101 protein-coding genes, 1 other RNA gene and 1 pseudogene are annotated in these 113,238 nt (G+C 63.2%); 36 read left to right on the plus strand and 67 right to left on the minus strand.

Annotated features, from left to right (window positions below):
- Positions 1-303: pseudogene (locus tag CTATCC11996_RS22880) on the plus strand (hypothetical protein); the annotation flags it as partial.
- 103 nt (positions 304-406) lie between these two features.
- Here CTATCC11996_RS22880 and CTATCC11996_RS22885 read toward each other — a convergent pair.
- The 8 genes from CTATCC11996_RS22885 to CTATCC11996_RS25650 form a co-directional block, all read right to left on the minus strand.
- Entirely contained in the window at positions 407-1,306 is a 900-nt protein-coding gene (locus tag CTATCC11996_RS22885) for a carbohydrate kinase family protein (protein WP_003081078.1), read from the minus strand.
- A 111-nt stretch (positions 1,307-1,417) separates the two neighbouring features.
- Positions 1,418-2,713 (minus strand): DUF3426 domain-containing protein, encoded by a 1,296-nt coding sequence (locus CTATCC11996_RS22890; protein ID WP_034350210.1) that lies wholly within the window; start codon positions 2,711-2,713, stop codon positions 1,418-1,420.
- Positions 2,714-2,774: 61 nt separating this feature from the next.
- Positions 2,775-3,665 (minus strand): 50S ribosomal protein L11 methyltransferase, encoded by an 891-nt coding sequence (prmA, locus tag CTATCC11996_RS22895; protein WP_003081081.1) that lies wholly within the window; start codon positions 3,663-3,665, stop codon positions 2,775-2,777.
- Positions 3,666-3,808: 143 nt separating this feature from the next.
- Positions 3,809-5,167: an acetyl-CoA carboxylase biotin carboxylase subunit gene (gene accC, locus CTATCC11996_RS22900; RefSeq protein ID WP_003081083.1), complete on the minus strand. Its 1,359-nt coding sequence runs from the start codon at positions 5,165-5,167 to the stop codon at positions 3,809-3,811.
- Between the two features lie 124 nt (positions 5,168-5,291).
- The gene (gene accB, locus CTATCC11996_RS22905) at positions 5,292-5,753 is read right to left on the minus strand and encodes an acetyl-CoA carboxylase biotin carboxyl carrier protein (RefSeq protein ID WP_003081085.1); all 462 of its coding nucleotides are present in this window, start codon (positions 5,751-5,753) and stop codon (positions 5,292-5,294) included.
- Positions 5,754-5,900: 147 nt separating this feature from the next.
- Positions 5,901-6,452, minus strand: a complete 552-nt coding sequence (locus CTATCC11996_RS22910; RefSeq protein WP_003081087.1) for a TlpA family protein disulfide reductase — start codon at positions 6,450-6,452, stop codon at positions 5,901-5,903.
- Position 6,453: 1 nt separating this feature from the next.
- Positions 6,454-7,047 (minus strand): hypothetical protein, encoded by a 594-nt coding sequence (locus CTATCC11996_RS22915; RefSeq protein WP_003081089.1) that lies wholly within the window; start codon positions 7,045-7,047, stop codon positions 6,454-6,456.
- Positions 7,044-7,277 (minus strand): hypothetical protein, encoded by a 234-nt coding sequence (locus CTATCC11996_RS25650; RefSeq protein ID WP_138983871.1) that lies wholly within the window; start codon positions 7,275-7,277, stop codon positions 7,044-7,046. The genes CTATCC11996_RS22915 and CTATCC11996_RS25650 overlap by 4 nt, the downstream gene beginning before the upstream one ends.
- Positions 7,278-7,320: 43 nt before the next feature.
- On the opposite strand from CTATCC11996_RS25650, the gene mpl reads away from it, so the two are divergent.
- On the plus strand, positions 7,321-8,739 hold the full coding sequence (gene mpl / locus CTATCC11996_RS22920; RefSeq protein ID WP_003081091.1) for a UDP-N-acetylmuramate:L-alanyl-gamma-D-glutamyl-meso-diaminopimelate ligase: 1,419 nt from the start codon (positions 7,321-7,323) through the stop codon (positions 8,737-8,739).
- A gap of 165 nt (positions 8,740-8,904) precedes the next feature.
- On the opposite strand, the gene CTATCC11996_RS22925 is transcribed toward mpl, so the two are convergent.
- Entirely contained in the window at positions 8,905-9,222 is a 318-nt protein-coding gene (locus CTATCC11996_RS22925) for a hypothetical protein (protein WP_034350152.1), read from the minus strand.
- 396 nt (positions 9,223-9,618) lie between these two features.
- Between CTATCC11996_RS22925 and CTATCC11996_RS22930 the strand changes: the two genes are divergently transcribed.
- Positions 9,619-9,990 (plus strand): YqcC family protein, encoded by a 372-nt coding sequence (locus CTATCC11996_RS22930; RefSeq protein ID WP_003081096.1) that lies wholly within the window; start codon positions 9,619-9,621, stop codon positions 9,988-9,990.
- Between the two features lie 89 nt (positions 9,991-10,079).
- On the opposite strand, the gene CTATCC11996_RS22935 is transcribed toward CTATCC11996_RS22930, so the two are convergent.
- From CTATCC11996_RS22935 to rodA, 3 genes are all read right to left on the minus strand, one after another.
- Positions 10,080-11,240: a 3-deoxy-7-phosphoheptulonate synthase gene (locus CTATCC11996_RS22935; RefSeq protein ID WP_003081098.1), complete on the minus strand. Its 1,161-nt coding sequence runs from the start codon at positions 11,238-11,240 to the stop codon at positions 10,080-10,082.
- Positions 11,241-11,772: 532 nt separating this feature from the next.
- Positions 11,773-13,233 (minus strand): metalloprotease TldD, encoded by a 1,461-nt coding sequence (tldD, locus tag CTATCC11996_RS22945; RefSeq protein WP_003051333.1) that lies wholly within the window; start codon positions 13,231-13,233, stop codon positions 11,773-11,775.
- A 384-nt stretch (positions 13,234-13,617) separates the two neighbouring features.
- Positions 13,618-14,799: a rod shape-determining protein RodA gene (gene rodA / locus CTATCC11996_RS22950; protein ID WP_003068946.1), complete on the minus strand. Its 1,182-nt coding sequence runs from the start codon at positions 14,797-14,799 to the stop codon at positions 13,618-13,620.
- A gap of 179 nt (positions 14,800-14,978) precedes the next feature.
- On the opposite strand from rodA, the gene CTATCC11996_RS22955 reads away from it, so the two are divergent.
- The 6 genes from CTATCC11996_RS22955 to ruvC all read left to right on the plus strand — a co-directional run bounded on the left by CTATCC11996_RS22955 (position 14,979) and on the right by ruvC (position 21,138).
- Positions 14,979-15,563, plus strand: coding sequence for a YqiA/YcfP family alpha/beta fold hydrolase (locus CTATCC11996_RS22955; RefSeq protein WP_003081105.1), 585 nt, complete (start codon positions 14,979-14,981; stop codon positions 15,561-15,563).
- Positions 15,564-15,736: 173 nt separating this feature from the next.
- Positions 15,737-17,806 (plus strand): ribonuclease catalytic domain-containing protein, encoded by a 2,070-nt coding sequence (locus tag CTATCC11996_RS22960; RefSeq protein ID WP_003081108.1) that lies wholly within the window; start codon positions 15,737-15,739, stop codon positions 17,804-17,806.
- A 29-nt stretch (positions 17,807-17,835) separates the two neighbouring features.
- Complete coding sequence (locus CTATCC11996_RS22965) at positions 17,836-18,696, plus strand: energy transducer TonB (protein ID WP_003081110.1); 861 nt, start codon at positions 17,836-17,838, stop codon at positions 18,694-18,696.
- Positions 18,697-18,877: 181 nt separating this feature from the next.
- Positions 18,878-19,744 (plus strand): shikimate dehydrogenase, encoded by an 867-nt coding sequence (aroE, locus tag CTATCC11996_RS22970; RefSeq protein ID WP_003081112.1) that lies wholly within the window; start codon positions 18,878-18,880, stop codon positions 19,742-19,744.
- Positions 19,745-19,756: 12 nt separating this feature from the next.
- On the plus strand, positions 19,757-20,485 hold the full coding sequence (mtgA, locus tag CTATCC11996_RS22975) for a monofunctional biosynthetic peptidoglycan transglycosylase (RefSeq protein WP_003081114.1): 729 nt from the start codon (positions 19,757-19,759) through the stop codon (positions 20,483-20,485).
- Between the two features lie 104 nt (positions 20,486-20,589).
- Entirely contained in the window at positions 20,590-21,138 is a 549-nt protein-coding gene (ruvC, locus tag CTATCC11996_RS22980; RefSeq protein ID WP_003081116.1) for a crossover junction endodeoxyribonuclease RuvC, read from the plus strand.
- On the opposite strand, the gene CTATCC11996_RS22985 is transcribed toward ruvC, so the two are convergent.
- From CTATCC11996_RS22985 to CTATCC11996_RS23150, 34 genes are all read right to left on the minus strand, one after another.
- Positions 21,132-21,968: an alpha/beta fold hydrolase gene (locus CTATCC11996_RS22985; protein ID WP_236597907.1), complete on the minus strand. Its 837-nt coding sequence runs from the start codon at positions 21,966-21,968 to the stop codon at positions 21,132-21,134. The two genes, ruvC and CTATCC11996_RS22985, sit on opposite strands and share 7 nt — an antisense overlap.
- Positions 21,969-22,157: 189 nt before the next feature.
- Positions 22,158-22,586, minus strand: a complete 429-nt coding sequence (locus tag CTATCC11996_RS22990; protein WP_003081120.1) for an RcnB family protein — start codon at positions 22,584-22,586, stop codon at positions 22,158-22,160.
- Positions 22,587-22,788: 202 nt separating this feature from the next.
- Complete coding sequence (locus CTATCC11996_RS25940) at positions 22,789-22,965, minus strand: hypothetical protein (RefSeq protein ID WP_169315354.1); 177 nt, start codon at positions 22,963-22,965, stop codon at positions 22,789-22,791.
- 11 nt (positions 22,966-22,976) lie between these two features.
- Positions 22,977-23,900 carry a UDP-3-O-acyl-N-acetylglucosamine deacetylase gene (lpxC, locus tag CTATCC11996_RS23000; protein ID WP_003081124.1) on the minus strand — a complete coding sequence of 308 codons (924 nt, stop codon included), beginning with the start codon at positions 23,898-23,900 and terminating at the stop codon, positions 22,977-22,979.
- A gap of 253 nt (positions 23,901-24,153) precedes the next feature.
- Entirely contained in the window at positions 24,154-25,347 is a 1,194-nt protein-coding gene (gene ftsZ / locus CTATCC11996_RS23005) for a cell division protein FtsZ (RefSeq protein WP_003051295.1), read from the minus strand.
- 146 nt (positions 25,348-25,493) lie between these two features.
- On the minus strand, positions 25,494-26,723 hold the full coding sequence (ftsA, locus tag CTATCC11996_RS23010; RefSeq protein ID WP_003051293.1) for a cell division protein FtsA: 1,230 nt from the start codon (positions 26,721-26,723) through the stop codon (positions 25,494-25,496).
- Between the two features lie 72 nt (positions 26,724-26,795).
- Complete coding sequence (locus tag CTATCC11996_RS23015; RefSeq protein ID WP_003081127.1) at positions 26,796-27,605, minus strand: cell division protein FtsQ/DivIB; 810 nt, start codon at positions 27,603-27,605, stop codon at positions 26,796-26,798.
- A complete protein-coding gene (locus CTATCC11996_RS23020; protein ID WP_003081128.1) occupies positions 27,602-28,573 on the minus strand; it encodes a D-alanine--D-alanine ligase in 972 nt (323 codons plus the stop codon). Before CTATCC11996_RS23020 ends, CTATCC11996_RS23015 begins: the two co-directional genes overlap by 4 nt.
- A complete protein-coding gene (murC, locus tag CTATCC11996_RS23025) occupies positions 28,570-30,003 on the minus strand; it encodes a UDP-N-acetylmuramate--L-alanine ligase (RefSeq protein WP_003081129.1) in 1,434 nt (477 codons plus the stop codon). The genes CTATCC11996_RS23020 and murC overlap by 4 nt, the downstream gene beginning before the upstream one ends.
- Positions 30,000-31,085 (minus strand): undecaprenyldiphospho-muramoylpentapeptide beta-N-acetylglucosaminyltransferase, encoded by a 1,086-nt coding sequence (murG, locus tag CTATCC11996_RS23030; protein ID WP_003081130.1) that lies wholly within the window; start codon positions 31,083-31,085, stop codon positions 30,000-30,002. Before murG ends, murC begins: the two co-directional genes overlap by 4 nt.
- Entirely contained in the window at positions 31,082-32,353 is a 1,272-nt protein-coding gene (gene ftsW / locus CTATCC11996_RS23035; RefSeq protein WP_003081131.1) for a putative lipid II flippase FtsW, read from the minus strand. Before ftsW ends, murG begins: the two co-directional genes overlap by 4 nt.
- On the minus strand, positions 32,350-34,254 hold the full coding sequence (gene murD, locus CTATCC11996_RS23040; RefSeq protein ID WP_003081133.1) for a UDP-N-acetylmuramoyl-L-alanine--D-glutamate ligase: 1,905 nt from the start codon (positions 34,252-34,254) through the stop codon (positions 32,350-32,352). The genes ftsW and murD overlap by 4 nt, the downstream gene beginning before the upstream one ends.
- Before the next feature lie 5 nt (positions 34,255-34,259).
- Positions 34,260-35,438: a phospho-N-acetylmuramoyl-pentapeptide-transferase gene (mraY, locus tag CTATCC11996_RS23045; protein ID WP_003081135.1), complete on the minus strand. Its 1,179-nt coding sequence runs from the start codon at positions 35,436-35,438 to the stop codon at positions 34,260-34,262.
- The gene (locus CTATCC11996_RS23050; protein WP_003081137.1) at positions 35,429-36,856 is read right to left on the minus strand and encodes a UDP-N-acetylmuramoyl-tripeptide--D-alanyl-D-alanine ligase; all 1,428 of its coding nucleotides are present in this window, start codon (positions 36,854-36,856) and stop codon (positions 35,429-35,431) included. The genes mraY and CTATCC11996_RS23050 overlap by 10 nt, the downstream gene beginning before the upstream one ends.
- Positions 36,853-38,358 carry a UDP-N-acetylmuramoyl-L-alanyl-D-glutamate--2,6-diaminopimelate ligase gene (locus CTATCC11996_RS23055; RefSeq protein WP_003081138.1) on the minus strand — a complete coding sequence of 502 codons (1,506 nt, stop codon included), beginning with the start codon at positions 38,356-38,358 and terminating at the stop codon, positions 36,853-36,855. The genes CTATCC11996_RS23050 and CTATCC11996_RS23055 overlap by 4 nt, the downstream gene beginning before the upstream one ends.
- Entirely contained in the window at positions 38,355-40,103 is a 1,749-nt protein-coding gene (locus tag CTATCC11996_RS23060) for a peptidoglycan D,D-transpeptidase FtsI family protein (protein WP_003081140.1), read from the minus strand. Before CTATCC11996_RS23060 ends, CTATCC11996_RS23055 begins: the two co-directional genes overlap by 4 nt.
- Entirely contained in the window at positions 40,100-40,381 is a 282-nt protein-coding gene (ftsL, locus tag CTATCC11996_RS23065) for a cell division protein FtsL (protein WP_003081142.1), read from the minus strand. The genes CTATCC11996_RS23060 and ftsL overlap by 4 nt, the downstream gene beginning before the upstream one ends.
- Positions 40,382-40,424: 43 nt before the next feature.
- The gene (gene rsmH / locus CTATCC11996_RS23070; RefSeq protein ID WP_003081144.1) at positions 40,425-41,354 is read right to left on the minus strand and encodes a 16S rRNA (cytosine(1402)-N(4))-methyltransferase RsmH; all 930 of its coding nucleotides are present in this window, start codon (positions 41,352-41,354) and stop codon (positions 40,425-40,427) included.
- Between the two features lie 9 nt (positions 41,355-41,363).
- Positions 41,364-41,792 carry a division/cell wall cluster transcriptional repressor MraZ gene (gene mraZ, locus CTATCC11996_RS23075; RefSeq protein ID WP_003051254.1) on the minus strand — a complete coding sequence of 143 codons (429 nt, stop codon included), beginning with the start codon at positions 41,790-41,792 and terminating at the stop codon, positions 41,364-41,366.
- A gap of 354 nt (positions 41,793-42,146) precedes the next feature.
- Complete coding sequence (hslU, locus tag CTATCC11996_RS23080) at positions 42,147-43,466, minus strand: ATP-dependent protease ATPase subunit HslU (protein ID WP_003051251.1); 1,320 nt, start codon at positions 43,464-43,466, stop codon at positions 42,147-42,149.
- Positions 43,467-43,542: 76 nt separating this feature from the next.
- Positions 43,543-44,088, minus strand: a complete 546-nt coding sequence (gene hslV, locus CTATCC11996_RS23085; RefSeq protein ID WP_003051248.1) for an ATP-dependent protease subunit HslV — start codon at positions 44,086-44,088, stop codon at positions 43,543-43,545.
- 147 nt (positions 44,089-44,235) lie between these two features.
- Positions 44,236-45,963 carry an STAS domain-containing protein gene (locus CTATCC11996_RS23090; protein ID WP_003081148.1) on the minus strand — a complete coding sequence of 576 codons (1,728 nt, stop codon included), beginning with the start codon at positions 45,961-45,963 and terminating at the stop codon, positions 44,236-44,238.
- A gap of 46 nt (positions 45,964-46,009) precedes the next feature.
- Positions 46,010-46,753: an RNA polymerase-binding protein DksA gene (dksA, locus tag CTATCC11996_RS25985; RefSeq protein ID WP_003081150.1), complete on the minus strand. Its 744-nt coding sequence runs from the start codon at positions 46,751-46,753 to the stop codon at positions 46,010-46,012.
- Positions 46,754-47,007: 254 nt separating this feature from the next.
- A complete protein-coding gene (locus CTATCC11996_RS23100; protein WP_003081152.1) occupies positions 47,008-48,129 on the minus strand; it encodes a CobW family GTP-binding protein in 1,122 nt (373 codons plus the stop codon).
- 202 nt (positions 48,130-48,331) lie between these two features.
- The gene (locus CTATCC11996_RS23105) at positions 48,332-49,387 is read right to left on the minus strand and encodes a tyrosine recombinase XerC (RefSeq protein ID WP_003081154.1); all 1,056 of its coding nucleotides are present in this window, start codon (positions 49,385-49,387) and stop codon (positions 48,332-48,334) included.
- Positions 49,388-49,411: 24 nt separating this feature from the next.
- On the minus strand, positions 49,412-50,125 hold the full coding sequence (locus tag CTATCC11996_RS23110) for a DUF484 family protein (protein WP_003069020.1): 714 nt from the start codon (positions 50,123-50,125) through the stop codon (positions 49,412-49,414).
- A complete protein-coding gene (gene dapF / locus CTATCC11996_RS23115) occupies positions 50,122-51,000 on the minus strand; it encodes a diaminopimelate epimerase (protein WP_034350215.1) in 879 nt (292 codons plus the stop codon). Before dapF ends, CTATCC11996_RS23110 begins: the two co-directional genes overlap by 4 nt.
- Before the next feature lie 50 nt (positions 51,001-51,050).
- Positions 51,051-51,611, minus strand: a complete 561-nt coding sequence (locus CTATCC11996_RS23120; RefSeq protein ID WP_034350160.1) for a MarR family winged helix-turn-helix transcriptional regulator — start codon at positions 51,609-51,611, stop codon at positions 51,051-51,053.
- 96 nt (positions 51,612-51,707) lie between these two features.
- Positions 51,708-53,471, minus strand: a complete 1,764-nt coding sequence (locus tag CTATCC11996_RS23125) for an acyl-CoA dehydrogenase family protein (protein WP_003081158.1) — start codon at positions 53,469-53,471, stop codon at positions 51,708-51,710.
- A 168-nt stretch (positions 53,472-53,639) separates the two neighbouring features.
- Positions 53,640-54,647 (minus strand): Bug family tripartite tricarboxylate transporter substrate binding protein, encoded by a 1,008-nt coding sequence (locus CTATCC11996_RS23130; protein ID WP_003081159.1) that lies wholly within the window; start codon positions 54,645-54,647, stop codon positions 53,640-53,642.
- 90 nt (positions 54,648-54,737) lie between these two features.
- The gene (locus CTATCC11996_RS23135; RefSeq protein ID WP_003081160.1) at positions 54,738-55,745 is read right to left on the minus strand and encodes a Bug family tripartite tricarboxylate transporter substrate binding protein; all 1,008 of its coding nucleotides are present in this window, start codon (positions 55,743-55,745) and stop codon (positions 54,738-54,740) included.
- 179 nt (positions 55,746-55,924) lie between these two features.
- Positions 55,925-56,692, minus strand: a complete 768-nt coding sequence (locus tag CTATCC11996_RS23140) for an SDR family NAD(P)-dependent oxidoreductase (RefSeq protein ID WP_003081161.1) — start codon at positions 56,690-56,692, stop codon at positions 55,925-55,927.
- A gap of 60 nt (positions 56,693-56,752) precedes the next feature.
- Positions 56,753-58,657, minus strand: a complete 1,905-nt coding sequence (locus CTATCC11996_RS23145; RefSeq protein WP_034350163.1) for a feruloyl-CoA synthase — start codon at positions 58,655-58,657, stop codon at positions 56,753-56,755.
- Between the two features lie 38 nt (positions 58,658-58,695).
- Positions 58,696-59,478: a crotonase/enoyl-CoA hydratase family protein gene (locus CTATCC11996_RS23150; protein WP_003081163.1), complete on the minus strand. Its 783-nt coding sequence runs from the start codon at positions 59,476-59,478 to the stop codon at positions 58,696-58,698.
- 159 nt (positions 59,479-59,637) lie between these two features.
- On the opposite strand from CTATCC11996_RS23150, the gene CTATCC11996_RS23155 reads away from it, so the two are divergent.
- Positions 59,638-61,332, plus strand: a complete 1,695-nt coding sequence (locus CTATCC11996_RS23155) for an MBL fold metallo-hydrolase (RefSeq protein ID WP_034350165.1) — start codon at positions 59,638-59,640, stop codon at positions 61,330-61,332.
- A gap of 66 nt (positions 61,333-61,398) precedes the next feature.
- Positions 61,399-62,166, plus strand: coding sequence for a pseudouridine synthase (locus CTATCC11996_RS23160; RefSeq protein ID WP_003081165.1), 768 nt, complete (start codon positions 61,399-61,401; stop codon positions 62,164-62,166).
- A 57-nt stretch (positions 62,167-62,223) separates the two neighbouring features.
- Here CTATCC11996_RS23160 and CTATCC11996_RS23165 read toward each other — a convergent pair whose 3' ends face one another.
- A complete protein-coding gene (locus tag CTATCC11996_RS23165) occupies positions 62,224-63,252 on the minus strand; it encodes a Bug family tripartite tricarboxylate transporter substrate binding protein (RefSeq protein WP_003081166.1) in 1,029 nt (342 codons plus the stop codon).
- A gap of 27 nt (positions 63,253-63,279) precedes the next feature.
- Complete coding sequence (locus tag CTATCC11996_RS23170; RefSeq protein ID WP_003081167.1) at positions 63,280-63,765, minus strand: DUF3237 domain-containing protein; 486 nt, start codon at positions 63,763-63,765, stop codon at positions 63,280-63,282.
- Positions 63,766-63,901: 136 nt separating this feature from the next.
- Between CTATCC11996_RS23170 and CTATCC11996_RS23175 the strand changes: the two genes are divergently transcribed.
- Positions 63,902-64,684: a helix-turn-helix transcriptional regulator gene (locus CTATCC11996_RS23175; RefSeq protein ID WP_034350167.1), complete on the plus strand. Its 783-nt coding sequence runs from the start codon at positions 63,902-63,904 to the stop codon at positions 64,682-64,684.
- A 41-nt stretch (positions 64,685-64,725) separates the two neighbouring features.
- On the opposite strand, the gene rnpB is transcribed toward CTATCC11996_RS23175, so the two are convergent.
- Both rnpB and CTATCC11996_RS23180 read right to left on the minus strand, forming a co-directional pair.
- Positions 64,726-65,086: RNase P RNA component class A (gene rnpB / locus CTATCC11996_RS24695), an RNA gene on the minus strand.
- A 21-nt stretch (positions 65,087-65,107) separates the two neighbouring features.
- Positions 65,108-65,932 (minus strand): AraC family transcriptional regulator, encoded by an 825-nt coding sequence (locus CTATCC11996_RS23180; protein WP_003081172.1) that lies wholly within the window; start codon positions 65,930-65,932, stop codon positions 65,108-65,110.
- A gap of 91 nt (positions 65,933-66,023) precedes the next feature.
- On the opposite strand from CTATCC11996_RS23180, the gene CTATCC11996_RS23185 reads away from it, so the two are divergent.
- Positions 66,024-66,938: a DMT family transporter gene (locus CTATCC11996_RS23185; RefSeq protein ID WP_003081174.1), complete on the plus strand. Its 915-nt coding sequence runs from the start codon at positions 66,024-66,026 to the stop codon at positions 66,936-66,938.
- Here CTATCC11996_RS23185 and CTATCC11996_RS23190 read toward each other — a convergent pair.
- Complete coding sequence (locus CTATCC11996_RS23190; RefSeq protein ID WP_230847704.1) at positions 66,922-67,086, minus strand: hypothetical protein; 165 nt, start codon at positions 67,084-67,086, stop codon at positions 66,922-66,924. The genes CTATCC11996_RS23185 and CTATCC11996_RS23190 overlap by 17 nt on opposite strands.
- Before the next feature lie 404 nt (positions 67,087-67,490).
- Here CTATCC11996_RS23190 and CTATCC11996_RS23195 point away from each other — a divergent pair, with 404 nt between their 5' ends.
- From CTATCC11996_RS23195 to CTATCC11996_RS23205, 3 genes are all read left to right on the plus strand, one after another.
- Entirely contained in the window at positions 67,491-68,810 is a 1,320-nt protein-coding gene (locus tag CTATCC11996_RS23195) for an MFS transporter (RefSeq protein ID WP_003081179.1), read from the plus strand.
- A gap of 74 nt (positions 68,811-68,884) precedes the next feature.
- Entirely contained in the window at positions 68,885-69,562 is a 678-nt protein-coding gene (locus CTATCC11996_RS23200; RefSeq protein WP_003081182.1) for a DUF2848 domain-containing protein, read from the plus strand.
- A gap of 14 nt (positions 69,563-69,576) precedes the next feature.
- Entirely contained in the window at positions 69,577-70,941 is a 1,365-nt protein-coding gene (locus tag CTATCC11996_RS23205) for an amidase (protein WP_003081184.1), read from the plus strand.
- Between the two features lie 176 nt (positions 70,942-71,117).
- Here the strand turns inward: CTATCC11996_RS23205 and CTATCC11996_RS23210 are convergent, their stop codons facing one another.
- On the minus strand, positions 71,118-72,059 hold the full coding sequence (locus CTATCC11996_RS23210) for a LysR family transcriptional regulator (protein WP_003081186.1): 942 nt from the start codon (positions 72,057-72,059) through the stop codon (positions 71,118-71,120).
- A gap of 156 nt (positions 72,060-72,215) precedes the next feature.
- Between CTATCC11996_RS23210 and cysK the strand changes: the two genes are divergently transcribed.
- The 3 genes from cysK to CTATCC11996_RS23225 all read left to right on the plus strand — a co-directional run bounded on the left by cysK (position 72,216) and on the right by CTATCC11996_RS23225 (position 76,734).
- Complete coding sequence (gene cysK, locus CTATCC11996_RS23215; protein ID WP_003081189.1) at positions 72,216-73,136, plus strand: cysteine synthase A; 921 nt, start codon at positions 72,216-72,218, stop codon at positions 73,134-73,136.
- Positions 73,137-73,352: 216 nt separating this feature from the next.
- Complete coding sequence (locus tag CTATCC11996_RS23220; RefSeq protein ID WP_003081192.1) at positions 73,353-75,197, plus strand: ABC transporter ATP-binding protein; 1,845 nt, start codon at positions 73,353-73,355, stop codon at positions 75,195-75,197.
- Between the two features lie 295 nt (positions 75,198-75,492).
- Complete coding sequence (locus CTATCC11996_RS23225; RefSeq protein WP_034350170.1) at positions 75,493-76,734, plus strand: helix-turn-helix transcriptional regulator; 1,242 nt, start codon at positions 75,493-75,495, stop codon at positions 76,732-76,734.
- Positions 76,735-76,812: 78 nt separating this feature from the next.
- Here CTATCC11996_RS23225 and CTATCC11996_RS23230 read toward each other — a convergent pair whose 3' ends face one another.
- Together CTATCC11996_RS23230 and CTATCC11996_RS23235 are read right to left on the minus strand one after the other, a co-directional pair.
- Positions 76,813-77,757 carry a LysR family transcriptional regulator gene (locus CTATCC11996_RS23230; protein WP_003081198.1) on the minus strand — a complete coding sequence of 315 codons (945 nt, stop codon included), beginning with the start codon at positions 77,755-77,757 and terminating at the stop codon, positions 76,813-76,815.
- Positions 77,758-77,772: 15 nt separating this feature from the next.
- Complete coding sequence (locus CTATCC11996_RS23235; protein ID WP_003081200.1) at positions 77,773-78,747, minus strand: quinone oxidoreductase family protein; 975 nt, start codon at positions 78,745-78,747, stop codon at positions 77,773-77,775.
- 242 nt (positions 78,748-78,989) lie between these two features.
- Between CTATCC11996_RS23235 and CTATCC11996_RS23240 the strand changes: the two genes are divergently transcribed.
- From CTATCC11996_RS23240 to CTATCC11996_RS23255, 4 genes are read left to right on the plus strand one after another with little or no spacing between them, the layout of a single operon-like run.
- The gene (locus tag CTATCC11996_RS23240) at positions 78,990-79,256 is read left to right on the plus strand and encodes a DUF2164 domain-containing protein (protein ID WP_003081203.1); all 267 of its coding nucleotides are present in this window, start codon (positions 78,990-78,992) and stop codon (positions 79,254-79,256) included.
- Position 79,257: 1 nt separating this feature from the next.
- Entirely contained in the window at positions 79,258-79,536 is a 279-nt protein-coding gene (locus CTATCC11996_RS23245) for a hypothetical protein (protein ID WP_003081207.1), read from the plus strand.
- A 48-nt stretch (positions 79,537-79,584) separates the two neighbouring features.
- Complete coding sequence (sbcD, locus tag CTATCC11996_RS23250; RefSeq protein ID WP_003081208.1) at positions 79,585-80,829, plus strand: exonuclease subunit SbcD; 1,245 nt, start codon at positions 79,585-79,587, stop codon at positions 80,827-80,829.
- Positions 80,826-84,257 carry an AAA family ATPase gene (locus CTATCC11996_RS23255; RefSeq protein ID WP_003081211.1) on the plus strand — a complete coding sequence of 1,144 codons (3,432 nt, stop codon included), beginning with the start codon at positions 80,826-80,828 and terminating at the stop codon, positions 84,255-84,257. Before sbcD ends, CTATCC11996_RS23255 begins: the two co-directional genes overlap by 4 nt.
- An 8-nt stretch (positions 84,258-84,265) precedes the next feature.
- On the opposite strand, the gene CTATCC11996_RS23260 is transcribed toward CTATCC11996_RS23255, so the two are convergent.
- Positions 84,266-85,267 (minus strand): dioxygenase family protein, encoded by a 1,002-nt coding sequence (locus tag CTATCC11996_RS23260; RefSeq protein ID WP_003081213.1) that lies wholly within the window; start codon positions 85,265-85,267, stop codon positions 84,266-84,268.
- A 241-nt stretch (positions 85,268-85,508) separates the two neighbouring features.
- On the opposite strand from CTATCC11996_RS23260, the gene CTATCC11996_RS23265 reads away from it, so the two are divergent.
- Both CTATCC11996_RS23265 and CTATCC11996_RS23270 read left to right on the plus strand, forming a co-directional pair.
- The gene (locus tag CTATCC11996_RS23265) at positions 85,509-87,293 is read left to right on the plus strand and encodes an NAD(P)/FAD-dependent oxidoreductase (protein WP_003081215.1); all 1,785 of its coding nucleotides are present in this window, start codon (positions 85,509-85,511) and stop codon (positions 87,291-87,293) included.
- A 174-nt stretch (positions 87,294-87,467) separates the two neighbouring features.
- Positions 87,468-88,043 carry a hypothetical protein gene (locus tag CTATCC11996_RS23270; protein WP_003081217.1) on the plus strand — a complete coding sequence of 192 codons (576 nt, stop codon included), beginning with the start codon at positions 87,468-87,470 and terminating at the stop codon, positions 88,041-88,043.
- Between the two features lie 18 nt (positions 88,044-88,061).
- Here CTATCC11996_RS23270 and CTATCC11996_RS23275 read toward each other — a convergent pair whose 3' ends face one another.
- The 6 genes from CTATCC11996_RS23275 to pyrC form a co-directional block, all read right to left on the minus strand.
- Complete coding sequence (locus CTATCC11996_RS23275) at positions 88,062-88,856, minus strand: oxepin-CoA hydrolase, alternative type (protein ID WP_003081219.1); 795 nt, start codon at positions 88,854-88,856, stop codon at positions 88,062-88,064.
- 86 nt (positions 88,857-88,942) lie between these two features.
- Entirely contained in the window at positions 88,943-89,311 is a 369-nt protein-coding gene (locus CTATCC11996_RS23280) for a YXWGXW repeat-containing protein (protein WP_003081221.1), read from the minus strand.
- Positions 89,312-89,436: 125 nt separating this feature from the next.
- Complete coding sequence (gene htpX / locus CTATCC11996_RS23285; protein WP_003068113.1) at positions 89,437-90,309, minus strand: protease HtpX; 873 nt, start codon at positions 90,307-90,309, stop codon at positions 89,437-89,439.
- A 73-nt stretch (positions 90,310-90,382) separates the two neighbouring features.
- The gene (locus CTATCC11996_RS23290; RefSeq protein ID WP_003081224.1) at positions 90,383-91,201 is read right to left on the minus strand and encodes a DUF3025 domain-containing protein; all 819 of its coding nucleotides are present in this window, start codon (positions 91,199-91,201) and stop codon (positions 90,383-90,385) included.
- A complete protein-coding gene (locus tag CTATCC11996_RS23295; protein ID WP_003081226.1) occupies positions 91,201-92,082 on the minus strand; it encodes an NYN domain-containing protein in 882 nt (293 codons plus the stop codon). Before CTATCC11996_RS23295 ends, CTATCC11996_RS23290 begins: the two co-directional genes overlap by 1 nt.
- A gap of 149 nt (positions 92,083-92,231) precedes the next feature.
- The gene (pyrC, locus tag CTATCC11996_RS23300) at positions 92,232-93,278 is read right to left on the minus strand and encodes a dihydroorotase (protein WP_034350178.1); all 1,047 of its coding nucleotides are present in this window, start codon (positions 93,276-93,278) and stop codon (positions 92,232-92,234) included.
- 162 nt (positions 93,279-93,440) lie between these two features.
- Between pyrC and CTATCC11996_RS23305 the strand changes: the two genes are divergently transcribed.
- On the plus strand, positions 93,441-94,547 hold the full coding sequence (locus CTATCC11996_RS23305; RefSeq protein WP_003081232.1) for an ornithine cyclodeaminase: 1,107 nt from the start codon (positions 93,441-93,443) through the stop codon (positions 94,545-94,547).
- A gap of 13 nt (positions 94,548-94,560) precedes the next feature.
- Positions 94,561-95,514: an arginase gene (gene rocF, locus CTATCC11996_RS23310; protein WP_003081233.1), complete on the plus strand. Its 954-nt coding sequence runs from the start codon at positions 94,561-94,563 to the stop codon at positions 95,512-95,514.
- A gap of 28 nt (positions 95,515-95,542) precedes the next feature.
- On the opposite strand, the gene CTATCC11996_RS23315 is transcribed toward rocF, so the two are convergent.
- Positions 95,543-96,262 (minus strand): Crp/Fnr family transcriptional regulator, encoded by a 720-nt coding sequence (locus CTATCC11996_RS23315; protein ID WP_034350181.1) that lies wholly within the window; start codon positions 96,260-96,262, stop codon positions 95,543-95,545.
- A 165-nt stretch (positions 96,263-96,427) separates the two neighbouring features.
- Here CTATCC11996_RS23315 and CTATCC11996_RS23320 point away from each other — a divergent pair, with 165 nt between their 5' ends.
- The 7 genes from CTATCC11996_RS23320 (at position 96,428) to CTATCC11996_RS23350 (ending at position 105,890) form a co-directional block, all read left to right on the plus strand.
- Positions 96,428-97,492 (plus strand): porin, encoded by a 1,065-nt coding sequence (locus CTATCC11996_RS23320; RefSeq protein WP_003081236.1) that lies wholly within the window; start codon positions 96,428-96,430, stop codon positions 97,490-97,492.
- Between the two features lie 12 nt (positions 97,493-97,504).
- Complete coding sequence (locus CTATCC11996_RS23325; protein ID WP_034350183.1) at positions 97,505-99,643, plus strand: acetate--CoA ligase family protein; 2,139 nt, start codon at positions 97,505-97,507, stop codon at positions 99,641-99,643.
- Positions 99,644-99,737: 94 nt separating this feature from the next.
- Positions 99,738-100,796, plus strand: a complete 1,059-nt coding sequence (locus tag CTATCC11996_RS23330; protein ID WP_115597223.1) for a Bug family tripartite tricarboxylate transporter substrate binding protein — start codon at positions 99,738-99,740, stop codon at positions 100,794-100,796.
- A gap of 55 nt (positions 100,797-100,851) precedes the next feature.
- On the plus strand, positions 100,852-102,243 hold the full coding sequence (locus CTATCC11996_RS23335) for a DUF1254 domain-containing protein (protein WP_003081243.1): 1,392 nt from the start codon (positions 100,852-100,854) through the stop codon (positions 102,241-102,243).
- Positions 102,240-103,604, plus strand: a complete 1,365-nt coding sequence (locus CTATCC11996_RS23340) for a DUF1254 domain-containing protein (RefSeq protein ID WP_003081245.1) — start codon at positions 102,240-102,242, stop codon at positions 103,602-103,604. Before CTATCC11996_RS23335 ends, CTATCC11996_RS23340 begins: the two co-directional genes overlap by 4 nt.
- Position 103,605: 1 nt before the next feature.
- Positions 103,606-104,859: an alkyl sulfatase dimerization domain-containing protein gene (locus CTATCC11996_RS23345; RefSeq protein ID WP_003081248.1), complete on the plus strand. Its 1,254-nt coding sequence runs from the start codon at positions 103,606-103,608 to the stop codon at positions 104,857-104,859.
- A gap of 35 nt (positions 104,860-104,894) precedes the next feature.
- Positions 104,895-105,890 (plus strand): Bug family tripartite tricarboxylate transporter substrate binding protein, encoded by a 996-nt coding sequence (locus CTATCC11996_RS23350; RefSeq protein WP_003081250.1) that lies wholly within the window; start codon positions 104,895-104,897, stop codon positions 105,888-105,890.
- A gap of 211 nt (positions 105,891-106,101) precedes the next feature.
- Here CTATCC11996_RS23350 and CTATCC11996_RS23355 read toward each other — a convergent pair whose 3' ends face one another.
- From CTATCC11996_RS23355 to CTATCC11996_RS23375, 5 genes are all read right to left on the minus strand, one after another.
- Positions 106,102-106,839: an amino acid ABC transporter ATP-binding protein gene (locus CTATCC11996_RS23355; protein ID WP_003068099.1), complete on the minus strand. Its 738-nt coding sequence runs from the start codon at positions 106,837-106,839 to the stop codon at positions 106,102-106,104.
- A 143-nt stretch (positions 106,840-106,982) separates the two neighbouring features.
- Positions 106,983-107,654, minus strand: coding sequence for an amino acid ABC transporter permease (locus tag CTATCC11996_RS23360; protein ID WP_003068096.1), 672 nt, complete (start codon positions 107,652-107,654; stop codon positions 106,983-106,985).
- A 1-nt stretch (position 107,655) separates the two neighbouring features.
- Positions 107,656-108,408, minus strand: a complete 753-nt coding sequence (locus tag CTATCC11996_RS23365; protein WP_003068095.1) for an amino acid ABC transporter permease — start codon at positions 108,406-108,408, stop codon at positions 107,656-107,658.
- Between the two features lie 113 nt (positions 108,409-108,521).
- Positions 108,522-109,421: a transporter substrate-binding domain-containing protein gene (locus CTATCC11996_RS23370; protein WP_003081253.1), complete on the minus strand. Its 900-nt coding sequence runs from the start codon at positions 109,419-109,421 to the stop codon at positions 108,522-108,524.
- A 430-nt stretch (positions 109,422-109,851) separates the two neighbouring features.
- Entirely contained in the window at positions 109,852-110,802 is a 951-nt protein-coding gene (locus CTATCC11996_RS23375; RefSeq protein WP_003081255.1) for a LysR family transcriptional regulator, read from the minus strand.
- A gap of 425 nt (positions 110,803-111,227) precedes the next feature.
- Between CTATCC11996_RS23375 and CTATCC11996_RS23380 the strand changes: the two genes are divergently transcribed.
- Both CTATCC11996_RS23380 and CTATCC11996_RS23385 read left to right on the plus strand, forming a co-directional pair.
- Positions 111,228-111,791, plus strand: coding sequence for a TRAP transporter small permease (locus CTATCC11996_RS23380; protein WP_003081257.1), 564 nt, complete (start codon positions 111,228-111,230; stop codon positions 111,789-111,791).
- Positions 111,788-113,086 (plus strand): TRAP transporter large permease, encoded by a 1,299-nt coding sequence (locus tag CTATCC11996_RS23385; protein ID WP_003081258.1) that lies wholly within the window; start codon positions 111,788-111,790, stop codon positions 113,084-113,086. Before CTATCC11996_RS23380 ends, CTATCC11996_RS23385 begins: the two co-directional genes overlap by 4 nt.
- The last annotated feature ends 152 nt before the right edge of the window (positions 113,087-113,238 follow it).

Consider the following 113,238-nt stretch of genomic DNA (forward strand, 5'->3'; position numbering starts at 1 on the left):
CAACTGCTGCCAAGGCCGCTGCCCCCCAAGAAGGCTGCAACTACTGCCAAGGCCGCTGCGCCCAAGAAGGCTGCAACTGCTGCCAAGGCCGCTGCCCCCAAGAAGGCTGCAACTGCTGCCAAGGCTGCCGCTCCTGCAAAGGCTGCACCCAAGAAGGCTGCAACCGCTGCCAAGGCCGCCGCTCCCAAGAAGGCTGCAGCAGCACCCGCTCCTGCCGCAGTGACCGAAACCGCTGCACCCGTGGCACAGACCCGCCTGGCACCTCAAGCCGCCTGGCCCTTCCCCACAGGTAACAAGCCCTGATCGGTTCGCTGACCTGCACGCCATAAAAAAGCCCGAGCTCTCCTGCGAGAGCCGGGCTTTTTACATGCACCGCGATCAGTACCCTCAGGGCACTGACATCGCATCAGGGCTGGAAGTCCAGCTGATAGTTCTGCGGGCCGCGTTGCGCAATCTTCAGCGCCCCCAAGCGGTTGCCCAGTTCGGCGCAACGCACCAGGTCCCAACCACGCTCCAGACCAAACAGGAAGGCACCGCGCCAGGCATCGCCGCAACCCGTGGGGTCGACCACGGCAGCGGGCTTGACCGGAGCAACCAGTGTCTTCTCACCCTGCTGCCAGACTTCGCAGCCTTCGGCACCCAGGGTCACGACCAGACCGCGCACCTTGCGCGAGATCTCGTCAAAGCTCAGGCCCGTGCGCTCGCTGAGCATCTTGCCTTCATAGTCATTCACCGCCACCCAGTCGGCCTGCTCGATAAAGGCCTTGAGTTCATCGCCGTTGAACATGGGCAGGCCCTGACCCGGATCGAACACAAAAGGAATGCCTGCAGCCTTGAACTGGGCGGCGTGCTCGATCATGGCCTGGCGGCCATCGGGAGCAATGATGCCGACCTTGACCTCGGCAGCCATGTCGGCAGTGATGCGGTTCTCATGCGCCTGCATCATGGCGCCTGGATGGAAGGCAGTGATCTGGTTGTTGTCATGATCGGTCATGATCATGCACTGCGCCGTATGCGTGCTCTGCAGCTGACCCACATGACGGGTCTCAATACCCAGCTCCTTGAAGCGCTGCACATAATCCGCACCATCGCTGCCCACCATGGCCATGGGCTGCGCATCGCCGCCGAGCAGCTTCAGGCTATAGGCAATATTGCCGGCACAGCCACCAAAGTCGCGGCGCAGCGTGGGCACCAGAAACGATACATTCAGTATGTGCAGCTGGTCGGGAAGAATCTGGTCTACGAAACGACCTTCAAAGGTCATGATGTTGTCGAATGCCAGCGACCCGCAGATCAAAGCGGCCATGGTGCGTTCTCTTTCAGAAATGAATGAAGGGGGGCTTGCGCCAACAAGGATGTACAACGGGCGTTTCTACTGACGAGACACCTTGCCTGATCCGCATTGGCACAAGCCGTATTAGGGGTAAAAAACCAGTGCCCGGTAACCCGCCACGGCAGCGCCAAGATCCTGCACTTGCACAGGCACGTTGACGCTCCACTCCTGACGGGCTTGCAGCTGCTGCGGGGCACCCAGAGGCTTCAGGTCGATGACCCGGCGCAGCAAAGGCCTGTCCTGTGCATCGGTCAGGGTCAGCTCGGCCATGGGCATGGCCACCGGCACATCGGAGCGATTCTCCAGGGTCAGGCTCCACTGGTACTGACGGGCATCGGCAAGCTGCTTGAAGCCCGAGCCACTGATCACCACATCGGCAATCGCGCGGCGGGCCTGCAGCTCGCAACCCGCCAGACTGCAGGCCTTGGCCAGCACGGGAGCCAGCGCCGGATATTGCGCAGCCAGCACATCACGCTGCTGCCAGGCATGCTGTCCGACGACACCGGCAACAGCCACCAGCGAGCCCAGCACCAGCGCCACACGCATTCCTGCCGAGTGCCAGAACGCCTGCCGGCGGGCCTCGCGCACAAAGCCCGGCTCATCGCCTGCAATGGCAACAGCCTCATCCTGATCCGAATCCGTGACAGCCTGCGCCCGGTCCCTGGCAGGTTGTATATCGCCGATATCGGCGTGCAGCAGCGCCTCTTTGGAGACGGCCTTGGCCTCATCCTCGAGGTCCTGCGCGGCCTCGGGCATCAGGGCCTCGCTTGGCGGCGGCGATACCAGCAGCTCCGGCTCCAGCGCCGGCTCGGCGGGCACGGGAATATCACTGGTTTCCAGCCTGTCTTCCGGCTCCCTCACCTCGGGATGAGGTTCATGCTGAGCAGGCTCTGCATCCTCTTCAGTCAGAGGACGCGCCTGATCGACAAACGAGGACTGTCCATCCGCCATCCCGGGCATGGCCCCGAAAGGCTCTGGCTCGGAAGCCACATCGGCAGGCTTTGCTGGCGGCGTGGCTGCTCCGGTCTGAGCAACAGTCGCTGCCGCGACTACCGAATCCGAAGCCGATTTCTGCGGTGCCTCAGCCTTCTGCGCATCGAAGGCGGGAGCGGCCAGCGCAGAATCTGCGGCCTCCTGCTGCGGCCAAGCCGGCGCCCGTTCGCCAGCCTGCGTCGGCTGCGCCTCCTGCACGGGCGGCTTCTGCGGCGCATCAGCAGCTTCCGGCTGCAGCAGCTCATCGGGCACGGACTGCAAATCCTGCGAGGCATCAAAGACGCTTTGGCACATCCCGCAGCGCACCCAGCCCTGCGAGATGCGCAGCTGGTCGGCAACCACTTTGAAGCGGGTTCCACAGGAGGGGCAACGGGTGACTTGGCTCATCAAGATGTCATTGTAGGCAGCAACCACCCGCACACCTGCTGGCGGCGGGTCTGTCTCGCAATCAGGCCGCGCGCTGGGCGGTCATGAGAATCCAGCCGTCCTCGCTATCGGCCACCTCAAGCTTGAGATAAGGCGCATAGGCCTCTTTCAGCTCATCGGCCTGGCGCTCCAGAATGCCGGCCAGCACCAGATTGCCGCCAGCTTGCACACGGCCGCACAGCAGCGGAGCCAGCACCTTGAGCGGCGTGGCCAGAATATTGGCCAGCACGGTCCGGTACTCGCCGCCAGCCGCATCGGGCAGACCGGCCTTGATCTCCACATGGTTGGCGCTGCTGTTGTAGTTGGTCGATTCCACGGCTGCGGGATCGATATCCACCGCATCCACATCGGTCGCGCCGAACTTGGCGGCACCAATGGCCAAAATGCCCGAGCCACAGCCATAGTCCAGCGTGCGCCCCAGGGAGCCCTCGGGCTGGCGTGCAATCCAGCGCAGACACATGCGAGTAGTGGGGTGGGTGCCGGTACCAAAAGCCAGACCAGGGTCCAGACGGATGCTGACCTTGGCCTGCTCGGGCAGTTCATGCCAGGTGGGCACGATCCAGAACTCGGGCGTGATATCCACGGGCTCGAACTGCGACTGCGTCAGGCGCACCCAGTCCTGCTCGGGAACGGGCTTGAGGGCGAGAATCTTGCAGCCTTCAAAAAAGTCCTGCGGCAGCAGCAGATCACGCGCTTCGGTGGCCGCAGCTTCGTCGGGATAGAGGGCGATCACGCGGCTGCGGTTCCAGCCTTCCTTCGGTGCGGGCATGCCGGGCTCGCCGAACAGCGCCTGCTCGGCCTCGGTCTGCGCATCGGCATCTTCTACGGACACGCTCAATGCATCGAGTGCATCCAGCGCTTCGCTAATGGTTTCGACCCGATCTTCGGGGCACAGCAGGCTCAGCTCGAACATGGCCATCCTTTCTAGCAACTGCGTCATCCATGCCAGCTCAGGCCTGATGGAGAGAACGCAGTTGTACTTTCCTGAAAAACGAAAATGCTGGCCTCCGTTGCCAGAGGCCAGCATGGGAACTCAGAGCAGCAAGGCTCCTGATCTCATCGCTTGTTGGGCGTGCGATGCGTCAGCCACTCTTCCAGATAGTGGATGTTGGTGCCGCCTTCCATGAACTTGGAGTCGACCATCAGATCCTGGTGCAGCGGAATATTGGTCTTGATGCCTTCCACCACGGTCTCCAGCAAGGCCGTGCGCATGCGGGCCATGGCCTGCTCGCGGGTATCGCCATAGGCAATGATCTTGCCGATCATGGAGTCATAGTTGGGCGGCACGAAGTAATTGTTGTACACATGGGTGTCAACACGTACGCCAGGACCTCCGGGAGCATGCCACATGGAGATGCGACCTGGCGAAGGGATGAACTTGTACGGATCTTCGGCGTTCACACGGCACTCGATGGCGTGCCCCTTGAACTCGACCTGGCGCTGGGTGAAAGGCAGCTTCTCGCCGGCAGCGATCATGATCTGGGTGCGCACGATGTCGATGCCCGTGATCAGCTCGGTGATGGGATGCTCCACCTGCACGCGGGTGTTCATCTCGATGAAGTAGAACTCGCCGTTCTCGTACAGGAACTCGAAGGTACCCGCACCGCGATAGCCGATCTTCTTGCAGGCCGCAGCGCAGCGCTCGCCGATCTTCTCGATCAGACGGCGGGGGATGCCGGGAGCCGGCGCTTCCTCGATCACCTTCTGGTGACGACGCTGCATGGAGCAGTCGCGCTCGCCCAGATACACGGCACTCTTGTGCGTATCGGCCAGCACCTGGATCTCCACGTGACGTGGGTTCTGCAGGTACTTTTCCATGTAGACGGCAGGATTGCCGAAAGCAGCGCCGGCTTCAGCCTTGGTCATCTGCACGGCATTGATCAGCGCAGCTTCGGTGTGCACCACACGCATGCCGCGACCGCCGCCACCGCCCGAGGCCTTGATGATCACGGGGTAGCCGATGGTCTTTGCAATGCGCTTGATGAGTGCGGGATCGTCGGGCAACTCGCCGTCCGAGCCGGGCACGCAAGGCACGCCGGCCTTGATCATGGCTTGCTTGGCCGAAACCTTGTCACCCATGGTGCGGATGTTCTCGGGCGTCGGGCCGATAAAGGTGAAGCCGCTCTTTTCCACGCGCTCGGCAAAGTCGGCGTTCTCCGACAGGAAGCCGTAGCCGGGGTGGATGGCTTCCGCATCGGTCACCTCGGCAGCCGAGATGATGGCCGGCATGTTGAGGTAGGACAGTGGGGAAGGAGCCGGACCGATACACACGGCCTCATCGGCCAGCTTGACGTACTTGGCATCACGGTCGGCTTCGGAGTACACCATCACCGCCTTGATACCCAGCTCACGGCAAGCGCGCTGGATGCGCAGGGCGATCTCGCCCCGGTTGGCAACCAAAATTTTCTTAAACATGAAGTTCCTCGCAGCTTGGTGCCTGTGCCGCAGCACAGACCACTGCCAATGACTCAGTCGCGCAGCCAGTGGCTAGCGCACCTCGGCGCTGCAATGCGAACTGCATGCAACGCCTCATGATCTATCACTCGATCACGAACAGAGGCTGGCCGTATTCCACAGCCTGGCCGTTTTCACCCAGAACGCGAACAATGGTGCCGGTCTTGTCGGCTTCGATCTCGTTGAGGATCTTCATGGCTTCGACGATGCAGATGGTGTCGCCTTCCTTGACCTGGCTGCCCACATCCACAAAGGCCTTGGCGCCAGGGCTGGAGGCACGGTAGAAGGTACCGACCATGGGCGACTTGACCACATGCCCTTCTACAGCAGCAGGGGCAGCGGCCGCCACGGGAGCAGCGGCAACGGGAGCGGCAGCCAAGGGGGCAGCCATCACAGGAGCCGCCTGCACGGGGGCAGCAACGTATTGGTGGACCACACCTTCGCTCTTGACGATACGGACCTTGCCCTCTGCTTCGGTGATCTCCAGTTCCGACACATTCGATTCGGACACCAGATCAATAAGGGTCTTGAGTTTTCGCAAATCCATGGGAGCTCCAGCGACGTAATTCTAAACAGGGCGCGAATTTACCTCAAATTCGGCCTTCTGCGTGCATTGGCAGATATTTTTCACTAACGTCGCCATGGAATTTAGTTACCTACACTTTTCTGACGACAAGAGCAATGTTCATTCGCTCTATTTACTCCAATCTGTCAGATCTTCGCTGGAAAGCTCGCCTATTTTACGTTGCCGCACTTGTCCCTTGGCATCAAAAAGAACCGTGAATGGCAAGCCCCCCTGCAAGTTGCCCAGGCTTCTGCTCAGCCCCAATCCCCCTTGCATGGCGATGGCTACCGGGAATTGCACGGGCTGGCGCTGCAAAAAACGCATCACTGCTTCGGATTTGTCGACCGCCAACCCCACGACCTGAATGCCTTTTGCGCCCTGCTGCACCGCAAATTCGCTGAGCATGGGCAGCTCCTTGACACAGGGCGGGCACCAGGTGGCCCAGAAGTTCACCAGCAGGGGACGGCCCTGTAAACCAGCCATGGCAAAAGGCATGCCATCGGGGGTTTCAAACGTCTGACTCCACAGCTGTGCCTCGACGCCAGGCCCCATGGCCTGTGGCTGGCTGCGCCACCAGGCCACACCGGCGCCGGCCCCGGCCGCCACTGCGGCCACCGCGCCGGTCAGCCACAGACGGCGCGAGCCATTGGTCGACTTGTTCTCAGGGGTGTTTTCACTCATCTCAGCTCTCCTGCAGCAGCTTGCGCAAGGCTTTGGCGTCGCCACGCGGGCTTTGGCCACGGCTGTCGGGCTTCATGGCACCGCGCATATCATCATGGTCGTAGACCAGCAGATGCACGCCCACGGTTTCATTGATCGGCTTGCACAGTGCATGAATGGAAAGCGCCTCGACCGGCTTGCCCTGAAAGCCCGTGACCGTGCTCGGCTCGTATTGCACATGATTGTTGATGAGCGCTATTTCGGCAGACTTGGGGTCATCACAGAACAGCTGCAGATAGATATCCGACAGCCGCGTGGCCGTACCGCGCCAGACCGCCCCAGCCAGATGCGGACGAAACTCCTGCAGCCTGTCCATCCAGAGCAGGGCCAGCTCGCGCAGTGCCTGCAACTCCTGCGGCTGGGTGTCGCCGCAGAACAGCTCTATATATTCACGCACCGCTTCTTCAAGCTGATCGTTGTCGGGCAGCGCCGTGCGGCCGGGCAGGCCAAGCTGACGCACGGCTCGCTGCTTGGCAGGACCCCATTCGAGGCCCTCCTCCACCACCAGGCGGGCCGCTGTCTGAGCGATTTCAGCAGTCACGTTATCCAAACTCATAGCGCTATTTCATCACGCCCGCAGCAGCAGGCGCGGCGGGTCATGCACGCATTGTGACCCAGATGAATGACCGCGCTTTGACCTGGACCGTACAGACCAAGCTTTTGATAGCTGCTAGCACCCGCTTCGTATCGAACCGAAAGTGAAAACACATTTAAATCCATATAAATCATGCGCAACCAGCTATCAATTTGATAAGAAAGGTTACCGCCAGCACCCAGGCGGGCCATGGCTTGCCTCCAGGTCATGCAGGCAAACGTAGAATCCCCGGCCATGCACATACATATTCTGGGCATTTGCGGCACCTTCATGGGGGGCCTGGCCGCCCTGGCACGAGAAGCCGGTCACAAGGTGACGGGCTGTGATTCCGGCGTTTACCCGCCGATGAGCGATCAGCTGCGCCAACTGGGCATCGAACTGATCGAGGGCTATGGCGCTGACCAGATTGCGCTCAAGCCCGATATGTATGTGGTCGGCAACGTCGTCAGCCGCAAACGTCTGCCCGACGGATCGCCCAAATTCCCGCTGATGGAAGCGATTCTGGACACCGGCGCCGCCTATACCAGCGGCCCGCAATGGCTGGCCGAACATGTGCTGCGCGGTCGCCATGTGCTGGCCGTGGCCGGCACCCACGGCAAGACCACCACCACATCCATGCTGACCTGGGTGCTGGAGTGCGCGGGTCTGCAACCCGGTTTCCTGGTCGGCGGCGTGCCGCTGGACTTTGGCGTCTCCGCCCGCCTCGGTGCGGCCCAGCGTCCCGTCGCGGGCCCTGGCCCCGTCGGTGACGAACCCGTGTTTGTGATCGAGGCCGATGAGTACGACACCGCCTTCTTCGACAAACGCAGCAAGTTTGTGCACTACCGCCCCCGCACGGCCGTGCTCAACAACCTGGAATTCGATCACGCCGACATCTTTGACGATCTGGCTGCCATCGAGCGCCAGTTCCACCACCTGATACGCACCGTGCCTTCAACCGGCCGCGTGGTGAGCAATGGCCTGGAAGAAAGCCTGACCCGCGTGCTGGCCCAGGGCTGCTGGAGCGAAGTGCGCAGCTTCGGCTCGGCTGTCAGCGATTTCAGCGCCGATGGCGATCCCAGCGACTTTGCCGTGCTGCACCGCGGAAAACAGGTAGCGCAACTGCGCTGGAGCCTGACTGGCGTGCACAACCAGCTCAATGCATTGGCCGCCATCGCTGCCGCCGACCATCTGGGCGTCAGTGCCGAGGCGGCTTGCGAAGCCCTGTCGCGCTTTCAGAATGTCAAGCGTCGCATGGAGCTGCGCGGCACCGTGAACGGCATCGAGGTCTATGACGACTTCGCCCACCACCCCACAGCCATCCGCACCACCCTGGACGGCCTGCGCCGCAAGCTCGGGGCAGAGGCCCGCATCCTGGCAGTGTTCGAGCCTCGCAGCAACACCATGAAGCTGGGCACCATGAAGAGCCAGTTACCCTGGTCGCTGGAAAGCGCCGATCTGGTCTTCTGCCACACTGCTGGCCTCGACTGGGATGCCGCCGAAGCACTGGAATCCATGGGCGTAGGCGCCGGCCAGCGCGCTCAGGTAGCGGGTGATATCGAGACCCTGATAGCGCAGATCAGTGCCGTCGTCCAACCTGGTGACCATATCGTCTGCATGAGCAACGGCGGCTTTGGCGGCATCCACGCCAAGCTGCTGCAAGCGCTGAAATAAGCCTCGAACACAAGCAAATGCCCGCTCAACGCGGGCATTTTCATCAGCGATCTTCAAAACTGGCATGCCTCCACATAGGGACAGCAAGCAAGAGCCGTCTCGCAGCTAGGCTGTCGCCCCCTCCTCGAAGCAGAGAGGGGGAAGCCGCAAAGCGGCTCAGGGGTGTCAATAACTAATCGACATCGCCGGCACATCCACCCGGATCAAGGGCTTGGACAGCACAGCATGCGCTGCCAGGGCATAGCTGTTGCGCCAGTCTTCGTTGTCAAACAGCTCGGGGCGATTGCGCGCCTCACGTGCAACCACCACCAGCTTGTCAGCCAGCAGCACCTTGCCCGTGGCCCGCAAAGGCTCGCATTCGAGCGAGACAAACTGCTGATCCAGCCAACGTCGGCCCTCATCCGAACTTATGGGGGGCAGCGACTGGGTATCGACCCGGTATTCACGGTCGCCATCCAAAACCACGATTACTTCACTACGCATAAATCTCCTCTGACCTGGTGACTCTTGCACCATTCGTTGTCGTGGCCACAGCTTAATGGTGACCGCGGTGCTGAAGATGCTGCAAGCTGACGGTTTGCAAACAGCTGCGGCAAACAATGCAGGCCTCAAGGGCTTGCATCAAGCATCACAGTGGTTACGGGAACATAGGCTGCAAAGCCATGCAAAATAATTAAATTTCATAGCATCATCTGCACGCTTTGCATGAATATAAGGTCAAAACAGTGTTTTTCAAGTGCCATTACGGTCTCGTAACCCGCCAGTTATCGACATGGTGCGCCCTATCTTGAAAACACGATGACAAGACTCACATAGTAGGCAGCTCTTTGACGAATGCCAGTTTGCAAGGCCGTTGCAATGCCTTCAGGAACCATCACCATGACCGCTGAAAACATCTACCAAGAAATACGCGAGCATCTGCTGCAGCTGGAGGCCGAACTGCAAGTCCAGAAGCTCTGGTCTGCTGTTGCCCCGGACCCCAAGGCACTGGAGTCCACCACGCCCTTCATGTACGACACGCTCAAGCTGCACGAGTGGCTGCAATGGGTGTTCATCCCGCGCCTGCGCGCCGTGATCGAGGCCAAGGGTAGCCTCCCCCACCAAAGCCACGTCTATCCGCTGGCCGATCACGAGTGGCAGCAGCGCACCGACTTTGACAAGCAACATCTGCTGCGCCTTCTCAATCGCATCGATGCCACGCTCAACGGCTGCGATATGACGCCGGAGCCTGCACCAGACACCAAGCACTGAGCCGGCAGACAACCCGCTCCATCTGGAAAAGCAAACAGGCCACAGGGAACACTCCCTGTGGCCTTCGTCGTTCATGCCCGCCCTGTCGATCAGGCCAGCACTTCAGCTTCCTGCTTGCTGGCGAGCGCAGCAGCGCGGCGCTGGCTCACGGCCTGCGACAGCTCTTGCAGCGTTGCCAGGGAATCATCCCAGCCCAGGCAGGCATCGGTAATGCTCTGGCCATAGGTCAGATCGCCCACTTCGTCCTTGCCGGGCGTGAACTTCTGTGCACCGCCGACCAGGTGGCCTTCGATCATCACGCCGAACACGCTGCTGGAGCCGCCGGCGATCTGAGCTGCAATATCACGGGCCACATCCTTCTGGCGCTCATGCTGCTTGTTGCTGTTGGCGTGACTGCAGTCCACCATCAGCGAAGGTGTGAGGCCTGCTGCCTCCAGATCCCGGCAGGCGGCCGCCACATGTGCGGAATCGTAGTTGGGGGTCTTGCCGCCGCGCAGAATCACGTGGCAGTCCTGGTTGCCTCCCGTGTGCACGATGGCGACCTGACCGTTCTTGTGCACCGACAGGAAGTGGTGACCGCGGCTGGCCGACTGAATCGCGTCTGTGGCAATGCGGATATTGCCGTCCGTGCCGTTCTTGAAGCCAATCGGCGCCGAAATGCCCGAGGCCAGTTCGCGGTGCACCTGGCTTTCCGTGGTGCGGGCACCGATGGCGCCCCAGCTGATCAGATCACCGATGTACTGGGGCGAGATCACATCCAGAAATTCGCTGGCCGCAGGCACACCCAGACGGTTGATGTCGATCAGGAGCTGGCGCGCAATTCGCAGGCCTTCGTCGATGCGATAGCTCTGATCCAGGTAGGGATCATTGATCAGTCCCTTCCAGCCCACGGTGGTGCGGGGCTTCTCGAAATAGACGCGCATCACCACTTCCAGCGTGTCCTTGTACTGCTCGCGCACGACCGCCAGGCGGCCGGCGTAGTCCAGGGCAGCGGCCGGATCGTGAATGGAACAAGGGCCGACGATGACCAGCAGGCGGTCATCTTGCGCACGCATGATGTTGTGGATGCTGCGGCGAGTGTCGCTGATCAGCGTCTCCACGGCAGTGCCGCGAATGGGGAAGAAGCGAATGAGGTGCTCTGGAGGGGGTAACACTGTGATTTCCTTGATGCGTGCGTCGTCGGTCTGGCCTGTCTTGGGAGAGCCGGCGCGATACCAGGAATCAGTGGCGGAAGTGTTCAGAGCAGTCATGGCAATCTTTCGTGAGGTGTTTGATCGTTGAAAACCGGGGGTGCTGAAACGTAGGGGTGAAAAAAAACCGCCGGGCTTTGCAGCTTCGGCGGTTCTTTGGGAGGTGTTTGCAGGGTGCGCGCGTTTACCTCTCAGCCGCCGGGGGCGAGAACCAAAAGTAAAAGAAATAGGCGCGTTGCGTTTGCATGTCTTTCAATGTAGCACAGCTCTTTTGCATTGCAACATCTGTGGCCGGCGCGGCAGTTCTGTCAAAAACAGGTTCTCCCTCTGACATGGCGTATTTTTCATAGTTTTCTTTCGCGCAAGTTTTTTGCATTTTTTCTATTTTTTTTGAATTTTATTGATGCAAATTTCTAAAAAACCAGATTGAATGCAATTTTTCAGCGAATCGACAATATTCGCGCTCAAACACAAAAACACCCTTGAAAGACCCTGCTGGCAGGCGATTGCCGCACTCGGAAACGACAAGACCCCGGTCTGCCATGCAGAGCGGGGTCTTGCTTTGGGTGGGAAAACCCGCCGGGGGTTTCCGTCAGGCCGTGCCGCCGACCGTCAGGCCGTCGATGCGCAGCGTGGGCTGGCCCACGCCCACGGGCACGCTCTGGCCTTCCTTGCCGCAGGTGCCTACGCCCGAGTCCAGGCGCATGTCGTTGCCTATCATGCTGATGTGCTTGAGCGACTCCGGGCCGCTGCCGATGATGGTCGCGCCCTTGACGGGGTACTGGATCTTGCCGTTTTCCACCCAGTAGGCTTCGCTGGCAGAGAACACGAACTTGCCGCTGGTGATGTCCACCTGGCCGCCACCGAAGTTGGTGGCGTACAGGCCCTTCTTGATGGAGCCGATGATCTCCTGCGGATCCTTGTCGCCGCCCAGCATATAAGTGTTGGTCATGCGCGGCATGGGAATGTGGGCATAGCTTTCGCGACGGCCATTACCTGTGGGCTTGACGCCCATCAGGCGCGCATTCATCGAGTCCTGGATATAGCCCTTGAGAATACCGTCCTCGATCAGCACATTGCTCTGGCTGACATGGCCTTCGTCGTCGACGTTCAGAGAGCCACGACGATCGGCAATCGTGCCGTCGTCCAGCACGGTCACGCCCTTGGCGGCCACGCGCTGACCGATGCGGCCGCTGAAGGCACTGGAGCCCTTGCGGTTGAAGTCACCTTCCAGTCCATGACCCACGGCCTCGTGGAACAGCACGCCGGGCCAGCCCGAGCCCAGCACCACGGTCATCACGCCGGCCGGAGCAGGGCGCGATTCGAGGTTGACCAGGGCTGCATGCACAGCCTCGTCCACGTACTGGCTGATCTGCTCGTCGCTGAAATAGGCCAGACCGAAGCGACCGCCACCGCCCGAAGAGCCGACTTCACGGCGGCCCTTTTGCTCGGCGATCACCGTCACAGACAGGCGCACCAGCGGGCGCACGTCGGCCGCCAGCGTGCCGTCCGCACGGGCTACCAGCACCACATCGTATTCACTGGCAAGGCCTGCCATGACCTGCACCACGCGCGGGTCCTTGGCGCGGGCCAGCTTTTCCACCTTGCCCAGCAGCTCGACCTTGGCCGTGCTGTCCAGCGTGCTGATGGGGTCCAGCTCGGGATAGAGCGAACGGCTTTGTGCAATCTTCTGCGCACCCGCCTTGACGCGGCGCGTCTGGGTGGCGCTGGAGATGGAGCGCACGGTACGTGCGGCATCCAGCAGCGAGGCTTCGGAAATGTCGTCGGAATAGGCAAAAGCCGTCTTCTCGCCGCTAACCGCCCGAACGCCTACTCCCTGATCGATGGAGAAGGAGCCGGTCTTGACGATGCCTTCTTCCAGACTCCAGCCCTCGGCGCGGGTGTACTGGAAGTAGAGATCGGCGTCATCCACCTGGTGCGAGCGAATTTCGGCAAGCGCACGCGCAAGATGGGTTTCGTCCAGGCCGAAGGGCTCAAGCAGCAACTGACGGGCCGTGGCCAAGCGTTCGATGGTGGGTTCGCGGGAAATCATGAGAGCATTGTAGAGATAGCTGCAAGCCCTGACTTGTCTCGGGCTGCGCATAAAAAAGAGCGGAATGCTGCCCCACCAGGCTGAACAACATTCCGCTCCATTCACTTAGCTTCGCACTTGCCGGGTTCCGCCCTGCCCGCTTTGCATGACAGAACCCCACCTGGGTCTTTGCCGCTCCCGCTTGATCGGTCTTCTGACCCCCCAGAACCGTTTGTAAACGCTGTTTACAGTCCAGGCAAGACCTTGGACGGAACTACTGACATTTTTCAACGATCTAAGCCCGCCGCCTCGGCACATAACTTCACATAAAACCATCACTCAAGGCTTGCAAGGTATAGGACTGAAGCTCTCCTTTTAAGAGCACTCAATCCCTATCACGGGTCTTCACGCATGGGGAATATGCCCATCACCGCCGGGGAGTTGCCGCTGGGCCCGCGACACCGACATCAGCACGCCCAGCGCCAGGCCCAGCGTGACCATGGCCGTGCCGCCATAGCTGATGAAAGGCAGAGGCACGCCCACCACCGGCAGAATGCCGCTGACCATGCCCATGTTCACGAACGCATAGGTGAAGAAGATCATGGCCACGGCCGCTGCCATCAGTCGGCCGAACAGCGAGTTGGCATTCATGGAAATGGCCAGCCCCCGCCAGACCAGCAGCAGAAAGCCGACGATGATGAAGAGATTGCCTATGAGGCCGAATTCCTCGGAATAGGCGGCAAAGATGAAGTCGGTGGTGCGCTCTGGAATGAATTCCAGGTGAGTCTGCGTGCCCGCCATGAACCCCTTGCCCCAGACACCGCCCGAACCGATGGCGATCATGCCCTGAATGATGTGAAAGCCCTTGCCCAGCGGGTCGCGCGTGGGGTCCAGCAAGGTGCAGACGCGTGTACGCTGATAGTCATGCAAAAAATACCAGCTCACGCCATCGGCGCAGAGCTGGGGTTCAAACCAGACGATGAGGAAAATGCCGACCAAGGCCAGCAGCACGGGCGGCACGATGAGCTTCCAGGGCAGGCCGGCAAAAAAGATCACGGACAGGCCCGCAGCCATCACCAGCAGCGAGGTGCCCAGATCGGGCTGCTTCATGATCAGGCCCACGGGCACCATCAGCAGCACAAAGGCGATGACAAAGTCCGATGCGCGCAGATTGCCCTCGCGGCGCTGGAACCACCAGGCCAGCATCAGCGGCGTGGCGATCTTCAAAAGCTCGGAGGGCTGAATCACCACTCCCACATTCACCCAGCGCGTGGCCCCCTTCTTGGTGATGCCGAACAGCGCCACCGCCACCAGCAACACCACGCCCAGGGTGTAGAGCGGCACGGCCACCTTCATCAGTTGCTGGGGGGATATCTGGGCCAGCACGAACAGCAGGCCCGCCGCAATCAGCATATTGCGACCGTGGTCCACAAAGCGCGTGCCGTGATCGAAACCTGCCGAGTACATGGCCAGCAGCCCCGCACCCGCCAACATGGCGATAAAGAGAAGCAGCAGGAAATCAAAGCCGCGAAACAGCGGAACAATGCGTTGCAGCAGCGAGGGCTTATCGAATTCGATGGCGGACATGGGCCGCAATTATCGTGGGAGCCGACCGCCGTGCAGCTTGCAGGGTTGAGCTTTGCTGACGACTCAAGTCGGCCCACGCTCATTCCTCCCCGCCATAGGCCTTCTCCCCTGATAGTCTTGGAGCAAACCGTCCACAATGGCCGAGACAGAAGTGTTTTTTACCAGAGGAGATTGCCGCTATGACGACCACCCACCTGCTGTATCTGCATGGCTTTCGCTCCTCCCCTCAGTCCAGCAAGGCACGCATCATGGCGGACTACGTGGGCGCCAGGCATTCCAAGGTACGCTGGTGGTGTCCTCAGCTGCCGCCCTCGCCGCGCGAAGCGGCGGCCGTGATCGCCGAGGGCATCGCCAACTGGCCACGCCAGAACATGGCCGTCATGGGCTCGTCGCTGGGCGGCTATTACGCCAGTTGGGTGGCCCAGCTGGCGCGCTGCAAGAGCGTGATGATCAACCCTGCCGTCAACCCGGCCCGCGACCTGGAAAAATACATTGGCGAGCAGTCCAGCTGGCATGACCCCGAGGAAAAGTTCTTCTTTCGCCCCGAATACATTGAGGAATTGCGCCAGCTCGACACCCGCACCATGACGCCGGCAGCACCCGAGATGGTGCTGATCGCCCAGGGCGACGAGGTGCTGGACTGGAACGAGATGAGCGAGCGCTATCCTCACGCCCTGCAATTGGTGCAAGAAGGCGGCGACCACGCCCTGAGCAACTTTGCCGAATATCTGGACCGGATCGACGAATTTCTGGCCTTGGCCTGATCCCCCTCGGCGGACTCCATGCGCCGACCCGGGGAACGGCTGTATTGCTGCAACGAGCCCCCTGTTCGCGGCCCTGACCGCGCGGGGGGCTGCGTCTGATGTTGACCGATCTCAAGCATGAACTGAATCACTTCTGAGCACCGAATGTTCGGCTCGTGGGAAAATGCGCGGTTATGCACGCACTGTTTGAAGAAGCCGGCAAATTTCTGGCCGGGCGCATCCTCTCCGAAGCCGAATCCTCTGCCCAAGTCGAGCTGGACTCGGGCAAGCGGGTCAAGGTCAAGGCCGCCAATATCCTGCTCAAGTTCGAGAAGCCGGCTCCTGCCGAGTTGGTCGCTCAGGGCCAGGCCCAGGCCGCCGAGATCGATCTGGATCTGGCCTGGGAATTTGCCCCCGAGGAAGAGTTCGGCTTTGCCGACCTGGCGCGTGACTATTTTTCCGAATCCGCGACGCTGGCCCAGCAGGCCGGTGCGCTGTTCTGCCTGTACGACGCACCGCACTATTTCCGTCGTGCGGGCAAGGGCCGCTTCAAGAAGGCCCCTGCGGAAATCCTGCAGCAAGCCCTTGCCGCCATCGAGAAGAAAAAACAGATTCAGGCACAGATCGACGCCTGGGCCGAGGAGCTGGGCCGCGGCGAGTGCCCGCAGGCGATCCGCGAGCAGCTCTACAAGATTCTGTTCAAGCCCGACAAGAACGCCCCCGAATACAAGGCCGTGGTCGATGCCAGCCGCACCACCAAGCTGGCCCCGCTGGAGCTGCTGCACCGCGCAGGCGCTATTGACTCGTCCTACCAGTTCCACTGGAAGCGCTTCCTGTTCGACAACTTCCCCAAAGGCACGGGCTTCCCCGCCGTGCAGGCGCCTCAGCCACCAGCCGACCTGCCCGTGGCCGATGTAAAGGCCTTCTCCATCGACGACTCGGCCACCACTGAAATCGACGATGCGCTATCCGTCACCGGCCTGGGTACGGGCACCGTCACCGTGGGCATACACATTGCCGCTCCCGGTCTGGCCATCACACCCGGCGGCGAGCTGGACAAGCTGGGCCGCGCCCGCCTGTCCACCGTCTACATGCCCGGCTACAAGATCACCATGCTGCCCGACGACGTGGTGCATATCTATACGCTGGACGAGGGCCGCTCCAACCCCGCCGTTTCGCTGTATGTGCAGATCAACGAAGAGACGCTGGAGACCATCTCCAGCGAAACCCGTCTCGAACGCGTGCCCGTGGAAGTCAACTTCCGCTACGACAAGCTCGATCACATCGTCACCGAGGAATGGCTGACCGACTCCTCAATCGAGGTTGAAAATACGCCTGATTCATTGCTGGGCAAGCGCAAGGAGCTCACCTTTTTGCAGCGCTGGTCCAAGTTCCTCAAGGCCAATCGCGAAGTGGTGCGCGGCAAGCCCGAGAACTTCAACCGTCCGGACTACAACTTCCGTCTCGTCGGCAACGACGGCGCCGAGCCCAACGGCAGCGAGCAGGTGCAGATCACCGTGCGCAAGCGCGGCGCGCCGCTGGACCTGATCGTGGCCGAGGCAGCCATCGTAGCCAACAGCACCTGGGGACTGATGCTGGCCGAGCACGGTGTGCCCGGCATCTACCGCAGCCAGGCCAGCCTGGCACCCGGCGTCAAGGTGCGCATGAGCACCAAGGCTTTGCCGCACGCCGGCATCGGCGTGAAAGCCTACTCCTGGGCCACCTCCCCGCTGCGCCGCTATGTGGATCTGGTCAATCAGTGGCAGATCATTGCCTGCGCCCGCCACGGCAAGACGGCCGCCCTGGCAGCGCCCTTCAAGCCCAAAGATGCCGAGCTGTTCGGCATCATCAGCAGCTTTGACGGTGCCTACAGCGCCTACAACGGCTATCAGGCCGGCATGGAGCGCTTCTGGACGCTCAAGTATCTGGAGCAGAACGGCATTACCGAGCTAACGGCCAGCGTCTTCAAGGAAGGCCCCAACGGATCCTTCCTGGTGCGAGCCGACAATCTGCCGCTGGTGCTGCCCGTGCTGGGTGCGCAGAACCTGCCGCGCGGCGCCCATGTGCGCGTCAAGCTGGGTGAAATCGACGAGATCTCGCTGGACATCTCGGGCACGCTGATCGAGCGCCTGGATGCAGGAGCCGAAGCCGGGAGCGACGGCGAGGACAGCGCCGAAGACGATGACGACACCGTGGCCGGCCCCATCTCCATTGCAGTGGACATGAACGACGCCGATCCCGCTGCAGACCAGCCAAAGTCCTGACCTCCAAACCTCATCGCCCTGACGCTGCCGTGAAACTGCCCACCTCTCTTCGACGACTGAGTACGCTGCAGCTGGCGCTGGGCGTGTCCATCGCCGTCCATGCCGTGTTGCTGACCATCCGTTTCGTGGACCCGGAACGCTTTGAGCGCGTTTTTCAGGACACTCCGCTGGAAGTGATTCTGGTCAACGCCCGCGCCAACGAGACGCCGGACAAGGCCCAGGCCATTGCCCAGACCTCGCTGGCCGGCGGCGGCGATGCCGACCAGGGCCGCTCCACCAGCCCCATGCCCTACTCGGCCCTGACGGCGGTGGGCGATGATTTCGAGGAAAAACAGCGTCAGCTCGATGCCATGCAGGAACAGCAGAACCAGTTGCTGACCCAGCTGCGCCAGCAAGTGGCCGCGCTGCCCCCCATAGACCCGCGCCTGAGTGCCGACAACAAGGCCCTGGAGGCCCAGGAAGAAAAGCGCTTGCAGCTCATCAAGCTGCTGGCCGAGATTGAAAAGCGCATCAACGCGGAAAACGCCCGCCCAAAGAAGCGCTATATCAGCCCCGCCACCAAGGAGGCCGTGTATGCGGTCTACTACGATGCGCTGCGCCGCAAGGTGGAGGACAAGGGCACGGAAAATTTCCCCGAGAACAAGGGCAAGAAGCTGTATGGCGAGTTGGTCATGATCCTGACTGTGAATCATGACGGCCGCGTACTTTCCACCGAAGTTGTGCAGGGTTCGGGTAACCGCATGCTCGATACCCGTGCCGAGGCCATCGCCCGGGCCGCCGGCCCCTACGGCCACTTCGGCCCGGCCATGCGTACCAAGGCCGATCAGATTGCCGTCGTCTCGCGCTTCAGGTTCACACGCGAGCAGACACTGGAAACAGACATAAGGTGACCCCCTGTGCTGCCTTCGGCGCCTTCCCCCGCTCTCGCATCGCTTCGCTTGAGGGCGGGGAACGCAGCCAGCGCAGCGGGACGGCCCTTGCGCGGCTGCCTTGGCTCAGGCTTGGCTGGTTTCGCAGGCTACTGCCCCAACGCATACCCAACTCTGCTCAGCGATTTCCTTCAGCCTTTTTATGACAAATACGCTTGATGCCTACTGCGTCATGGGCAACCCCGTTGCCCATAGCCGCTCCCCCTGGATTCATGCCCGCTTTGCCGAGCTGACCGGCCAGCCCCTCAGCTACGACCGCGCCCTGGTACCGCTCGATGGCTTTGCCGACTTTGTGCGCGACTTTGCCGCGCGCGGCGGCAAGGGCTGCAATGTGACCGTTCCCTTCAAGCTGCAGGCTGCCGAGCTAGCCACCAGCGCCAGCGAGCGCGTGCGCCTGGCCGGTGCCGCCAACACTCTGGTATTCAGCGCCGACGGCATTCATGCAGATAACACCGATGGCCTTGGCATCGTGGCCGACATCACCCGCAATGCCGGCGTGCCCATCACCGGGCGCGATGTGCTGCTGCTGGGTGCGGGTGGCGCTGCAGCCGGCTCACTTGGCTCGCTGATCGAGCAACAGCCGCACCGCATCGTCGTCACCAACCGCACACAGGCCAAGGCGGTGGCGCTGATTGAGCAGCACGCGGCCATTGCCGCACTACATAAAGTAGAACTGGTAACACTGGAAAGACAAGTGCTTGAGACCGATTTGGCCCAAAATTTCGATATCGTCATCAACGCCACGGCCAGCAGCCTGGCAGGTGCCGATGTACCAGCCCCCTCATCGGTGCTGCACGCACGCAGTCTGGCCTACGACATGATGTATGGACCCGCCGCCCAGAATTTTCTGAACTGGGCCAGCAGCCATGGCGCACTGGCGCGTGATGGCCTGGGCATGCTGGTGGAGCAGGCCGCCGAGTCCTTTGCGCTCTGGCGCGGCGTACGTCCGCCGTCGACACAGGTGCTGGCCGAGCTGCGTGCACTGCTGCTGACCGAAGCGGCCCACTGAGGCGGGCAGATCATGAAAGCTCTGGGCCGACTGTTGCTGCTGATACTCTGCTCGGCCTTGCTGCTGCAATTGTTTTTTGTGGCACGCATCGCAGTCATGGCCTGGCTGGACCCGGAGTCCACCAGCTATCAGCGCTCCGAAGCCTGGCAGCTTGTGCACAGCAGCGAGGGCCTGCGCTGGCGCCAGCAATGGGTGGACTACGACCAGATCTCCGGCAGCCTCAAGCGCGCGGTGATTGCCTCCGAGGACGCCGGCTTCATGGACCACCACGGCGTGGAATGGAATGCCGTTCAGAGGGCATGGCAGCGCAACGCACAAGCCGAGGCCAGGGCCATGCAGGCAGAAAAAGCCGGAAGCAACAGCAAGCCAGCCAAGGTCTATGGCGGCTCCACCATCACCCAGCAGCTGGCCAAGAACCTGCTGCTGTCGGGCGAACGCAATTTTCTGCGCAAGGGGCAGGAGCTGGTGCTGGCGCAATTGCTGGAGCTGATGCTGAGCAAGCAGCGCATTCTGGAGATCTACCTCAACAATGTGGAATGGGGCCAGGGCGTGTTCGGCGCCGAGGCCGCCGCCCGGCATTACTTCCACAAGAGTGCCGCCCAGCTCAATGCGGCTGAGGCAGCACGACTTGCCGCCATGCTTCCGGCGCCCAAGCGCTTCGAGAAAATGCCGCAATCGCGCTATCTGGCGCAGCGCAGCCGCACGATTGCGCGCTATATACCGATGGTGACGCCCCCCTGAGGCGCTTCGCCTGGGCGGCCCCGCGCCCTCCCCCGAGGAAGCGGCTCTTGCTTGCCGCCACCCGTATGGAGCGTGAAGGTTTTGTACGTGGATAATCGACAGCCATGCGAATTCTAGGAATCGACCCCGGCCTGCAGACCACGGGCTTTGGCGTCATCGACATGGAAGGCCAGCGCCTGTCCTATGTGGCCAGCGGCACCATACGCACCAACAAGATGGAGCTCGGCGACCTGCCGGGTCGCCTCAAGGTGCTGTTTGACGGCATCTCCGAGGTCGCTGCGCGCTACCAGCCTGAGGTAGCCTCCGTGGAAATCGTTTTCGTCAACGTCAACCCGCAGTCCACGCTGCTGCTGGGCCAGGCACGCGGTGCGGCGCTGACGGCCCTGGTCAACGCCAATCTCGCGGTTTCCGAATACACCGCCCTGCAGATGAAAAAAGCCGTGGTCGGTCATGGTCGCGCAGCCAAGAGCCAGATTCAGGAAATGGTCAAACGACTGCTGCAACTGCCTGGACTGCCTGGTACCGATGCCGCCGACGCGCTGGGACTGGCCATCACCCATGCCCATGCGGCTGCAGCCATGGGACTGATGGCCAAGTCCACCGATCTGCGCCGCAAGCAACATGCCATGTACCGGGGCGGACGGGTCTATTGAGCCAGTGCGGACCTGAGCCTGATCCACTGCGCGATCCAGGGAAACACATCGGATTGCGCATTGCCGGACATCAGCAACCGACTGTGGCTGTAGTCCTCCGCAAAGCCTGCGGCCTTGCTGCATAGCAGAAACTCCACATCAGGCCCTCCGAAGGCCCTGGCAAGGGCTTCACAGCCCCGCCAGGGAGCGATCACACGGTCCGCAGATCCTGCCAGTGCCAGAACGGGAATCCGAACCTGGGCCAGGCTGCTCGGATAATCCATGCCGTCCTTCCCGACAAAGCTGCGGCACAGGTTCCAATGGCACCACTGCCGCATCAGGCGAGCGCTTTCCCTCTCGGGACCCACCATTGAGCTTGCGGTCAGCCATTGCCTACGGCCTATCCAGGCCCTGTACCCGTGGATTGCGATCCGCGCTGAAAAGGTTGCAGCTGCATGGGTCGTCTGGGCGGCCAGCAACACGAGACCGGCCAGATGCGCCTGCGCACGCTCGGGCTGGCGCCCTGCCCAGATGGCTGCTGCAATGCCCCCACCACTATGCCCGATGAATACCATGGGCCGACCTTGCTCCTGGCGGAGAATCTCTTGAAGAGCGCTGTCAACGTCCTGCTCGGCCACAGTTTCCAGGTCGTAATCGTGGCTGACTGACTGATTCAGCCCATGTCCTCGCCAATCGAAAAGCCAGACGCCAAAACCCTGCGCAGCGAGGAATCGACCCAGCCTCTGGCATGAGGAGGCGCTGGAAAACGTGCCGTGCGTCACGACCACCACCGCCCCCCGCGCGGGGCCGATACGTGTCAGCACGATGGAATGCCCATCCCCGGTCGTCACATCGACTCTTCGCATATAAGGTCAACCCTCCGTGATCCACTCCCGGTCTGTATTGCAGTGCGTCCGGAGAATGTTCGGCCAGATTCTGGAGATGGTCAATTGCATGACCCAAAATGAGCCTGCTTTAAAGGACTCCTTCCCATACAAAAAAGCCGCGGCATGCCGCGGCTTTTCGAGAGGTGTCACGGTTTAGTAATTGCCCAGCACCATGGAGGCGATCACGCCTGTGGCAATGGCCACCAGCAGATAGTCGCCGCCGTTCTGAATCCAGTGATAGCCACGCGGCGGTGCCGACAGACGGTGACCACGCCAGTCATTCACCACATAGTGCTGGCTGCGGTATTGGGGCGGCACGCGACTGCCCTTGTACCAGTTATGGTCGGGACCACCGCCACGACGACCATTGTCGTGACGATCGGCATGTCGGTCGTCGCGCTTGTCATAGCGCTGCTCATGCCGGCCACGATCATCATGGCGACCGCCATGGCGCATGTCCTGCTGTCCATGACCATTGCCCCGGCCGGGGGGCGGTCCGGGCTGCGCCTGGACGGCCAGACTGCCCAGACCCAGGCATGCGGCAATGGAAGCAGAAAGAATGCGGGTAGTCAAACGGGACATGGGTACTCCTTTGTCGAATCGTTTCGGTCAACAAGGTGTGCGGCCAGTCATGGCGGTCGCAGCGACTCCATCTTTACCCAATTTCGGCACCGCAAGAAGTGAGCAACTGCCGATTTACCACTTTTTGCGCACTGTTTACAGAACAGAAACCCATGAAGCGCCGAGCCGGATTTGGCAAGCCGCTATCAATATTCACTAGCTCTCAGATGATGCGCCCGACAAACATCACGGCAAAAAAGGCCAGACCGGCGATCACCGTCCACTTGAACAGCAAGAAGCCCAGGCGCTTGTAGTGCGCCTTGCCGGTGCCCAGGTAGAAGGCAAAGCTCAGTGCCGAAGCCAGAATCAGCAAGGCGGCCAGCCAGCGAAAGATCAGCATGGAGGTCTCGCTCACCAGGCCTGGGCAGGCATGGCAAAGCCCTGAGGAGCCTGGCGCTCGCTCTCGAAGGTCACCATCTCCCAGGTCTCGGGCTGAGCGATCATGGCGCGCAGCAGCTTGTTGTTGAGGCCGTGCCCCGAGCGAAAGGCGCTGTAGGCACCGAGAATGGGCTTGCCGATCAGATACAGGTCGCCGATTGCATCGAGTATCTTGTGCTTGGCAAACTCGTCGTCATAGCGCAGGCCGTCGCTGTTCAGGACCTTGTAGTCGTCCATGACGATGGCGTTGTCCAGCCCGCCGCCCAGTGCCAGGCCATTGTTGCGCAGCATTTCCACGTCCTTGGTGAAGCCGAAGGTGCGTGCACGGGCGATATCGCGTGTGTAGTTGTCCAGGCCCATGTCGAACTCCACGCACTGCCCCGTAGAGTCCACTGCGGGGTGAGCGAAGTCGATCTCGAAGCGCAGCTTGAAGCCGTGGTAGGGATCGAAGCGTGCCCATTTGAGGTTCTGGCCTTCACCTTCGCGCACCTCGATCGGGCTCTTGATGCGGATGAAGCGCTTGGGAGCCCTCTGCAATTCGATTCCTGCGCTTTGCAGCAGAAAAACGAACGAGGACGAGGAACCATCGAGAATCGGCACTTCTTCGGCAGTGATGTCCACATAGAGGTTGTCGATTCCCAGACCGGCGATGGCCGACATCAGGTGCTCTACCGTATGCACCTTGGCGCCGCCGCTGCCAATGGTGGAGGCCATGCGCGTATCGGTCACTGCCTCGGCGGAAATGGGGATATCCACAGGCTCGGGCAAGTCCACGCGACGAAACACGATGCCGGTATCAGGCTGGGCAGGGCGCAGCGTCAACTCGACACGCTGGCCGCTGTGCAGGCCCACGCCTACGGCACGGGAAATGGTCTTGATGGTACGTTGCTGAAGCATGCTGGTATTTTAAATGGGACAACCCCGAGCCGGCTTACACCGACCCAGGGTTGTCTTAATCGCTGCGATACAGCGAACTGATGGGCCTTCAGTCCTTAACGAACCAAAGGCCTTTGCAGCTGACCTCTCAAATACTGGCGAGCACCAACTCAGAGATGCCGAGCAAGGGCCGCCCCCGCAGCGATGGCGTCGTCCCCCTCCTGCGAAGCGAGAGAGGGGGAAGCGGCGCAGCCGCTCAGGGGGTGTCGGGCTGTCAGTCCGCCTGCTTGCGCAGGAAGGCCGGGATCTCCACATCATCCATGCCGCCAGATGCCAGAGCGCTCACACGCTCCGAAGCCTGGGTGCGGTTGGTGCGCCAGACGCTGGGCACATTGGTGTTGGCCGTGCCGTATTCCATGCCGCCCAGGGGAGGCAGGCCCACGGCCACGTTGTCGGTACCAGTACGCAGACCGCCCTGCACCACCTGGATGTTCTGGCGACGCACATTGGGACGCGACAGGCCGGTGGCCACCACGGTCACGCGGATCTCGTCGCCCAGCGAGTCATCGTAGGCTGCGCCATAGATCACATGCGCATCGGGAGACGCGTAGGCGTTGATGGTGGACATGGCCAGACGCGACTCGGACAGCTTCAGGCTGCCCTTGGCGGCGGTCACCAGCACCAGCACGCCCTTGGCGCCGGACAGATCGATGCCTTCCAGCAGCGGGCAGGCCACGGCCTGCTCGGCGGCGATGCGGGCACGATCGGGACCAGCAGCCTTGGCCGTGCCCATCATGGCCTTGCCTGGCTCGCCCATCACGGTGCGCACGTCTTCGAAGTCGACGTTCACATGGCCGTACTCGTTGATGATTTCGGCAATGCCGCCCACGGCGTTCTTCAGAACGTCGTTGGCATGGGCAAAAGCCTCGTCCTGGGAGATATCGTCGCCCAGCACATCGAGCAGCTTTTCGTTGAGCACAACGATCAGCGAGTCCACATTCGCTTCCAGCTCGGCCAGGCCGGCGTCAGCGTTCTGCATGCGGCGACCACCTTCCCACTCGAAAGGCTTGGTCACCACACCCACCGTCAGAATGCCCATTTCCTTGGCCACTCGTGCGATCACAGGCGATGCACCGGTACCCGTACCACCACCCATGCCTGCCGTAATGAAGAGCATGTGCGCGCCTTCGATGGCAGCGCGAATATCTTCCACAGCAGCTTCCGCAGCATCGCGACCCTTGTCGGGCTTGCTGCCGGCACCCAGGCCGCTGCCACCCAGATGGATGGTGCGGTGAGCGCGGCTGCGCAACAGAGCTTGAGCATCGGTATTGGCCGTAATGAATTCGACGCCCTGGACGCTGCGTTCGATCATGTGGTCGACGGCATTGCCGCCGCCGCCGCCGACGCCGATCACCTTGATCTGCGTGCCTTGGTTGAATTCTTCGGTTTCAATCATGTCGATAGGCATGGTGGTGCTCCTGTTCTCTGTTGGTGGTTGGTCGCTGCTGTGGAAAAGAAATTTCGAACTCTTGAGGTCTTCGCGGTCTTCGTCGTCGATACCGCGAAAAATCCATCTGTGGTGGTCCGGTGATGAACATGCGATAAGTGCTCATATCAGAAGTTCCCCACGATGAAGTCTTTGAACCGGCCAAAAGCGGTCTTCATGGAACCGCTCTTCTGGGCCACCTTGTAGCCACGCAGACGTGCCAGGCGTGCTTCATCGAGCAGGCCCATCACCGTGGCGGCACGGGGCTGGGCGACCATGTCGGCCAGCGCACCGGAATATTTGGGAAGCCCGCGACGCACGGGCTTGAGGAAGATGTCTTCGCCCAACTCGATCATCCCGGGCATGACGGCGCTACCGCCCGTGAGCACGATGCCCGAGGACAGTACTTCTTCGTAGCCCGATTCTCGGATGACCTGCTGCACCAGCGAGAAGATCTCTTCCACGCGGGGCTCGATCACGCCGGCCAGGGCCTGCTTGCTGATCATGCGCGGGCTGCGGTCGCCCAGGCCCGGCACTTCGACCTGGGCATCGGGATCGGCCAGCAACTGCTTGGCATAGCCGCTCTCGACCTTGATGTCCTCGGCATCCTTGGTGGGGGTACGCAGGGCCATGGCGATGTCGCTGGTGATCAGGTCACCGGCAATCGGGATCACGGCCGTGTGGCGAATCGCACCGCCGGTGAAGATGGCCACATCGGTCGCGCCCGCGCCGATATCCACCACGGCCACTCCCAGCTCGCGCTCGTCGTCGGTCAGCACGGCCTGGGCCGATGCCAGCGGGTTGAGCAGCAACTGCTCGACTTCCAGGCCGCAGCGGCGCACGCATTTGATGATGTTCTCGGCCGCGCTCTGGGCGCCGGTCACGATATGGATCTTGGCTTCAAGGCGAATGCCGCTCATGCCGATGGGCTCGCGCACCTCGTGGCCGTCGATGACAAACTCCTGCGCCTCGACCAGCAGCAGACGCTGGTCGGACGAGATATTGATGGCCTTGGCGGTTTCCATCACGCGGGCCATATCGGTGGACGAGACTTCCTTGTCCTTGATGGCCACCATGCCGCTGGAATTCAGGCCGCGGATATGACTGCCCGTAATGCCGGTGCACACTCGCTGAATCTTGCAATCCGCCATCAGCTCGGCCTCTTTGAGCGCCTGCTGGATGCTTTGCACGGTCGCATCGATGTTCACGACCACGCCGCGCTTCAAGCCGTTGCTGGGGGCTACGCCCAACCCTGCCAGCTTGAGCTCGCCATTGGACATGACCTCGGCCACCACCGCCATGACCTTGGCCGTGCCGATATCCAGCCCAACAATCACATCCTTGTATTCTCTTGCCATATCAGCTTCCGCCCCCGGTAGGTTCTGTCTTGTCTTTGTGTGCGCCTTGCATGTCTGTTCCCCTGCTCCCGCTCATCGTCTGGCCCTGGCAGCAGTTGCCGGCGCGGAGGTTCCAGTGGTCACGCCCTTGAGTCGCAAGGCATAGCCGTCTTCGTAACGCAGGTCTGCAGACTCCAGTGCCGCAGCCGAGCGCTTGTATTGAGAGGTGATCTGAGGCAGCGTGCGCACAAAGCGCTGCACGCGCTGCAATATGTCTTCGGTGGTGCCGCCGCCCAGTTCCAGCAGCGCATCGTTGTCCAGCACCAGCGTCCAACTGCCACGCGCATCCAGAGTCAGGCTGTCCAGTGCCACATCGAGCGGCTTCAAGGCCGGCTCCAGCGCTCGATACATCTGCAGAACACGCGGGGCCGAGCCCTCGGGGCCTTGCAGACGGGGCAGACCTTCGCGGTCCAGTTCGCCCAGATTGGCTTCGAACACTTCACCGGCCTTGTTGACCAGACCGGTACCGGTCTCGGCCCCCCAGAAGGCCTCGGCCACATGCTCCTTGAGCGCAACGCGCAAGCCGTTCGGATACTCGCGGCGCACCTGCGCCTCCTGCACCCAGGGCACTTGCTCGAATGCGTGCTGAGCCGCCTTCAGGTCCACCGTGAAGAAGTTGCCTTTGAGCACTGGCGCCACATTGGCACGCAGCGTCACGGCGTTGTTATGCACCAGCTCGCCTTCCACCACGATGCGGCCGATATTGAAGGCCGGAGTTCGCATCAACCACCACCCCACAGCCATCACGCACGCCGTCAAGCAGCCCATGAACATCACCGTGGCAGTGATGTTCATGAGCTTGACGTCGAACGGGACGACGGCTGTGGGGTGGTTGCGGTTCATGGCAGCTCCGCTTCTCCATCCAGCGTGCTCATGGCCAGAATGCCAAGGCACAGGTTTTCGTAGCTCACGCCGGAGGCGCGCGCAGCCATGGGGACGAGAGAATGCCCCGTCATGCCTGGAGAGGTATTGATCTCCAGCAAGAAAGGCTTGCGGTCGCTGGCGCGAATCATGATGTCGGCACGCGCCCAGCCACGACAGCCCAGGGTGCGGAAGGCTTTTTCCACAATGCGCTGGATCTCGGCCTCCTCGGCAGCCGGCAGGCCGCTAGGGCAGTGGTACTGTGTGGTATCTGTGAAGTACTTGTTCTGGTAGTCGTAGTTGCCTTCGGGCGCAACGATTCGGATCACGGGCAGCGCAGCGGCCTTGGCTCCCGTGCCCAGCACGGGGCAGGTGGTCTCGTCACCGGCAATGAACTGCTCGCACAGCACTTCTGCGTCGTATTGGGCCGCCAGCTCGTAGGCCTTGGCGCATTCGTCGGCATTCATCACCTTGGTCAGGCCGATGCTGGATCCGTCGCGTGCGGGCTTGACGATCATGGGAGCGCCCAGGGCCTGCAATGCGTCACGGGTGGCTTCGGCCGAATCGACCATGCGCCAGTCCGGCGTTGGCAGGCCTTCAAAGCGCCAGATGCGCTTGGTCATGATCTTGTCCATGGCGATGCTGGAAGCCATCACGCCCGAACCCGTATAGGGGATGTCCAGCAACTCCAGCGCGCCCTGCACCGTGCCGTCCTCGCCGTAGCGGCCATGCAGCGCGATGAAGCAGCGATCAAAGCCTTGCACCTTGAGCTGGTCCAGGCCCTGCTCGGCAGGGTCGAACTTGTGGGCATCGACACCCTTGGACTGCAATGCGGCCAGCACGCCAGTGCCGGACATCAGCGAGACCTCGCGCTCGGACGAGCGACCGCCCATAAGCACGGCGACCTTGCCCAGTGACTTCACGTCGATATTTGTACCAAACATGCTCATTGCGCGCTCCCTGCGGGCGCAGCCAGCTCTTGTTTCTGAAGCATTTCAACCAATTTTCCAGGCACGGCGCCAATCGACCCGGCCCCCATGCACAGCAATACATCGCCCGCTTGCGCATTGGCAGCGATGGCTGCCGGCATATCGGCAATGTTTTCCACAAATACAGGCTCGACCTTGCCTGCCACACGCAAGGCGCGAGCCAGGGATCGACCGTCGGCAGCCACGATGGGGGCCTCACCCGCGGCATAGACCTCGGCCAGCAGCACGGAATCGGCGCTGCCGATGACCTTCACGAAGTCCTCGAAACAGTCGCGCGTGCGGCTGTAGCGGTGCGGCTGGAAGGCCAGCACCAGGCGCTGGCCCGGGAAGGCACCGCGTGCCGCAGCCAGCGTGGCAGCCATTTCCACGGGGTGATGACCATAGTCGTCGATGACGGTGAAGGTGCCGCCATTGGCAGCCGGCAGCTCGCCATAACGCTGGAAGCGCCGTCCCACACCCTTGAAGCCTTCCAAGGCGCGCAGCAGCGCCTCGTCGGAGATCTCGAGCTCCATGGCCACCGCCACGGCAGACAGGGCGTTGAGCACGTTGTGCTCGCCTGGCAGGCTCAGCACGACCTCCAGATCGGGGTAGCTCTGGCCGTTCTGGCGGCGCACGGTAAAGCGCATGCGGCCGGCTTCGGCACGCACGTTCACGGCGCGCACCTGGGCATCTTCGGCAAAGCCGTAGGTCGTGACAGGGCGCGCCAGCTTGGGCAGGATCTCGCGCACGGCAGGGCTGTCGACGCAGAGAATGGCACGCCCGTAAAACGGCATGCGATGCAAGAAGTCGACAAAAGCCTGCTTGAGACGGCCGAAGTCATGGCCGTAGGTTTCCATGTGATCGGCGTCGATATTGGTGACGACGGCCATCACAGGCAGCAGGTTCAGGAAGGAGGCGTCGGACTCGTCAGCCTCGACCACGATGTAGTCGCCCTGACCCAGCTTGGCATTCGCGCCTGCGCTGTTGAGCTTGCCGCCGATCACGAAGGTGGGGTCCAGACCGGCCTCGGCCAGCACACTGGTCACCAGGCTGGTGGTGGTGGTCTTGCCATGCGCGCCGGCAATGGCGATGCCCTGCTTGAAACGCATCAGCTCGGCGAGCATCAGTGCACGAGGAACCACAGGAATCTTTTTCTCGCGCGCAGCCAGGACCTCGGGGTTGTCGCCCTGCACGGCCGTGGATGTCACCACGGCATCGCTGCCAACAACGTTCTCGGCCGCGTGACCGACAAAGGTCTTGATGCCCAGGCCCGCCAGGCGGCGCAGCGTGGCGCTGTCAGCCAAATCCGAGCCTGAAATGGCGTAACCCAGGTTGTGCAGAACCTCTGCAATACCGCTCATGCCGGCGCCGCCAATACCGACAAAGTGAATGTGATGAATGGCGTGTTTCATGCTGCCAACTCCTCACAAGCGGCGACCACCTTCGCGGTGGCATCAGTCTTTTGCATTTTCTTCGCGAGTTCAGCGCGCTCCAACAGCGTCGCACGCTGCATATTTTGTAGCATTTCCGCCAACCCTTGGGCGCTCAAAGTACTTTGAGGCTGTAACCAACCGCCACCGGCATCCACCAGGAAGCGGGCATTGCTGGTCTGGTGGTCATCCACCGCAGCCGGGAAGGGCACATAGACCGCTGCCGCCCCTACAGCGGCGATCTCGGTCACGGTGCTGGCACCGGCACGGCAGACGACGAGATCGGCATCCGCAAAGGCCTTGGCCGTGTCGTCGATGAAAGGGGTCAGCTCGGCCTGTACGCCAGCAGCCTGATAGTTGGCGCGCAGCGCATCGATCTGGGCCGTGCCGCTTTGGTGCAGCACCACGGGGCGTTGCTCGGCGGGTATCAGGGCCAGAGCCTGGGGCACGATCTCATTGAGCGCCCTGGCTCCCAGACTGCCGCCCACCACCAGCAGCTTGAGCGGGCCGCTACGGCCAGCAAAGCGCTGGGCAGGCTCGGCCTGCTCCAGAAACGCTTGACGCAGCGGATTGCCCACCCACTCCCCCTTGGCAAATACCTTGGGAAAAGCCGTGAACACGCGCTTGGCCACCTTGGCCACAACCTTGTTGGCCATGCCAGCCACGGAGTTCTGCTCGTGCAGAACCACGGGCACACCCGAAGCGGCAGCCATCAGGCCACCGGGCACGGTGAGGTAACCGCCCAGACCGATGACCACATCGGGCTGCACGCGCTTCATCACGGCACGCGCCTGCGAGAAGGCCTTCGCCAGCCTGAACGGCAGTTGCACCAGGGTCTTGAGCCCCTTGCCGCGCACGCCGCCAAATTCGATGAGCTCCAGTGCGAAGCCCTGGGGCGGCACGATGCGCGACTCCATGGAGCCGGGCGCGCCCAACCAGTGCACATTCCAGCCGCGCGAGCGCAGCTCCTGTGCCACGGCCAGACCGGGGAAGATATGACCGCCGGTACCACCGGCCATCACCAGTGCCGTGCGCGGCTTGTTTGGCTTGATGAGCAGGCTCATGCGTGGCCTCCCTTCATCAGCAGCTTGTTTTCGTAGTCGACTCGGAGCACCACAGCTATCGCAATCAAATTCATCAAAATAGCCGAACCGCCAAAGCTCATTAACGGCAAAGTCAGGCCTTTGGTTGGCAAGGCGCCCAGATTCACACCCATGTTGATAAAGGCCTGGAAGCCCATCCAGATCGCCACGCCCTCGGCCACCAGCCCGGCAAAGACACGGTCCAGCGCGATGGCCTGACGGCCGATCAGCATGATGCGGCGGGTCAACCAGAAGAAGACGGCAGCAATCAGCAGCAGGCCGACCAGACCAAATTCTTCGCCGATCACGGCCAGCAGAAAGTCGGTATGCGCCTCAGGCAGCCAGTGCAGCTTTTCCACGCTGCGGCCCAGGCCCACGCCAAAGATCTCGCCCCGCCCGATGGCAATCAGCGCATGCGAGAGCTGGTAGCCCTTGCCCAGCGCATGCTTCTCATCCCAGGGATCGAGGTAGGCAAAAATACGTTCACGGCGCCACTCCGATGTGGCGATGATCATGCCGAAGGCCAGCACCACCAGCAGCGCGATGATGAAGAACATGCGCGCGTTCACGCCACCCAGGAACAGAATGCCCATGGAGATCACGACGATCACCATGAAGGCCCCCATGTCGGGCTCGGCCAGCAGCAGCACGCCCACCACGACCACGGCCAGGCCCATGGGCAGCACGGCGCGGAAGAAGCGCTCCTTGACCTCCATCTTGCGCACCATGTAGTCGGCCGCGTAGATCAGGATGGAGAACTTGGCCAGCTCGGAAGGCTGGAAGTTCATGATGCCCAGCGACAGCCAACGACGCGCGCCGTTGACCACCGTGCCCACATGCGGGATCAGCACCGCCACCAGCAACACGATGGAGATCAGAAACAGCTTGCGCGCCACCTTCTCCCAGACATTCATGGGCACCTGGAAGGCCAGCAGCGCAGCCACAAAGGCCATGCCTATCGACATGGTGTGGCGCAGCAGAAAGTGATAGGGCTCGATCTTGCCGAAGCGCGGGTTGTCGGGCATCGCAATCGATGCCGAATACACCATGACCAGACTCCAGGACAGCAAGGCGATGACCACCCAGATCAATGCCTGATCCAGCCCCAGTACGCTTGCCGGAGTACGAGTAGGACGGTCGTACAGCGGCCCGCCCACGCGCACTGGCAGCACGTCGATGGGCTTGTCCCCGACCGTGCGGAACCACGAGCGCATGCGACCGGAGAGGCTGGTCAGGAAGGCGGCTGTCATGCGCCGTCCTCCAGTTGCTGGCCGGCTTCAAGCGCCAGCTCGCGCACCGCTTCCACAAACTGGTGGGCGCGGTCCGCATAGTCCTTGAACATGTCCATGCTCGCGCAGGCGGGCGAGAGCAGCACCGCGTCATTGGCATGGGCCAGGCGTGCAGCCTGCTGCACGGCGTCCTGCATGCTTGCGGCATCGATCAGGCTCACGCCGGTGTCGCCCAGTGCCTCGCGAATCAGCGGCGCATCCTGGCCGATCAGCACGGCCGCGCGCACATAGCGCGAGACGGGCGCGGCCAGCGGGGCGAAGTCCTGGCCCTTGCCCAGCCCCCCCAGAATCACCACGATGCGGTGGTCCGGCCCCAGGCCCATGAGGGCGGCCACGGTGGCGCCCACATTCGTGCCCTTGCTGTCGTCAAAGTATTCGACATCGCCCACCCGACCCACGGGCTGCACGCGGTGCGGCTCGCCCCGGTATTCGCGCAGACCGTAGAGCAGCGGTGCCAGCGTGCATCCCGCGCCGGTCGCCAGCGCCAGGGCCGACAGCGCATTGATGGCGTTATGGCGGCCGCGGATGCGCAGCGCATCGGCGGGCATCAGGCGCACGATGTGCAGATCGTCGACGTTCTTGCCCTTGCTGGTTTCGTCGGCCTCATGGGCGCGCACCAGCCATGTCATGCCGTTGACCACCTCCAGACCGAAGTCGCCGGGGCGGCGCGGCATGTCGCCGCCAAAGGTGACATGGGCACGCTGGAACGTCTTGCCGCGCTTGCCGGGCACCGCCACGGGTGCGGGCAGCATGGCCATGACGACGGGGTCTTCGCGGTTGAGGACCATCAGAGCCTGCTCGCCGAAGACATGGGCCTTGGCATCGGCATAGGCCTGCATGCCGCCATGCCAGTCCAGATGGTCCTGGGTGATATTGAGCACCGTGGCTGCCGTGGGCTCGAAGCCGCGGCAGTCGTCGAGCTGAAAGCTGGACAGCTCCAGCACCCAGGCCTGGGGCAGAGTCTCGGCATCGATGCGCCCGGACAGGGTGTCGAGCAGCGTGGGACCGATATTGCCGGCCACGCCCACGCTCAATCCGCCATGCTCCAGCAGTTGACCGGTCAGCGAGGTGACCGTGGTCTTGCCATTGGTGCCGGTGATGCCCAGCACCTTGGGCGCATAGCCATGAGCCTCGCGCAGGCCCTTGAGCGCAAAGGCAAACAGGTCCAGCTCGCCCCCCGTGGGCAGGCCGATGCTGCGCGCAGCATTGAAGACCGGCGCCACGCTGGCCGGGCTCAGGCCCGGCGAACGATAGACGGAGCTCAGGCTCTGGCCGTCGACCAGAGCCGCCGTGAATTCGCCTGCGACAAAGCGCGCACCGGGCAGCTCGGTCTGCAGCGCGGACAGATAGGGAGGGGCTTCACGCGTGTCGGCCACCGTGACCTCGGCTCCGGCACGCACGCACCAGCGGGCCATGGCAATGCCCGAGATGCCCAGGCCCAGAATCAGCACGCGCTGCCCCTGCAAGTGCTGCGCCGCGCCTTGCGGCCAATGCACGGGGACGGGCGGCAGCTCCACCACCTCCTGCTGCTCGGCTTCGGGCTGCGGCTCGGCGGCAGTCACTTCGGCGTCGGCCGCGTCGGAGATGCTGGGGTCGGCAAAGATCTGTGCCACAAAGGCGGCCGCGTCCCTGGCTGCCGTCAAGGTGGAGATATCGGGCACCGGCTCGGCATCCAAGGTCTTGGCGATGATGACAGACGCTTCTATTTCAGGAGCGTCTTGCGCTTGCTCCTGAATCACTTCAGACATGTTTTCATCTGAAGCGCTTTGCAGATCAACGGAAGATGCTTGCGTTTGCATAGCACCCGATTCCACTTCCGGCAGCAGAACCTGATCATCGAGCTTGAGGTCTTCGTCTTGCATGGCGATTACCTCAGCTTCAGGGTGGACAGGCCCAGCAGGCACAGCAGCATGGTGATGATCCAGAAGCGGATCACGACCTGGGTCTCTTTCCAGCCGCTCTTTTCAAAGTGGTGGTGCAGCGGCGCCATCTTCAGCAGGCGGCGACCCTCTCCATAGCGCTTCTTGGTGTACTTGAAGTAAGTCACCTGCAGCATCACCGAAATGGCTTCCGCCACAAAGATGCCGCCCATCACGGCCAGCACGATTTCCTGGCGCACGATCACGGCAATCGTGCCCAGAGCGGCGCCCAGCGCCAGCGCGCCCACATCGCCCATGAAGACCTGGGCGGGGTGCGCGTTGAACCAGAGAAAGGCCAGACCGGCACCCGCCATGGCGCCGCAGAACACCATCAGCTCGCCCGTGCCGGGGATGCTGGGAAACAGCAGATAGCGCGCATAGGTGGCGTTGCCGGTCACATAGGCGAAGATGCCCAGCGCCGTGCCCACCATGATGACGGGCATGATGGCCAGACCGTCGAGGCCATCGGTCAGGTTCACGGCATTGCTGGCGCCCACGATGACCAGATAGGTCATGACGATGAAGCCCAGAACGCCCAGCGGGTAGCTGACTTCCTTGAAGAAGGGCACCATCAGGCCGGCCTTGGGCGGCAGGTCCATGGAAAAGCCCGACTGCACCCAGGAGACGAACAGCGCAAACACCTCGGCATTGCTGTTCTCGGAGATGCAGAACACCAGATACAGGGCGGCCAGCAGACCAATGACGGACTGCCAGAAATACTTCTCGCCCGAGCGCATGCCCTCGGGGTCCTTGTTGACGACCTTGCGCCAGTCGTCCACCCAGCCAATCGCACCGAAGCCCAGCGTGACCAGCAGCACGATCCAGACAAAGCGGTTGGACAGGTCAAACCACAGCAGGGTGGACACGGCAATCGAGAACAGAATCAGCACACCGCCCATGGTGGGCGTGCCGCTTTTGACCAGATGGGTCTCCATGCCGTAGCCACGCACGGGCTGACCGATCTTGAGTGCGGTCAGCATGCGAATCGCCCTGGGGCCGACGATCAGGCCGATCAGCAAGGCGGTGACGGCAGCCAGCACGGCGCGCAGCGTCAGGTACTGGAAGACGCGCAGGAAGCCGAACTCCGGCGAGATACCCTGCAGCCATTGAGCCAGCATCAGCAGCATGCGGCCTCCCCGCAGTTGCCCTGCTTCTTGTCTGCGCAGGCCTCAATGCTCTGCACCACTTGCTCCATCTTCATGAACCGCGAACCCTTGACCAAAACACTACCTACTTTGGGTAAAACTGCGCACACCGCCTGCTGAAGGGCGGCCATGCTATCAAAATACTGAGCACCACTGCCAAAGGCAGAGGCAGCAAACGCGCTCTGGTCACCCAGAGCAAAGAAATGGGCAATACCTGCCTGCTGCGCCAGCGCGCCGGCCTCGGCATGGAACTGCGGGCCGTTATCGCCCACCTCCCCCATATCGCCCAGCACCAGCAACTGCGGTGCGGGCAGCTCGGCCAGCACAGCAATGGCAGCAGCCACAGAATCGGGATTGGCGTTATAGGTGTCGTCGACCACCGTAACGCCTTGACCATTGATCTGCACGGCCAGCGCACGCGAGCGGCCGGTCACGGGCTCGAAGCCGGACAGCCCCTTCGCAATGGCCGCCAGAGACACACCAGCGGCATGGGCACAGGCAGCCGCGGCCAGTGCGTTGCGCACATTGTGGCGGCCGGCAATATGCAGCTGCACCGCAGCCACGCCCTGCGGCGTATTCAGTGCAAAGCTCCAGGCTCCATTGGCCCAGACCACATCGCCAGCAAAAACCTGGGCCCCATCAGCGGCCTCGCCGAACATCAGATTTGGGCGACCGGCGCTCAGCTCCGTCCACAGCGGTGTGTATTCATCTCCTGCAGGGAAGATGGCCACCCCGTCACGGGGCAGAAAGCTCAGCACCGAACCGTTTTCACGCGCAACGGCTTCCACCGTGCCCATGAACTCCTGGTGTTCGCGCTGGGCGTTGTTGACCAGGGCCACCGTGGGCTGGCCGATGGCAGCCAGCTCGGCAATCTCGCCGGGGTGGTTCATGCCCATCTCCAGCACCGCAATGCGATGTGCGCCGCTCATGCGCAGCAGGTTCAGCGGCATGCCGATGGAGTTGTTGAAATTGCCGCGCGTGGCCAGTGCTGCCTCGCCCTGCCCGCCCACGTGCGCACGCAGGATGGACGCGATCATCTGCGTGACCGTGGTCTTGCCATTGCTGCCGGTCACGGCAATCAAGGGTAGATCGAACTGTGCACGCCATGCTCGTGCCAACGCGCCCAATGCCAGCAGCGTATCTGGCACTTCGATTCCGGCCATGCCTGCGGCTTCCAGCCCATGGCTGGCAATGGCCGCCACAGCACCGGCGGCCTGCGCTTGCGGCAGAAAATCATGGGCGTCAAAACGCTCGCCCTTCAGGGCCACGAACAAGTCCCCGTGCTGCAACGTGCGCGTATCGGTGTGCACGCGTGCCAGCTCCAGCTGGCCGTTGCCGACCAGGCGGGCTTGGGGGATATGCGTCTGGATCAGCTCCAGCGCTTTTACCAGGGTCATCATGACCGAATCTTTCCTTCGCGGGCTGCGAGCGCCTTGTGCGCCTCAGCCATGTCGGAGAACGGATGGCGCACGCCCTTCGTCTCCTGATAGTCCTCATGTCCCTTGCCGGCAATCAGCACCACATCGCGCGCATCGGCACGGGCAATGGCTTGGGCAATGGCCGCCGCGCGGTCGGCCTGAACATGCAATGTCTCGCCCGCCTGCATGCCGGCCAGAATCTGGTCGATGATGCTTTCGGGCACCTCACTGCGCGGGTTGTCGCTGGTGACGAAAACGCCGTCAGCATTCGCCTGTGCGGCCTGCCCCATCAGCGGGCGCTTGCTGTTGTCCCTGTCACCACCGCAGCCAAACACGCACCACAGCTTGCCCTGGCGCTGGCGCGCTGCAGGCTGCAAGGCGCGCAGGGCTTTTTCCAGCGCATCGGGGGTATGGGCATAGTCCACGGCCACCAGAGGCAGGCCAGGCTTGACGATCTGCTGCATGCGACCGGGCACGGGCTCCAGATCTGCACAGGCCTGCACGGCCTGCTCCAGCGTCAGTCCCAGGCAGCGCAGCGTGGCCAGCACCCCCAGCAGATTGGAGACGTTGTACTGGCCGACCAGACGCGTATTCATGCGCAGGCTGTGACCGGCTTCCAGCACGGTAAAGCTCAGGCCTTCGTCGCCCAGTCCGATGTCCTTGGCCTGCAGTCGCGCAGGTCCTTGAATGGAAACACTCCAGACATCCATCGCACGGCCCTGCAGCCTGGCCCAGAGCCTGGCGCCGTGTGCGTCATCGATATTGACCACAGCCGCCGGCAGGCCGGGCCAGTCGAACAACTGGGCCTTGGCCTGCCAGTAGGCATCCATGCTGCCGTGGTAGTCCAGATGGTCCTGCGTGAAATTGGTGAACAGGGCCACGCGAATCTTGCTGCCGTCCAGGCGATGCTCGACGATGCCGATGGACGATGCCTCGATGGCGCAGGCCGCGAGGCCCTGGTCGGCGTAGCTGCGGAACACGCGCTGCAGCAGCACCGGGTCCGGGGTGGTCATGCCCGTCGACTCCAGCGCAGGCGGTACGCCCACACCCAGGGTGCCCACCAGCGCACAGCCGGTGCGCGCGTTCAGCGTCACTTTAGAGAGCGCATGCGCCAGCCACCAGGCGGTGGTGGTCTTGCCATTGGTGCCGGTCACGGCCAGCACGTCGAGCTCGCCGCTGGGATGTGCAAACCATTGGTCGGCAATCAGTCCCGTCGCGGCCTTCAGACCCTTGAGAGCTGCAATACGGCCACCGCTCAGATCGAAGGCCTGCAGGCCTTCGGCCTCCACCAGCACGGCAGCGGCGCCCTGCTCCAGTGCCTTGCCCACATAGGCTCGGCCATCAGTGGCAGCTCCGGGCCAGGCGACAAAGGCATCGCCTGCCTTGACCTTGCGACTATCGGTCTGCAGGTCACCCTGCACGCGGCTGCGCAGCCAGGCAACGGCCTCGGCTGCATTGTTCAGGATTTGAATGGGGGTGCTCATAGCACAGGCTCCTCAGCGGGTGCAGCCACGATCTGAGGCTTGACTTCCTTGTCGGGCTGAACGCCCATGAAACGCAATGTCTGCTGGACCACGTCCGCAAACACCGGGCCGGCCACCGTGCCGCCGTAGTAGGAACCTGTCGTAGGCTCGTCCACCATCACGGCAACGATGATGCGCGGCTTGTCGATGGGAGCAATGCCCGTGAACCAGGCGCGGTACTTGCCCGCGGCATAGCTCTTGCCCACCTGCTTGCGGGCAGTGCCCGACTTGCCGCCAATGGTGTAGCCCTCGGCCTGGGCCTTCTGGCCGGTACCGCCTGGGCCGGCAGCAAGACGCAGCATGTGCAGCACCGCCTCGGCGTTTTCCTTGGAGATCACACGCACGCCCACGGGAGGCTCGCTTGTTTTCAGAATCGTCGAGGGAATGACGTTGCCGTCGTTGGAGAACACGGTGTAGGAACGTGCCATCTGGAACAGGGAGGCCGACAGGCCATAGCCATAGGACATGGTGGCCTGCTCGATAGGCTTCCAGGTCTTCCAGGCACGCAGACGACCCGAGACCGCGCCCGGGAACTGGATCTGAGGCTTCTGGCCGAAGCCCAGCGCACTGAAGTACTCCCACATTTCCTGGGCTGAGAGCTTTTGCGCCACCTTGGTTGCGCCCACGTTGCTGGACTTCTGGATCACACCCTCCACCGTCAGCGCGCCGTAGTTGTGCGTGTCGGTGATGGTGGAGCCCGTCACCGTGTAGCGGCCCGGTGCGGTATCGATGATGGTGCTCGGCTTGACACGCTTGAGCTCCAGGGCGGCGGCCACCGTGATGGGCTTCATGGTCGAACCCGGCTCGAAGGTGTCGGTCAGCGCGCGATTGCGCAGCTGCTCGCCCGTCAGGTTCTTGCGGTGGCCGGGGTCATAGCTGGGATAGTTCGCCAGGGCCAGCAACTCGCCGGTGTGCGCATCCATGACCACCACGCTGCCTGCCTTGGCCTTGAAGGTCTCGACCTGCTGCTTGAGTTTCTGGTAGGCGTAGTACTGGACCTTGCTGTCAATGGACAGCTGAATATCCTGACCGTCCTGAGGCGGCACTTCATCGCCCACGCCCTCCACCACGCGGCCCAGACGATCCTTGATCACACGACGCGAACCAGCCTTGCCGGCTAGTTCCTTGTCGAACGCCAACTCCATGCCCTCCTGACCATGGTCTTCCACATTGGTGAAACCCACGATATGCGCCGCAGACTCCCCTTCGGGGTACTGGCGCTTGTATTCCTTGCGGTTGTAGATGCCCTTGATATTGAGCGCCACGATCTTCTGGCCCACGTCCCAGTCCAGCTGACGCTTGACCCAGACAAAGGTCTTGTCCTCGACATCCAGCTTCTCCATCAGGGAGCGCAGCGGCATGTCCATGAGGCGTGCCACCTCCTTGAGCTTTTGCTGGACTTCAGGATCCTTCAGATCCACGTCCTCGGGAATAGCCCAGATACTGGCCGCTGGCACGCTGGACGCAAGAATCAGGCCGTTGCGATCCAGCAAACGGCCACGATTGGCTGGCAGCTCCAGAGTACGCGCAAAGCGCACAAGACCCTGACGCTTGAAGAAGTCGTTGCCGAAGACCTGCACATAGGCTGCACGCGCACCCAGGCCCACAAAACCCAGCGCCAGCGCAGCCACAATGAACTTGCTGCGCCACAGCGGTGTTTTCGAAGCCAGCAAAGGGCTGGTGGTATAGAGCACGCTGCGTGTCATTGCGCAGTTCCTGCAGCCGTTTCATGCACGTACTGCGTAATCGCCTGAGAAGCCTGCTTCATCTGCAGCTTTTCTCGCGCCACTGTCTCGATGCGCTGAGGCGTGGCCTGGGCGCGTTTTTCCACCTGCAGGCGCAGCTGATCCGTCGCCAGCCGACGCGCCTCTGCCTCGGCGCGGTCCAGCTCGGTGAACAGGCGGCGCGACTCATACTGGGTATGCACCAGAAAAATGGCGCTGGTCATGACCGCCAGCAGCAGCAGCAGGTTTATGCGCAGCATGGCAGCCCTCCCGCAACCGTGCTTGCAGCGGCATGGCGATACATCATGCAGGCACCTCGGTGCGCTCTGCGACGCGCATCACGGCAGAGCGCGAGCGCGGATTGGCATCCACCTCGGCAGCACTGGGCTTGATGCGCTCCAGCGCCTTCAGACGCATGGGCGTGGGAGGCGCAAACGGTGCACGGCGGTCGTAGACCTCCTTGGAATGCTTGGCAATGAACTGCTTGACGATGCGATCTTCCAGCGAGTGGAAGCTGATCACGGCCAGACGGCCGCCGGGGGCCAGCACGCGCAGACTGGCTTCTAGCGCTTGCTCAAGCTCCTGAAGTTCGGCATTGATGAAAATCCGAAGAGCCTGGAAGGTCCGTGTTGCCGGGTTCTGCCCAGCCTCGCGGGTCTTGACCGCGCCAGCCACGAGTTGGGCCAGCTCGGCAGTGGTGCGTAATGGGCCCTGGCTTTCGCGCCGAGCAACAATCGCCTTTGCAATGGGGCCAGCAAACCGTTCTTCGCCGTAGTCACGTATCACCTCCGCAATCTGCTGCACTTCCGCATCTTCGAGCCACTCGGCCACGCTCTGACCACGCGTGGTGTCCATGCGCATGTCGAGGGGGCCGTCAAAGCGGAAGCTGAAGCCCCGGTCCGGGTTGTCGATCTGGGGCGAACTCACCCCCAGGTCCATCAACACCCCTTGCACACTGCCTTCGGGCAGTTCGCCCAGATGGCGAAATCCTTCATGCCGAATCGAAAAACGCGCATCGGTGATGCGCGCCGCCTCAGCAATTGCGTCCGGGTCTTTGTCGAACGCGATCAAGCGCCCGTCCGGCCCCAGCCTTTGCAAAATGAGCCGGGAATGACCACCTCGACCGAACGTCGCATCGACCCACTGGCCGGCGGGCGGCTCGGCGGCACCACCCAGCAGGGCGTCCACGGCCTCATCCAGCAAGACGGTGATATGTTGCAACGGCTGATTCACAAGCACTTCCTACAAAACAAAATCCTGGAAAGCCGCCGGCATCGGTTGCTGGCGCGCTTCCGCTTCGCGCATTTCATAAGTGGCCTTGTCCCAGACCTCGAAATGCGCCCCCATGCCCAGCATCAAGACCTCTTTGGTCAGACCTGTGGCCTCACGCAACTCGGGCGAAATCAGCAGCCGACCGGTTGCATCCATCTCCGCATCCATGGCATTGCCCAGAAAAATCCGCTTCCACCACTGAGCCGTGATCGGCAGTTGCGCGACGCGTTCGCGAAACTGCAGCCACTCGGGGCGCGGAAACAGCAACAGACAGCCATCGGGATGCTTGGTGAAAGTGACCTGCCCCTCAGCCAAGGACAAAAGGGCGTCACGATGCCGGGTCGGCACTGAGAGCCGCCCCTTTCCATCGAGATTCAGCGAAGACGCCCCTTGAAACACGGCAAGTTACTCCGGTCATCTGGAGCCGCTCGTTCCCCAAAAATGGGCACGAGGGCAGCTTTCACCACTTAATTGCACTTTTTTGCACTGTATCAGCAATTCAAGGTGAATCCAAACCCGAATGAACAATTATTTGCAATGAAATCAAGCACTTAGAGAGAAAAAGAAAAGCCTTATTCTGAAAATATCTTTCCTTTACAAGCACTTAGCAAAGTCAATGCAAGTGGACTCTCATTAGGAGGCGTCAATTGCAACCATTCAATTCAATGGAAAGAACTGATTTAAGTCTCGACCTTCTCCTACAAATGCAAACTGCCCGCACAGGCGGGCAGCTCGCTTCAAGCGCTCGGTTCTTCAAAGAATGAAGCGCGACAGATCCTCATCCTTGCTCAGCACCTGCAGGCGCTGATCCACATAGGCAGCATCGATCACCACGGTCTGACCCGAAAGCTTGGCCGCATCGAAGCTGACCTCGTCAAGCAGACGCTCCATCACTGTGGACAGACGCCGTGCACCGATGTTTTCGGTACTCTCGTTGACGTCAAAGGCAATCGTTGCCAGACGCGTGATGCCCTCTGGCTTGAACTCCAGGGTCACGCCTTCGGTCGCCAGCAGCGCCTGATATTGCTTGACCAGGGAGGCGTGAGTCTGCATCAGAATCGCCTCGAAGTCCTGTACCGACAGAGATTCCAGTTCCACGCGAATGGGAAAGCGCCCCTGCAGCTCGGGAATCAGATCGCTTGGCTTGGACAGATGGAAAGCGCCCGAAGCGATGAACAGAATGTGATCGGTCTTGACCACCCCATACTTGGTCGAGACGCTGGTGCCCTCGACCAGGGGCAGCAGGTCGCGCTGCACGCCCTGGCGCGAGACGTCAGAGCCGCTGGTTTCCTGGCGCGTCGCCACCTTGTCGATTTCGTCGATGAAGACAATGCCGTTTTGCTCGGCATTGGCAATGGCGCGGGTCTTGACGTCTTCCTCGTTGACCATCTTTGCTGCTTCCTCATCGGTCAACAGCTTCAGGGCCTCGGCGATCTTGAGCTTGCGCGTCTTGCGCTTTTCCTGGCCCATATGGCTGAACATGCCGCGCAGCTGCTCGGCCATCTCTTCCATGCCCTGGGGGCCCATGATCTGCACCTGAGGCATCTGCTCGGCGATGTCGATCTCGATCTCCTTGTCGTCAAGCTGACCTTCGCGCAACTTCTTGCGGAAAACCTGACGCGCCGTGTTGTCCGCCGGTACTTCGCCGGTGCGGGCCTGCGGGATCAGTACATCGAGAATGCGCTCCTCGGCAGCATCTTCGGCGCGGGCGCGCATCTTCTTCATGTCCGACTCGCGCGTCTGCTTGACGGCAACTTCGGCCAGATCGCGGATGATGGCGTCCACATCCTTGCCCACATAGCCCACTTCGGTGAACTTGGTCGCCTCGACCTTGATGAAGGGAGCATCGGCGAGTTTTGCCAGGCGACGCGCTATCTCCGTCTTGCCCACGCCCGTGGGACCGATCATCAGAATGTTCTTCGGTGTGATTTCCTGGCGCAGGCCTTCGGGCACCTGCTGGCGGCGCCAGCGATTGCGCAATGCAATCGACACCGCGCGCTTGGCACCATGCTGGCCAACGATGTGCTTGTCAAGCTCGGAGACGATCTCCTGGGGAGTCATGGCAGAAGACATGTGAATTCTCAGTCAAATATGCCTCTGGCGCTTATCCATAAAGCGCCAGCAGCTATCAATTCGGATAGACGAGCGCTTACAGCGTCTCGATCGTGTGATTCATATTGGTGTAGATGCACAGCTCGCCGGCAATCGCCAGGGATTTGCGCACCACATCTTCGGCCGACAGCTCGGTGTTGTTGAGCAAGGCCTTGGCTGCGGAATGCGCATAGGCGCCGCCGGAGCCGATGGCCACAATGCCCTGCTCGGGCTCCAGAACGTCGCCATTGCCGGTAATGATTAGCGAGGTCGTCGCATCGGCTACTGCCAGCATGGCTTCGAGCTTGCGCAGCACACGGTCGGTGCGCCACTCCTTGGTCAGCTCGATCGCGGCGCGGGTCAGGTTGCCCTGGTGTTTTTCCAGCTTGGCCTCGAAGCGCTCGAACAGCGTGAAGGCATCTGCGGTTGCCCCCGCAAAGCCCGCCAGCACCTTGCCGTGATAGAGCTTGCGCACCTTGCGCGCCGTGCCCTTGATGACGATATTGCCCAATGTGACCTGACCATCACCGCCGATGGCGACTTGCACGCCCTCGGGAGTCTGGCGGCGCACGCTCAAAATGGTGGTGCCGTGAAACTGTTCCATCTAGCGCAGATGGGGGCAGGCAAGATCGACCTCAAGGGGCCCAGAAAAATTAAATTTGCAGCGCTTGCTGTGGATATCGCCTCAAACGGCCAGACTCCCCACCACAGACGCAGCCCCTTAGGGGAGGCAGCATGGCCACTTCGGGAGCTAGTCCCGTCTTGGAATCACCTGAGCATGTTCCTGAATGCCAACAACATTGAAGAACACCGCCAGCAACTGGTGCAACTGACTGAATTGCAACACGTGACCCAGCTCCTGCATCTGCGCAGCCCAGTTCAGCACCGAGCCTGCGGCAGCAAAGTCCATGCGCACCAGGCGCGAGCAGTCAATGGCAATGGCTTCGCCAAGCTTGGCCTTTTCCTGAACCTCGGCAAGCCAGGGCAGTGCATCGCCGTCGATCACGCCTTGCAGCGCAAAACGCGGCTGATGCTCCTTCCAGAGCATGCCGGGCTGAATCGTCTCCGGCCCCAAGAGCCGGCTATCTTGGGCACGCAGGTTCTGCGCCTGCCCTTCGTTCGCATACGCGCACAGCGGATCTTCCCATGAGGGTGGCGACAGCTCGTAGGTCACGCAATAGTCCAGCGCCGTCAGCTCAAATTCGTCCTGCAGATGCATCAGGCGCTGCATGGCCAGACGCAAATACCACCAGTCCTGATCGACGGCGCGATCACCGGAAGGGGTGTGCTTGCTGAGAACCGCCAGCAATCTCTCGTGACCGGCAAAAACCAGTGATCCTTTTTCGTCGGCCCAGCGCTGCGCCATATCCAGCAGCGGCTTCTTCACGCCGGGGTCGAGGCTTTCCAGAACGCTCCAGTCCATGACCGAGCTGCCGGCGCTGCGCGCCTTGCTGGCCAGCAGCGCCTTGAAACCAGGCTCATCCAAACGCACAGGAGCCTGCCAGCGAAAGCCGGTCTGCACTGCTGCGGCATCCGGCGCGGTTTCGCTAAGCCTGCCCGCCTGCTGCGGCATCACAAACCATTGCGGGGCCGAACGACCGAAGCGCGCCACAAAGTCCATGGCAGCGTCTTCAAACTGAGCTTGCATGCCTGCTGCGCGATACATGTCCAGCAGTGCCAGCCATACCTGCAACTGTGCCGGCGTATCCTGAGCACGCTCGGCAATCAATGCCTTGAGACTGGTCTCGGCTGCGACGCTGTCACCGCTGGCAAAGACAATCGCAGCATCCTCCAGCGCGGCATCATGCTCGAAGCGCGCAAAGGACGGCGGAACCATATTGATATCGGTGGGAGCAGAGACCTCGGTTGTGGCAAATGCCGGCGAAAAGTCTGTCTCGCCCCGCAGGCCCGGCAAAGCAACAGGATTGCCCTGCCGACCCGATTGCGGCAGTTCCAGATCGCTTGGCAACACATCCTGAAGCAGAGGCAGTGTGCTGATCGAAAGCGGCTGGCTTTTAAATACCGAAGGCATGCTGCCACCGCCCTCGGGCAGTTGCAGCGGCATGGTGGCGGCATCAGCAGCCAGCTTTCCGCGCCACCATTGCTGGGCCATCTGCGCTTCGATCTCGTCGATCTTCTTGATGGTTTCTGCGCGCTCGCCCGGCACGGAGCTTTGGGCAGTCTGCAAAAAAGAGGAAGGCGCTAGCGGGGTCGGCGTCTCGAGTGGAGCCCTGGCAGTCACTGCCATCTTGGACAACTGAGCCTGACGCAGCTTGCGCAACTGGTCAAACTCGCGCTTTCGCACAAAGTCGTTCTGGCGCTTGCGCTCCAGCATCTCCTTGAGCGCCTGCTTGCTGTACTGGCTTTCTTCGCTTTCCTGGTTGAGATTTTCCAAATCGGACCAATTCACGGTCGGGTGGCGCACAAAACGCACCACCTTGGACAGCAACCCTCCCGACTTGTTTTCTTCTTTTGCCATGGTCCTCTACTTTGCTGCCTGCAGCCCCATCAACGCCTGACGCAGATCAATCGCCGTACATCTTCTGCTTGAGCTCACGGCGCTGCTGGGCTTCCAGCGACAGTGTAGCCGTGGGGCGAGCCAACAGGCGTCCCACACCGATGGGCTCGCCGGTTTCGTCGCAGTAGCCGTAGTCACCAGCATCAATGCGGGCAATGGACTGGTCGATCTTCTTGAGCAGCTTGCGCTCGCGGTCACGGGTGCGCAGCTCGAGAGCGTGCTCTTCCTCGATGGTGGCACGATCGGCAGGGTCGGGCACCACGACGGTGTCTTCACGCAGGTTTTCCGCAGTCTCGCCCGCATTCACATGCATATCGTTCTTGAGCGCGACCAGCTTGCGACGGAAATAGGCCAGCTGGGCGTCGTTCATGTAATCGTCATCAGACATGGCCAGCACTTCAGCATCGGTCAGCTCCTCTACCGACTTGGTCTTCCAGGCGTTGGCCAGCTTGGGATCTTTCTTGGGCACAGCTTGCTTTGTGTTGGTCATTGCTTTCGTATCTCTCATGGTTGCCGCTGCCTTGGCTGCCGAAGCTGCCAGGGGCGGAACATCTGTTTCAGGCTGCCGCGCTGGAGGCGATGCAGAACGCTTGGATCTGGACGATTTGGAAGATTCTCCCGCTGCTGCAGGTACCAGCACCGGGTTGTCCAACGCGGCGTCCACCAAAGAGGTCTCGACGCTGCGGGGGTGCACAGCCGCTGCCGCAGCTTTGGCTGCAGCCTTGGGCAGATTACTTTTCACAGCGGTCACGTCCTGTCTCCTTACAGTACAGAGCCCTTGCAGGGCCGGATTGCTCCAACACCCTCTTTAGGGCCGGCATTGTAGCCACGCCAGTCGCCCCAGCCCGGCTCCGTTGCACATACCCCACAATTTGCAACAAAGCCTGCGCCTGTTTCGGTCAGTTTGCGAGAAATAACAGACAAACAAAACGGCCTGCTTGGCAGGCCGTCAGTCATTGTCAGCAAACCGTTAGCTTTCGCCGAAACAGCTCCCGAACCCAGGGTTTACACCAGACATTGGTCCAGTCCCTGGCGAAGAATATCCTGCGGCAGATCGATACCGATGAAGACCATTTTGCTGACTCGCTTTTCATCGGCTTCCCACTCGGGGCCCAGATCGCTGCCCATGAGCTGGTGCACGCCCTGAAAGATGACCTTGCGGCTGGTGCCCTTCATGTCGAGCACGCCCTTGTAGCGCAGCATCTTGGGGCCGTAGATATTGACGATGGCGCCCAGGAAGTCCTCCAGCTTGGCCGGATCGAACGCGCGATCGGCCCGGTAGACAAAGCTCTTCACATCATCGTCGTGATGATGGTGATGCGGGTGATTGCAGTACTCGCCATGCTCGTGGTCATGGTGGTCGTGGCCACAATGCTCGTCGTGCTGGTGTCCATGGTCGTGATCGTGCTCGCATTGACCATGGTCATGGTCGCAAGCGCTGTGGTCGTGATGATCGTGGCCGTGATCATCTTCCTTGAGGAAATCGGGGTCGATGTCCAGCTTGGCGTTCAGGTTGAAGCCACGCAGATCGAACACTTCACTCAGGGGCACATCGCCAAAATGAACGGCACGGATGGGCGCGCGCGGGTTCATGTGCTTGAGGCGATGGATCAGCGCCTCCTTTTCTGCTTCCGTCACCAGATCTGTCTTGGACAGGAACATCTGGTCGGCAAAGCCCACCTGGCGGCGCGCTTCCTGGCGATCGTCAAGCTGCTGGTTGGCATGCTTGGCATCCACCAATGTGATGATGGAGTCGATCAGATAGGTCTCGGCGATCTCGTCATCCATGAAGAAGGTCTGGGCCACGGGGCCAGGGTCTGCCAGGCCGGTGGTCTCGATCACGATACGGTCGAAGTCCACCTGTCCCTTGCGGCGCTTGGCGGCCAGCAACTGCAAAGCCTCGCGCAGGTCTTCGCGGATGGTGCAGCAGATGCAGCCGTTGCTCATCTGCAGAATCTGTTCTTTGGATTCGGTCTTGAGAATATCGGTGTCGATGTTCTCCTCGCCGAACTCGTTCTCGATCACGGCAATCTTCATGCCGTGGGATTCGTGCAGCACGCGCTTGAGCAGCGTGGTCTTGCCCGAGCCCAGAAAGCCCGTGAGGATGGTGACTGGAATGAGAGCCATGCGTTGAAACCTCTTGCTGCGGCCAGCCGCCACATGCGGCTGTCCAAAAAAACACGGGCGGCGCATCCCTATGCGCGCTCCGGTGATAACAGCTGGGGAGTGTAGCGGCGCTTTCAAGCGCTCATGGGCAGCAGGGACGGCAGAAATTTCAGCCAAAAAATCACATCCGTCATATACCCAACAATCACTTCAAGCTATCAAATCAGGACTCTTCGTCTTGCTCTTTGTCGTCCGGCTTGCGCAATGGACCGGACGTCTCGCCGACACTGCTGCGCTGCGCACGCGGGTGGGCTTTTTCATAAGCCTGGGCCAGATGCTGGAAATCCAGCCGCGTATATATCTGCGTGGTGGCAATGCTGGAATGCCCGAGCAGCTCCTGCACGGCACGCAGATCGCCACTGGACTGCAGCATATGACTGGCAAAGGAGTGACGCAGCACATGCGGGTGCACGCCAGTCGCAAGCCCTGCCTGCTGGCCTCGCTGCTTGAGACGTGACCAGACTGACTGGGCGCCGAGCCGCTCGCCCCGACGGCCGACGAACAAGGCCGCTTCATCCTGTGCCTTGAGCTGTGCGGCCCCGACCAGCGCGCTGCTGCGCAGCGCCAGCCAGCGCTGCAAGGCCAGAATCGCCATGCGCCCCACTGGCACAATGCGGCGCTTGCCGCCCTTGCCCTGAACATGGGCATCACCCGACTCCAGGTCGACCCAGCCTCTGCCTTCATACCGGCTCTGCTGGCCGGGCCGCAGATCCAGCCCCACCAGCTCGGCCACACGCAGGCCGCTGCTGTAGAGCAGCTCGGTCATGGCGACGTCACGCGCCTCTATCCACGGATCGGCCTCGGGGTTCTGAAAACTGGCCAATTGCACGGCGTCGTCCACCGCCAGAGCCTTGGGAAGAGGCTTGGCAGCCTTGGGGCCGCGCACGCCCTCCACGGGGTTGAAAGGCACCAGTTCCCGCTGGGCCGCCCAGCGAAAAAAGCTGCGCCAGCCCGAAAGAATCAGTGCGATGCCGCGTGCGCTGCGGCCGGCGCCATGCATTTGCGCAGCAAAGCGGCGGATATGTGCGGGCTGCAGCGCCAAGAGCTCCTGGTCTGCCGCCTGCGCAAAGCTCTGCAGCTTGATCAGGTCCAGTGCATACAGGGTATGCGTGCGCTCGGCCAGGCGCTTTTGCACACGCACATGCTCCAGATAGCTGTGGACAACTTCCGGAAGCTGCGCGTACTGCTCCTCAAAAGAGGGCTGCTCGCGCTCTTGCATCGGTATCTACACCCTTTTGCAGCCTCAGCCGTGCGCCAGCGTCAGCGCAGGAGCGCGCATGCGCGAGAGCGAGGCACTGGCCAGCTCGGAGATGCGTGAAAGGAATTCAAGGCCCATGGTGGCATCGAAACGCAGCGGGTCAGGCGAGCCCAGCACCAGCATGCCAAAGGCGTTGGAAGTGCTGTCCATGGCACCGTCATGCAGGGTCAGCAGCGCCACCGACTGCACCGCATTGGGGTTGGGCAGCCAGGTCACGGGCTCGAAACCCATATTGGGGCCGCAGAACGGCATGGTCAGAGACGAGGCAAAGGCCTTGGCATCATCGCTCACTCCCATGGTGTAGACGGTGCCGCTGTGCGCGCCCGCCACATTCCACAGACGCAGCGCGACCTGGGGGACATCAAACGTGTGCTGCAGGCTGGCGGTGAGCGCATGGGGCAGCTCGCGCAGGTCCTGTACCTTGACCAGGGCATGGGTCCACTGGTGAATCTTGTTGGCGATGGAGGCGTTCTCGCTGCCATGGCGCACCATGTCCATGATGCGATGCTCCAGACCCTTGATCTTTTCGCGCAGCATCTCGGCCTGACGCTCCTGCAGGCTGACGGCACGTGGGCCGTGGCCGCTGATCAAACGCACGCCCGTCAGCATCTCGGCGTGGCGCTCGAAGAAATCGGGATTTTCCTGGAGGTAGTCGGCAATCGACTCTTCGGTCATGGCGGTATCGGTCAAGCTGTTCATAAGGTATCAGGTATGTCGATCTGGCCTTCAAAAACAAATTCGGCAGGGCCTGTCATGCGCACGCGATCCTGCGCACCACCAGCCCATTCAATGGTCAGCAGACCGCCGCGGGTATGCACATCGACGCGCTGGTCGAGCAGTCCCCAGCCGATGCCGGCCACCACGGCGGCACAAGCCCCCGTGCCGCAGGCCAGGGTCTCGCCGGCACCGCGTTCATAGACGCGCAAGCGGACCTCACCACGGTTGAGGATCTGCATGAAGCCGGCGTTCACACGCTGAGGAAAACGGGCATGGTTCTCGATCAACGGGCCGTGCAACTCCACCAAAGCGGCATTCACATCGTCCACCAGTTGCACCGCATGCGGGTTGCCCATGGAAACGGGCGCCATCCAGACTGTAGCGGGCTGCAAAGGTGTATCAATCGTCAGAGGCCATTTTTGCGTTGACCCCAAGGCTTCTGGCTCCAGACCGTCGGTCGTGAAGGGCACCTTGGCCGGATCCAGCTGAGGCGCGCCCATATCGACCGTGACGCGGCCGTTGCCATGAATTTCGGGGGCGATGACGCCCGAGAGGGTCTGTACGCGGATCACGCTCTTGTCGGTCAGACCCTTGTCATGCACATAGCGCGCAAAACAGCGTGCGCCGTTTCCGCACTGCTCGACCTCGCCACCATCGGCGTTGTGGATGACATATTCAAAGTCCACGTCCTCTGCGGGTGCAGGGCGCACCGTCAGGATCTGGTCGGCACCCACGCCAAAGTGACGATCGGCCAGGTAGCGGTACTGGGCGGCGCTCAAGCCCAGACGAGCCTGGGTTTCGTCGAGCACGACAAAGTCGTTGCCCGCGCCTTGCATCTTGGTAAAGCGAATCTGCATGATGCCGCACATTATCGCGCCGGGCGCAGGATCTGCGCCATGCCATGGGATCAGCGATACAGCTTTTGCAACAACTCCATGAGCTGCACCTGCTCGGCAGCACTCAGATGCGCGATGGCACGGGTCTCGCTGCTCTTGAGCTCGGGCTCGGCCGTATCCACCAGCTCGCACCCCGCCGCGGTCAGGTACAGGCCCGTGGCGCGGCCGTCTCGCGGGTGCGGACGCCGCTCCAGAAAGCCGCGTTTGCCCAACGCATCGATCATGCCCACCATATTCGGCGGCAGCACGGCCAGTTGCTGACAGAGCTGACGCGAGGTGATGCCCGGGTTGCTGCCCACCAGAGAGAGCACGGAGAATTCGACGATCTTGAGGTCAAAACGCTCCATGCAGCGCATGAAGACCCCCACCAGAGCCAGCGAGGCGCGCCTGGCGTTGTAGCCCAGCAGGGATTCCAGAAAGCTGGCATTGACCTGATCGACGGCAAAAACCCCGGCACTGTCCCTGGGCTCCTGCCCCGAGCCCGGGACGCCCGAGCCGGCCTCTGTGGAGCGCGTGCCGCGCAAAGAGCGTGCAGGTTTGGAATCTGGTTCAGCAGTCTTGTGAGCGAGCATTGGCGATGTCAACTTCGAAGGCAAAAGAGCAATCCAGGAGCGCGATAAAAAGACTGCAATTGTGCCGGTATTGCTCGCATCTTGCAGCCATTTAGATCAATGCGCAGAGGTGAAAAGCTGGTTGCCGTGTACGACGGAAGCCTGCGCCCACTGCGCCTTCATCAGATTCAGACGCCAGTCCATTTCGGGCAGTATGCGCTGCTGCACCTGCTTGCAGGGGCCTCGCCAGCGCTCCCTATCGCCCCCCGCTGTGGCCGCAATACGAGCCCACGCCCAGCCCAGCAGCACCACGGCCACGCAGCGCAGATAGTCGTCGGCCACGCGCCAGGCCAGGGTGTCATCTTCCTTGCAGGCCTGCGCCAGCACCGTGGTGAAGTAGCGCAGCTGGGCCAGGCAGCGCAGCACTTCTGCATCCAGCGCCCGCCCAGCATCCAGGCTGTTGCGCAAAGTCAGCAGCCATTGCCCCATGGCCTGACCACCGTCGGGCAGCACCTTGCGCACCAGCAGGTCGATGGCCTGAATTTCATTCGTGCCTTCGTAAATCATGGCCACGCGCGAATCACGCACGATCTGCTCTATGCCCCACTCGCGGATATAGCCGTGGCCGCCAAATACCTGCAGGCAGGCGCTTGAGCCCTCGAATGCCTGCTGGGTCCAGGCCGCCTTGAGCACGGGCGTGATCACGCTGCACCACTGCTGGGCCTGATCACGCTCACGTGCGCTTTCGGCATGTCGCGCCATATCGAGATAGATACCGGTCTGGTAGGCCAGCACACGCCCGCCATCCACCCAGGCGCGCTGCAAATCGAGCGTGCGGCGAATGGCCGGATGCTCGATGATCAAATCTGCTGCATCGCCAGCGCCACGCGAAGCAGGCACCGCCCCTGGCGCGCGCATCTGGCGGCGTTCCAGCGCATAGGCATGGGCCTTCTGCCATGCCGCGTCCAGCAGCCCTATGCCCTGGAGCGCCACATGCAGGCGCGCGGCATTCATCATCACAAACATGGCGTTCAGGCCCGCTCCGGGCTGGCCTATCAACCAGCCTGCAGCCCCATCAAAGCGCATCACGCAGGTAGGGCTGCCATGCAGGCCCATTTTTTCCTCGATGCGCTCACAGACCACTCGGTTGCGCTCGCCATCTGGCAATAGCTTGGGCACAAGAAACAGCGACAGGCCCTTGGGCCCTGCAGGGGCCCCGGGCAGACGCGCCAGCACCAGATGCACGATGTTCTCGCTCAGATCATGCTCGCCGCCCGAAATGAAAATCTTGCTGCCACTGACCTCGAAGCGCTCGCCCAGCCCGGATTCGCCCACCGGCACGGCCTGCGTGCGCACCTGCCCCAGGTCGCTGCCCGCATGGGCCTCCGTCAGGCACATGGTCGCCAGCCATTCGCCGCTGGCCACCTTGGACAGATAGGCTGCCTTAAGCGCATCGCTGCCATGGTGCTTGAGGCACTCATAGGCACCATGCAGCAGGCCCGGAGCCATGGTCCAGCCATGGTTGGCAGCGCTCAGCCATTCATACAGCACGCCTTCCAGCACCCAGGGCAGCCCCTGGCCGCCATCCTCCTCGGCACAGGCCAGAGCAGGCCAGCCCGCCTGCCAGAAGTCCTGATATGCCTGGGCAAATCCAGGCGGCGTGGTGACTTTGCCCGCTGCAAACTGCACGCCGACCTCATCGCCTTCACGCGACAGCGGCGCCACCACCTCGCCCACCCATTTGCCGGACTCCTCCAGCACCTGCTGCATCAGCCCCCGGTCCGTTGCCGCATGCGCCGGCAGGCGCTGCAATTGCTCATCGGCCTTGAGCACATCGAAAAGAAGAAACGCGTTATCGGCACTGGCGGGCAAATAGGACATACAAAACCGGCTGCCAAGCAGCAAATAAAAATCTCTAAAGGCTGCCCCATTCATGCCGACGCGCGGCCCAAGCCTGGGATGCCAAGCAAGGGCCGCCCCGCAGCGAGGGCATCGTCCCCTCCCGCGCAGCGAGAGAGGGGGAAGCCGCAAAGCGGCTCATGGGAGTGATCAGGTATCAGCCGTAAACCCGATCTGCTTGACCAGCGGCCCCCAGCGCTCAAATTCGGCCTGCTGCGAGCGGGCCATCTCCTCGGGCGTGGAGCTGGTGGCAATCAGGCCGACCACACCCACGCTTTCCTTGAGAGCGTCGCTCTTGAGCGCTGCCGTGATGGCCGCATGGGCGCGTGCACGCACATCGGCGGGCGTCTTGGCATTGGCATAGAAGCCAAACCATTCCTCGGCCGTCAGATCGGCAAAGCCCTGCTCGGCAAAGGTGGGCACATTGGGCAGATAGGGGTTGCGCTGCGGGCCGCTGGTGGCCAACACGCGCAGCTTGCCGGCCTTGTAGTAACTCAGGAAGTCGCCGCTGGGACCCATCACGGCAGCAATCTGGCCACCGGCCAGGTCTGACACGGCAGGCGCCGTGCCGCGATAAGGCACATGGCTGAGCTTGATGCCCGAACGCAGGCTGAGCAGGGAGCCGATCAGATGCGGCTGGGTACCCGCACCTGGGCTGCCGAAGCTGGCCTTGTCGGGGTTGTTCTTGCACCAGGCCAGGAAGTCCTTGAGCGTCTTGACCTCGGCCGGCACGGCGGGGCCGACAGCCAGCCCGTGGTGCATGATGGCTCCGATGGAAATCGGCTCGAAATCCTTGGCCTGATAGGTCAGCTTGCTATAGATGTGGGGATAGATGGAGAAGGCCGAGACCTGGGACAGCACGATGACCGAGCCATCGCCCACGGAGTTGCGCAGATTCTCCAGCGCGATGCGGCCACCGGCACCGGGCTTGTTTTCCACCACGCCCATGTTCTTGGAGTAGCTGGTGCCGCCGATCTTTTCGGCCACGCGGCGCGCCACCGAGTCACCGGCACTGCCTGCGGGAAAGCCGTAAAGAATGCGCACCTGCTCCAGCGGCCCGCTGCCCTGGGCATGGGCACTGCGGCCGGCGATGCCGCCGAATGCGGCCAGCGCTGCGCCAGCGCCCAGGCCTTTGACGAAATTGCGACGATCTTGCATGGTTTGTCTCCTTTATTGTTCGATCGCTATGTGCAGGCTTGAGCCTGTCTGAAAAATCCCGACCCGAATGCTATTCGATACCGAGGGCCATCAGGAATCGCCCGTAAAACCGATCTGCTTGACCAGAGGACCCCAGCGCTCGAACTCGGCCTGCTGCGAACGGGCCATCTCCTCGGGCGTGGAGCTGGTAGCAATCAGGCCCACCACGCCCAGGCTTTCCTTGAGTGCATCGCTCTTGAGCGCTGTCGTGATGGCCGCATGGGCGCGTGCACGCACGTCGGCCGGTGTCCTGGCATTGGCGTAGAAGCCAAACCACTCTTCAGCGGTCAGGTCGGCAAATCCCTGCTCGGCAAAAGTGGGCACATTGGGCAGATAGGGGTTGCGCTGCGGTCCGCTGGTGGCCAGCACGCGCAGCTTGCCGGCCTTGTAATAGCTCAGATAGTCGCCGCAAGGCCCCATGATGGCCGCGATCTGGCCGCCCACGACGTCCGAGACACCGGGTGCCATGCCACGATAGGGCGCATGGCTGAGTCTGACGCCGGAGCGCAGGCTGAGCAGCGCCCCCAGCAGATGCGGCTGACTGCCGGCACCGGGGCTGCCGAAGCTGGCCTTGTCGGGGTTGTTCTTGCACCAGGCCAGAAAATCCTTGAGCGTCCTGACCTCGGCCGGCACGGCGGGGCCGACGGCCAGACCGTGGTGCATGATGGCTCCGATGGAGATCGGCTCGAAATCCTTGGCCTGATAGGTCAGCTTGCTGTAGATATGGGGATAGATGGAGAAGGCCGAGACTTGGGACAGCGCAATCACCGAGCCGTCCCCCACGGCATTGCGCAGATTCTCCAGCGCAATGCGGCCACCGGCACCGGGCTTGTTCTCCACCACGCCCATATTCCTCGTGTAGCTGCTGCCACCCATCTTCTCGGCCACACGGCGGGCCACCGAGTCACCAGCGCTGCCTGCCGGAAAGCCGTACAGAATGCGCACCTGCTCCAGCGTTCCACCTCCCTGGGCATAAGCACTGCGACCGGCGATGCCGCCGAATGCGGCCAGCGCTGCGCCAGCGCCCAGTCCTTTGACAAAATTGCGACGACCTTGCATGACTTGTCTCCTGCTTGAAATACGGACTCTTCGGTCCTGTGGAATCAATACCTGTCTCAATCTTTGGCACTGAGCTGGCTCTGACACTCTCCAAGCCAGAGACATCGAGCAAGGACAGCCCCGCAGCGATGGTGTCGTCCCCCTTGGGGGAAGGCGCAAAGTGCCTCAGGGGGTAACACTTACCGAGGAGCCATGCGCAGCGCACCATCCAGACGAATCACCTCGCCATTGAGATGATCGTTGTGCACGATATGCACAGCCAGATCGGCAAACTCCGAAGGCTTGCCCAGGCGCGAAGGAAAGGGGATGGATGCCGCCAGCGACTGCTGCACGGGCTCGGGCAACTCCTTCATCAACGGTGTGGCGAACAAGCCTGGCGCCACGGTGCAGACACGAATGCCGTGCTGGGCCAGATCACGTGCCATGGGCAGCGTCATGCCAACCAGGCCGCCCTTGGATGCGCTGTAAGCCTGCTGCCCTACCTGGCCATCAAAGGCCGCCACCGAGGCGGTGTAGAGAATCACGCCACGCGCGCCATCCTCCAGCGCTGCCAGCTTGGCGCAGCGTGCAGCAAACAGTCGCGTCATGTTGTAGCTGCCGACAAGGTTGACGCGAATCACGCGCTCAAAGTCTTCCAGCGGAGCGGGCTCGCCGTCGCGGCCGATCACGCGCTTGGCGGTACCGATGCCGGCCACATTCATGAGAATGCGCGCATCGCCTCCCCATTGCTCGCGAACGGCATCCAGCGCCGCCGTGACGCTGGCCGCATCGCAGATATCGCACTCCAGCGCCAGTCCGCCGATCTCGGCAGCCACCACCTTGGCTTTGTCGAGCTGGCGATCGAGCACGGCAACCCTGGCCCCTGCGGCAGCCAGCGCACGCGCCGTGGCTTCACCCAGGCCCGAGGCCCCCCCGGTCACTATGGCAATCTGATCCTGAACTTGCATATCACTATCCTTTTAAAAGCTGCTTGTGCTTTCTGTTATCGGGCTCAAGCCTGTTCTGGCTCAGAGATTGGGCTTGAGGATCAAGGCCAGCGTTTCGTCGTACAGGCCTGCCACCACATCGGCACGGTGCTGGAGCACGGCACGCTGGTTGATGGAGCCCTTGTCCGTGACTTCGCCCAGGTCCAGCGATGGCGGCTTGATCGCAGCCACCGCACGCGCAATGCGGGTGGCACTGCCGGTTGCCGTCTGCGCCAGCTGGTTCAGAACCGTCTGCAGATGCTGCTGCACGGGCTCGCTGTGCATGATCTGCTCCATCGTCGCTCCCGCTGCCAGGCCGCTTAAGGCCGCACAGGCCGGGGTCCCGAAAACGATGGCACCGACCTCCTTGCGGTCCAGGCCCGTCAGCACCACGTCCTGGATATAGGGCGCGCCTGCGTGAATGATCCTCGCCCGCAGCGGCCCCACATTGACGAATGTGCCCGTGGCCAGCTTGAAGTCTTCTGCAATGCGGCCATCGAAGCGCAGACCCTGGTTTCGATCCTGCGGGTCGCGCCATTGCACGGCGTCGCCGGTGCGGAAATATCCGTCCTCGTCAAACGCCTCGTGCGTGGCTTCGGGCGCGCGCCAGTAGCCGGGCGTGACGTTCGGTCCGCGGTAGCGCACCTCCAGCTTGCCGTCCACAGGCGCCAGCTTGAGCTCCAGACCCGGCACCGGTACGCCCAGGTCCCCGGAACGCACGTCGGGACGGTTGATGAACAGGGCGGATGGCGAGGACTCGGTCATGCCTAGGCCCGTGCCCATCACGATGCGCTCGCCACACTCTGCCTCCTGGGTGCGATGCAGGCTATCCCAGACGGGCTGCGCCAAAGAGGCTCCGGCGTAAAAGAACATCTTGACGCGCTTGAGCAGGCTGCTGCGCAACTGCGCATCGCTCTCCATGGCGCGGGCGATGTATTCGAAGCCCGTGGGTACATTGAAGTAAACGGTGGGAGAAATCTCGCGCAGATTGCGCAGCGTCTCGGCAATGCCCGCCGCCGTCGGCTTGCCTTCGTCGATGTAGACCGTGCCGCCGTGGTAGAGCGCAAGGCCGATGTTCTTGTTGCCTCCGAAAGTGTGATTCCAGGGCAGCCAGTCCACCAGCACGGGTGGGCCTTTGACCATATCGGGCATGGTCTGGGCAATCTGCTGCTGGTTGGCACACCACATTCCGTGGGTGTTGATCACGGCCTTGGGCAGCTTGGTCGATCCCGAGGTGAAAAGGAACTTGGTGATGGTGTCGGGCCCGGTGGCCTGCATGGCAGCATCCACCTCAGCTGTGGGCGCGGTCTCCAGCAGATCAGCAAACAAGGTGCAGGTCTGGGCGTCGACGGCCGGCTTGCGGTAGACCACCTCACAGCCCTTGGGCAGCACGGCGCGTACCGCCTTGTCATAGCGCGCGGCATCGGCGGCAAAGATCAGGCCTGGCGTGAGCGTGTCGACCACATGGCGCAGCTTGGCGTAATCGGTGCTGACCAGCGAATAGGCCGTGGAGACCGAGCAATAGGGCACGCCTGCATACAGGCAGCCCATGGCCAGCATGGCATGGTCCAGGTCGTTTTCGCTGAGGATGATGACAGGGCGCTCTGCCGAGAGCTTTCTGTCCAGCAAGGACTGCGCGATGCTGCGCGCCGCGGCCAGCGTCTGGGCATAGCTGATGCGTTGCCAGTCTCCTGTGCTGCCGTCTGCCAATCGCTGCCGCTGGGCGATGAAGGTCTGCTGCGGCGTGGTCTGCGCCCAGTGCACCAGCCTGTCCGTCATGCGCGCTGCGTGCTCTGCCAGCGCCTGGTCGGAGCGCACGTAGAAAGTACCCTCGCCTGCTTCCCTGACCTGGATGCTGCGCACGCCGAACTCCAGCTCGCGGTAGCGGGGCATGTCCCCCTCTACTACCTGGCCGAGGGCCTGCATGGCTGTGTTTGTCTCCTGCATTGTCTTTGTCTCCACAGCGTTGTTCTTTGAGGTTGCTTTCAGTCCTTGCTGACCTTGGCGGCCCGCCCGGACAGGAATTCCTGCAACCGGAACTTGGCTTCTGGCGCGCTCTGCGCCACGGCGGCCATCAGAGCTTCTGTCATAAGCCCCTGATCGGCGGGCTGATCGGCAATCCGGGGCAACGCGTGCATCAGAGCGTAGTTGGTCATGGGCGCGTTTTCGGCAATGCGCAGCGCCAGCTCCACGGCCTTGTCCAACGCATGTCCTTCGGGTACCAGATATTGCGACAGACCAATTCGCTCACCCTCTTCAGCCTTGTACACACGGCCCGTAAACATCATGTCGGCCATGCGTGCGGCTCCGATCAGGCGCGGGATGCGCACCGAGCCGCCGCCGCCCACGAAAATGCCACGCGAACCTTCGGGCAAGGCATAGAAGGTGCTGCTGTCGGCCACACGGATATGGCAGGCGCTGGCCAGCTCCAGGCCGCCGCCCACCACTGCACCATGCAAGGCGGCGACTACGGGCACCGCGCCAAACTGCACCTGACGCAGCGCCTCGTGCCACATGCGCGAGTGCAGAACGCCCTGGGCAGCATCGCGCTCGCTGAGCTCGCTCAGATCCAGGCCGGCGCAGAAATGCGGTCCATCGCCATCCACCACGGCCGCGCGCACGCTGGCGGGCAGATTCATGAACACATCGCGCAGACCCAGCACCAGCCCATCGGACAAGGCGTTGCGCTTGGCGGCACGCATCAGACGAATAACGGCAACCTGCTCGGCTTCACCACGGAACTCAATTGCAATTTCTTTATGAGTCATAACCATTCCTTTTGCATCATTATTGTTATTTAAAATAACTAAATGCAAGACATCCCAGGCTGTTTGCTCTCAGTGCTTTCCCCGATTCGCGCAGCATGAGTGCACAACTAGTCCGGGTGTGACATTCACGAACGCGGCGACTTCGCATAATGTGACCTCATGACATCACCCCGCCAGCCCCGTCCCAGCCAGTTGCTTCAGCCCCAGCGCGCGCCAGTTCCCGCGCGAGATGCTTCCACGCTTTTGTTGCTGCGCGACTGCGCCGACGGCAATGGTTTTGAAGTGCTGATGACAAGGCGTGCCGATCAAGGCATCTTTGCCAATGCCTATGTTTTCCCCGGCGGTGGCCAGGAAGATGAAGATGCAGCCCCCGCCAGTCATGCGCTGGCGCGCGTGCGTCCCAGCATGATCGCCGAGGCGGGAGATGAACGCATTACCCAGGCTCTGGCAGGCATTCGCGAGACTTTTGAGGAGCTGGGCATCCTGCTGGCCTATGACCAGGCCGGCCAACCCGTTCCACCGGCCCAGGTTCAGCAACTGGACCGCAAGGCATCGCTGTATGAGCAATGCCGTGCGCGCGGCTGGACGCTGGCCGTGGACCAGCTCTGGTATCTGGCCCACTGGACCGCACCACTGGACCTGCCCAAGCGCTTTAACGTGCCGTTCTTTGTGGCCCGCATGCCCGAGGGGCAAACGGCAGTGGCCGATGAAACCGAGCAGTTCGAGCCCACCTGGATCTCTCCGCAGGATGCGATCGCGCGCTTTGAAGAGAAAAAGCTGTTCATCCTCTTTCCCACCCAGCGTACATTGCAGCGCATCGCTCACCTGCCCGATGCTCAGGCCGTGATCCACACCCTGCTCAGCGAAAAGCCGCTGTGGCAGGCCTGCCCCCGTGGCGGCCACCTCAAAGGCAAAGACACACGCCATACCGAAACCGATATGGCCTATGGCGAGCTGGAGATGGTGCTGCCTGACGGCCACGGCATTCACCATCTGGACTGGCAGCCTGAAAAGGCCGTGCCGCTGCGCAAGAACCTGCTGCGCCTGACGGCCCCCAACTCCGGCATGATGACCGGCCCCGGAACCAACAGCTATCTGGTCGGCGATGCGCATACCGGCTATATCGCCATCGATCCCGGCCCGGACGATGCTGATCATCTGCAGCGCCTGCACGATGCAGCCGGCGGCGATATCCGTTTCATCGTCTGCACCCATTCCCACCCCGATCACTCGCCGGGTGCCGCGCCGCTGCAGGCCATGGTCCTGCTCTCCGGCCACGCCAGGCCGCCCATCATGGGCCTGCCTTCGGCACCCACGGCACGCGCCAACAGCCGCTTCAGACCCGAGGTGACGCTACAGGACGGAGAGCGCATCACACTTAGCGGACAAGGCACAGAGGGCGAGATCACGCATACGCTGCAAGCCATCTTCACGCCCGGCCACGCGGCCAACCACCTGTGCTTTGTGCTGGAGGAGGACGCACTGCTATTCAGCGGCGATCACATCCTCAATGGCAGCACCACCGTCATCAGCCCGCCGGACGGCAACATGATCGATTACCTCGATTCGCTGGACCGGCTGCATGCCATGTGTCTGGAGCACGACATTCGCTACATCCTGCCCGCCCATGGCTATGTGCTGGGCTTTGCGCGTCATCAGATCACCCGCCTCAAGTCCCACCGCCTGGCGCGCGAGGCCAAGGTGCATCAGGCCATGCGCACCAAGCCGGACGGCAGCATTCAGGACTGGGTGGCGATTGCCTATGCCGACACGCCGCAGGCCCTGTGGCCCGTGGCCCAGCAATCGCTGCTGGCGCATGTGGAACGCATCCAGAAGCTCTGCCTGGGCCGATAGCGCGCCGCGACCGCCGCGCTAGACCTGTGGACAACTAGGACATGGCCGGAGCATTAAGCTCTCGCCATGTCTGAATCCCTGCCTGAACAAGAAAGCATCCGCCTGGCCAAGCGCCTGGCGGAGCAAGAACAATGCTCGCGCCGCGAGGCCGAGCTCCATATCGTCGCGGGCAATGTCCAGGTGGATGGCAAAGTGGTGCAAGTGCCCGAAACCCGTGTGCGCCCCGACCAGGTAGTGATCCTGCGCAAGGATGCCAAGCCTGAAGCCATTCCGCCTGTCACCATCCTCATGAACAAGCCTGCGGGCATGACCCAGGGCCCGGCCTATGGCCGCGTGCGCAGCGCGCATTCGCTGCTGAGCGAAGACACCAAGGCCAAGCTGGACACGCCCATGCCCCAGCTGGTGCTCGATCATCACTTCAGGAATCTGGAGTCGTTTCTGACGATTCCGCTGCCTGCCAGCGGCCTTATCGTCTACACCCAGGACAAGCGCGTGGCACGCAAGCTGACCGAGGAAGGCATGTGGCTGGAGCAGGAAATCATCGTCGGCGTGGAGGGCCAGATCATTGAAGATGGCCTGGAGATCCTGTACGAAGGTCTGCCCATTCCCGGCGGTAACGGCCATCGCCGCATGCCCCCCTGCCATGTGAGCTGGCAAAGCGACAACCACCTGCGCTTCGCTCTCAAGGGCATTGCACCCGAAGAGATCGAGAAGATGTGCGCCGCCATCGGCCTGACGGTGGTCAGCATGCGCCGGCTGCGCCTTGGCCGCGTCTCTCTGGCCAAAGTGCCCGAGGGACAGTGGCGCTATCTGATGCCCTGGGAAAGGTTCTGAGCGGATCGACCTTCGCGCGCCTCGAACCGGACTCGGCTGCGGCGCGCTCCGGTCCGCTCAATCCGCCTTGAAGCCCGTCGCTGCCACCGCCTTGCCCCATTTGACGGTATCGGCAGCAATGATGTCGGCAAACTGCTGCGCGCTGGTGCCCGTGACCCTGAAGCCGGCCTCCTGCAGCCGCGCCCTGCCGTCTCTCGATTGCAGGACCCTGAGCAGATCGGCATTGAGCTTGCTCACCACCTCCGCAGGTGTCCTTGCTGGCGCCACGATGCCGAACCAGGAGCTGAACTCCAGGCTGCCAAAGCCCTGCTCCTTCATGGTCGGCAGCTCGGGCAACTGCTCCACGCGCGCGCTGCCCGTGCTTCCCAGGGCCACCAGCTTGCCGGCACGCACCTGCGGGATCGCCATGCCGGAGGAAGCGAACACGCCCTGCACATCGCCGCTGAAAATGCCGCTCAAGGCATCCGAAGTGCTCTTGTAGTGCACCACCTCGGGTTTGGACTGCACGGCATCGCCAAACATATAGGCCCCGAAATGCCCCGGCGTGCCCGCTCCGAAAGTGGCCATGAACAAGCCGTTTTGCAGCCGGGTCCAGGCCACGAAGTCCCTGACATTGCGCGCCTTGACCTTTTCGGGATTGACCAGCAGCACGAAGTCGGAGCTCACCACCTGGCTGACGGGAACGAAATCCTTGCGCGGCTGGTAGGCAAGCCGTTGGTAGGTATTGGGCGCGATGCTGAGCTGTCCGGTCTCGGCCAGCATGATGGTGTAGCCGTCGGCCGGTGCACGCGCCGCCTCGCTGGCTGCGATCAGGCCGGCGGCACCGGGCTTGTTGTCCACCACCACGCCCACGCCACCCCAGGCTTCAGAGAGCTTCTGAGCCAGCAGCCGGGCCACTACATCGGGTCCCGTGCCTGCTGGAAATCCCACAATCATGCGCACCGTCTTGCTCGGATAAGCCGTCTGGGCCTGCGCGACTCCTACGGCTGCGCCGCCGCCAGCCAACAGCGCCAGGGCCATCAGCCGACGTCGCCAGGTGCGTGCTAAAGCGGGTCCGGGCAGGTTCCGGGCTTGCAGTACTTTCATGTTTTGTCTCCTTGTTGCGATGCTGTTTCACAGCACTTCGAAAAACCGCATGACGACCTGCTCCGGAAAGCGCGCCCCCGCGCCCACGAACAGGCGCTGCCCTAGCCAGGCAAAGCGCTTGGAGGCCGTTTCAAAGCGGGGTGCACAGCGAAAGTAGATCGCCGAGGGATCGACGGTCTCGCCGCGGCGCAGGCGCTGCATCAGCTCGGCCGGCCCGGTTCGCAATGCCTGGTTGCTCACATAGATCAGATCGCCACCGTCGGTTTCGATGACGTAGCGCGCGTCCAGCTCGGCAACTTCCTCACTGACCAGCAGCTGGAAGTCGGCCCCGCCCGGCAGCACACGCGCCGACCAGTCCTCTCCCTGCACCTGCCCGCCGACGATGGGAATCACACGCCGCAAGCCGCGCGTTGTCGCGCCCACCTCCTGCGCCGGCCCCACCTGTACGCGAAATTCGGCAAAGTGGCGCAGCCCTGGAGCGGCAATCTGGAAATCATGGTTTGGCGACAGCATGGCTCTCCTTGCGATGTCCAAGCACAGGAACATGAGCGTAAGCACTGTTGAAGATTTCTCTGTCCCCCAAGAAGATGACAGCCCACACCAAGACACACTGATGAGAACCTGGACGCTCCCTTCGACGACTGACGCCATGCCGGCCAGTGATATGGCCCAAGCCAGCGGCATGGCCCAGGCCAGCATCTTGCTGGCCGGTCTGGTGGAGCATCTGGGGCAGAGCCGTTTTGCCCAGGCCGCACTGGAGCAGCTGAGCGCCATCGCGCCCACGGCCTCGCTGTCGGTGTATCGCATCGGCAACTGCCGGCCGCGGCTGTTTCTCTCGGCCTCCCAGGGCGTTGCGGACACCACACGCCAGTGCTGGAGCGCCTATCTCTCGGGACCCCAGCACGAGGACAGAAGCTGGGGCCAGGAATGGCCCGGGCATATGCGCACGCCAGGCGCCCGCAATCTGGTCCATGTGCAGGCCAACGAGGTCACGCCCTTGCATCGCCAGTGCGTGTATGACGCGCATGGCGTGGCAGAGCGCATCTCGATTGCCGAGCCCGGTGCCGATGGCTCGGTGTTTGCCGTCAACCTCTATCGCCATGCGCACCAGAAACCCTTTGCTGACCGGCATCTGAGCGACTTCGCGGACCTGTCCAGCGCCCTGATGGCTCTGACGCACAAGCACCTGGCGCTGACGGTGGACATGGCTGGCGGCGATGAGAGGTGGCCGGCTCGACTGCGGGAGCTGGCACCGGGTCTGACGGCGCGCGAACTCGAGGTCTGCCTGCGCCTGCTGCGCGGCATGACCCAGGACGGCATTGCTGCCGATCTCGGGTTGAGCGCAGCCACCGTGAAGACCTATCGCAACCGCGCCTTTGCGCGGCTCGATATCCACCACCGCCATCAGCTGTTCGCGCTGATGGTGGAGTGAATGCAGTGGATTCGCCGGACTGTGTCCGGCCGAGAAAGAAAGTGTGAAGTGCGCCGATAAGCCGGATTCTGTGCACAACGGTTGCCCGCCATGTGACCGCCATTAATCTTGGCCATCAGTCGCCTGATGGCTCGGTGCTACCTACCCGCACACTCCGGGGGCCCCGTCAACGTGTGCCTACTTGGTATTGCTGCGCGTAGAGATTGCCCGTTTCACCCTGGTTGGTCTGCCTTGCGGCACTCCTGCCAGACTCGTCTCTGTTGCTCTGATCCTCACCTCACGGTGGACAGCTGTTAGCTGCTACGCCGCCCTATGCAGTCCGGACGTTCCTCCAGTACGGTCTTTCGACCCAACGCAAGCGTTGGCCTTTCGGCTAGTACCAGCGGCGGTCTGGCGCACTTCACGGCGCGCATTATCCCGCGTTCAGAAAGAACTTGCACAGAACTCGCGCCTGAACTGCTCGGGCGGCAGGCCTGACTCGCGCTGGAACATGGCAATAAAGGCCGAAGGCGTGCTGTAACCCAGGTCGTAGGCGATGCGCTGCACGGTATGACCGGCCTCCAGCGCGTCGATCGCCTGCAGATAACGCATGCGCTGGCGCCATTCCCCCAGACTCATGCCCAGCTCTCGCTGGCAGTGGCGCGCCAGGGTTCGTTCCGTCATGTGCACGGTCTCGGCCCATTCGGCCAGACTGCGGTGGTCGTCGGGGCGCGACTGCATGGCATCCAGCACCTGCACCAGAGCAGGATGCCGGGCCACGGGCAGAAAGCTCAACTCCAGCGGCGTGGCTCGCAACTGGTCATGCACCACCCGGGCCAGCCGCAGGTCTGCATCAGTCACCGGGACCTGCACGCCCCTGGCGCCGAAGTCCGCCAGCACGGCTTTGACAATCGGCCCCAGGCGCATGCAGCCCGCCGTCTGCGGCAGATCCGCACACAGATCGGGGGCCAGATAGACGGAGCGGTACTGCACCGCATGCTGCAGATAACAGCTGTGCACCACGCCCGGCGGAATCCACACCCCGTGCTGCGGCGGGCACAGGATATGACCCGTGGGCACATCCATGCTCAGGCTGCCGTGGGCCGCATAGTTCAGATGCCCCCAGCGGTGGCTGTGCGGCGGAGCCTCGCTGTGTTCGCCGAACTCGTCATAGCGGAAGTAATAGCTGCCAGGCACCTTGTCGGTGTCCAGTATCTGTACGGCATGGCGCTTGGCGACCGGACCGGGAGTCGGGGCAGAGACGGGCATGGGTTCGTCCGGCTTGAGTTATGAAATGTCTGAAATCAGCAATGCGCTTCAAATACGTCAAGCGCATCATAAGCACCTCAAGGAGTTTCATATGGGTGCATACCTATTACCACTGGGCGCGGTGCTGATCTGGTCGGTCAACACCGTGGTCAGCAAGCTGGCCGCAGACAGCATCAGCGCGGCCGAGATCGGGTTCTTCCGCTGGCTGGTGGCCGCCGTGCTTTTCACGCCCTTCGTTCTGCCCTCGATCTGGCGCCAGCGCGCCGACATCAGGCCCCTGCTGCCACGGATCGTCGTGCTGGGCGTGCTGGGCATGGTCATCTACCAAAGCCTGGCCTATTACGCCGCCCACTTCACCACGGCCACGCACATGGGCATCATCGGCTCTCTCACGCCCATGCTGGTGCTGGCCCTGGCCGTGTTCATGCTGGGCCAGCCGCTCACGCATGGCGGCATCTGGGGCTCACTGCTGGCAATTGTGGGAGTCGCGCTGGTGGTTTCCTCGGGCCGGCTCAGCCATCTGGCCTCCGAGGGCCTGAACCTGGGCGACGCCATGATGTTCCTGGCCATGCTGGCCTATGCGGTCTACAACATCCTGCTCAAGCGCTGGCCCATGCCGCGCCTGGCCACGGTGCAGCTGCTGTATCTGCAGGTGCTGGTTGCCGTGGTCGTGCAGTTCCCGCTCTATATCTTCTCGTCCAAGACAGGGCTTGACGCCAGCAACCTGCCGCTGGTGGGCTACGCCGGCATCATGGCCTCCATCGCCGCACCGCTGCTGTGGATGAAGGCGGTGCAGACGCTGGGGCCCGGGCGATCGAGCATGTTCTTCAATCTGATCCCGGTCTTCACCGCCCTGATCGCGGCATTCGCCCTGAACGAGCCCCTGGCGGCCTACCACGCCGTGGGCGGCGTCATGACGATTGCCGGCCTGCTGCTGGCCGAGCTGTGGAAGGCCCCGCTGCGCGCACGACCTGCCTTGGCCTGCGGTGCTAAAGCAGCAGATTGAGAATCGCGTAGCTCATCAGCGACAGCAGACTCACCACGAACACCAGCATGACCCAGGGGCCCCAGCGCTGCTCGCGCCAGGAAAAACCGACCAGCAGGCCTACGCAGCAGGCCCCCAGCAGCATCAAAATTGTGTTGAACGTGAGCAAGAACAGTCCTCCCTCAAACAGACTTCGTTCCATTGTTCCCGATTGCAGGCCCCAGGGGAAACACCATCGCCCCTAGGCTTGACCTGAATCAAGCACAAGCCTTGCAGGCCCGGGCCATCAGCCTGCCCGGTGCCGCCAGCGGCCGCGCGCAGACCCTAGGGTTTTCCCGCGCTTTATCGGTGCACGCCTGCCTCATGCCGGTGCACAGCCCGCACCACCTCTGCTCATAAGAATTTGCATTCAGGGCCGCTCAGAATTTCTTGTTGGACAGCCCCTCGCTGCCTTTCGATACTGCCGCCACAGGAACACCGGCCCGCGCCGCATCCCCATGTTCCAAGACACACAGGAGCGCCAGCAAAAGCGCCCCATGTGCCCGCTGCACTTTCGCATACAGGAGACTCCCCATGAGCAGCCCGGCTTCCGCCACCCACCCTCTTGCCGGCCATGCCGGTGCGCACGCGCACCCCGACATGGACGCCACCTACCGCAAGATCACCTGGCGCCTGATCCCCTTTCTGGTCTTTCTCTTTGTCCTGGCCTGGATAGACCGCGTCAACGTCGGCTTCGCCAAGCTGCAGATGCTGCAGGACCTGCAGTTCAGCGAGGCCGTCTACGGCCTGGGTGCCGGCATCTTCTTCATCGGCTATTTCCTGTTCGAAGTGCCCAGCAACCTGCTGCTGGAGAAGATCGGCGCACGCAAGACGCTGGCGCGCATCACCATCCTCTGGGGCGCGGCCTCCATGGCCATGGCCTATGTGACCACGCCCACCATGTTCTATGTGCTGCGCTTCATCCTGGGGGTGGTCGAGGCGGGCTTCTTCCCCGGCGTGGTGCTGTATCTGACCTACTGGTTCCCGGCCCGCCACCGCGCGCGCATCAACGGCTTGTTCATGACCTCGTTCGCCATCGCCGGCGCCGTGGGCGGCCCGATCGCGGGCGCCATCATGAACGGCATGCAGGACGTGGGCCATCTGGCCAACTGGCAATGGCTGTTCATCCTTGAAGGCATTCCCTCGGTGATCGCCGGCTTCTTCGTGCTGGCCTGGCTGCCCGAGAAGCCCGAGAACGCCAAGTGGCTGAGCGCCGCCGAGCAGCGCGCCGTCACCGCCGCCGTCGCCCAGGAGAGCCAGCAAGGCCACAAGCAGCACTCCTTCGCCGATGCCTGCCGCAACTACCGTGTCTGGCTGTGCGCCGCCGTGTACTTCTGCATCGTCAGCGGCAACGCCACGATCGCCTTCTGGTCACCGTCCATCATCAAGGAGATCGGCATCCAGAACAATCTGCAGATCGGTCTGATCTCGGCCATTCCCTTTCTCGCCGGCACGCTGGCCATGGTCTGGAACGGCATGCATTCGGACAAGACCGGCGAGCGCCGCATGCACAGCGCCATCCCCGCGCTGATCGCTGCCACAGGCCTGATCCTGACAGGCATGTTCCTGCACAACGCCGTGCTGGCCCTGTGCGCGCTGACGCTGGCCTCCGTCGGCATCCTCGCCGCCTTCCCCGTGTTCTGGTCCATTCCCTCGGCCTTTCTGGCCGGCACGGCGGCCGCTGGCGGCATCGCCCTCATCAACTCCATCGGCAACCTGGCCGGCTTTGTGGCGCCCTACATGATCGGCGCGCTCAAGACCAGCACCGGCTCGCTGTCCTCGGGGCTGTACTTCGTGGCCGCGCTGGAGTTCCTCGCCGCCTTCCTGGTCGTGCTCTTCGTCAAGAAGCAGTGATCGCCTGACGCTGCCCGCGCAGCGCCGCTTTGCGGGGCCCACGGCCCCGCCTTCCCCTTTTTGAGCTTTCCGCCATGCAACTGCAATTCACCACCCCCGAAGGCCAGACCCTGGCCCCCATCTTCGACACCCTGATCGTCGCCGGCTGGGCCGGACGCGACCATGCGGCCATCGAGCACCATATCGAGGAGCTGGCCGCGCTCGGCATTCCGCGCCCCAGCGCCGTGCCGCTGTACTACCGCATCGCCAGCAACCAGCTGAGCCAGAGCAGCCTGCTACAGGTGCTGGGCCCGGACTCCTCGGGCGAGGCCGAGGTCTTCGTCTTCAGCCATGACGGCGAGATGTTCGTGAGCCTGGCCTCGGACCACACCGACCGCAAGCTCGAAGCCTATAGCGTGGCCTTCTCCAAGCAGGCCTGCATCAAGCCCGTGGCCACCCAGGCCTGGCGCTTTGCCGATGTGGCCGGCCACTGGGATGAGCTGGTCCTGCGCTCGTGGATCGTGGAGGACGGCCGCGAAGTGCTGTACCAGGAAGGCACGCTGGCCAGCCTGCGCACGCCCCAGGACCTGATCGCAGGCTACACCGGCGGCCAGAGCCAGCTGCCCGAAGGCAGCGGCATGACCTGCGGCACCATGGCCGCCATCGGCGGCATACGCCCTGCCACGCAGTTCGCCATGGAGCTGTACGACCCGCGCAGCCAGCGCAGCATCCGCCACCGCTACCGCAGCGAGCTGCTGGACATCGTCGCCTGAACACGGAGCTACCCATGACTTCAGTCTCTCCCCGCCTGGACCAGGTCTCCGAGCGCCTGACCCAAGGCCAGAGCAGCGCCGTGCAACTGGCCGAGCAGGCCCTGGAGCGCGCCGCCCAAGGCGAAGGCCCGCGCGTGTTCACGCGCGTGCTGCGCGAGCAGGCCCTGGCCGAAGCCCGCGCCAGCGACGTGCTGCGCGCAGCCGGCCTGGCACGCTCGCCCCTCGAAGGCCTGCCCATCTCGGTCAAGGATCTGTTCGACATCGCCGGCCACCCCACGCTGGGCGGCTCCAGGCTGCTGGCCGATGCCGCACCCGCCACGCAGACGGCCGAAGTCGTGCAGCGTCTGCGCCGCGCGGGCGCGGTCATCGTGGGCACGACCAATATGACCGAGTTCGCCTACTCGGGCCTGGGGCTGAATCCGCACTACGGCACGCCGCGCAATCCCTGGCAGCGTGATATCGACGGCGGCCGCATTCCCGGCGGCTCGTCCTCGGGCGCGGCCATTTCGGTGACCGACGGCATGGCGCTGGCCGCCATCGGCTCGGACACCGGTGGCTCGGTGCGTATTCCCTCGGCGCTGTGCGGCCTGACCGGCTTCAAGCCCACGGCGCGGCGCGTTTCCATGCAGGGCGTACTGCCGCTGTCTGCCAACCTCGACTCCATCGGACCGCTGGCGCCCAGCGTGCGCTGCTGCGCCGCGCTGGACGCGGTGCTGTCGGGCCAATCGCATGGTGAGCTGCGCGCGGCCTCGCTGCAGGGCCTGCGCCTGCTGGCGCCCACGAATGTGGTGCTGGACGGCATGGACAGCGCCGTGGCCGCTGCCTGGCAGCGTGCGCTGTCGCTGCTGTACGCGGCCGGCGTGCAGATCACCGAGGCCGTGGTGCAGCCGTTTTCCGAGCTTGCGCAGATCAATTCCAAGGGCGGCTTCACCGCCGCCGAGGCCTGGGCCTGGCACCGCAGCCATATCGACGGTGCCGGGCGCCTCGCCGAATACGATCCGCGCGTGGGCACACGCATTCTGCGCGGCAAGGACATCAGTGCGGCCGACTATATCGAGCTGCTGGCACTCCGCCAGCAGTGGATTGCCCGCGTCCAGGCGCAGATGGCCGATCACGACCTGATGCTCATGCCCACGGTGCCCGTGATCGCGCCGAAGATTGCCGAGTTGCAGGCCAGCGACGAAGCCTATTTCGCGGCCAACGGGCTGATGCTGCGCAATCCCACGCTGATCAACTTCCTCGACGGCTGCGCGGTGTCTCTACCCTGCCACCGCGCGGGTGAAGCGCCCGTGGGCCTGAGCCTGGCCGGCACGGCCGGTCAGGACCAACGCCTGCTGTCGGTGGCATTGGCCGTAGAGGACTTGCTGGCCTGGGCCTGATTGCGGAGCAAAAAAACAGGAGCTGCAAGCGCTTGACTGCAATCGATTTCAGATAGAAAACACTCTGAAATCGATATGTATCAGGCGCTAGCAGCTCCTTTTTTATTCAGTATAGAAGCCCACCCTAATGCACGGCAGGCATTGGCGCCCGCACCATCTGTGCCTGCTCCTGCGCTCTATGCATCTCCTGCCAGACGGGTGCCCGGCAGCCGCGCCACGGCCTGGCCATGGTTCAGAGCAAACGCCGTGGCCACCTCTTCGGCGGCGCGCACCACGGTTTCGGCCAGCGGGTTCTGGTGATCGTTGCGCCAGCAGGCCACCAGCGGCAGCGAGGGGAACTCGCGATCCACGCGCAGCAGGCGCAGACGCTGCTCGGCCAGCTCGCGCTGGATGATGGCCGGCGGCACAGCCGCCACGCCCAGACCGTCGCAGACCACGCGGATCATGGTCGCCACCGAGGCAATGCAGTTCATGTGCGGCGTGGCGTTACCTTCGGCGCTGAACAGCTGCTCGATCACCGCATACGGCTCGGAGCCGCGTGCAAAGCTCATGATGGGAAAAGCCGCCAGCTCGGCCAGGCTCAGGGTCTCGTCGCCTATGCCCAGCTTGGGGCTGCCCACCCAGGCCATGGCGAACTCGCCCAGCGACAGATTGGCAATGGCGCCGCCGGATACAGGCTTGGCCTGCAGCGAGACATCGAGCTGACCCTTGAGCAATTGCTCCGACATGTGGATGGTGGTGTCGCAGGCAATCTCCACCTGCAGCCTCGGATAGCGCTGCTGCAGCAGCGCGAGAAAGTCGGGGAACCAGCTGTGCACGATAGATTCGATGGCGCCGATGCGGATCACGCCCGCATAGGCCTGCTTGTCCAGCATGTCCTCGCGCATCTCGCGCATCAGCCTGAGCATGCGCTCGGCATGCACCAGGGCCTTGGCGCCGTCGGCCGTGAGCGTGACCTCGCGCACGCCACGGTCGAACAGGCGCACGCCGAACTCCTGCTCCAGCGTCGCGATGCGGCTGGAGACGGCGGCCTGTGTGGTGAACAGCCGCTCGGCCGTCATGCGGAAGTTGCGCAGCTCGGCCAGCAGCACAAAGGTTTCCAGAAACCGTAGATTCATGGGCCGATGTTAATCATCGCCCGGGGCCTTGCCCACTTTTCGGGTCATATCGATATAGCCCATTCGCACAACGCTTGCGTGCACAATGCTCTGTGTCTGCGCAGACCGCCTGCGCTGCGATCCACTGTCCCACCATCCCTTATTCGCGGAGGTCCGATGAGAGCTGACAACATTCTGCAAACGATTGGCGACACGCCCGTCATTCACATCAACCGTCTGTTCGGCAGCAATACCAACGTCTGGATCAAGTCCGAGCGCAGCAACCCCGGCGGCTCCATCAAGGATCGTATTGCGCTGTCCATGGTGGAAGACGCCGAGAAATCCGGTGCACTCAAGCCCGGTGGCGTCATCATCGAGCCCACCAGCGGCAACACCGGCGTGGGCCTGGCCCTGGTCGCGGCCGTCAAGGGCTACAAGCTGATCCTGGTCATGCCCGAGAGCATGAGCATCGAGCGCCGCCGCCTGATGCTGGCCTATGGCGCATCCTTTGACCTGACCCCCAAGGAAAAAGGCATGAAGGGCGCCATCGCCCGCGCCCAGGAACTGGCCGCCCAGACGCCCGGCTCCTGGATTCCCCAGCAGTTCGAAAACCCCGCCAACGTGGCCGTGCATGAGGCCACCACGGCCCAGGAAATCCTGCGCGACTTCCCCGACGGCATCGATGCCTTCATCACCGGCGTGGGCACGGGCGGTCACCTGTCCGGCGTGGCCAAGGTGCTCAAGGCCAAGTTTCCCAACCTCAAGGTCTATGCGGTGGAGCCCGCGGCATCGCCCGTGATCTCCGGCGGTCAGCCCGCGCCCCACCCGATCCAGGGTATTGGCGCCGGCTTTGTGCCCAAGAATCTGGACGTCAGCCTGCTCGACGGCGTGATTCAGGTGGAGGCCGAGCCCGCACGCGAATACGCGCGCCGCGCCGCTCGCGAGGAAGGCCTGCTGGTCGGCATCTCCTCGGGCGCCACGCTGGCCGCCATTGCCCAGAAGCTGCCCGAGCTGCCGCCCAGCGCCAGGGTGCTGGGCTTTGCCTACGACACGGGCGAGCGCTATCTGTCGGTGGAAGGTTTCCTGCCCAACGCCTGATCGCGCCGCGCGCTTTCCTGCCACGCCGCACAAGATGCGGCGTTTTTCATGCCCGTCGCGCACCTTGCGCCTAGCCCGAGTTCGCCGCCCGGTCATCGGCCCATGCCAATGGCCCATGGGACAAGCGGTCATCGAGTCCGCTTGACACCAAACCAGGGCACTCCCATACCATGGGGACAAGATATGCCACAAGCATGACACGGGAGTATTTCCATCTTGTTCCGATTTTTTGAAAAACAGGTAGCCCCTTATCCCGGCCAGGAGCCCAAGGTTCCGCCCAAGGGATTCTTTGCCTTTGTCTGGGCCTGCACGCAAGGCATGCGCGGCTGGATTGGTCTGATGACCCTTACCTCGGCACTGCTGGCAGCTTATGAAGCAGTGCTTTTCGCCATCATGGGCCGCGTGGTGGACTGGCTGGGCACGGTCTCGCCCGCCAATTTCTGGGCCGAACAGCAGGCCACGGTGCTGGGCATTGCCGCCATCTTGCTGGGCAGCGTGGCGCTGCTGGCCCTGCACACTACCGTGATGCACCAGGTGCTGGCCATCAACTTCCCGATGCGGCTGCGCTGGGTGTTCCACAAGCTGATGCTGGGCCAGAGCATGTCCTTCTATGCGGACGAGTTTGCCGGCCGCATCACCACCAAGATCATGCAGACCGCGCTGTCGGTGCGTGAAGTGGTGTTCATGGTGGTGGACGTGTTTGTGGGCGTGGGCGTCTACATGATCGGCATTCTGATTCTGGCGGCCAGCTTCGAGTGGCGGCTGATGATTCCGTTTGCGCTGTGGTTCGTCGCCTATGCCGGCGCCTGCTTCTATTTCGTGCCGCGCCTGGGCCAGATCGGCAAGGAGCAGGCCGATGCGCGCTCCATGATGACGGGCCGCGTCACCGATGCCTATACCAATATCGCCACCGTCAAGCTGTTTGCCCACACACGCCGCGAAGCCGAATATGCGCGCAATGCCATGGAGGCCTTCAAGGCCACGGGCTATGCGCAAATGCGTCTGGTCAGCCTGTTCGAGATCACCAACCACCTGATGATTGCCCTGCTGCTGCTGGGCAGCGGCGGAACGGCGCTCTATCTGTGGACGCAGGCTCAGGCCTCCGCCGGGGTGGTGGCTGCCGTGATTGCCATGGCGCTGCGACTGATGGGCTACTCGCACTGGGTGATGTGGCAGATGACGGGCCTGTTCGAGAACGTGGGCACCATCCAGGACGGCATCACCACGCTGACCAAGCCGCGCACCATCGTCGACGCACCCGACGCCAAGCCGCTGCAGGTCACGCGAGGAGCGATTGCCTTCGAGGATGTGAGCTTTGGCTACAAGGCGGACGGCAAAAAGGTGCTGGACCATCTGAACCTGCACATCCGTCCCGGCGAGCGCATCGGCCTGATCGGACGCTCGGGCGCGGGCAAGTCCACGCTGGTCAATCTGCTGCTGCGCTTTCACGAGCCGCAAAGCGGGCGCATCACCATCGACGGCCAGGACATCCGCAGCGTGACGCAGGACAGCCTGCGCAGCGCCATCGGCATGGTGACGCAGGACACCTCGCTGCTGCACCGCTCCATGCGCGACAACATCCTCTACGGTCGCCCCGACGCCAGCGAAGCCGACATGCATGCCGCTGCCGACAAGGCAGAGGCTTCTGACTTCATCGCCACGCTGACCGACCTCAAGGGCCGCAGCGGCTATGACGCTCAGGTCGGCGAGCGCGGCGTCAAGCTCTCGGGCGGCCAGCGCCAGCGCGTGGCAATTGCACGCGTGATGCTCAAGGACGCTCCGATTTTGCTGCTCGACGAAGCCACCAGCGCGCTGGACAGCGAGGTGGAAGCCGCCATCCAGGAAAGCCTGGACTCGCTGATGGACGGCAAGACCGTGATCGCCATTGCCCACCGCCTGTCCACCATCGCGGCCATGGATCGCCTGATCGTCATGAACGAAGGCCATATCGTGGAAGAAGGCACGCACCAGCAACTGCTGCAGCGTGGCGGCATCTACGCCAAGCTCTGGGCGCACCAGAGCGGCGGCTTTCTGGCCGAACAGGACGAAGCCGTGCAATAGGCCAGTGTTGTCGTGCGCTCAGGCCACCATCGCCGGCAGCGCCTGGCGCACGGGCGCACGGGCGCACGGGCGCACGCCGCTCATTGCATGAGTGCGCCAGAGATCACAAAGGGGCGCGTTGAATTGGTTGCTGGACAGGTTCACCGCACATTCGATGCTCGGTTTGCTGGAACATGTACTACACACCGCTCCGTTCAAGAGCTGCCAGATGGCTTTGTGTCGTTCACACGACGGCATTGAAAGAGGCAAGCCGATGACGGGCACTGATAATGCAAGACAGCAAGAGGTCAATGCAATGAGCCCCACCTACGGCAAACTGAAACCCATCGATTACGCACAAGCCTCAATGACTTTTGCAATCAAGGATGGCTCGACATCCGAGATCCCGAACCCAGAGGCAACAGAGCTGATCAGTGCGGAGCGCTTCAGCGAATTCATCAACCACCTCTACGATGCGGCTTCTTTGCCGGAGGCCTGGGTTCCCTGCCTGGAGGTAATTCGCACACATATGCGCAGCAATTTTGCGGTGCTGATCATCCGCCAGACCGAGGGGGACAATATCGGTTTGGTGGTCACCGCATCCGGAGGGCTCGAGGGCTTGCTTACGCACGATGTCTACAGCGAGCACAGTCCATTCCTTGGCATGCCCAAGGAGCAATTCAAGACCATTCCCGACCTGATGTCCGAGAGCGAATGGCGCAGCAGCGTCTATTACAAGGACTGGTGCCGTGTGCACAATATTTTCCATGTAATGGCTGCCGATATCGTGACCACCGATGGCAGTGTCTACGGCCTGCGGATCACGCGCCCCGAATCAGAACCGGCCTTCAGCCAGCGGGATCTGGATCTGGGGCGCATGATCATGCCGCATATCCGCCGTGCGCTGAACATGCATCTGGCGCTGCACCATGATCGCCAGGTCATGTCGCTGTACAGCACTGTCACGGCTCGCTTGATGGTGGGTGTCGTCATCCTGGACCAGAATGGCCAAGTGCTGGAAAGCAATCCTGCGGCCAAAGGCATTCTCGATGCTCAGGATGGACTCAGGATCTCCGGCGGCATGCTGGAGGCTGAATATGCCAGCGACAACCGAAAGCTCCAGCGACTGGTCAAGGATGCCTTGCTGTCCTCCCTGGCATCGGCGTCCGTCATGACCGAAGGCATCTCGATTGCCCGTCCTTCGGGTCAGCTCAATTGGGGGCTTGTCGTCCAGAGCATTTCCTCGGGTGACAACGCAGAGGCCAAGAGCCGTCCCTGCGTCGCGGTGTTCATGCGCAACACCGATGACAAGGCCGATCCGTCAGCGCACCTGGCCCAGCAGCTGTTTCAGCTCACATCTTCGGAGACCGCGCTGGTGATCCAGCTGACCCATGGCCTGACGCTGGAGGAAGCAGCCAAAGCGCTGGGCATTCGCCTCAATACTGCAAGAGCTCACCTGCGCTCCATCTTCTCCAAGACCGGCGCCCGCCGTCAAAGCGAGCTGGTACGCTTCTTTCTCAATAGCGCTGCCTGGCTGGGAAGCAAGAGCGGCTCCTGATCCTCGCGCGGCAACCGCGTCCCAGACATTGGGCGGTCCGTCCTCATCGCCCTGAAACCGCGGGACAGGCAGGGATCCTCAGCGGTCTGCGGGTCGCCAGGGCGCTGCCGCAAAGGCCTCGGTCACCCATTGCTTGAACGCCTTCATGGCGCCCGTGTTGTACTGCCCCGATGGGCGCACCAGGTAGATGCCTCCGGCTTCCCCCAATGTCCATTGCGGCAATATACGGACCAGCTCTCCAGCATGGATGGAAGGCATGAGGTGCCAGTCACTGCCGGCGATGATGCCCACACCTTTGATTGCAGCATGCAGCAAAGCTTCGTTGTCGTTGCTGAGGATGGAGCCGCTGACCCGCACCGATTCGGCAACACTGGCGACCTTCTTTCCTGCCGGCTGAACCAGCCGCCATTGCGGAAAATCCAGCAAGCCGGTGTAGCCCAGGCAGTTGTGACGGACGAGATCTGCAGGCCTGTCTGGCGCTTCATGGCGCTCGAGATAGCTCGAGGATGCACACAGAAGGCGGTACTGATCGCACAGCCGCGTGGCCACCAGCCGGCTGTCCGACAGATGGCCGATGCGTATGGCGGCATCAAAACGCTCTCCCACGATGTCCACGATGCGGTCGCTGTACTCCACCTCGAGCACGACCTCCGGATAGGCCAGGGAAAAATCTGCCAGCATGGGACTGATCCAGCGCCGCCCCATCGAAGCGGGTATGGACAGGCGCAGGCGTCCTTGCGTTTCCTGAGCACCCTGCGCCGCTTCCTGCTCCGCCTCCCGAATCAGGTCGCTGGCCTGACGCACCTTCTCGACCAGCCGCAGGCCTTCACTGGTGAAATGCAGCTGACGCGTGGTGCGCTCCACCAGCCGCACGCCCAGTCTTCGCTCGAGAGCCTGCATGCGCTTGGAAAGCACCGAAGGATGACGCCCGAGAGACCGTCCCGCAGCGGCAAATGAACCCTGCTCTGCCAGTGCGAGCAACGTGGCGAGCTCATCCGTGCGCTGACTGTCGAGTATGTCCATGGTGTCTGTGGCGATTCAGGGAGTGAGGATGATCGATCCTTGCGAGCGTCCTTGCTCCAGGTCTGCGTGCGCCAGGGCTGCGTCCTTGAGCGCGTAGCTTTTCCATATGCGAGGCGTGAGTATGCCGGCTGCGATGGCATCCAGCACGTCCTGCGCACGGCTCTGATACTCCTCTGTCGTTGCCGTATGCGCGGCCAGAGACGGACGGGTCAGAAACAGCGAGCCCTTGGCATTGAGCACGCCTACCTCGACGGCAGGCGGCAGGCCCGATGTGGCACCAAACGACACCATCAGCCCTCTGGGTCGCAGGCAGTCCAGCGAAGCGAAGAAAGTGTCTTTTCCGATGGAATCGTAGACCACATCCACCTTTTGGCCCTGCGTGGCCTGCAGCACCTGGGATGGCAGCGACTGCGCCTCGAAGACAAACACATGGTCGCAGCCTGCCGCCTTGGCGCGTTCCACGCTGGCGGGCTTGGAGACGACGCCCAGAACCTGGGCGCCCAGATGCTTTGCCCACGCGCACATCAGTTGCCCCAGAGCCCCCGCAGCGCCATAGATCAGCACGCGGCTGCCCTGCTTCACCTGGCCGGTGGTCTTGAGCAGGTACTGGGCCGTGATGCCCTTGAACAGGACCGACGCCGCAGCTTCGTCCCCCAGTGCGTCCGGAAGCCTGATCAGGCGATCAGCCGGAAACAGGCGCGCACTGGCATACGCGCCCAAGGGACCGGTGGCGTAGCCGACCCGATCTCCTGACTTCAGACCCGACACCCCCGAGCCCACTGCGGCCACGATACCCGCGCCCTCCAGGCCCAAACCCGAAGGCAATGCAATCGGGACCATGCCCTTGCGCTGATTGACATCCAGAGGATTGACACCGATGGCGGTCTGCTCGAGCAGAACCTCGCCCGGCCCTGGCAACGGCAGATCCAGCTCTTCGAGCTGCATCACTTCGGGTGCACCTGAGCTGTAGATTCGAATGGCGAGGGCCATGGCTTTTCCTTGCGAATGATGAAGCAGCCATCGTATTCGTGCCATCTACGTGCATCAACATGAGCGCATGCACATAATAAGTGCATGTGGTGCAGCAATATCCGCCTCAAACCCTGAGCTTGTTCCGAAGTCTCGAAGCAGAGTGCCACTGTCACGCCGCCTGTTGCGAGACAGGATAGCCAGTCAGCTGAAACGAAATCAGACGCCTGAAGCGAAAGAAGTTTTACAAGAAAGCTTGATCGATGAGCATAGAACTCCCCAAACACGCACAGCAGCAGGCCATTGCCTCCATAGAACGCTATTTCCGCGAAAACATGGACGAGCCCATAGGCAATATGCAATCCGGTGCCCTGCTGAATTTCTTTCTCGCGGAAATAGGCCCCAGCATCTACAACCGTGCCGTGGCCGATGTGCAGGAGAGCCTGCAGGCCCGGCTGCAGGAGCTGGACTATGAAGTGGGCAAGGAAGAATTCAGCTACTGGACGGCCAAGCGCACAGGCAAGCGCTGAAATGATTCCTTCCAGACGCCTGCAAGCAGCTTTGCAGCCAGGTCAGCCGGCTCCGACTGCGGCGGCGTTGGAGAAACTGGCTCATGCCCTCAGGGATGAAGGCATGAGCCAGGCCGCGCTCTACCGCCTGTTCCAGGCCGAGCATGCACGCAGCGACCTCGACGAACTGCGCCTGGAGGCGCTGGCCGAGACCATGGATCTGGTCTGGGGTGGCGGCTGGGCCAAGGGCCATGCATTGTTCGAACAAGAGCTGTCGCAAGCACGGCTGGATAGCGAATAAGACAGCGCCTGCACCCGCCAGTCGGCCCGTCTGGCATACCATCGCCGCATGCGTCTTCTCCATACCTCCGACTGGCATCTGGGCCAGCACTTCATGGGCCGCAGCCGCCAGACCGAGCATCAGGCCCTGATCGACTGGTTGCTCACCCAGGTCCAGACCCATTGCGTGGATGCCGTGCTGATCGCCGGCGACATCTTCGACACCGGAGCCCCGCCCAGCTATGCGCGCGAGCTGTACAACCAGCTCATCGTGCGCCTGCACGACGCAGGCGCGGCCTTGCTGATACTGGCGGGCAATCATGACTCGGTCAGCGTGCTCGATGAAAGCCGCGAGCTGCTGACCTACCTGGGCGCCCAGGTGGTCAGCTCGACCGGCGACGAAGCCCGGCATGTGGTCACGTTGCCGCAGCGCGGCACGGCGCGCAGGCCGGGCTGCATCGTCTGCGCCCTGCCCTTCATCCGCCCGCGTGATGTGCAGCAAAGCCAGGCCGGGCAAAGCGCACAGGACAAGCAGCAGACACTGCAAACCGCGATAGCTGCCACCTACCAGCGCGTATATGCCGCAGCCCTGCAGCAGCAACAGGCGATGCAGGCCAGCCAGGGCGAACTGCTGCCCATCATTGCCACCGGCCATCTGACCACGGTGGGCGCCAGCAGCAATGAATCGGTACGTGAAATCTATGTGGGCGCACTGGAGGCTTTTCCGACCAATGCTTTCCCGCCAGCCTGCTATATCGCCCTTGGCCATATCCACAAGCCACAGCTCGTCGGCGGGCTCGATCACATTCGCTACAGCGGCTCTCCCATCGCCCTGGGCTTTGACGAAGCCAGGCAGACCAAGCAGGTACTGCTGGTGGATCTGAATGCCGACGGACTGCAGACCGTCACCGCCCTGCCCGTGCCGGTGTTCCAGCCCATGGCCTCCATCGCCGGCACTCTGGCGCAGATGTCTGCCTTGCTGGAATCTGCCTCGGCCCTGGCACAAGCCGATCGGCCGGTCTGGCTGGAGGTGACGGTGCAGGAAGACGACTACCTGTCCGACCTCACGGCGCGCGTGCAGGCCATGGCCGAGTCACTGCCCGTGGAGATTCTGCGCATCAAGCGCCAGCGCGGCCAGGCTGCGGCACTGCTGTCCGGCGAGGCCCGCGAGTCACTGGATGAACTCACTCCGCTCGATGTGTTTGCGCGTCGACTGGCCCAGGAGAGCCTGGAGCCGCCGCTGCAATCGGCGCTGACCGAGCGCTATCAACAGGTGCTGCACGGCCTCCACGACGAGCAAGGAGCAGCGGCATGAGAATTCTCAAACTGCGCCTGAAGAATCTGAACTCGCTCAAGGGCGAGTGGAGCGTGGACTTCACCGTCGCCCCCTTTGCCGACAACGGCCTGTTTGCCATCACCGGAGCCACGGGCGCGGGCAAGTCCACGCTGCTCGATGCCATCTGCCTTGCTCTCTACCACCAGACGCCACGCCTCGACACCATCAGCGGCAGCAACGACATCATGACGCGCCACACCGGCGAGTGCGAAGCCGAGGTGGAGTTCGAAGTCAAGGGCGTGGCCTACCGCGCCTTCTGGAGTCAGCGCCGCGCGCGCGGCAAGCCCGACGCAGCCCTGCAAGCGCCCAGGGTGGAGCTGGCACTGGTGGCGGACGGCAGCATACTCACCACCCACGTCAAGGACAAAACCCGGCGCATCGCCGAGATCACCGGGCTGGACTTTGCGCGCTTTACCAAGTCCATGCTGTTGGCCCAGGGCGGCTTTGCCGCCTTCTTGCAGGCCACGGCCAATGAGCGTGCCGAGCTGCTCGAAGAGCTGACCGGCACCGATATCTACGGCCGCATCTCGCAGTCCGTGTTCGAGAGAGCGCGCGACGCCCGCCAGGCCCTGGAAAAGCAACAGGCCCAGGCACAGGGCATGCAGTTGCTGGATGCAGGCACGCGCGAGCAGCTGCAATCCCAGGCGGCACTGCTGCAAACCGGCTTGACGGATCTGCAGGCACGCCACCAGCAGCTGCAAACCGTACAACGCTGGCAGGCGCAAACCATGCAGGCCATGCAGGCAGTGCAAGAGGCTCGCAGTGAACAAGAGAAAGCCCGGCAAGCGCTGAATGATGCCGCGCACGATTTACTGCGCCTGCAGGCCCACGGACCTGCGCAGGCAATCCAGCCCATGCACCATCGCTGGCAACTGGCACAAGACCAGCAAAGCGAACAGGCCGCGCGATTGCAGCAACTGCACACCCTGCGGCTGCAAGCCCAAAGCGCGCAATGGCACCAACACCAACAGGCCCGGCAATTGGCTGACGCGCAGCGGCAGCAGTCAAGGCTGCAGCTGGAGTCTGCACAGAATCAGCAGGCTGATCTGGCCGCATGGCTGCAGGTCCATGCCAGCCACGCCCTGCTGGGCGAGAACCTCAGCGGCTGGCGCGAGCAGCTGCAGCAAGGCCAGCAACTGCAGCAGCAAGCCGCTCAGACAAAAGCGCAGGCAATGCAGTTGCAGCAGGTCGCCCTGCAGCTGCAGCAGCAAGCCGAGGCACAGACACAGCAAGGCACGCAGTCGACACGGCAAGCCGCCCTGGCGCTGCAACAGCAACAGGCCGCTGAACAAGACCTGCAGCAGCAGCTGGCCATGCATGGCAGTCTGCCTCAGCTGCGCAGCCACTGGCAAAACGCACAGCGCCAACTGCATCACTGGCAGCTGTTGCAGGAGCATGCGGCGCTGCGCCAGCCCCTGGACGTGCAGCAGCAGCGCAATGCGCAGGCGCTGAGCTCCGTTGAAGCCCGCATTCAGCAGCAGCTTGAACAGCGCGATGACTTGCGTGCGCAGTACAAGGCGCTCAAGGACAAGGTGGCCGACAAGCAAACCCTGCTTGACCAGGAGCGCCTCATCCAAAGCCTTCAAGAGCACCGCGCCGCGCTGCAGCCCGGCGAAGCCTGCCCGCTGTGCGGATCGCACGAGCACCCAGCCATCACCGAATACGCCACGCTGGATGTATCGGCCACTGCCGCTGCGCTGCAGCAAGCACATAGCGAACTCGAGTTGCTGCAGCGCCAGGGCGAGCAGCTGAACACCGCGCTGGCCACTGCCCAGGGTCAGCGGCACCAGCAGCAGGAGCAGCACCAGGTCATTGCCCAGCAGATCGAGAAATGGCTGGCACGCTGGGCTGACTTGCGCGCGCAGAGCGCAGTGCCGCTGGATGAGGCCGCATGGCAACAGCCCGATGCACTGCGCACCGCTTGCGCTGAAGCCGGGCAGCAGATTGCGCAGCTGCAGCAGAGCCTGGCCGATGCCGAGGCCGCCGAACGTCAGCTGCAACAGGCCAAGGACGCCTGCCAGGCGGCTGTGCAACACCAGCGGCAGATCGAGCATGCACAGGCCAGCACCCAGCAGGCTCTGCAGAACAATCTGACGCAGCAGCAGCAGACCGACCAGGCACTGCAAGCCTTGATACAGCAGGCCGGCGACCTGCAAAATCGCTTGCAGCTTGCTCTGCAAACGACAGGCTACGCATTGCCCGACAGCGCGGACACCGCTCACTGGCTGGCTGCACGACAGCAGGAATGGCAGCAATGGCAGCGCCAGCAACAGGCAATGCAAGAGCTGACCCAGCAGATCGACCTGCTGCAACGCCAGGTCGTGCAGGCCGCAGAGGATGCCGAGCACTGGCAGCAACGCAGCCAGGCCCTGCCCGATCTGCCCGCCGAAGCCACCGCCTGTACAGCGCCACCCGCCGCCACGCTGCAGGACTGCAGAGTTCTGCTCGAGCAGACTGCGCAGCAACTGGCCACGCTGCAAGGTCAGGAAAGCCAGGCACAAGCCACGCTCGAGCAGTTGCAGCAATCCACTCAGCAGACCCTGCTCGAATGGCAGCAGGCGCTGCAGGCCAGCCCGTTCTCCGACGAAGCGCAGTACAGCGCAGCCCTGCTGTCCGATGCCGAACAGCAAGGTCTGCAGGCACTGAGCGACCAGCTTCAGGGCGCGGCACAACGCGCGGCCACCTTGCAGGCCGACGCCAGCCAGCGCCTGGCCGAGCTGCAGGCCCAGGCGCTCAGCGCCGAAGCGCCCGAGAGCATCAGCGATCAGATCACGCAACTGGAGGCCGAACGCACCCAGCAGGCCGAACAACTGGGCGCACACCGCGCCCGCCTCAAAGATGACGATGACCGCCGCGCTGGCCAGCAGGCCTTGCTGGCCCAGATTGCCGAGCAGGAAAAAGACAGCGACCTGTGGCAGCGGCTGGACAGCCTGATCGGCTCCGCCAAGGGCGACAAGTTCCGCAAATTTGCACAGGGGCTGACGCTAGACCATCTGCTGCATCTGGCCAACCGGCACCTGGAGCGCCTGCACGGTCGCTATCTGCTGCGGCGCAAGCCCACGGGCGAGCTGGAGCTGGACATCGTGGACGGCTGGCAGGGCGATGTGGCGCGCGACACGCGCACGCTCTCCGGCGGCGAGGCCTTTCTCGTCAGCCTGGCACTGGCACTGGCACTGTCCGATCTGGTCAGCAGCAAGACCTCGATCGATTCGCTATTCCTGGACGAAGGCTTCGGCACGCTGGACGGCGACACGCTGGAGATGGCCCTGGCCGCGCTAGACGCACTCAACGCCAGCGGCAAGATGATTGGCGTCATCAGCCATGTGGAAGCCCTCAAGGAGCGCATTCCGGCGCAGATCCGCGTGGAAAAAGCGGCCGGAATCGGCTACTCCAGACTGGTGATCTAAAGCCTGGTTCAGGTGCCGGGCGGAGGTGGCGGCATCATGCCCGGGCGCGGAGGCCGCATGCCGCCGGGCCGCCCCGGGCCTCCAGGCCCACCTGGGCCGCCCGGCGGCATGGAGCCCTTGACCTGGCAGAGCTTGTCGGCACTGTCGCTGCGCACCACCACGGTCTTCGATGCCAGCATCACCCCGCCCAGGTTCTGCACATCGAAGACATAAGGCGTCTTGTCCGGCTCCTGCCCGACCACGTTGTCCACATCCAGGCGGGTATCGGGCTGGCCCTTGTCCTTGTAGAGTGGCGCCTGCGCAAAGATTTCGCTGTTGAGCGCATCGCTGAACAACAGCTGGCTGGTCAGCCACGATGCAGCGCTGTCCGCCGGGTCGTAGCTGCCTTGCAGAATGCGAAAGTGCACATGCACGGCACGGCCTCGATACCAGCCGGGGTAGCAGCTGTCGAAGCGCGCCACGCCATTGCCGTCGGTGCGCTGATAGCCGCGAAAGAACTGCTTGTTCACATCGGCGGCATCGTTGTTGCACATGCGGTGAATCTGGCCCGAGTAACCGCCCGTGTGATTGGTATGCCAGATCTCCACAATCGTGCCCGCCACCGGCTCACAGCGCTCGTTGACCACGCGAATCTGCATATGCAGCGGCAGGCCATTCCATCCATCGCTGACATCCATGCGCTCAGGCGACAACGTATGACAGGGGCCTATGGTGGCCTCGCAGGTCAGGCGGCAACCGCCCGCCAGCCCGGCGGCAGCAAATGGATTGATGCCGCGCACGGCAGCGGTGATGGCCTTGGTACCGCCGCTGAGCCAGGGAGCAGCGGCTTTCGCCGCGCTGGCCGCGGCCGGCGCTGCTGCCGCACCGATTGCAGCGGGCGCGGCACGACCGGGCAATGGCATGAAGGGCAGTGCCCCCAGCAGGGCTGCGGATTGCCGCAGCCAGCTTCTGCGCGAGGTTGTGCACGCGGCTGGTACAAGCGTTTCTGATGAGGAGTGCAGCTGGGTCATGGGCGATAAGGACTCGTCTGTGAATCGCACCATGCTAGCGCCGCAGCCGCCTACGCAGCCAGCGGCTGCCGCATCTTTACCGATGCTATACAAAAATGCTCTCCATGCCTTTTCTGTAAAGCGTCATACGCTACGGTTTCTGATAGTTTCACCGATCAGGCGCCAAGGTCACCCAGCCCGCGCCAAGCCGGCCCAAAGGCTTTGGCTTACCATCCAGACCCTTGCTTGATAGGTACAAGCCATGATCCGGATCGCAGAACTCAAACTCCCTCTCTCGGCGGTTGAATACCATCCCGAGAACCACACCGAATACCAGCCCACGGACAAGCTCACGCAGCTTGCGGCCGAGCGTCTGGGGATTCCATCCTCCGCCATTGCCAAGCTGCATGTGCACAAGCGCAGCTTCGATGCGCGCAAGGCGGAACTGCTGGCCGTCTACATCGTCGACATCACGTTGGCCGACGAAAGCCAGGAGGCCGCGCTGCTGACGCAGTTTGCCGACCATCCCCATGTCAATCCCACGCCCGACATGAGCTGGAAGCCCGTGGGCCAGGCCCCGGCGGATATGAACGAGCGCCCCGTGGTCGTGGGCTTTGGCCCCTGCGGCATGTTTGCCGGGCTGGTGCTGGCCCAGATGGGCTTCAAGCCCATCGTGCTGGAACGCGGCAAGACCGTGCGCGAGCGCACCAAGGACACCTGGCGGCTGTGGCGCAAGCGCGAGCTGACGCCCGAGTCCAATGTGCAGTACGGCGAAGGCGGCGCCGGCACCTTCTCCGACGGCAAGCTCTACAGCCAGATCAAGGACCCGCGCCATCTGGGCCGCAAGGTGCTCACCGAGTTCGTGACCTATGGTGCGCCGCCCGAAATTCTCTATGCGGCTCACCCCCACATCGGCACTTTCAAGCTGGTCAAGCTGGTCGAAGGCATTCGCGAGGAAATCGTGCGCCTGGGCGGCGAAATCCGCTTCGAGCAGCGCGTGACCGACGTACAGATCGAAGAAGTCGACGGCCAGCGCCAGCTGGTCGGCCTGCAGGTGCTCGACCAGGCCACGGGCCAAAGCTATGCGCTGCCCACCCACCATGCCGTGATGGCTCTGGGCCACAGCTCGCGCGACACTTTTGCCATGTTCTACGAGCGCGGCGTGGCCATGGAGGCCAAGCCCTTCTCTGTGGGCTTTCGCATCGAACATCCGCAAAGCGTGATCGACCGCGCCCGCTGGGGCAAGGATGCCGGCCACCCGCTGCTGGGCGCTGCCGACTACAAGCTGGTGCACCATGCCAAAAACGGCCGCGCCGTCTATAGCTTTTGCATGTGCCCGGGCGGCACCGTGGTGGCAGCGACCAGCGAACCCGGGCGCGTCGTCACCAACGGCATGAGCCAGTATTCACGCGCCGAGCGCAATGCCAATGCCGGCATGGTCTGCGCCATCAGCCCCGAGGACTACCCGCAGGATGCCGAGAGCTTTGCCTGGGCCTTCGACGGCAAGACCTTCGGCGTCGAAAAGCTGCAAAAGGGTGAACATCACCCGCTCTCCGGCATTGTGCTGCAGCGCCAGCTGGAATCCCAAGCCTATGTGCTCGGGGGCCAGAACTACAGCGCGCCCGGCCAGCTCGTTGGCGACTTTGTGACTGGCAAGCCATCCACCGAATTTGGCGAAGTTCAGCCCTCCTACAAGCCCGGCATCAGCCTCGGCGATCTGCACCAGGCCCTGCCCGCCTATGCGATCGAAGCCATGCGCGAGGCCCTGCCCGCCTTTGGCAAGAAGATTCGCGGCTACGACATGAAGGATGCAGTGCTGACCGGTGTGGAAACCCGCACCTCGTCCCCCGTCAAGATCGGCCGCGGAGCAGACTTCCAGAGCGACAACACGCGCGGCCTGTACCCAGCTGGCGAAGGTGCCAGCTACGCGGGCGGTATTCTGTCGGCCGGTGTGGACGGCATCAAGGTCGGCGAAGCCGTGGCGGCGGCGATTCTCGGAGTCGAAGTCCCCTCCTCGGGCGCCCGCGGCTCGGGCGGAGCCCTGTAAGCCACGCGGCTTGCCTCTCGTTGCTCCCCAGGTATGTCAGCCCCCGGCTGGCTGCCTTTGAGGGGCGTGAGCACACCGGAGGTCATGGCTCTTACAAGTTTTTGGACGCTGACTGACAGTGCACCAGGCTTGGCATCGGTACGCTGAGGGCTTCATCGCACGCCAAGCGTCACCATGAAACCTCTGCCTCTGCGACTCGCACCTGCTTCTGCAGCCCTGGGACTGGCCTGCTGGCTGGCTGCCGCCAGTGCCGGCGCACAAACCAGTGATCTAGCTGCTGCGGCAGACACTGCCGCCGACAAGCCCTCTGCACTGTCGGGCTGGATGTTTGGCTACGCGCCCCTGGACTGGCATTTCTCCGATGCCAAAAAGGAAAACGATTTCGAGCCTGACGAACAAAAGCATGCCTATGTCTGGCTGATCCAGGCCGAGAAGGAGCTGGACGAACGCCATATCGCAGGCTTTGCCTATTTCAGGAATTCATTCGGTCAGCCCAGCCAGTACGCCTATTACGGCTGGCGCTTCAGGCCGTTTGACAGCACACCGGGCCTGTTCTTCAAGGTCACGGGCGGCATCATTCACGGCTACAAGTTTCCGTACAACAAGAAGATCCCGTTCAACAACCGGCATGGCTGGGGCATCACGGCCATTCCGGCCGTGGGCTATGACTTCAATCGGAACTGGGGAGCCCAGATCAATGTGCTGGGCAATGCCGGCGTGATGTTCCAGCTCAACTACACGGTTCGCTAAGCTGCTGGGAACGACCTGTCAGGCTCCACGCAGCCTGGCAAAGTCGGGCGCACGCTTTTCCAGAAAGGCCGCAATGCCCTCGCGGGACTCCTCGCTGCCCTGGGCCTCGACCATATGGTCGGCCTCCAGCGCCAGCTGCTGCTCCAGGCTGTGGCTGTGAGCTACCCGGCACAGTGCCTTGATACGCGCAGTCGCGACCTCCGGCCCCTGGGCCAGTTGCTGGGCCAGCTCCAGCGCCTGGGCCAAGGCCTGGCCCGGCTCCGTCAAACGGTTGATGCAGCCATACGCATGCATGCGCTCGCCGCTGATGCGCTCGCCCGTCAGGCAAAGCTCGGTCAGCAACTGGCGGGACATGAACTCGGCCAGAAACGACGTCGCCCCACCGTCGGGGGTGAGGCCGACCTTCACATAGGCCACCGAGAAAACCGCCGACCTTGCCGCCACCAGCATGTCGCAAGCCATGGCCAGAGACAGGCCCGCACCCGCAGCAGCGCCCTCCACCGCCGCGATCACGGGCTTGGGGCAGTCGCGTATGGCACGCATCAGATGGTTGAGATCCTCGAGCCTGAGACGGCGTTCGGCCAGCGGCATCTCGCGCCGCGTCGCCAGCTGGTTCAGATCGCCGCCAGCGCAGAAATGACCACCCTCGCCCGTGAGGATCACGGCGGCCACCGAGGCATCGGTGCCGGCCGCACGCAGCGCTTCCATGACCGCGTGGTAATACTCGGGCGACAGCGCATTGCGCGCGGCCTGATTGTTGTTGGAGAGAACAAGAACAGCGCCTTCGCGGCGGGTGACAAGAGCAGGATTCACGGCAAACCTCCTGCATCCGACTCTAGCGATGCCGGCATGGCCCGCCTAGCGGGCTTGTGCCATCTCTTGTCACCTAGCGGACGCCCTCAGCGGCGCGGCCCCCAATGACCACCGCCATGATGCCAGCCGCCAGGGCCATGGTTCCAGCCCCCGTCATGCCAGCCGTAGCCGGGACGTGGCGGCATGGCCCAGCGACCGGGACGCCAGTTGTAGCGTCCGCCGCCCCAGCCCCAGGAGCCGCCGATCCAGACATAGGCCGGCGAGGGAGCCACCGGAATCACCTCGTTGATCAGGGGAGGCGGGGCCATGGGTGCATAGACGTCGCCCGCGACCACCTCGGTTCCATAAGCCGGATAGGCCGGGGCCACCACACAGCCCGTAAGCAGGGCCGCCGAGCCGCCCAGCAGCAAGGCCGGCAGCAGACGGCGGGTCATGGTTTGAGAGATGAAGGACATCACAACTCCTGAAAGTCCGGGGGACATGTAGATGCTCCTACAACGCAAAAGCCCCTGCCAGTTGTTGACAGGGGCTTGTGAAGCAGCGGTAAAGACCGGCTACTGCCGTTTACACATGTGTACGCTTATCGGGCGTTTTGCAGTGCAGCAATGCGCTGCTCGATGGGCGGGTGGGTGGAGAACAGCTGGCCGATGCCGCCGGCAATACCCATGGCAGCTACGCTCTTGGGCAGCTCGCCCGGATGCATGCCGCCCAGACGGGCCAGCGCATTCATCATGGGCTGCTTGCGACCCATGAGCTGTGCGGCACCCGCGTCGGCACGGAACTCGCGCTGGCGCGAGAACCAGGCCACGATCATGGCGGCGACAAAGCCCAGCAAGATATCCAGCACCACGGTGGTGATCATGTAGCCAATGCCGGGGCCGGAGCTTTGCTCGTCGTTGCGGCGCAGGAAGGAGTCGACCGCATAGCCGATCACACGCGAGAGGAAGACCACAAAGGTGTTCATCACGCCCTGGATCAGCGTCATGGTCACCATGTCGCCATTGGCGATGTGGGCCACTTCGTGACCGATCACGGCCTCGACCTCTTCACGCGTCATGCCTTCGAGCAGCCCTGTGGACACGGCCACCAGGGCCGAGTTCTTGAAGGCGCCGGTCGCAAAGGCGTTGGGCTCGCCTTCATAGATGCCGACCTCTGGCATGCCGATACCGGCCTTCTCGGCAAAGCCGCGCACGGTATTGACGATCCATGCCTCATCGGCGTTGCGCGGCTCGTTGATGACCTGCACGCCCGATGTCCACTTGGCCATGGGTTTGGAGATCAGCAGCGAGATGATGGCGCCGCCAAAGCCCATGATGAAGGCAAAGCCCAGCAGGGCGCCCAGATTGAGGCCGTTGGCAGTGAGGTAGCGGTTGACGCCCAGCAAGCTGGCGACGATGCCCAATACCGCCACCACGGCGATATTGGTCAATAGAAATAAGGCAATACGTTTCATCGAGGGTGTACTCCACACAGGGGACAAAATGGCCAGAACCCCTGAGGCACCGCCTGTGCAGGACGAATGCGCATCAAGCCAGTTCTCTTTCTGGCAGTACCCGTTGTTGTGTTGTTTGTGCGGTACGTGGGGCTCGGAAAACTAGAGAGTCATCATAGAAGGAAAAGTTCTGGTTCTGCAGGCACCAGTCCGGGATTCCCAATATGGGAATTGGTAGATAGGGCTTGCTGGCCAGATTACAAGACTGGGTCCGCAACTGATCGTCCAGCCAGCCGTCGGCCTCGGCCGGCGATGCCAGGCGCGGCGCCTGCTCCAGCGGCACGCAGATCACATGTGCGGTGATGGCCTTGCGCGGCTGAACCAGCTTTTCCAGCAGGGCATGGCCTATGGGAAGGAAGCGCGCCTGCTGCCATAGCGCACGCCGGGCCACGAACAGCTCCTGCCAGCGCTTGTCGCGCAGCGCATCGCACAGTGCCTGAGGCGCCAGCAGCAGGCCGCCGTTTTCGTCCAACACCGTGATCGAGTCGCGCAATCGCCCGCGCTGCGCCCCCACGCCCTGGCGCGCTATCTCGGCCGCCTGCAGCGCGTTGAGCCGTTGCTTGAGCAGCGGCCAGTGCAGCCAGATCAGGCCGTTGAAGAAGTCGTGCAGATTGTCGCGCGTGGGAATGCTGCGCTGGCTGTGGATAAATGCCTCATAGGCCTGACCGGCAGGCAGCTGCAGCTGATCGACGAACTGCCAGCCCGGCAGCAGTCCGTGAGCGGCAGCCACCTCCTGCAAGGCCCGGGCCACGCCGACACCGCCCTGCACCCGGTCATGCACCTGACGGCCCAGCACCTGCAGCGAGGCCAGCCAGGGCGCCTGCCAGTCAATGGCCCAATCCGCTGACTGCATCAAGGCAGCACCTCGTCCTGATGCCCACGCAGATCGCGCACCGCCACGCGGGCCGTGCCTTCGTCGCGCAGCTCGAACACCTGGGTCGCGGCCATGAGCTTGGTCAGCGAGGCATAGCCATAGTTGCGTGCATCAAACGACAGCTTGTTGCCGATATGCGTACCCACCGCAGCCACACGCGCCCAGCCGGCCTCGTCCTGGGTGGCCTTGACGGCATCGCGCAGCATGGCAATGAGCTGCCTGTCTTCCTTGAGCATGTGCGAAGGCACGCGCAGCGTGGTGCAGGCGGGTGCGGCCACACCGGTGCCGCCAGCCACCCGGCCATTGCCGGCGTTGGGGTTCGATCCCTGCGGCTGGCTTGCCGCGGGAACGGCACGCGGCACGGCTTCGGCCTCCAGAGCCTCGCGGCGTTCGCTGCGGCTGACAATGCCGTCGCCCAGCTCCTTGAGCGCATCGAAATACAGAAAGCGCGAGCAGGCATTGACGAAAGCCCTGGGCGTCTGCTCCGCCCCGAATCCATAGACAGCAGCGCCCTTGGCGCGCAAATGCATGACCAGCGGGGTGAAGTCGGCATCCGAGGAGACGATGCCGAAGGCATCGGGCTTTTCGGTATAGAGCAGCTCCATGGCATCCACCGTCATGGCCATATCGGTCGCGTTCTTGCCCTTGGAGTAATCGAACTGCTGCATGGGCCGCACGGCATATTCGAGCAGCTTGCTCTGCCAGCCATGCAGACCGGCCTTGGTCCAGTTGCCATAGGCACGGCGGATATTGATCAGGCCGAAGGTGGACAGCTCGGTCAATATCTCGTCAATCATCTCTGCGGGCGCGTTGTCCGCATCGATCAGCAAGGCAATCTTGGGCTGGACATCGTTGGGCATGCAATCTCCTGAGCGCTGTTTGGCCAAGCCTAACCGAGGCCATGCTCAAAGCCAAATTAAAAAAGGAGCAGCTTGCGCAACTCCTTTATTGATTTCAGACCGAAAACACCTGTGATTCAAGTGAACACAGGCGCTTGCAGCTACTGTTTTTAATCCAGCATCTTCCAGGGCAGGGCTTCGCCAAAGCGCAGAGGCTTGAGCTGCGCCCCTTCGCCGTATTCAAAGCTCACTGGTGGCGTCCAGCTTTCCTTGACCAGGGTGATGGTGTCGGTGTTGCGGGGCAGGCCGTAGAAGTCGGCTCCGTTGAAGGACGCAAAGGCTTCGAGCTTGTCCAGGGCGCCGACGCCGTCGAACACCTCGGCATACATCTCGATGGCGGCGTGGGCGCTGTAGCAGCCGGCGCAGCCGGTCGCGGCTTCCTTCAGATGAGCGGCGTGAGGAGCGCTGTCCGTGCCCAGGAAGAACTTGCGGCTGCCGCTGGTGGCGGCCTGCACCAGTGCCAGGCGATGGGTTTCGCGCTTCAGAACCGGAAGGCAATAGAAGTGCGGACGCACGCCGCCCAGGAAGATGGCGTTGCGGTTGAACAGCAAATGCTGGGGCGTGATGGTCGCAGCCAGGAAATCATCGGCTGCGGCCACGTACTCGGCGGCTTCCTTGGTCGTCACATGCTCCATGACGATCTTGAGCTCGGGGAAATCCTGGCGCAGAGGCTTGAGCTGCTGCTCGATGAACACGGCTTCGCGGTCGAAAAGGTCGATGCTCTGGTCGGTCACTTCACCGTGCACCAGCAGCACCAGGCCTTCGCGCTGCATGGCCTGCAGCGTCGGGTAGATCTTGCGCAGATCGGTCACGCCATGGTCGGAGTTGGTCGTGGCACCTGCGGGATAAAGCTTGCAGGCCACCACGCCGGCCGCCTTGGCTCGCACGATTTCCTGAGGCCCCAGGTTGTCTGTCAGATACAGCGTCATCAGCGGCTGGAACTGGCTGCCTGCAGGCACGGCCGACAGAATGCGGGCGCGGTAGTCCTGCGCCATCTCTGCCGTGGTGACCGGGGGCTTGAGGTTGGGCATGATGATGGCACGGCCCATCTGGCGGGCAGTGTGCGGCACCACGCAGCGCATGGCATCGCCATCGCGCACATGCAAGTGCCAGTCATCGGGGCGGGTAATCGTGATGGTCTGAGTCATGGCCGACATTGTCCCATCTTCGCTGTCGACAGGCCCGCACTCAAACCCATTCGTGCCCTGCCCCGGACCTGCGCACAGCGCAGTCATGGGTCCACCTCTTGGGTATTTCCCAGGCATTTCTCTGGCATTTGGCGCTGAAATCCTCAAAAATGAAGCCAAGGAGGAGGTCTCATGTCTGTTCCTCAAGCTCTCGCCGGCACACCATTGCGCACCGACTTTCTCAGCGCCAGCGACGCTGCCCGGCTGGTCGCGCGCATCGGCATCACCCAGGTGCTACGCCTGATCAGCCAAGCCCTGGAGGCCGACTTCGGCCGCTGGCAGGACTTCGACAAAAGCGCGCGCACAGCCGCCCATTCCGCCAGCGGCGTGATCGAGCTGATGCCGGTGGCCGATGCGCGGGACTACGCCTTCAAATACGTCAACGGCCACCCGCACAATCCGCGTCTGGGACTGCCTACGGTGATGGCCTTCGGCGCGCTGGCCGATGTCGCCACCGGCATGCCGCGCTTTGTCAGCGAGCTGACGCTGACCACGGCCTTGCGCACTGCCGCCACATCCGCCATGGCCGCGCGCCATCTGGCGCGCGCCGGCAACCGCAGCATGGCACTGATCGGCAATGGCTCGCAAAGTGAATTTCAGGCTCTGGCCTTCATGGAGCTGCTGGGCGTGCGCGAGCTGCGCCTGTTCGACATCGACCCGGCCGCCTCGCAAAAGCTGCTGCGCAACCTGCAGCCGTTTCTGCCCGGCTTCTCTGCCACGGCCATCGTCTGCACCAGCGTGCGGGACGCAGTGGCCGGCACCGACATCGTGACCACCGCCACCGCCGACAAGACCCGCGCCACCATCATCCCCGGCCACCTGCTGGAGCCCGGCATGCATATCAATGCGGTGGGCGGAGATTGCCCCGGCAAGACTGAGTTCGATGCCAGCGCCCTGCAGCGCGCGCAGGTCTTTGTCGAGTACGAGCCGCAGACGCGCATCGAGGGCGAGCTGCAGCAAATGCCGACCGACTTTGCCGTGACCGAGCTGTGGCGCGTGCTGCAGAAGCTGGCGCCGGGCCGGACATCGGACGCCCAGATCACCTTGTTCGACTCCGTGGGCTTCGCACTGGAGGACTACTCGGCGCTGCGCACCATGCACAGCCTGGCGCAAGGCGCGGGCCTGCTGTCTCAGATCGAGCTGGTGCCGGAGCTCGCCGACCCCAAGGATCTGTTTGCCATGGTGAGGCAGGCATCGAATCCCCAGATCATCAATCTTGCGGCCCGTAAGACGGCCTGAAGCGGAGCGGCTCATGGCATACACATCGTCCACACTGATCGGTCTGCCCACCGATATCGGTGCCTCGCGCCTTGGCGCGGCCATGGGGCCCGATGCCCTGCGTGTGGCCCAGCTCGGGCCAGCCCTTGAACGGCTGGGCGTGCAGGTCAGCGATCTGGGCAATCTGAGCGGCCCCGCCAACCCGCGTGGCGCGCGCGATGCCCAGGGTCTGCGCAATCTGGCCGAATGCCTGAGCTGGAACCGGATCGCCCATGACGCGGTACTGCAGGTGCTGCAGCAAAACCGGCTGCCCATACTGCTGGGTGGCGACCATACGCTTGCCACAGGCTCCATCAGCGCCGTGGCCCGCCATTGTCGCGCCACGGGCAAGCAGCTGCGCGTGCTCTGGCTGGATGCTCACTCGGACTGCAACACCCCCGAAAGCTCGCCCACGGGCAATCTGCACGGCATGCCGGTGTCAAGCCTCTGCGGACTGGGGCCGACGGAGCTGGCCTCGCTGTCGGGCACGACTCCCGCTCTGCCCGCCTCATCGTTCTGTCAGATTGGCCTGCGCAGCGTGGACGAGAGCGAAAAGCACATGATCCGAGAGCTGGGGCTGGAGGTCTACGACATGCGGGCCATCGACGAGCTGGGAATGCGTGAAGTGATGCGCAGGGCACTGCTCACCTTGCTGGGACGCAACGACAGGGACATCCACCTGCATCTGAGCTTTGATGTGGACTTTCTCGATCCTGACATTGCTCCCGGCACCGGCACGCCGGTACGCGGCGGCCCCACCTATCGCGAGGCCCAGCTGTGCATGGAAATGATTGCCGATACCGGCCGTCTTGCCTCACTGGACATTGTGGAGCTCAACCCGGCGCTGGACCTGCGCAACCAGACGGCGGAGCTGGTGGTGGACCTGGTGCAAAGCCTGTTCGGCCAGAGCACGCTGATGCGCCCCGCGCCGCAAGCGGCACCCCGCTGAGGCCGGCACAGCACGCGCCACAGGCGGATCAGCCGCCGGCCGCCTGGCGCAGGGCTTCGAGGTCGTGGATGGTCACGCGCCCGTAGGCCGCTTTGATCACGCCCATCTGCTCCAGCGTGCGCAACTCCTTGTTCACGGTCTGGCGCGAGACCGCCACCATGGCCGCCAGATCGCCCTGCGAGATGCGCAGGCTCACGGCCTGCCCGCCTTCGACGGCCTTGCCGTGGATCAGCGCCAGCCGCGCCAGCGCATCGGCCACATGGTTGGCGGTATGGCCCAGAGCCCGGCGCTGCTGGGTGGCGATCTGCTCATGCAGGCGCTCCAGTACCAGCATGCAGACATCGCGCCACAGCGCCGGATGCGCATCCAGCACGGTCATGAACGCCCCTCCCGGCAGGTGCACGAGCACCGTGCCCTCCTGCACCACGAAGTGATAGACGAAGCAGGTGTTGCCCAGCATGCGCACCAGGCTCACGATCTCTCCGGGGCCGTGCAGCGACAGCACGAAGCGCACGCCCGCCGCATCCACGCCCTCCACCGCCAGACGCCCCGAAGCCACCACCAGCACCTCGCGGCGCGATCGCTCGCCGACCATGAGAGGCGTTCGCTTGTCATAGCGCCTCAGCCGCGCCACGGCCACCACTTCGTCCAGCACGTCATCCGGCCAGTGCCTCATCAGCGGGCACAGCCTCAGGGCACGCCGTATCAGCGCCACGGAATTGTCTGCGGGGTGGTGTTTGCGAGGCATGGATCTGTGTGCGCGGGAAACAGGCTCCGGGTTAGTCCCGGGCTCGAGTGCCGCCAATTGTCAAAGCGTTGACAGAGTGCCAACCGCACTGGTTCGGATAGTAGCAGTCACACCGCAGCGCAAGGCTGTGCGCCCGTGCAAAAGCACAAACACAGGAGACATATCGTGAAGCACAAGCAACGGCTGGCCGCCGCAGGCTGGGCCATATTCGGCAGTGCCGCCTGGGCGCAGAGCAGCGTGGAGATCTTCGGCGTCATGGACGTCCATCTCAACAGCGCCCGATCGGGGGCCACGCGGCTGACACGCCTGGAGGACGGCGGCAGCGCCGCCTCGCGCATAGGCCTTCGCGGCGTCGAGGAGCTGGGCGGCGGCTGGCGCGCCCGCTTCCTGCTCGAGGCAGGCGTCACTCCGGACACCGGCATGGGCACCATTCCCGGTCCTTCCCTGGCCTTCACCCGCCAGTCCTTCATCGGCCTGAGCGCACCCTGGGGCCACGTCGATATGGGCCGCATGTACACGCCCATGTTCAGTGCCCTGTTCCGCGCCGATCCGTTCGGCATGAATTCGCTGTTCTCTCCCACCAACCTCGGCTATAGCACCGACGGCCAGCCGCTCCTGAAGGCCTTTGCAGCGCGCGGCAGCAATCTCGTGCGCTACCGCCTTCCCGAGGGCCAGCCCTGGGTGCTGGACCTGGCCTACTCCTTCGGCGAGGTGCCCTCGCCCAACAGCAACAACGCCCGGCTCTACGGCGGCACCGTGGGCTGGAACCAGAAGCCCTTCTTCATGGCCTACAGCGTCCAGAACTCCACAGAAGGCAGCGCTGCAGCGCCCGTGGCCACGCCGCGCACCAGCCGCTACCAGACGCTGGTGGCCAGCTGGGAGGCCATGCCTCAGCTGCGCCTGAGCGGCAGCTACAGCCGCGCCAGCGTGAACCAGGCCGGTACGGGCGACGCCCGCCTCCTGCAGCTGGGCACGGAGTGGAGCGCGACCTTCACCTCCAGGGCGCTGCTGTCGGTGGCACGCCGCAAGGTCGACGGCTCCCAACGCCGCCAGACCGCCTGGACCCTGGGCTACGACCACTACCTGAGCAAGCGCACCACGCTGTACGCGCGCTGGCTGCAACTGAGCAACGCGGGCGGCTCCTCGGTATCCATCGCCAATGTGCCCGTGGTGGCTGATAGCGGCAACGGCGTGCGTTCGCTGGCACTGGGCGTTCGCCACAACTTCTGACAGAGGAACTTCATGCAACCATCAATGGACTTCGATTTCGCCGGGCTGGATGCCCTGTTCTCGCCACGCTCCATCGCCGTCGTCGGCGCCACCGACTCGCCGCAGCGCATAGGCGGCATTCCTCTCGACTACCTGCTGCGCTTCGGCTACGCGGGCCGCCTGCATGCCGTGAACCCACGCGCAGACACGGTGCAGGGCCTGTCCGCCCACGCGCGGCTGACCGACATCCCCGAGCCCGTGGATCTGGCCATCGTGGCCGTGCCCCAGGCCCATGTGACTGCGGTACTCGAGGACGCGGCTGCGGCCCGCGTGCGCTCCATGGTGCTGTTCTCGTCGGGCTTTGCCGAGACCGGCGCTGAAGGCGCGGAGGCTCAGCAGGCCCTGCAGGAACGCGCCCGCGCAGCCGGCATACGTCTCATAGGCCCCAACTGCCTGGGCTTCATGCGCCCCGGCCACCAGACCTATGCCACCTTCTCGCCCGCCCCCAATGCAGGCCGCGTCAAACCCGGGCGCATAGGCCTGGTCAGTCAGTCCGGGGCCTTTGGAGCCTATGCCTACAGCATGGCGCGCGAGCGCGGTCTGGGCCTGTCCCTGTGGGCGACCACGGGCAACGAAGCCGACGTGCAGCTGGCCGACGGCCTGGCCTGGCTGGCCCGCGATCCGGAGACCGATGTCATCATGGCCTACATGGAGGGCTGCCGCGACGGCGAGCGCCTGCGCGCGGCCCTGGCGCTGGCGCGCGAGCGCGGCAAGCCCGTGATCATGTTCAAGGTGGGCACCAGCGAGCTGGGCGCGGCTGCGGCCGCCTCGCATACGGCATCGCTGGCCGGCAACGATGCCGTCTATGACGCCGTGTTCCGCCAGTACGGCGTGCTGCGCGCACACACCATCAGCGACTTCTTCGCGCTGGCGGCCAGCGCCTCCATCGCGCCGATTCCGCGCAACCGCTCCCTGGGCCTGCTCACCGTCTCTGGCGGCGTGGGAGCCATGATGGCCGACGACGCCAGCGCCGCCGGTCTCGACGTGCAGCCCCTGTCCGAGGCCGCACAGCGCCAGTTGCTCGAATGGGTGCCGTTTGCCGCGCCACGCAACCCCGTGGACATCACGGGCCAGGTCACCAACGACGTCACCCTGCTCGAGCGCAGCGCCGAGCTGATGATGCACGACCGGAACTTCGCGAGCTGGCTGGGATTTTTCGCCGCGGGCGGCCTGTCCGACGCGTTCTGGGCCGTGCTGCGCTGCCTGGTGGAAAAGCTGCGCGCCGCCCACCCCGACACGCTGCTGGCCATCTGCACGCTGTGCTCCGACGCGCGCCGCGCCGAGATGGAAGCCCTGGGCTGCCTGGTGTTCTCGGACCCCAGCGCGGCCATACGCTGCATAGGCGCCCTGGCCTCGCTGGCCGATGCGCCGCGCGCCGCGCCGCTGCCGTCGGCTTGCCCGGCCCAGCCCGCGCTGCAGCTGCCCGCGGGCAGCCTGTCCGAAGCCCGCAGCATGGAACTGCTGGCCAAGGCCGGCATGCCCGTGGTGCCCCACCAGCTGGTGCGCACCCAGCAGCAGGCGGCGCAGGCCGTGCAGGCCCTGGGCGGCACCATTGCGCTGAAGGTGGCCAGCGCCGACATCGCGCACAAGTCCGAGGTCGGCGGCGTGGCGCTGAACCTGCGCACGGCCATGGATGCGGGCGCCGCCTTCGAGCGCATTCTCGCCAGTGCGCGCCAGGCACGACCCGAAGCGCAGCTGGACGGAGCGCTGGCCGCGCGCATGGTGCACGGCGGCGTCGAATGCATTGCCGGCGTGCACCGCGATCCGGTGTTCGGCCCGGTGCTGATGTTCGGCCTGGGCGGCATCCACGTCGAAATCCTGCGCGACGTGTCGCTGCGCGCACTGCCCATCACCAGGGACGATGCCCTGGCCATGGTGCAGGAGCTGCGCACCTTCCCCATCCTGGCCGGCGCGCGCGGCAAGCCGCCCGCGGACCTGCAGGCGCTGGCCGATGCGCTGGTGGCCCTGGCCGACTTTGCCCAGCGCTGCGGCGACACCCTGTCCAGCGCCGAGATCAACCCGCTGATCGCCCTGCCCCGGGAGCAGGGCGGCTGCGTGGCGGTCGATGCGCTGGTGATAGGCGCCGACCGCTGCACAGTCCCAGCCCGCTGAGCGCGGCCCGCATGTCCTCTGCCCCAACCCAAGGATTCGCATGAAGACCCATCACACCCAAGCCCCGGCCGCTGGCGGCCGCAACGACGGCGCCATGCAGGGCCTGCCTGCAGGCAGCTGCGCAGCCGGTTCCACCACCGGCAACACAGGCCTGTCCCGGCGCAGCTGCCTGCTGCATCTGGCGGGCCTGGCTCCCGCACTTGCTCCCGTATTCGCCCTGGCTCCGGCCGCCGCACGCGCCCAGGGCAGCTACCCCAGCCGGCCCGTGCGCATCATCGTGCAGTTCGCGGCCGGCGGCTCCTCCGACATCCTCGCGCGCACCCTGGGCGACGGCCTGTCCAAGCGCCTGGGCCAGCCCGTCATCGTGGAAAACCGCAGCGGCGCGGGCGGCATCATTGGCACGGACTACGTGGTCAAGAGCGCTGCCGACGGCTACACCCTGCTGCTGACCGTGCCCGGCCCCATCGCCGCCAACCTGGTGCTGTACAAGAAGCTGCCCTACGACCCGCGCACCGACCTGCGCATGGTCTCGGACGTGGCCGGCCAGCGCACCGTCATGGCCGTGCACTCCTCCGTGCCTGCCAGGACCTTTGCCGAGCTGATCGAGCTGGTGCGCAAGGCGCCCGGCGACTACGCCATGGGCTCCTGGGGCGCGGGCACGCAGCCGCACCAGATACAGGCCTTCATGGAGCGCAAGTACGGCGTCAAGGTACTTCACGCCGCCTACAAGGGCGAAAGCCCCATGGTCTCCGACCTCATCAGCGGCATGATCCAGATGACCTCGGCCTCCATCTCCACGCTCAAGCCCTATATCGAGTCCGGCCGGCTGCGCGCCCTGGCCGTGCCCGGCACCAGCCGCGCCACCGCCCTGCCCGACGTCCCCACCTTTGCCGAACAGGGCTTCAGGGACGACGTCTACACCTTCATGGCGCCCACCTCGCTGATGGCTCCGGCCAAGACGCCCGACGCCATCGTCGAGCGCATAGGCCGCGAAGTGGCCGTGGTGGTCCGACAGCCCGAGATGCTGCGCCGCCTGCAGGAAATGGGGGCCGACCCCATAGGCAACACGCCCGCCCAGGCCGCCAGCGACTACCAGTCCTACCTGCCCGTCGCCATTGCGCTGACCCAGTCCACCGGCGTGCAGCCGAACTGAAGCCCCGCACTCTTTCCCCGAACGCCTTCCTGTTCCTTTTGCAAAGGTAGATTCCATGACACAGTCCACCACGACCCTGCAGCAGACGCGCCAGGCCCTGGCCCGCTCCATAGGCCAGGCCGCCTTCGTCTACGGCTACCCGCTCACCGAGACCTACCGCACCTGCGCCCTGCAGACCGCCGAGCAGGCGCGGCTGCGCCCCGGCAGCTCGGCCGGCTCGGATGTGCGCGCGCCCATGAACACGCTGCACCATGCGCCGCGCCCCTCCACCCACGAGGACCGCGACGTGGTCACTCCGGCCAACGACCTGCTGTATTCCATGGCCTGGCTGAACCTGGAAGGCGGCCCCATGCTGCTGACCATTCCGTCCTCGGCCCGCCATCCGGGGCGCTACTTCGTGCTGCCGCTGTACGACGCCTATACCGAGAACTTCGAGAACCTGGGTCCGCGCAACTGCAATCCCGAAGGCGAGACCGTGGTCCTGCTCGGCCCCGGCGGCCAGGTGCCGGCATCGATGTCCCATCTGCGCGCGGTGCACTGCCCCACCCACCTGGTCTGGCTGATAGGCCGCATCCTCGCAGGCGACGAGAGCGACTGGCCCGCAGCGCGCGCTCTGCAGTCGGAGATACGCCTGGAGCCCGCGCCCGGCACCGTGCCCCAAGGACGCCCCGCTGCCATCGAGCACTGGTGCGGCGATCCCGTGGACGCCATGGCCGCAGCCTTCGAGAACGGCGAGCCCGCGCAGCAGGTGGCGCCGCGCTTTTTCACCAATCTCTGCCAGGCGCTGGCCGAGGCCCCCGGCCGCATCGAGGACCGCGGCCTGCTCGCCTGGCTGGGCCAGGCCGGCCTGGTGCCCGGCGTGCCTTTTTCCTGGGAGGCGCTGGACGATCCCACGCGCGCCGGCCTCATCGAAGGCTTTGCCGACGGCGTGCAGACCGTGGCGGCCATGGGCAGCAACCGCCGTCCCCGGCCGTGGACCATGACGACCAATACCGGCCGCTACGGCAGCCACTTCCTGATCCGCGCCCGCACCGCCTACCTGGGCCTGGGCGCACTGGCCACCACCGAGGCCATCTACTCCGCCTCGCACTACGACACCGACCTCGAGCCGCTCAACGGCCAGCAGCGCTATGTGATGCGCTTCGAAGCGGGCGACCTGCCTCCGGCCGATGCCTTCTGGTCCGTGACGCTGTATGACAGCGACCGCTTTCTCTACCCCAACGACATCCGCCGCCACGCCATCGGCGACCGCACGCCAGACCTTCAGTTCGGCGCCGACGGCAGCCTGGAGATCGGGATAGGCCACGAGCGCCCTGACAACAGCACTGCCAACTGGCTGCCCGCCCCCTCCGGCCGCTTCTATCTGATACTGCGCATGTACTACCCGCGCGACGGCGTGCAGAGCTGGCGCATTCCCGCCCTGCAGGTACAGGCGGTGCACGCATGACAGCCATCACCGCCACCTCAACGGCCGCCGAACTGCAGGCCCTGGCCGAGCAAGCCGTGACCTGGGCCTACCCGCTCTACGAGATGCGCCGCATGCGCGCGGCCACCTCGCCCCGGCGCACCGAGGCGGGCCTGGCCGCGCCCGAAGGCATGCGCTGGTGCAACCTGTTCGCCCACGCGCGCCAGCTGCTGCGCGCCGGCACCAGCCGCGTGGTCACACCCAACAACGACACGCTCTACACCAATGCCTGGCTGGACCTGGGCGCAGGACCGCTGGTCATCGACGTGCCCGACACCGCGGGGCGCTACTACGTGCTGGGCCTGCTGGACTTCTACACCAATCCCTTCGCCCACATAGGCCCACGCCTGACCGGCACCCAGGCGCGCTCCTTCCTGGTTACGCCGCCGGGCTGGAGTGGCGCGCTGCCCGCGGGCTTCGATGCGCCCGGCGCCCACATCCAGGCGCCCACGCGCTGGCTCTGGATCATAGGCCGCATCCTGGTGGACGGCCCCCGGGACCTGGCGGCCGTGCATGCGCTGCAGGACGGCTTCAGCATGGCCCCGCTGGCCGACTGGCTGGCCGGCCAGGCGGCAGTCGCGCCCGCACCCCACGCCTTTGCGCCGGACTGCGACCCCCAGGCCCCGGCCACGGCAGCCCACTTCGCTGCCCAGGTCAACGCCGCGCTGCGGGAGAATCCGCCGCCCGCGGCGCAGCGCGAACTGGTGGAGCGCTTTGCAGCCGTGGGCCTGGGCAGCGGCTGCACCGGGCCGCACGAGGAGCAGGCCCCGGTCCTGCAACAGGCACTGGACGCCGTGCTGCCGCAGCTGCGCAGCGCACAGTCCGGCACGAGCCAGGCCTCGGGCTGGATCATGCCGCCGCTGGTGATGGACAGCTTCGGCGACGACTACGCCACCCGCGCCCAGGTAGCGCTCAAGTACATAGGCATGCTGGACGGGCGCGAAGCCGTCTACCCCATGGCCTGGACCGATGCCCGGGGCCAGCCCCTGGACGGCGGCTCGCGCTACTGCCTGCGCTTCGCACCCGGGGCCCTGCCGCCCGTGGACGCGTTCTGGTCCATCACCCTGTACGACGCGCGCAGCTACATGCTGGTGGACAACCCGCTGGACCGCTACGCCATAGGCGACCGCAGCACGGGCCTTCGCCGCGACGCCGACGGCGGCCTGAGCCTGCACATACAGCACGCCGCGCCGCACAGTGAAACCGCGCGCGCCAACTGGCTGCCCGCGCCCGAAGGCCGCTTCTACCTCTGCCTGCGCGCCTACCTGCCGCGCACCGACATGCTGAACGGGCGCTACGCACTGCCGCCGCTGCAGCGCCTGAACGATGAACAGGAGACCTGACATGGACAGCAAAGACGACGACAAGCCCTTCCTGCTCGTGGGCACGGGCAGCGAAACCGTGGCCCCTGGCCTGCACATGCTGCGCGGCCAGGGCCAGTCCTTCGTGGCCGAGACGGACGCCGGCCTGGTGGTCGTGGACGCCGGACCCGGCGGCTCCGTCACCCAGGGCATGATCGACAGCCTGCGCGCGCTCAGCGACGCCCCCGTGCATGCGCTGTGCTACAGCCACGGCCACATCGGCTACAACGCCGGCGTGCCTCAGTGGCTGGAGCATGCGCGCCAGCGCGGCGAGCCCGCGCCCCGCCTCATCGCCCACCGCAACGTGCTGCGCCGCCACGCACGCTACCGCGAGACCGAGGCCCTGCAGCACCGCATGGCCGAAGTGCAGTTCAACCGCTCACCCGGCTTCTTCGAGCGCCGGCTGGCCATGCACGAACCCACCGAGACCTTTGACCAGCGCCTGGTCATAGGCAGCGGCGAGCAGCGCATCGAACTGCTGTGGGCTCCGTCCGAGACCGACGACGCCATCGCCCTGTGGAGCCCCGCGCAGCGCGTGATCTACGGCGGCGCGGCGCTGCTGGACTCCATTCCCAACATCGGCACGCCGTTTCGCACGCTGCGCGACACCGTGCGCTGGGCCGGAACGCTCGAAGCCCTGGCCGCGCTTGATCCGCGCATCGCCGTGCGCGAATTCGGCCCCCTGATCGAGGGCGAGGCCGAAGTGCAGAAGGTGCTCACCCACACGGCCCGCGCGCTGCGCTGGCTGCGCGCCGAAGTGGTCAGCCTCATGAACCAGGGTCTGGGCGAGCAGCAGGTGCTGGCCCGGATGCACTACCCCGAGGAGCTGTTCGGCGTGCCCTGGATGAAACCCACCTATGGCGACCCCAGCTACATCGTGCGCGACATCTACCGCTCGGAAAACGGCTGGTGGGACCGCAATCCCACCACCCTGCACCCCGAGCCGCCCGAAGCCGTGGGCGCCGCCGTGGCCCGGGCCATCACCGACAAGCCAGCCGTCATCGCCAGCGCCCAGGCCCTGGCCGACGCCGGCCAGTGGCAACTGGCCCTGCACGTCATCGACCTGCTGGCCACCGCCCATGGCGACGCGCCCGAACTCGCCCAGGCGCGTGCCCTCAAGGCCGCCTGGCTGCGCGAGCGCGCGGCCCAGGTCGCCAGCTATGTATCGCGCAATCTCTACAAAGTCAGCGCCGACATGATCGAGCAAGGCACGCAGGGCCGCTTCGGCATCCGCTAGCCCTCCCGCTAGCCAGTCCCATCCAGGAGACATCCATGCACCCTCAACCGTACCACCTGCGCCGCTGCCTGGCCCTCGCCGCAGCGCTGGCCTCCGCCACCTGCGGCACCGCCCATGCGCAAGGCACCGCCGGCTACCCCAGCCGGCCCGTGACCCTGATCGTGCCCACGGCGGCGGCCGGCGGCACCGACACCATTGCCCGCCTGTTCGCCGACGCGCTGGGCAAGGCCATGAAGCAGCCCTTCGTGGTGGACAATCGCCCCGGCGCCAACGGCATCATCGGCGTCGATTCCGTGGCCAAGGCCCCGGCCGACGGCTACCGCCTGCTGTTCACCTACGCGGCCACCATGGCGGTCAACCCCAGCCTCTACCGCAAGCTGCCCTACGACCCGCTCAGGGACTTCGTCCCCATCGCCCAGATCGGGCGCGGCGGCAACCTGCTGCTGGTCAGAAAGGACCTGCCCGTCAAAACGCTGCAGGAATTCGTGAGCTATGCCAAGGCTCATCCCGACACGCTCAACTACTGCTCCTGGGGCCTGGGCTCGGGCGGCCACCTGACCATGGAAAGCCTGAAGAAGCAGGCCGGCATCACCATGACCCACATCCCCTACAAGGGCTCCAGCCCCTGCGTGCAGGACATCATGGGCGGGCAGGTGGATGCGGGCTTCGGCGACACCTCCTCCACCGTGGAACTGGTCAAGGCCGGCCGCGTGAAGGCGCTGGCCCACAGCAGCTCGGGGCGGCTGCCGTCCCTGCCCGAGGTGCCCTCCATGACCGAGGCCGGCTACCCATTCAAGAACTACTCGTGGTACGGCATCTTCGCGCCGGCCAAGACCCCGCCGGCCATCGTCGCGCGGCTCAACGAGCAGGTGCTGCGCGCGCTGCGCGACCCGGCCCTGATCCAGCGCATGCGCGAACTCAACTTCTCGGACCTGCCGCTGACCACGCCCGAGCAATTCACCCAGACCCTGCGCCAGGACCTGGACGACTGGAGCCAGCTGGTCAAGGAAACCGGCGTGCAGCTCGACTAGCGCGCGCCAGCCAGGCCGCGCCTGATGCAGACAAATTCACATTAAAAATAGGAGCTGTCATCGCTCACCAGTCAATAAATCTGAATACTTTCATGTCTATATTTGTTGATTGACAAGCGATGTCAGCTCATCTTTTTTTCAAACCTTCTCATGACCGGAGCATGAAAAAAGGCGCTCACGAGGAGCGCCTTGGGCCCAGAGGGCAGCAGCATCAATGCTGCAGGATCTTGTTGAGGAATTCCTTGGTTCGCGGCTGGCGGTTTTCGGGATGGCCGAAGAACTCTTCCTTGCTGCAGTCTTCCAGAATCTTGCCGCCCACGTCCATGAAGATCACACGGCTGGCCACCTTGCGCGCAAATCCCATTTCGTGGGTCACGCACATCATGGTCATGCCTTCGTTGGCCAGGCCCATCATCACGTCCAGCACTTCGCCGACCATTTCGGGATCCAGTGCCGAAGTGGGTTCGTCGAACAGCATGACGATGGGATCCATCGACAGAGCGCGCGCAATGGCCACGCGCTGCTGCTGACCACCGGAGAGCTGGCCGGGGAACTTGTCCTTGTGAGCGGTCAGGCCCACGCGGTCCAGCATCTTGAGGCCACGGGTCTTGGCGTCGGCAGCACTGCGGCCCAGCACCTTCATCTGTGCGATGGTCAGGTTCTCTGTCACCGACAGGTGGGGGAACAGCTCAAAGTGCTGGAACACCATGCCCACGCGGCTGCGCAGCTTGGGCAGATTGGTCTTAGGATCGTGCACTGCCGTGCCGTCCACAAAGATCTCGCCCTTCTGGAAAGGCTCCAGCGCATTGATGGTCTTGATCAGCGTGGACTTGCCGGAGCCCGAAGGGCCGCACACCACCACCACCTCGCCCTTGTTGATATTGGTGGAGCAATCGGACAGCACCTGAAAGCTGCCGTACCACTTGGAAACGTTCTTGAGTTCAATCATTTTTCACTCCGACTTTTGTCAGTGATCCATCGCAGCGCCTGCAACGGGCTCGGTCAGGCCAGGGACGGCCAGCAAGGGCCGCCCCGCAGCCGAGGCCGTCGTCCCCCTTGAGGGGGAGGGCGCGAAGCGACTCAGGGGGTGTTTCATCGAATAATGGCAATCTTCTTGTGCAGACGCTTGACGAACCAAGACAGTGCAAAGCAGATCACAAAATAGGTCACGGCAGCCGCCAGATAGGATTCGATGGGTCGGCCGAAGTTCTTGCCGGCGATTTCGAAGCCCTTGAGCATGTCGTAGGCACCGATCGCATAGACCAGCGAGGTATCCTGAAACAGGATGATGGTCTGGGTCAGCAGAACGGGCAGCATGTTGCGGAAGGCCTGAGGCAGCACCACCAGACGCATGTTCTGACCATAGGTCATGCCCAGCGCCTGGCCGGCAAACACCTGTCCACGTGGAATGGACTGAATGCCGGCACGCATGATTTCAGAGAAATATGCTGCTTCGAACGCCACAAAGGTGATGATGGCCGAAGTCTCCGCACCGATGGGCTTGCCGATCAGCATGGGCATCAGCAGGAAGAACCACAGAATCACCATCACCAGCGGGATGGAGCGCATGCCGTTGACATAGATGGTGGCAGGCAGGTCCAGCCACTTCTTGCCCGACAGGCGCATCAGCGCCAGCAAGGTGCCGAAGAAGATGCCGCCCAGCGTGGCGATCACGGTCAGGGACACGCTGAAATACAGCCCCTTCAGCACAAAGTTGCTGAACAGGTCCCACGAGAAAAACGACCAGTCGAGGTTGAGATTCATATCAGTGGCCTCCACCGCTGGCTGCAATCAGGCCGGGAACGCGAGAACGCTTCTCGATGAAGGCCATGATGCGGTTGATGATGAAGGCAGAAATCACATACAGACCTGTCACAGCCATATAAATTTCGACGCCACGGGCTGTCTCTTCCTGGGCCTGCATGGCGAACATGGTCAGTTCGGCCACGGACACCGCAAACGCCACGGACGAGTTCTTGAACACGTTCATGGCCTCGCTGGTCAGCGGCGGAATGATGATGCGAAACGCCATCGGCAGCAGCACATAGCGGTAGGTCTGGAAGGTCGTGAACCCCACGGCCATGCCGGCATACCGCTGGCCCCGCGGCAAAGCCTGAATACCGGAGCGCACCTGCTCGGCAATACGGGCAGAGGTGAAGAAACCGATCGCAAACACCACCAGCACAAAGCCCGGCAGGGACTTCATTGCAGGGAAAATGGCCGGAACCACGTGGTACCAGATGAACACCTGGACCAGCAACGGAATATTGCGGAACAACTCCACCCAGGCATTGCCCAGGCGCACTATCCACGGACGATCGGGCAAGGTACGCAAGGTACCAATGACTGCGCCCAGCACCAGAGCGATGACCAGCGACAGCAATGCCACCGACACGGTCCAGCCCCAGGCCGACATCATCCAATCCAGATAGGTGATGTCACCGTTCTTGCCAAAACAACTCTGCCCGACCTCTTGGGTAATGGTGTCCTGACAGAACACCTGCCAATCCCAACTCATACGAGCACCTCTTTCATTCTTGGTTTATGAGGGCAAACGCTCACACCGGCCCTCGCAACAAAAAAGCCCCTTCTAACCGCTTGGCAGAAGGGGCGGTACACCTATAGGCGGGATTACTTGACTTCGTAAGCTTCCATGGGCTTGTCGTTGGGGTGAGCCCACGCATCCTTGGTCGCTGCCGACAGTGGCAGACCCACCTTCACGTTGTTGGGAGGAATGGGCTGCAGGAACCACTTGTCGTACAGCTTGGTCAGAGAACCATCCTTGATCTGACGCACGATGGATTCGTCCACAGCCTTCTTGAAGGCGGGATCGTCCTTGCGCATCATGCAGGCGATGGGTTCCACCGACAGCACTTCACCCACGATCTTGTAATCGTTGGGAGCCTTGGACTTGGAGATATTGGCGGCCAGGATGGAGCCGTCCATGATGAAGGCATCGGCGCGGCCGGTTTCCAGCATCAGGAAGCTGTCGGCGTGGTCCTTGCCCATGACTTCCTTGAAGGTCAGGCCGTCAGCGCGCTTGTTCTTGCGCAGGGTCTGCACGGAAGTCGTACCCGTCGTGGTCACGATGGTCTTGCCGTTCAGGTCCTTGATGCCGGTGATGCCGGAGTTGGCACGGGTGGCAATGCGCACTTCTTCCACATAGGTGGTGAAGGCGAAGGCTGCATCCTTCTGACGAGCCGTGTTGTTGGTGGTGGAGCCGCACTCGATGTCCACGGTGCCGTTCTGCACCAGAGGAATACGGTTTTGCGAGGTCACGGGCTGGTACTTCACTTCCAGCGCGGTCAGGCCCAGTTGCTTCTGGATGTCCTTGAGAATGCGCTCACCCATTTCGGTATGGAAGCCTACATATTTGCCATTGCCCAGCGTATAGCCCAGGCCGGACGATTCACGCACGCCCAGAGTGACGCTGCCGGAGGACTTGATCTTGGCCAGGGTGTCATTGGCCTGGGCAAACACGGTGCCAGTTGCCAGTGCGGTTACGGCGATGGCCAACAAATGCTTCTTCATACGGATCTCCTATTGGTAAGGACCAAAAACGCTTGCCACTCCTTAACGCATCGCCCTTTGTGAGGGTGGACAGGTTGCGTTAACAAATGTACTGCACACATTGTGCAGTCATGAAGATGGCTGAAATGCAATCATTTCTAAGACTTTTCCCGTAGGTGATTCAGGAACGCAACCACCTACTCACAGCCTCAATCTTGTGTTGCAAAGCAGCACCTCTTTTTGTGCAAGCTGCGAACTCTAATGCTTTCGTGATTTCACAAGCCAATGCCGATGGCAAAAATCCTTATGCGCAACTTGCATATTCAGTATTAACCCGATGCATAACATTAGGGTTTTCACCAGTAAAACACCTGAAATCACGACAAGCTGGTCACACAAGCAAAAAAAGGGCCAATTGGCCCTTTTGGAAGAAAAGCAACACTCGATCAGGTTACACAGCCTTGACCTCGCCACCCGCAATCTCGCCCTGCTCCTTGAGGAAGTTCCAGAGCGCAGCCGCTCCTCCCTGCGGGGCATCACCCGTGGGTTTTTCCCGATAGGCCCGCACTTCCATGTCCATCTGAAAACCAGTCACACCTTCCGGCACTGCACGCACCAGTCGACCGGACTCCAGATCGCCGCGAACTGCGCTGTAGGGCAGAAAGGCCACGCCATGACCTTCCAGCGCCATGGCCTTGAGGCCTTCGGCCATATCGGTTTCATAGACGCGCTCCAGGTGCACGGCCTCGGCCGCCTCCTTGAGGATCAGCTCCGTCACCCGCCCCAGATAGGCACCAGCGGCATAGCCCAGGTATGGCAGCGGCTGACCCTGACGGCCGGGCAGGACAAAGATGGGGTTGCCGTTCTCGTCCGGCTTGGAGTAGGGAGCCAGCACCTCATGCCCCAGGCTCACCATCTCATAGCGCGAAGGGTCCAGCTGGAAGGGCTGGGAAGAGTGGTAGTAGGCAATCAGCAGATCGCAGCCACCTTCCACGAGGCGCATCACCGCATCGTGCACATTGAGTGCGAACAGACGGCTGCGGAAGGGGCCGAACTTCTCGTGCACGGCCGAAACCCAGTTCGGGAAGAACGTGAACGCCAAAGTATGCGGAACGGCAAAGCCCACCATGCCCTTGCCCGCACTGACGTGGGCACGCAACATGGTTCGGGTGCTCTGCAAGGACTGCAGTATCTCCAGCGCCTGCTCGTACATGGTCTTGCCTGCTGGCGTCAGGCGCGTCGGATACGAGCTTCTGTCGACCAGATCGGTTCCCGCCCAGGCCTCCAGCGCCTGGATACGGCGCGAGAACGCAGGCTGCGTAACGTGGCGCAGCTGGGCCGAGCGGCTGAAACTGCGGGTTTCAGCAAGGCTGACAAAATCTTCAAGCCATTTGGTTTCCATAGACTCTCATTATCCGCTGCCCTGCACCAAAGCTGTGCAACGGAGGTAATCCTTGTTGGCTAGTCAACGGGACCAATCACAGACTCGACGATGAGCCATGCCTTGGTCGCCAGATCCTAGGGTAATGCCTGCCGCCGGACGTAAGCCCTGCGACATAGATACCTTGATAATATTTGTTCACATCTATCCGGTGTGTCTACTCGCTCCAAGCCATCCCGGCGCACAACGCCGTGAAGGTCAAGGAACAACATAAGGACTTACGCAAACAAGAATGCAACAACGGCCTGCCTCCTGAGGCAATCGTCTTGCCTGAACCCGTTTTGCGTAAGTCGTGAACATAAGGGCATTCTCATCGAGTGCGCGCGGATCACGCCATTCAGGCGAGCTGCCCTGACTCCTGTGTGTTTTTCTGACTTTCCGCGTTCATGTCCTCCACTCCTCCCGAGACCGATGGTGCAGCCGATACCGGCGCGCGCCCGGACGAGCCTCGCTCCCTGCGCATTGAAGACTGGCTGACCGTGATCATCATGGCCGCTCTGGCCCTGATCACGTTTGCCAATGTGCTGGTGCGCTACTTCACCAACTCCTCATTCGCCTGGACGGAGGAAATCTCCGTCTTTCTGATGATTTTGCTGGCCCTGGTCGCAGGCTCTGCCGCCGTGGCGCGCAATCAGCATATCCGCATCGAGTTCTTCTCGGACAGCGGCTCCGTCCAGCGCCGCAAGGCTCTGGCCCGGTTTGGCTCTCTGATGGTGGCGCTGCTGTTTGCCATCATCGCCGTGCTCAGCGTGCGCGTGGTCTGGGACGACTTCCGTTTCGAGGAGACCTCGCCCGGCATTGGCGTACCGCAGTGGTGGTATTCGATCTGGCTGCCCGTGGTATCGGCACTGATCACGCTGCGCGCCATCGGCCTGTTCATCCGCCAGGGCAGGCCCGGTGCCTTCCCTGACGTGCCCGTGGAAAAAGACCACAGCAAGGAGATCGCATGATCGCCACCTTGCTGTTTGTGGCCTTTCTGGGCCTGATGTTCATCGGCGTGCCCATAGGTGCGGCCCTCGGTCTGGCCGGTGCTGCGGCGATCGCCCTTGCCAATGCCGATACGCAGTGGTTCGGCCTGCTGGCCGTGCCGCAGAATTTCTATGCCGGGCTGGGCAAATATCCGCTGCTGGCCATTCCCATGTTCGTGCTGGTGGGCTCCATCTTCGACCGCTCGGGCGTTGCCCTGCGCCTGGTGAACTTTGCCGTGGCCATCGTGGGCCGCGGCCCCGGCATGCTGCCGCTGGTGGCGATTGCTGTGGCCATGTTCCTGGGCGGTATCTCCGGCTCCGGGCCGGCCAATGCAGCGGCTGTGGGCGGCGTGATGATTGCCGCCATGAGCCGCGCCGGCTATCCCAAGAGCTTCTCGGCCAGCGTGGTCGGAGCGGCCGCAGCGACGGACATCCTGATTCCGCCTTCGGTGGCTTTCATCATCTACTCGGTGCTGGTGCCAGGCGCTTCGGTGCCGGCCCTGTTCGCGGCCGGCATGATTCCCGGCGTGCTGGCCGGTATCGCGCTCATCATTCCCGCCGTGTGGATGTCGCGCAAGCACAAGATGGGCGCGCTCGAAGCCTCCATGCCGCGCCCGCCGTTCTGGAAGAGCCTGCGCGAGGCCTCCTGGGGTCTGGCAGCTCCGGTGCTGATTCTGGGCGGCATGCGCATGGGCTGGTTCACCCCCACCGAAGCCGCCGTGGTCGCCGTGTTCTACGGGCTGTTCGTCGGCATGGTGATTCACCGCACCATCGGCGTGCGCGACCTCTTTCCGATTCTGCGCGAAGCGGGGGAGCTGTCGGCAGTGATCCTGCTGGTGGTGTCGCTGGCCGGCATTTTTGCCTTCTCGCTGTCCACCCTGGGCGTGATCGATCCGGTGGCCAATGCCATCGTGAATTCCGGTCTCGGCGAATACGGCGTGCTGGGCCTTTTGATTCTGCTGCTGATCACCGTGGGCATGTTCCTGGACGGAATCTCCATCTTCCTGATCTTTGTGCCGCTGCTGCTGCCCATCATGAATCACTACCAGTGGGATCCCGTCTGGTTTGGCGTGATCCTCACGCTCAAGGTGGCACTGGGCCAGTTCACGCCGCCGCTGGCCGTGAACCTGATGGTCAGCTGCCGCATTGCGGGCGTGCGCATGGAGTCCACCGTGCGCTGGGTGGGCTGGATGCTGCTGTCCATGTTCGCCGTGATGATTCTGGTCATTGCCTTCCCGCAGCTCGCACTGTGGCTGCCCGCAAAGATGGGGTACTAGCACCCCTGAGCGGCTTTGCCGCTTCCCCTCTCTCTTCGGGAGGGGACGACACCAGCGCGGCGGGGCGGCCCTTGCGCGGTGTCTGCTGAGATGGGCCGTGCTTATTCAATGTGCAATGCATCTAACAAGCAAAGCATTTTTTCGTTTCTAAA

The sequence above is a fragment of the Comamonas testosteroni ATCC 11996 genome (assembly GCF_000241525.1).
Taxonomy (GTDB): domain Bacteria; phylum Pseudomonadota; class Gammaproteobacteria; order Burkholderiales; family Burkholderiaceae_C; genus Comamonas; species Comamonas testosteroni.

What these genes read in the sequence shown, in the direction of transcription:
- CTATCC11996_RS22885 (WP_003081078.1), bottom strand. Translation starts at nt 1,306, where the DNA reads ATGGCCGCTTTGATCTGCGGGTCGCTGGCATTCGACAACATCATGACC.
- CTATCC11996_RS22890 (WP_034350210.1), bottom strand. Translation starts at nt 2,713, where the DNA reads ATGAGCCAAGTCACCCGTTGCCCCTCCTGTGGAACCCGCTTCAAAGTG.
- prmA (WP_003081081.1), bottom strand. Translation starts at nt 3,665, where the DNA reads ATGTTCGAGCTGAGCCTGCTGTGCCCCGAAGATCGGGTCGAAACCATT.
- accC (WP_003081083.1), bottom strand. Translation starts at nt 5,167, where the DNA reads ATGTTTAAGAAAATTTTGGTTGCCAACCGGGGCGAGATCGCCCTGCGC.
- accB (WP_003081085.1), bottom strand. Translation starts at nt 5,753, where the DNA reads ATGGATTTGCGAAAACTCAAGACCCTTATTGATCTGGTGTCCGAATCG.
- CTATCC11996_RS22910 (WP_003081087.1), bottom strand. Translation starts at nt 6,452, where the DNA reads ATGAGTGAAAACACCCCTGAGAACAAGTCGACCAATGGCTCGCGCCGT.
- CTATCC11996_RS22915 (WP_003081089.1), bottom strand. Translation starts at nt 7,047, where the DNA reads ATGAGTTTGGATAACGTGACTGCTGAAATCGCTCAGACAGCGGCCCGC.
- CTATCC11996_RS25650 (WP_138983871.1), bottom strand. Translation starts at nt 7,277, where the DNA reads ATGGCCCGCCTGGGTGCTGGCGGTAACCTTTCTTATCAAATTGATAGC.
- mpl (WP_003081091.1), top strand. Translation starts at nt 7,321, where the DNA reads ATGCACATACATATTCTGGGCATTTGCGGCACCTTCATGGGGGGCCTG.
- CTATCC11996_RS22925 (WP_034350152.1), bottom strand. Translation starts at nt 9,222, where the DNA reads ATGCGTAGTGAAGTAATCGTGGTTTTGGATGGCGACCGTGAATACCGG.
- CTATCC11996_RS22930 (WP_003081096.1), top strand. Translation starts at nt 9,619, where the DNA reads ATGACCGCTGAAAACATCTACCAAGAAATACGCGAGCATCTGCTGCAG.
- CTATCC11996_RS22935 (WP_003081098.1), bottom strand. Translation starts at nt 11,240, where the DNA reads ATGACTGCTCTGAACACTTCCGCCACTGATTCCTGGTATCGCGCCGGC.
- tldD (WP_003051333.1), bottom strand. Translation starts at nt 13,233, where the DNA reads ATGATTTCCCGCGAACCCACCATCGAACGCTTGGCCACGGCCCGTCAG.
- rodA (WP_003068946.1), bottom strand. Translation starts at nt 14,799, where the DNA reads ATGTCCGCCATCGAATTCGATAAGCCCTCGCTGCTGCAACGCATTGTT.
- CTATCC11996_RS22955 (WP_003081105.1), top strand. Translation starts at nt 14,979, where the DNA reads ATGACGACCACCCACCTGCTGTATCTGCATGGCTTTCGCTCCTCCCCT.
- CTATCC11996_RS22960 (WP_003081108.1), top strand. Translation starts at nt 15,737, where the DNA reads ATGCACGCACTGTTTGAAGAAGCCGGCAAATTTCTGGCCGGGCGCATC.
- aroE (WP_003081112.1), top strand. Translation starts at nt 18,878, where the DNA reads ATGACAAATACGCTTGATGCCTACTGCGTCATGGGCAACCCCGTTGCC.
- mtgA (WP_003081114.1), top strand. Translation starts at nt 19,757, where the DNA reads ATGAAAGCTCTGGGCCGACTGTTGCTGCTGATACTCTGCTCGGCCTTG.
- ruvC (WP_003081116.1), top strand. Translation starts at nt 20,590, where the DNA reads ATGCGAATTCTAGGAATCGACCCCGGCCTGCAGACCACGGGCTTTGGC.
- CTATCC11996_RS22990 (WP_003081120.1), bottom strand. Translation starts at nt 22,586, where the DNA reads ATGTCCCGTTTGACTACCCGCATTCTTTCTGCTTCCATTGCCGCATGC.
- CTATCC11996_RS25940 (WP_169315354.1), bottom strand. Translation starts at nt 22,965, where the DNA reads ATGCTGATCTTTCGCTGGCTGGCCGCCTTGCTGATTCTGGCTTCGGCA.
- lpxC (WP_003081124.1), bottom strand. Translation starts at nt 23,900, where the DNA reads ATGCTTCAGCAACGTACCATCAAGACCATTTCCCGTGCCGTAGGCGTG.
- ftsZ (WP_003051295.1), bottom strand. Translation starts at nt 25,347, where the DNA reads ATGCCTATCGACATGATTGAAACCGAAGAATTCAACCAAGGCACGCAG.
- ftsA (WP_003051293.1), bottom strand. Translation starts at nt 26,723, where the DNA reads ATGGCAAGAGAATACAAGGATGTGATTGTTGGGCTGGATATCGGCACG.
- CTATCC11996_RS23015 (WP_003081127.1), bottom strand. Translation starts at nt 27,605, where the DNA reads ATGAACCGCAACCACCCCACAGCCGTCGTCCCGTTCGACGTCAAGCTC.
- CTATCC11996_RS23020 (WP_003081128.1), bottom strand. Translation starts at nt 28,573, where the DNA reads ATGAGCATGTTTGGTACAAATATCGACGTGAAGTCACTGGGCAAGGTC.
- murC (WP_003081129.1), bottom strand. Translation starts at nt 30,003, where the DNA reads ATGAAACACGCCATTCATCACATTCACTTTGTCGGTATTGGCGGCGCC.
- murG (WP_003081130.1), bottom strand. Translation starts at nt 31,085, where the DNA reads ATGAGCCTGCTCATCAAGCCAAACAAGCCGCGCACGGCACTGGTGATG.
- ftsW (WP_003081131.1), bottom strand. Translation starts at nt 32,353, where the DNA reads ATGACAGCCGCCTTCCTGACCAGCCTCTCCGGTCGCATGCGCTCGTGG.
- murD (WP_003081133.1), bottom strand. Translation starts at nt 34,254, where the DNA reads ATGCAAGACGAAGACCTCAAGCTCGATGATCAGGTTCTGCTGCCGGAA.
- mraY (WP_003081135.1), bottom strand. Translation starts at nt 35,438, where the DNA reads ATGCTGCTGATGCTGGCTCAATGGCTGCAGGGTATCTCGCCGGAGTTC.
- CTATCC11996_RS23050 (WP_003081137.1), bottom strand. Translation starts at nt 36,856, where the DNA reads ATGATGACCCTGGTAAAAGCGCTGGAGCTGATCCAGACGCATATCCCC.
- CTATCC11996_RS23055 (WP_003081138.1), bottom strand. Translation starts at nt 38,358, where the DNA reads ATGAGCACCCCCATTCAAATCCTGAACAATGCAGCCGAGGCCGTTGCC.
- CTATCC11996_RS23060 (WP_003081140.1), bottom strand. Translation starts at nt 40,103, where the DNA reads ATGACACGCAGCGTGCTCTATACCACCAGCCCTTTGCTGGCTTCGAAA.
- ftsL (WP_003081142.1), bottom strand. Translation starts at nt 40,381, where the DNA reads ATGCTGCGCATAAACCTGCTGCTGCTGCTGGCGGTCATGACCAGCGCC.
- hslU (WP_003051251.1), bottom strand. Translation starts at nt 43,466, where the DNA reads ATGTCTTCTGCCATGACTCCCCAGGAGATCGTCTCCGAGCTTGACAAG.
- hslV (WP_003051248.1), bottom strand. Translation starts at nt 44,088, where the DNA reads ATGGAACAGTTTCACGGCACCACCATTTTGAGCGTGCGCCGCCAGACT.
- CTATCC11996_RS23090 (WP_003081148.1), bottom strand. Translation starts at nt 45,963, where the DNA reads ATGGCAAAAGAAGAAAACAAGTCGGGAGGGTTGCTGTCCAAGGTGGTG.
- CTATCC11996_RS23100 (WP_003081152.1), bottom strand. Translation starts at nt 48,129, where the DNA reads ATGGCTCTCATTCCAGTCACCATCCTCACGGGCTTTCTGGGCTCGGGC.
- CTATCC11996_RS23105 (WP_003081154.1), bottom strand. Translation starts at nt 49,387, where the DNA reads ATGCAAGAGCGCGAGCAGCCCTCTTTTGAGGAGCAGTACGCGCAGCTT.
- CTATCC11996_RS23110 (WP_003069020.1), bottom strand. Translation starts at nt 50,125, where the DNA reads ATGAACAGCTTGACCGATACCGCCATGACCGAAGAGTCGATTGCCGAC.
- dapF (WP_034350215.1), bottom strand. Translation starts at nt 51,000, where the DNA reads ATGCAGATTCGCTTTACCAAGATGCAAGGCGCGGGCAACGACTTTGTC.
- CTATCC11996_RS23120 (WP_034350160.1), bottom strand. Translation starts at nt 51,611, where the DNA reads ATGCTCGCTCACAAGACTGCTGAACCAGATTCCAAACCTGCACGCTCT.
- CTATCC11996_RS23125 (WP_003081158.1), bottom strand. Translation starts at nt 53,471, where the DNA reads ATGTCCTATTTGCCCGCCAGTGCCGATAACGCGTTTCTTCTTTTCGAT.
- CTATCC11996_RS23130 (WP_003081159.1), bottom strand. Translation starts at nt 54,647, where the DNA reads ATGCAAGATCGTCGCAATTTCGTCAAAGGCCTGGGCGCTGGCGCAGCG.
- CTATCC11996_RS23135 (WP_003081160.1), bottom strand. Translation starts at nt 55,745, where the DNA reads ATGCAAGGTCGTCGCAATTTTGTCAAAGGACTGGGCGCTGGCGCAGCG.
- CTATCC11996_RS23140 (WP_003081161.1), bottom strand. Translation starts at nt 56,692, where the DNA reads ATGCAAGTTCAGGATCAGATTGCCATAGTGACCGGGGGGGCCTCGGGC.
- CTATCC11996_RS23145 (WP_034350163.1), bottom strand. Translation starts at nt 58,657, where the DNA reads ATGCAGGAGACAAACACAGCCATGCAGGCCCTCGGCCAGGTAGTAGAG.
- CTATCC11996_RS23150 (WP_003081163.1), bottom strand. Translation starts at nt 59,478, where the DNA reads ATGACTCATAAAGAAATTGCAATTGAGTTCCGTGGTGAAGCCGAGCAG.
- CTATCC11996_RS23155 (WP_034350165.1), top strand. Translation starts at nt 59,638, where the DNA reads ATGACATCACCCCGCCAGCCCCGTCCCAGCCAGTTGCTTCAGCCCCAG.
- CTATCC11996_RS23160 (WP_003081165.1), top strand. Translation starts at nt 61,399, where the DNA reads ATGTCTGAATCCCTGCCTGAACAAGAAAGCATCCGCCTGGCCAAGCGC.
- CTATCC11996_RS23165 (WP_003081166.1), bottom strand. Translation starts at nt 63,252, where the DNA reads ATGAAAGTACTGCAAGCCCGGAACCTGCCCGGACCCGCTTTAGCACGC.
- CTATCC11996_RS23170 (WP_003081167.1), bottom strand. Translation starts at nt 63,765, where the DNA reads ATGCTGTCGCCAAACCATGATTTCCAGATTGCCGCTCCAGGGCTGCGC.
- CTATCC11996_RS23175 (WP_034350167.1), top strand. Translation starts at nt 63,902, where the DNA reads ATGCCGGCCAGTGATATGGCCCAAGCCAGCGGCATGGCCCAGGCCAGC.
- CTATCC11996_RS23180 (WP_003081172.1), bottom strand. Translation starts at nt 65,932, where the DNA reads ATGCCCGTCTCTGCCCCGACTCCCGGTCCGGTCGCCAAGCGCCATGCC.
- CTATCC11996_RS23185 (WP_003081174.1), top strand. Translation starts at nt 66,024, where the DNA reads ATGGGTGCATACCTATTACCACTGGGCGCGGTGCTGATCTGGTCGGTC.
- CTATCC11996_RS23195 (WP_003081179.1), top strand. Translation starts at nt 67,491, where the DNA reads ATGAGCAGCCCGGCTTCCGCCACCCACCCTCTTGCCGGCCATGCCGGT.
- CTATCC11996_RS23200 (WP_003081182.1), top strand. Translation starts at nt 68,885, where the DNA reads ATGCAACTGCAATTCACCACCCCCGAAGGCCAGACCCTGGCCCCCATC.
- CTATCC11996_RS23205 (WP_003081184.1), top strand. Translation starts at nt 69,577, where the DNA reads ATGACTTCAGTCTCTCCCCGCCTGGACCAGGTCTCCGAGCGCCTGACC.
- CTATCC11996_RS23210 (WP_003081186.1), bottom strand. Translation starts at nt 72,059, where the DNA reads ATGAATCTACGGTTTCTGGAAACCTTTGTGCTGCTGGCCGAGCTGCGC.
- cysK (WP_003081189.1), top strand. Translation starts at nt 72,216, where the DNA reads ATGAGAGCTGACAACATTCTGCAAACGATTGGCGACACGCCCGTCATT.
- CTATCC11996_RS23225 (WP_034350170.1), top strand. Translation starts at nt 75,493, where the DNA reads ATGAGCCCCACCTACGGCAAACTGAAACCCATCGATTACGCACAAGCC.
- CTATCC11996_RS23230 (WP_003081198.1), bottom strand. Translation starts at nt 77,757, where the DNA reads ATGGACATACTCGACAGTCAGCGCACGGATGAGCTCGCCACGTTGCTC.
- CTATCC11996_RS23235 (WP_003081200.1), bottom strand. Translation starts at nt 78,747, where the DNA reads ATGGCCCTCGCCATTCGAATCTACAGCTCAGGTGCACCCGAAGTGATG.
- CTATCC11996_RS23240 (WP_003081203.1), top strand. Translation starts at nt 78,990, where the DNA reads ATGAGCATAGAACTCCCCAAACACGCACAGCAGCAGGCCATTGCCTCC.
- CTATCC11996_RS23245 (WP_003081207.1), top strand. Translation starts at nt 79,258, where the DNA reads ATGATTCCTTCCAGACGCCTGCAAGCAGCTTTGCAGCCAGGTCAGCCG.
- sbcD (WP_003081208.1), top strand. Translation starts at nt 79,585, where the DNA reads ATGCGTCTTCTCCATACCTCCGACTGGCATCTGGGCCAGCACTTCATG.
- CTATCC11996_RS23255 (WP_003081211.1), top strand. Translation starts at nt 80,826, where the DNA reads ATGAGAATTCTCAAACTGCGCCTGAAGAATCTGAACTCGCTCAAGGGC.
- CTATCC11996_RS23260 (WP_003081213.1), bottom strand. Translation starts at nt 85,267, where the DNA reads ATGACCCAGCTGCACTCCTCATCAGAAACGCTTGTACCAGCCGCGTGC.
- CTATCC11996_RS23265 (WP_003081215.1), top strand. Translation starts at nt 85,509, where the DNA reads ATGATCCGGATCGCAGAACTCAAACTCCCTCTCTCGGCGGTTGAATAC.
- CTATCC11996_RS23270 (WP_003081217.1), top strand. Translation starts at nt 87,468, where the DNA reads ATGAAACCTCTGCCTCTGCGACTCGCACCTGCTTCTGCAGCCCTGGGA.
- CTATCC11996_RS23280 (WP_003081221.1), bottom strand. Translation starts at nt 89,311, where the DNA reads ATGTCCTTCATCTCTCAAACCATGACCCGCCGTCTGCTGCCGGCCTTG.
- htpX (WP_003068113.1), bottom strand. Translation starts at nt 90,309, where the DNA reads ATGAAACGTATTGCCTTATTTCTATTGACCAATATCGCCGTGGTGGCG.
- CTATCC11996_RS23290 (WP_003081224.1), bottom strand. Translation starts at nt 91,201, where the DNA reads ATGCAGTCAGCGGATTGGGCCATTGACTGGCAGGCGCCCTGGCTGGCC.
- CTATCC11996_RS23295 (WP_003081226.1), bottom strand. Translation starts at nt 92,082, where the DNA reads ATGCCCAACGATGTCCAGCCCAAGATTGCCTTGCTGATCGATGCGGAC.
- pyrC (WP_034350178.1), bottom strand. Translation starts at nt 93,278, where the DNA reads ATGTCGGCCATGACTCAGACCATCACGATTACCCGCCCCGATGACTGG.
- CTATCC11996_RS23305 (WP_003081232.1), top strand. Translation starts at nt 93,441, where the DNA reads ATGTCTGTTCCTCAAGCTCTCGCCGGCACACCATTGCGCACCGACTTT.
- rocF (WP_003081233.1), top strand. Translation starts at nt 94,561, where the DNA reads ATGGCATACACATCGTCCACACTGATCGGTCTGCCCACCGATATCGGT.
- CTATCC11996_RS23315 (WP_034350181.1), bottom strand. Translation starts at nt 96,262, where the DNA reads ATGCCTCGCAAACACCACCCCGCAGACAATTCCGTGGCGCTGATACGG.
- CTATCC11996_RS23325 (WP_034350183.1), top strand. Translation starts at nt 97,505, where the DNA reads ATGCAACCATCAATGGACTTCGATTTCGCCGGGCTGGATGCCCTGTTC.
- CTATCC11996_RS23330 (WP_115597223.1), top strand. Translation starts at nt 99,738, where the DNA reads ATGCAGGGCCTGCCTGCAGGCAGCTGCGCAGCCGGTTCCACCACCGGC.
- CTATCC11996_RS23335 (WP_003081243.1), top strand. Translation starts at nt 100,852, where the DNA reads ATGACACAGTCCACCACGACCCTGCAGCAGACGCGCCAGGCCCTGGCC.
- CTATCC11996_RS23340 (WP_003081245.1), top strand. Translation starts at nt 102,240, where the DNA reads ATGACAGCCATCACCGCCACCTCAACGGCCGCCGAACTGCAGGCCCTG.
- CTATCC11996_RS23345 (WP_003081248.1), top strand. Translation starts at nt 103,606, where the DNA reads ATGGACAGCAAAGACGACGACAAGCCCTTCCTGCTCGTGGGCACGGGC.
- CTATCC11996_RS23350 (WP_003081250.1), top strand. Translation starts at nt 104,895, where the DNA reads ATGCACCCTCAACCGTACCACCTGCGCCGCTGCCTGGCCCTCGCCGCA.
- CTATCC11996_RS23355 (WP_003068099.1), bottom strand. Translation starts at nt 106,839, where the DNA reads ATGATTGAACTCAAGAACGTTTCCAAGTGGTACGGCAGCTTTCAGGTG.
- CTATCC11996_RS23360 (WP_003068096.1), bottom strand. Translation starts at nt 107,654, where the DNA reads ATGAATCTCAACCTCGACTGGTCGTTTTTCTCGTGGGACCTGTTCAGC.
- CTATCC11996_RS23365 (WP_003068095.1), bottom strand. Translation starts at nt 108,408, where the DNA reads ATGAGTTGGGATTGGCAGGTGTTCTGTCAGGACACCATTACCCAAGAG.
- CTATCC11996_RS23370 (WP_003081253.1), bottom strand. Translation starts at nt 109,421, where the DNA reads ATGAAGAAGCATTTGTTGGCCATCGCCGTAACCGCACTGGCAACTGGC.
- CTATCC11996_RS23375 (WP_003081255.1), bottom strand. Translation starts at nt 110,802, where the DNA reads ATGGAAACCAAATGGCTTGAAGATTTTGTCAGCCTTGCTGAAACCCGC.
- CTATCC11996_RS23380 (WP_003081257.1), top strand. Translation starts at nt 111,228, where the DNA reads ATGTCCTCCACTCCTCCCGAGACCGATGGTGCAGCCGATACCGGCGCG.
- CTATCC11996_RS23385 (WP_003081258.1), top strand. Translation starts at nt 111,788, where the DNA reads ATGATCGCCACCTTGCTGTTTGTGGCCTTTCTGGGCCTGATGTTCATC.